Annotated in this window: 134 protein-coding genes and 1 tRNA gene (1 of these 135 running past the window's edge); 73 read left to right on the plus strand and 62 right to left on the minus strand. The window is 57.9% G+C overall.

All coding sequences use genetic code 11. The features are described from left to right. Positions 1-168 precede the first annotated feature (168 nt). Entirely contained in the window at positions 169-762 is a 594-nt protein-coding gene (locus GOX73_RS18050; protein WP_171126825.1) for a hypothetical protein, read from the minus strand. A 97-nt stretch (positions 763-859) separates the two neighbouring features. Further along, complete coding sequence (gene parC / locus GOX73_RS18055; protein ID WP_171135052.1) at positions 860-3,208, minus strand: DNA topoisomerase IV subunit A; 2,349 nt, start codon at positions 3,206-3,208, stop codon at positions 860-862. Between the two features lie 200 nt (positions 3,209-3,408). Here parC and GOX73_RS18060 point away from each other — a divergent pair, with 200 nt between their 5' ends. From GOX73_RS18060 to GOX73_RS18085, 6 genes are all read left to right on the plus strand, one after another. Further along, a complete protein-coding gene (locus GOX73_RS18060; RefSeq protein WP_254429246.1) occupies positions 3,409-4,020 on the plus strand; it encodes an SH3 domain-containing protein in 612 nt (203 codons plus the stop codon). A 69-nt stretch (positions 4,021-4,089) separates the two neighbouring features. Continuing rightward, on the plus strand, positions 4,090-4,917 hold the full coding sequence (locus tag GOX73_RS18065) for an SDR family NAD(P)-dependent oxidoreductase (protein ID WP_171125222.1): 828 nt from the start codon (positions 4,090-4,092) through the stop codon (positions 4,915-4,917). Between the two features lie 80 nt (positions 4,918-4,997). Then, positions 4,998-5,201, plus strand: a complete 204-nt coding sequence (locus GOX73_RS18070; RefSeq protein WP_171125224.1) for a twin transmembrane helix small protein — start codon at positions 4,998-5,000, stop codon at positions 5,199-5,201. Continuing rightward, positions 5,202-5,774, plus strand: a complete 573-nt coding sequence (locus GOX73_RS18075) for a cob(I)yrinic acid a,c-diamide adenosyltransferase (RefSeq protein WP_171126827.1) — start codon at positions 5,202-5,204, stop codon at positions 5,772-5,774. A gap of 243 nt (positions 5,775-6,017) precedes the next feature. Continuing rightward, positions 6,018-6,776 carry an electron transfer flavoprotein subunit beta/FixA family protein gene (locus tag GOX73_RS18080; protein WP_170388298.1) on the plus strand — a complete coding sequence of 253 codons (759 nt, stop codon included), beginning with the start codon at positions 6,018-6,020 and terminating at the stop codon, positions 6,774-6,776. Beyond that, the gene (locus tag GOX73_RS18085; protein ID WP_171126828.1) at positions 6,776-7,705 is read left to right on the plus strand and encodes an electron transfer flavoprotein subunit alpha/FixB family protein; all 930 of its coding nucleotides are present in this window, start codon (positions 6,776-6,778) and stop codon (positions 7,703-7,705) included. The genes GOX73_RS18080 and GOX73_RS18085 overlap by 1 nt, the downstream gene beginning before the upstream one ends. 49 nt (positions 7,706-7,754) lie before the next feature. On the opposite strand, the gene GOX73_RS18090 is transcribed toward GOX73_RS18085, so the two are convergent. Further along, positions 7,755-8,576: a DUF6473 family protein gene (locus GOX73_RS18090; protein WP_254429247.1), complete on the minus strand. Its 822-nt coding sequence runs from the start codon at positions 8,574-8,576 to the stop codon at positions 7,755-7,757. Between the two features lie 162 nt (positions 8,577-8,738). Here GOX73_RS18090 and GOX73_RS18095 point away from each other — a divergent pair, with 162 nt between their 5' ends. Further along, positions 8,739-9,614, plus strand: a complete 876-nt coding sequence (locus tag GOX73_RS18095) for a 3-hydroxybutyryl-CoA dehydrogenase (protein ID WP_171126830.1) — start codon at positions 8,739-8,741, stop codon at positions 9,612-9,614. A gap of 73 nt (positions 9,615-9,687) precedes the next feature. Here GOX73_RS18095 and GOX73_RS18100 read toward each other — a convergent pair whose 3' ends face one another. From GOX73_RS18100 to GOX73_RS18130, 7 genes are read right to left on the minus strand one after another with little or no spacing between them, the layout of a single operon-like run. Beyond that, complete coding sequence (locus tag GOX73_RS18100; protein WP_171126831.1) at positions 9,688-10,587, minus strand: lysophospholipid acyltransferase family protein; 900 nt, start codon at positions 10,585-10,587, stop codon at positions 9,688-9,690. 39 nt (positions 10,588-10,626) lie between these two features. Beyond that, on the minus strand, positions 10,627-10,896 hold the full coding sequence (locus tag GOX73_RS18105) for an HPr family phosphocarrier protein (RefSeq protein WP_170428736.1): 270 nt from the start codon (positions 10,894-10,896) through the stop codon (positions 10,627-10,629). A gap of 2 nt (positions 10,897-10,898) precedes the next feature. Further along, the gene (locus GOX73_RS18110; RefSeq protein WP_171125234.1) at positions 10,899-11,306 is read right to left on the minus strand and encodes a PTS sugar transporter subunit IIA; all 408 of its coding nucleotides are present in this window, start codon (positions 11,304-11,306) and stop codon (positions 10,899-10,901) included. Continuing rightward, positions 11,303-12,184: an RNase adapter RapZ gene (rapZ, locus tag GOX73_RS18115; RefSeq protein WP_171125236.1), complete on the minus strand. Its 882-nt coding sequence runs from the start codon at positions 12,182-12,184 to the stop codon at positions 11,303-11,305. Before rapZ ends, GOX73_RS18110 begins: the two co-directional genes overlap by 4 nt. Then, entirely contained in the window at positions 12,181-12,651 is a 471-nt protein-coding gene (locus tag GOX73_RS18120) for an HPr kinase/phosphorylase (RefSeq protein WP_171126834.1), read from the minus strand. The genes rapZ and GOX73_RS18120 overlap by 4 nt, the downstream gene beginning before the upstream one ends. A gap of 2 nt (positions 12,652-12,653) precedes the next feature. Continuing rightward, positions 12,654-14,372, minus strand: a complete 1,719-nt coding sequence (locus GOX73_RS18125; protein WP_171126835.1) for a sensor histidine kinase — start codon at positions 14,370-14,372, stop codon at positions 12,654-12,656. 33 nt (positions 14,373-14,405) lie between these two features. Next, on the minus strand, positions 14,406-15,110 hold the full coding sequence (locus GOX73_RS18130) for a response regulator transcription factor (RefSeq protein WP_171126837.1): 705 nt from the start codon (positions 15,108-15,110) through the stop codon (positions 14,406-14,408). A 182-nt stretch (positions 15,111-15,292) separates the two neighbouring features. Between GOX73_RS18130 and GOX73_RS18135 the strand changes: the two genes are divergently transcribed. From GOX73_RS18135 to GOX73_RS18150, 4 genes are all read left to right on the plus strand, one after another. Next, positions 15,293-15,475: a hypothetical protein gene (locus tag GOX73_RS18135; protein WP_171125244.1), complete on the plus strand. Its 183-nt coding sequence runs from the start codon at positions 15,293-15,295 to the stop codon at positions 15,473-15,475. Next, entirely contained in the window at positions 15,456-17,054 is a 1,599-nt protein-coding gene (locus tag GOX73_RS18140; protein WP_171125246.1) for a phosphoenolpyruvate carboxykinase, read from the plus strand. Before GOX73_RS18135 ends, GOX73_RS18140 begins: the two co-directional genes overlap by 20 nt. Before the next feature lie 356 nt (positions 17,055-17,410). Next, positions 17,411-17,701: a hypothetical protein gene (locus GOX73_RS18145; protein WP_171125248.1), complete on the plus strand. Its 291-nt coding sequence runs from the start codon at positions 17,411-17,413 to the stop codon at positions 17,699-17,701. Positions 17,702-17,734: 33 nt separating this feature from the next. Next, positions 17,735-18,277 carry a hypothetical protein gene (locus GOX73_RS18150; RefSeq protein WP_371808665.1) on the plus strand — a complete coding sequence of 181 codons (543 nt, stop codon included), beginning with the start codon at positions 17,735-17,737 and terminating at the stop codon, positions 18,275-18,277. On the opposite strand, the gene GOX73_RS18155 is transcribed toward GOX73_RS18150, so the two are convergent. Beyond that, positions 18,274-19,038 carry a sulfite exporter TauE/SafE family protein gene (locus GOX73_RS18155; protein WP_171125250.1) on the minus strand — a complete coding sequence of 255 codons (765 nt, stop codon included), beginning with the start codon at positions 19,036-19,038 and terminating at the stop codon, positions 18,274-18,276. The two genes, GOX73_RS18150 and GOX73_RS18155, sit on opposite strands and share 4 nt — an antisense overlap. Positions 19,039-19,182: 144 nt before the next feature. Here GOX73_RS18155 and GOX73_RS18160 point away from each other — a divergent pair, with 144 nt between their 5' ends. From GOX73_RS18160 to GOX73_RS18170, 3 genes are all read left to right on the plus strand, one after another. Next, the gene (locus GOX73_RS18160; protein ID WP_171126839.1) at positions 19,183-20,874 is read left to right on the plus strand and encodes an acyl-CoA dehydrogenase family protein; all 1,692 of its coding nucleotides are present in this window, start codon (positions 19,183-19,185) and stop codon (positions 20,872-20,874) included. A 170-nt stretch (positions 20,875-21,044) separates the two neighbouring features. After that, complete coding sequence (locus GOX73_RS18165; RefSeq protein WP_171126840.1) at positions 21,045-21,599, plus strand: hypothetical protein; 555 nt, start codon at positions 21,045-21,047, stop codon at positions 21,597-21,599. 13 nt (positions 21,600-21,612) lie between these two features. Next, positions 21,613-22,005 (plus strand): META domain-containing protein, encoded by a 393-nt coding sequence (locus tag GOX73_RS18170; protein ID WP_171126842.1) that lies wholly within the window; start codon positions 21,613-21,615, stop codon positions 22,003-22,005. On the opposite strand, the gene recO is transcribed toward GOX73_RS18170, so the two are convergent. The 3 genes from recO to era all read right to left on the minus strand — a co-directional run bounded on the left by recO (position 21,989) and on the right by era (position 24,093). After that, entirely contained in the window at positions 21,989-22,714 is a 726-nt protein-coding gene (gene recO / locus GOX73_RS18175; RefSeq protein ID WP_171126844.1) for a DNA repair protein RecO, read from the minus strand. The genes GOX73_RS18170 and recO overlap by 17 nt on opposite strands. Positions 22,715-22,858: 144 nt before the next feature. After that, positions 22,859-23,188, minus strand: a complete 330-nt coding sequence (locus GOX73_RS18180; protein WP_171125259.1) for a DUF1491 family protein — start codon at positions 23,186-23,188, stop codon at positions 22,859-22,861. Next, the gene (era, locus tag GOX73_RS18185; protein ID WP_171126846.1) at positions 23,185-24,093 is read right to left on the minus strand and encodes a GTPase Era; all 909 of its coding nucleotides are present in this window, start codon (positions 24,091-24,093) and stop codon (positions 23,185-23,187) included. Before era ends, GOX73_RS18180 begins: the two co-directional genes overlap by 4 nt. Before the next feature lie 188 nt (positions 24,094-24,281). On the opposite strand from era, the gene GOX73_RS18190 reads away from it, so the two are divergent. Together GOX73_RS18190 and GOX73_RS18195 are read left to right on the plus strand one after the other, a co-directional pair. Then, entirely contained in the window at positions 24,282-25,085 is an 804-nt protein-coding gene (locus GOX73_RS18190) for a hypothetical protein (protein ID WP_171126848.1), read from the plus strand. Further along, entirely contained in the window at positions 25,082-25,840 is a 759-nt protein-coding gene (locus GOX73_RS18195; protein ID WP_171126850.1) for a hypothetical protein, read from the plus strand. Before GOX73_RS18190 ends, GOX73_RS18195 begins: the two co-directional genes overlap by 4 nt. A gap of 3 nt (positions 25,841-25,843) precedes the next feature. Here GOX73_RS18195 and rnc read toward each other — a convergent pair whose 3' ends face one another. From rnc to acpS, 3 genes are all read right to left on the minus strand, one after another. Then, positions 25,844-26,521, minus strand: coding sequence for a ribonuclease III (gene rnc, locus GOX73_RS18200; RefSeq protein WP_171125267.1), 678 nt, complete (start codon positions 26,519-26,521; stop codon positions 25,844-25,846). Continuing rightward, complete coding sequence (gene lepB, locus GOX73_RS18205; protein ID WP_171125269.1) at positions 26,518-27,357, minus strand: signal peptidase I; 840 nt, start codon at positions 27,355-27,357, stop codon at positions 26,518-26,520. Before lepB ends, rnc begins: the two co-directional genes overlap by 4 nt. A gap of 75 nt (positions 27,358-27,432) precedes the next feature. Continuing rightward, entirely contained in the window at positions 27,433-27,834 is a 402-nt protein-coding gene (acpS, locus tag GOX73_RS18210; protein WP_171125271.1) for a holo-ACP synthase, read from the minus strand. Between the two features lie 123 nt (positions 27,835-27,957). Between acpS and GOX73_RS18215 the strand changes: the two genes are divergently transcribed. Further along, positions 27,958-28,806 (plus strand): PHB depolymerase family esterase, encoded by an 849-nt coding sequence (locus GOX73_RS18215; protein ID WP_171126852.1) that lies wholly within the window; start codon positions 27,958-27,960, stop codon positions 28,804-28,806. A 10-nt stretch (positions 28,807-28,816) separates the two neighbouring features. Here GOX73_RS18215 and GOX73_RS18220 read toward each other — a convergent pair whose 3' ends face one another. From GOX73_RS18220 to folK, 5 genes are all read right to left on the minus strand, one after another. Beyond that, a complete protein-coding gene (locus GOX73_RS18220; RefSeq protein ID WP_171126854.1) occupies positions 28,817-29,569 on the minus strand; it encodes a pyridoxine 5'-phosphate synthase in 753 nt (250 codons plus the stop codon). Continuing rightward, positions 29,562-30,260: a DUF2062 domain-containing protein gene (locus GOX73_RS18225; protein ID WP_171125277.1), complete on the minus strand. Its 699-nt coding sequence runs from the start codon at positions 30,258-30,260 to the stop codon at positions 29,562-29,564. The genes GOX73_RS18220 and GOX73_RS18225 overlap by 8 nt, the downstream gene beginning before the upstream one ends. Before the next feature lie 16 nt (positions 30,261-30,276). Then, positions 30,277-32,409 carry a bifunctional (p)ppGpp synthetase/guanosine-3',5'-bis(diphosphate) 3'-pyrophosphohydrolase gene (locus GOX73_RS18230; protein ID WP_171125279.1) on the minus strand — a complete coding sequence of 711 codons (2,133 nt, stop codon included), beginning with the start codon at positions 32,407-32,409 and terminating at the stop codon, positions 30,277-30,279. Between the two features lie 26 nt (positions 32,410-32,435). Next, positions 32,436-32,789, minus strand: a complete 354-nt coding sequence (rpoZ, locus tag GOX73_RS18235) for a DNA-directed RNA polymerase subunit omega (RefSeq protein ID WP_142639234.1) — start codon at positions 32,787-32,789, stop codon at positions 32,436-32,438. 94 nt (positions 32,790-32,883) lie between these two features. Next, positions 32,884-33,453 carry a 2-amino-4-hydroxy-6-hydroxymethyldihydropteridine diphosphokinase gene (gene folK, locus GOX73_RS18240; protein ID WP_171126856.1) on the minus strand — a complete coding sequence of 190 codons (570 nt, stop codon included), beginning with the start codon at positions 33,451-33,453 and terminating at the stop codon, positions 32,884-32,886. 140 nt (positions 33,454-33,593) lie between these two features. Between folK and GOX73_RS18245 the strand changes: the two genes are divergently transcribed. From GOX73_RS18245 to GOX73_RS18270, 6 genes are all read left to right on the plus strand, one after another. Then, on the plus strand, positions 33,594-34,166 hold the full coding sequence (locus GOX73_RS18245; RefSeq protein ID WP_058278950.1) for an NYN domain-containing protein: 573 nt from the start codon (positions 33,594-33,596) through the stop codon (positions 34,164-34,166). Between the two features lie 187 nt (positions 34,167-34,353). After that, positions 34,354-35,304, plus strand: a complete 951-nt coding sequence (gene ispH, locus GOX73_RS18250; RefSeq protein ID WP_171125283.1) for a 4-hydroxy-3-methylbut-2-enyl diphosphate reductase — start codon at positions 34,354-34,356, stop codon at positions 35,302-35,304. Beyond that, positions 35,301-35,753: a DUF3429 domain-containing protein gene (locus tag GOX73_RS18255; RefSeq protein WP_171126858.1), complete on the plus strand. Its 453-nt coding sequence runs from the start codon at positions 35,301-35,303 to the stop codon at positions 35,751-35,753. The genes ispH and GOX73_RS18255 overlap by 4 nt, the downstream gene beginning before the upstream one ends. After that, positions 35,750-36,337, plus strand: coding sequence for a class I SAM-dependent methyltransferase (locus GOX73_RS18260; protein WP_371808666.1), 588 nt, complete (start codon positions 35,750-35,752; stop codon positions 36,335-36,337). Before GOX73_RS18255 ends, GOX73_RS18260 begins: the two co-directional genes overlap by 4 nt. Then, entirely contained in the window at positions 36,330-36,797 is a 468-nt protein-coding gene (gene rnhA, locus GOX73_RS18265; RefSeq protein WP_171125287.1) for a ribonuclease HI, read from the plus strand. Before GOX73_RS18260 ends, rnhA begins: the two co-directional genes overlap by 8 nt. Continuing rightward, on the plus strand, positions 36,794-37,417 hold the full coding sequence (locus tag GOX73_RS18270) for a trimeric intracellular cation channel family protein (RefSeq protein ID WP_171126859.1): 624 nt from the start codon (positions 36,794-36,796) through the stop codon (positions 37,415-37,417). The genes rnhA and GOX73_RS18270 overlap by 4 nt, the downstream gene beginning before the upstream one ends. A 52-nt stretch (positions 37,418-37,469) precedes the next feature. On the opposite strand, the gene GOX73_RS18275 is transcribed toward GOX73_RS18270, so the two are convergent. The 5 genes from GOX73_RS18275 to def (GOX73_RS18295) are packed head-to-tail and all read right to left on the minus strand — an operon-like array spanning position 37,470 to position 39,918. Next, entirely contained in the window at positions 37,470-37,706 is a 237-nt protein-coding gene (locus GOX73_RS18275; protein ID WP_170413888.1) for a GlsB/YeaQ/YmgE family stress response membrane protein, read from the minus strand. Position 37,707: 1 nt separating this feature from the next. Beyond that, a complete protein-coding gene (locus tag GOX73_RS18280) occupies positions 37,708-37,944 on the minus strand; it encodes a hypothetical protein (protein ID WP_171126860.1) in 237 nt (78 codons plus the stop codon). A gap of 6 nt (positions 37,945-37,950) precedes the next feature. Then, on the minus strand, positions 37,951-38,865 hold the full coding sequence (fmt, locus tag GOX73_RS18285) for a methionyl-tRNA formyltransferase (protein WP_171126861.1): 915 nt from the start codon (positions 38,863-38,865) through the stop codon (positions 37,951-37,953). A gap of 43 nt (positions 38,866-38,908) precedes the next feature. Next, positions 38,909-39,403, minus strand: coding sequence for a peptide deformylase (gene def / locus GOX73_RS18290; RefSeq protein WP_171125295.1), 495 nt, complete (start codon positions 39,401-39,403; stop codon positions 38,909-38,911). Continuing rightward, complete coding sequence (gene def / locus GOX73_RS18295) at positions 39,400-39,918, minus strand: peptide deformylase (RefSeq protein ID WP_171135053.1); 519 nt, start codon at positions 39,916-39,918, stop codon at positions 39,400-39,402. Before def (GOX73_RS18295) ends, def (GOX73_RS18290) begins: the two co-directional genes overlap by 4 nt. Before the next feature lie 94 nt (positions 39,919-40,012). Between def (GOX73_RS18295) and GOX73_RS18300 the strand changes: the two genes are divergently transcribed. Beyond that, entirely contained in the window at positions 40,013-41,185 is a 1,173-nt protein-coding gene (locus tag GOX73_RS18300; RefSeq protein ID WP_171126863.1) for a MalY/PatB family protein, read from the plus strand. Between the two features lie 35 nt (positions 41,186-41,220). Here the strand turns inward: GOX73_RS18300 and GOX73_RS18305 are convergent, their stop codons facing one another. Then, a complete protein-coding gene (locus GOX73_RS18305) occupies positions 41,221-41,574 on the minus strand; it encodes a hypothetical protein (RefSeq protein ID WP_171126864.1) in 354 nt (117 codons plus the stop codon). Between the two features lie 213 nt (positions 41,575-41,787). Between GOX73_RS18305 and GOX73_RS18310 the strand changes: the two genes are divergently transcribed. Further along, a complete protein-coding gene (locus GOX73_RS18310) occupies positions 41,788-42,777 on the plus strand; it encodes a glutathione S-transferase family protein (RefSeq protein ID WP_171126865.1) in 990 nt (329 codons plus the stop codon). Here GOX73_RS18310 and GOX73_RS18315 read toward each other — a convergent pair. After that, positions 42,759-43,121 carry a response regulator transcription factor gene (locus tag GOX73_RS18315; protein WP_171126866.1) on the minus strand — a complete coding sequence of 121 codons (363 nt, stop codon included), beginning with the start codon at positions 43,119-43,121 and terminating at the stop codon, positions 42,759-42,761. The two genes, GOX73_RS18310 and GOX73_RS18315, sit on opposite strands and share 19 nt — an antisense overlap. 183 nt (positions 43,122-43,304) lie before the next feature. Between GOX73_RS18315 and GOX73_RS18320 the strand changes: the two genes are divergently transcribed. The 5 genes from GOX73_RS18320 to GOX73_RS18340 all read left to right on the plus strand — a co-directional run bounded on the left by GOX73_RS18320 (position 43,305) and on the right by GOX73_RS18340 (position 47,265). Continuing rightward, on the plus strand, positions 43,305-44,270 hold the full coding sequence (locus tag GOX73_RS18320) for a threonine-phosphate decarboxylase (RefSeq protein WP_171126867.1): 966 nt from the start codon (positions 43,305-43,307) through the stop codon (positions 44,268-44,270). After that, a complete protein-coding gene (gene cbiB, locus GOX73_RS18325; protein WP_171126868.1) occupies positions 44,267-45,187 on the plus strand; it encodes an adenosylcobinamide-phosphate synthase CbiB in 921 nt (306 codons plus the stop codon). Before GOX73_RS18320 ends, cbiB begins: the two co-directional genes overlap by 4 nt. An 11-nt stretch (positions 45,188-45,198) precedes the next feature. Then, positions 45,199-46,362, plus strand: coding sequence for a lytic murein transglycosylase (locus tag GOX73_RS18330; RefSeq protein WP_171126869.1), 1,164 nt, complete (start codon positions 45,199-45,201; stop codon positions 46,360-46,362). A gap of 110 nt (positions 46,363-46,472) precedes the next feature. After that, the gene (locus tag GOX73_RS18335) at positions 46,473-46,766 is read left to right on the plus strand and encodes an antibiotic biosynthesis monooxygenase (protein ID WP_171125310.1); all 294 of its coding nucleotides are present in this window, start codon (positions 46,473-46,475) and stop codon (positions 46,764-46,766) included. Continuing rightward, positions 46,750-47,265 carry a GFA family protein gene (locus GOX73_RS18340; RefSeq protein ID WP_171126870.1) on the plus strand — a complete coding sequence of 172 codons (516 nt, stop codon included), beginning with the start codon at positions 46,750-46,752 and terminating at the stop codon, positions 47,263-47,265. Before GOX73_RS18335 ends, GOX73_RS18340 begins: the two co-directional genes overlap by 17 nt. Before the next feature lie 8 nt (positions 47,266-47,273). On the opposite strand, the gene GOX73_RS18345 is transcribed toward GOX73_RS18340, so the two are convergent. The 4 genes from GOX73_RS18345 to GOX73_RS18360 form a co-directional block, all read right to left on the minus strand. Then, positions 47,274-47,624: a hypothetical protein gene (locus GOX73_RS18345; protein WP_171126871.1), complete on the minus strand. Its 351-nt coding sequence runs from the start codon at positions 47,622-47,624 to the stop codon at positions 47,274-47,276. A gap of 53 nt (positions 47,625-47,677) precedes the next feature. After that, positions 47,678-51,133, minus strand: a complete 3,456-nt coding sequence (locus GOX73_RS18350) for a chromosome segregation SMC family protein (RefSeq protein WP_171126872.1) — start codon at positions 51,131-51,133, stop codon at positions 47,678-47,680. Positions 51,134-51,272: 139 nt separating this feature from the next. Further along, positions 51,273-51,680 carry a hypothetical protein gene (locus tag GOX73_RS18355; RefSeq protein ID WP_171126873.1) on the minus strand — a complete coding sequence of 136 codons (408 nt, stop codon included), beginning with the start codon at positions 51,678-51,680 and terminating at the stop codon, positions 51,273-51,275. Positions 51,681-51,687: 7 nt separating this feature from the next. Next, complete coding sequence (locus tag GOX73_RS18360; protein WP_171126874.1) at positions 51,688-52,926, minus strand: PLP-dependent aminotransferase family protein; 1,239 nt, start codon at positions 52,924-52,926, stop codon at positions 51,688-51,690. A gap of 155 nt (positions 52,927-53,081) precedes the next feature. Between GOX73_RS18360 and GOX73_RS18365 the strand changes: the two genes are divergently transcribed. After that, positions 53,082-53,852 (plus strand): FCD domain-containing protein, encoded by a 771-nt coding sequence (locus tag GOX73_RS18365; RefSeq protein ID WP_171126875.1) that lies wholly within the window; start codon positions 53,082-53,084, stop codon positions 53,850-53,852. A gap of 151 nt (positions 53,853-54,003) precedes the next feature. Next, positions 54,004-54,678 carry a hypothetical protein gene (locus tag GOX73_RS18370; RefSeq protein WP_171135054.1) on the plus strand — a complete coding sequence of 225 codons (675 nt, stop codon included), beginning with the start codon at positions 54,004-54,006 and terminating at the stop codon, positions 54,676-54,678. A gap of 83 nt (positions 54,679-54,761) precedes the next feature. Here GOX73_RS18370 and GOX73_RS18375 read toward each other — a convergent pair whose 3' ends face one another. The 5 genes from GOX73_RS18375 to GOX73_RS18395 form a co-directional block, all read right to left on the minus strand. Beyond that, on the minus strand, positions 54,762-55,322 hold the full coding sequence (locus tag GOX73_RS18375) for a F0F1 ATP synthase subunit B (protein WP_171125325.1): 561 nt from the start codon (positions 55,320-55,322) through the stop codon (positions 54,762-54,764). Between the two features lie 5 nt (positions 55,323-55,327). After that, the gene (locus GOX73_RS18380; RefSeq protein WP_171125327.1) at positions 55,328-55,879 is read right to left on the minus strand and encodes a F0F1 ATP synthase subunit B'; all 552 of its coding nucleotides are present in this window, start codon (positions 55,877-55,879) and stop codon (positions 55,328-55,330) included. An 86-nt stretch (positions 55,880-55,965) separates the two neighbouring features. Next, entirely contained in the window at positions 55,966-56,190 is a 225-nt protein-coding gene (locus GOX73_RS18385) for a F0F1 ATP synthase subunit C (protein ID WP_005981269.1), read from the minus strand. A 48-nt stretch (positions 56,191-56,238) separates the two neighbouring features. Continuing rightward, positions 56,239-56,997: a F0F1 ATP synthase subunit A gene (locus tag GOX73_RS18390; protein ID WP_171126877.1), complete on the minus strand. Its 759-nt coding sequence runs from the start codon at positions 56,995-56,997 to the stop codon at positions 56,239-56,241. 2 nt (positions 56,998-56,999) lie between these two features. Then, positions 57,000-57,332: an AtpZ/AtpI family protein gene (locus tag GOX73_RS18395; protein WP_171126878.1), complete on the minus strand. Its 333-nt coding sequence runs from the start codon at positions 57,330-57,332 to the stop codon at positions 57,000-57,002. A 231-nt stretch (positions 57,333-57,563) separates the two neighbouring features. Between GOX73_RS18395 and GOX73_RS18400 the strand changes: the two genes are divergently transcribed. Then, a complete protein-coding gene (locus GOX73_RS18400) occupies positions 57,564-57,896 on the plus strand; it encodes a metalloregulator ArsR/SmtB family transcription factor (protein ID WP_171126939.1) in 333 nt (110 codons plus the stop codon). Positions 57,897-57,901: 5 nt separating this feature from the next. Here GOX73_RS18400 and GOX73_RS18405 read toward each other — a convergent pair whose 3' ends face one another. The 3 genes from GOX73_RS18405 to GOX73_RS18415 are packed head-to-tail and all read right to left on the minus strand — an operon-like array spanning position 57,902 to position 60,154. Beyond that, complete coding sequence (locus tag GOX73_RS18405; RefSeq protein ID WP_171126879.1) at positions 57,902-58,315, minus strand: universal stress protein; 414 nt, start codon at positions 58,313-58,315, stop codon at positions 57,902-57,904. Positions 58,316-58,358: 43 nt separating this feature from the next. Then, entirely contained in the window at positions 58,359-59,279 is a 921-nt protein-coding gene (locus GOX73_RS18410; RefSeq protein ID WP_171126880.1) for a DMT family transporter, read from the minus strand. Beyond that, positions 59,276-60,154, minus strand: a complete 879-nt coding sequence (locus tag GOX73_RS18415; protein WP_171126881.1) for a LysR family transcriptional regulator — start codon at positions 60,152-60,154, stop codon at positions 59,276-59,278. The genes GOX73_RS18410 and GOX73_RS18415 overlap by 4 nt, the downstream gene beginning before the upstream one ends. Positions 60,155-60,275: 121 nt before the next feature. Between GOX73_RS18415 and GOX73_RS18420 the strand changes: the two genes are divergently transcribed. Further along, positions 60,276-60,857, plus strand: coding sequence for an FMN-dependent NADH-azoreductase (locus GOX73_RS18420; RefSeq protein WP_171126882.1), 582 nt, complete (start codon positions 60,276-60,278; stop codon positions 60,855-60,857). 73 nt (positions 60,858-60,930) lie between these two features. Continuing rightward, entirely contained in the window at positions 60,931-61,671 is a 741-nt protein-coding gene (locus GOX73_RS18425; RefSeq protein WP_171126883.1) for an aspartate/glutamate racemase family protein, read from the plus strand. On the opposite strand, the gene GOX73_RS18430 is transcribed toward GOX73_RS18425, so the two are convergent. Next, entirely contained in the window at positions 61,672-62,202 is a 531-nt protein-coding gene (locus tag GOX73_RS18430; protein ID WP_171126884.1) for a prolyl-tRNA synthetase associated domain-containing protein, read from the minus strand. A gap of 90 nt (positions 62,203-62,292) precedes the next feature. On the opposite strand from GOX73_RS18430, the gene GOX73_RS18435 reads away from it, so the two are divergent. From GOX73_RS18435 to trmD, 11 genes are all read left to right on the plus strand, one after another. After that, positions 62,293-62,802: a hypothetical protein gene (locus GOX73_RS18435; protein ID WP_171126885.1), complete on the plus strand. Its 510-nt coding sequence runs from the start codon at positions 62,293-62,295 to the stop codon at positions 62,800-62,802. A gap of 208 nt (positions 62,803-63,010) precedes the next feature. Further along, a complete protein-coding gene (gene ffh, locus GOX73_RS18440) occupies positions 63,011-64,516 on the plus strand; it encodes a signal recognition particle protein (protein ID WP_170418150.1) in 1,506 nt (501 codons plus the stop codon). Positions 64,517-64,519: 3 nt separating this feature from the next. Beyond that, positions 64,520-65,056, plus strand: a complete 537-nt coding sequence (locus GOX73_RS18445; RefSeq protein ID WP_171126886.1) for a GNAT family N-acetyltransferase — start codon at positions 64,520-64,522, stop codon at positions 65,054-65,056. Beyond that, positions 65,053-65,604 (plus strand): GNAT family N-acetyltransferase, encoded by a 552-nt coding sequence (locus GOX73_RS18450; protein WP_171126887.1) that lies wholly within the window; start codon positions 65,053-65,055, stop codon positions 65,602-65,604. Before GOX73_RS18445 ends, GOX73_RS18450 begins: the two co-directional genes overlap by 4 nt. Beyond that, a complete protein-coding gene (locus GOX73_RS18455; protein WP_170380494.1) occupies positions 65,601-65,897 on the plus strand; it encodes a chorismate mutase in 297 nt (98 codons plus the stop codon). The genes GOX73_RS18450 and GOX73_RS18455 overlap by 4 nt, the downstream gene beginning before the upstream one ends. A gap of 94 nt (positions 65,898-65,991) precedes the next feature. After that, positions 65,992-66,381, plus strand: coding sequence for a 30S ribosomal protein S16 (rpsP, locus tag GOX73_RS18460; RefSeq protein WP_170350323.1), 390 nt, complete (start codon positions 65,992-65,994; stop codon positions 66,379-66,381). Between the two features lie 12 nt (positions 66,382-66,393). Then, on the plus strand, positions 66,394-67,029 hold the full coding sequence (bluB, locus tag GOX73_RS18465) for a 5,6-dimethylbenzimidazole synthase (protein ID WP_171126888.1): 636 nt from the start codon (positions 66,394-66,396) through the stop codon (positions 67,027-67,029). A 4-nt stretch (positions 67,030-67,033) separates the two neighbouring features. Then, on the plus strand, positions 67,034-67,180 hold the full coding sequence (locus GOX73_RS18470; RefSeq protein WP_171125351.1) for a hypothetical protein: 147 nt from the start codon (positions 67,034-67,036) through the stop codon (positions 67,178-67,180). Beyond that, positions 67,173-67,676: a ribosome maturation factor RimM gene (gene rimM, locus GOX73_RS18475; RefSeq protein WP_171126889.1), complete on the plus strand. Its 504-nt coding sequence runs from the start codon at positions 67,173-67,175 to the stop codon at positions 67,674-67,676. Before GOX73_RS18470 ends, rimM begins: the two co-directional genes overlap by 8 nt. Beyond that, positions 67,676-68,491 (plus strand): hypothetical protein, encoded by an 816-nt coding sequence (locus tag GOX73_RS18480; protein ID WP_171126890.1) that lies wholly within the window; start codon positions 67,676-67,678, stop codon positions 68,489-68,491. The genes rimM and GOX73_RS18480 overlap by 1 nt, the downstream gene beginning before the upstream one ends. Beyond that, a complete protein-coding gene (trmD, locus tag GOX73_RS18485; RefSeq protein WP_171126891.1) occupies positions 68,488-69,285 on the plus strand; it encodes a tRNA (guanosine(37)-N1)-methyltransferase TrmD in 798 nt (265 codons plus the stop codon). Before GOX73_RS18480 ends, trmD begins: the two co-directional genes overlap by 4 nt. Here trmD and GOX73_RS18490 read toward each other — a convergent pair. Then, entirely contained in the window at positions 69,282-70,079 is a 798-nt protein-coding gene (locus GOX73_RS18490; protein ID WP_171125359.1) for a GH25 family lysozyme, read from the minus strand. The genes trmD and GOX73_RS18490 overlap by 4 nt on opposite strands. Before the next feature lie 45 nt (positions 70,080-70,124). Here GOX73_RS18490 and GOX73_RS18495 point away from each other — a divergent pair, with 45 nt between their 5' ends. The 3 genes from GOX73_RS18495 (at position 70,125) to rpmE (ending at position 71,076) form a co-directional block, all read left to right on the plus strand. Then, a complete protein-coding gene (locus tag GOX73_RS18495; RefSeq protein ID WP_171126892.1) occupies positions 70,125-70,361 on the plus strand; it encodes a hypothetical protein in 237 nt (78 codons plus the stop codon). 98 nt (positions 70,362-70,459) lie between these two features. Continuing rightward, a complete protein-coding gene (gene rplS / locus GOX73_RS18500; protein ID WP_039541573.1) occupies positions 70,460-70,843 on the plus strand; it encodes a 50S ribosomal protein L19 in 384 nt (127 codons plus the stop codon). Positions 70,844-70,854: 11 nt separating this feature from the next. Beyond that, positions 70,855-71,076 (plus strand): 50S ribosomal protein L31, encoded by a 222-nt coding sequence (gene rpmE, locus GOX73_RS18505; RefSeq protein ID WP_170388151.1) that lies wholly within the window; start codon positions 70,855-70,857, stop codon positions 71,074-71,076. Positions 71,077-71,228: 152 nt separating this feature from the next. Here rpmE and GOX73_RS18510 read toward each other — a convergent pair whose 3' ends face one another. Both GOX73_RS18510 and GOX73_RS18515 read right to left on the minus strand, forming a co-directional pair. Then, a complete protein-coding gene (locus GOX73_RS18510; RefSeq protein ID WP_171126893.1) occupies positions 71,229-72,812 on the minus strand; it encodes an MFS transporter in 1,584 nt (527 codons plus the stop codon). A 78-nt stretch (positions 72,813-72,890) separates the two neighbouring features. Next, positions 72,891-73,778 carry an AEC family transporter gene (locus GOX73_RS18515; protein WP_171126894.1) on the minus strand — a complete coding sequence of 296 codons (888 nt, stop codon included), beginning with the start codon at positions 73,776-73,778 and terminating at the stop codon, positions 72,891-72,893. A gap of 210 nt (positions 73,779-73,988) precedes the next feature. Here GOX73_RS18515 and GOX73_RS18520 point away from each other — a divergent pair, with 210 nt between their 5' ends. Next, complete coding sequence (locus tag GOX73_RS18520; protein WP_171125364.1) at positions 73,989-74,798, plus strand: division plane positioning ATPase MipZ; 810 nt, start codon at positions 73,989-73,991, stop codon at positions 74,796-74,798. On the opposite strand, the gene GOX73_RS18525 is transcribed toward GOX73_RS18520, so the two are convergent. Both GOX73_RS18525 and GOX73_RS18530 read right to left on the minus strand, forming a co-directional pair. Further along, positions 74,795-76,024, minus strand: a complete 1,230-nt coding sequence (locus GOX73_RS18525) for an adenylate/guanylate cyclase domain-containing protein (protein ID WP_171126895.1) — start codon at positions 76,022-76,024, stop codon at positions 74,795-74,797. The two genes, GOX73_RS18520 and GOX73_RS18525, sit on opposite strands and share 4 nt — an antisense overlap. A gap of 61 nt (positions 76,025-76,085) precedes the next feature. Further along, a complete protein-coding gene (locus GOX73_RS18530; protein WP_171126896.1) occupies positions 76,086-76,538 on the minus strand; it encodes a MarR family winged helix-turn-helix transcriptional regulator in 453 nt (150 codons plus the stop codon). 57 nt (positions 76,539-76,595) lie between these two features. Here GOX73_RS18530 and hmgA point away from each other — a divergent pair, with 57 nt between their 5' ends. The 9 genes from hmgA (at position 76,596) to GOX73_RS18575 (ending at position 84,379) form a co-directional block, all read left to right on the plus strand. Then, positions 76,596-77,951: a homogentisate 1,2-dioxygenase gene (gene hmgA / locus GOX73_RS18535; protein WP_171126897.1), complete on the plus strand. Its 1,356-nt coding sequence runs from the start codon at positions 76,596-76,598 to the stop codon at positions 77,949-77,951. Next, entirely contained in the window at positions 77,951-78,571 is a 621-nt protein-coding gene (locus GOX73_RS18540; RefSeq protein WP_171126898.1) for a LysE family translocator, read from the plus strand. The genes hmgA and GOX73_RS18540 overlap by 1 nt, the downstream gene beginning before the upstream one ends. A 24-nt stretch (positions 78,572-78,595) precedes the next feature. Further along, positions 78,596-79,852, plus strand: a complete 1,257-nt coding sequence (gene fahA / locus GOX73_RS18545) for a fumarylacetoacetase (protein ID WP_171126899.1) — start codon at positions 78,596-78,598, stop codon at positions 79,850-79,852. 3 nt (positions 79,853-79,855) lie between these two features. Further along, positions 79,856-80,392: a dihydrofolate reductase family protein gene (locus GOX73_RS18550; RefSeq protein WP_171126900.1), complete on the plus strand. Its 537-nt coding sequence runs from the start codon at positions 79,856-79,858 to the stop codon at positions 80,390-80,392. A 3-nt stretch (positions 80,393-80,395) separates the two neighbouring features. Then, a complete protein-coding gene (locus tag GOX73_RS18555; RefSeq protein WP_171126901.1) occupies positions 80,396-81,346 on the plus strand; it encodes an MBL fold metallo-hydrolase in 951 nt (316 codons plus the stop codon). A 136-nt stretch (positions 81,347-81,482) separates the two neighbouring features. Further along, complete coding sequence (locus GOX73_RS18560) at positions 81,483-83,093, plus strand: FAD-dependent oxidoreductase (RefSeq protein ID WP_171126902.1); 1,611 nt, start codon at positions 81,483-81,485, stop codon at positions 83,091-83,093. A 5-nt stretch (positions 83,094-83,098) separates the two neighbouring features. After that, the gene (locus GOX73_RS18565) at positions 83,099-83,296 is read left to right on the plus strand and encodes a DUF2783 domain-containing protein (RefSeq protein ID WP_171126903.1); all 198 of its coding nucleotides are present in this window, start codon (positions 83,099-83,101) and stop codon (positions 83,294-83,296) included. 18 nt (positions 83,297-83,314) lie between these two features. Continuing rightward, complete coding sequence (gene maiA / locus GOX73_RS18570) at positions 83,315-83,950, plus strand: maleylacetoacetate isomerase (protein ID WP_171135055.1); 636 nt, start codon at positions 83,315-83,317, stop codon at positions 83,948-83,950. Between the two features lie 87 nt (positions 83,951-84,037). Next, positions 84,038-84,379 carry a DOPA 4,5-dioxygenase family protein gene (locus GOX73_RS18575; RefSeq protein ID WP_171126905.1) on the plus strand — a complete coding sequence of 114 codons (342 nt, stop codon included), beginning with the start codon at positions 84,038-84,040 and terminating at the stop codon, positions 84,377-84,379. On the opposite strand, the gene GOX73_RS18580 is transcribed toward GOX73_RS18575, so the two are convergent. Next, on the minus strand, positions 84,376-86,004 hold the full coding sequence (locus GOX73_RS18580; RefSeq protein WP_171126906.1) for an acyl-CoA synthetase: 1,629 nt from the start codon (positions 86,002-86,004) through the stop codon (positions 84,376-84,378). The two genes, GOX73_RS18575 and GOX73_RS18580, sit on opposite strands and share 4 nt — an antisense overlap. 221 nt (positions 86,005-86,225) lie before the next feature. On the opposite strand from GOX73_RS18580, the gene GOX73_RS18585 reads away from it, so the two are divergent. Together GOX73_RS18585 and GOX73_RS18590 are read left to right on the plus strand one after the other, a co-directional pair. Beyond that, entirely contained in the window at positions 86,226-87,617 is a 1,392-nt protein-coding gene (locus tag GOX73_RS18585) for an aspartate aminotransferase family protein (protein ID WP_171126907.1), read from the plus strand. Between the two features lie 182 nt (positions 87,618-87,799). Next, on the plus strand, positions 87,800-88,573 hold the full coding sequence (locus tag GOX73_RS18590; RefSeq protein ID WP_171135056.1) for a hypothetical protein: 774 nt from the start codon (positions 87,800-87,802) through the stop codon (positions 88,571-88,573). Positions 88,574-88,689: 116 nt separating this feature from the next. On the opposite strand, the gene rplT is transcribed toward GOX73_RS18590, so the two are convergent. From rplT to pyk, 5 genes are all read right to left on the minus strand, one after another. Further along, complete coding sequence (gene rplT, locus GOX73_RS18595) at positions 88,690-89,055, minus strand: 50S ribosomal protein L20 (RefSeq protein ID WP_008756009.1); 366 nt, start codon at positions 89,053-89,055, stop codon at positions 88,690-88,692. 14 nt (positions 89,056-89,069) lie between these two features. Next, complete coding sequence (gene rpmI / locus GOX73_RS18600) at positions 89,070-89,270, minus strand: 50S ribosomal protein L35 (RefSeq protein ID WP_010443552.1); 201 nt, start codon at positions 89,268-89,270, stop codon at positions 89,070-89,072. 182 nt (positions 89,271-89,452) lie between these two features. Then, entirely contained in the window at positions 89,453-91,003 is a 1,551-nt protein-coding gene (locus tag GOX73_RS18605; RefSeq protein ID WP_171125392.1) for a sodium:alanine symporter family protein, read from the minus strand. 13 nt (positions 91,004-91,016) lie between these two features. After that, the gene (locus GOX73_RS18610; RefSeq protein WP_171125394.1) at positions 91,017-91,454 is read right to left on the minus strand and encodes a universal stress protein; all 438 of its coding nucleotides are present in this window, start codon (positions 91,452-91,454) and stop codon (positions 91,017-91,019) included. Between the two features lie 234 nt (positions 91,455-91,688). Continuing rightward, positions 91,689-93,134, minus strand: a complete 1,446-nt coding sequence (pyk, locus tag GOX73_RS18615) for a pyruvate kinase (protein ID WP_171126909.1) — start codon at positions 93,132-93,134, stop codon at positions 91,689-91,691. A 133-nt stretch (positions 93,135-93,267) separates the two neighbouring features. Between pyk and GOX73_RS18620 the strand changes: the two genes are divergently transcribed. The 3 genes from GOX73_RS18620 to GOX73_RS18630 all read left to right on the plus strand — a co-directional run bounded on the left by GOX73_RS18620 (position 93,268) and on the right by GOX73_RS18630 (position 94,693). Continuing rightward, positions 93,268-94,005: an N-formylglutamate amidohydrolase gene (locus GOX73_RS18620; RefSeq protein WP_171126910.1), complete on the plus strand. Its 738-nt coding sequence runs from the start codon at positions 93,268-93,270 to the stop codon at positions 94,003-94,005. A gap of 59 nt (positions 94,006-94,064) precedes the next feature. Further along, positions 94,065-94,304: a DUF6868 family protein gene (locus tag GOX73_RS18625; protein ID WP_171126911.1), complete on the plus strand. Its 240-nt coding sequence runs from the start codon at positions 94,065-94,067 to the stop codon at positions 94,302-94,304. Positions 94,305-94,378: 74 nt separating this feature from the next. Continuing rightward, positions 94,379-94,693, plus strand: a complete 315-nt coding sequence (locus GOX73_RS18630) for a DUF1244 domain-containing protein (protein ID WP_171126912.1) — start codon at positions 94,379-94,381, stop codon at positions 94,691-94,693. A gap of 44 nt (positions 94,694-94,737) precedes the next feature. Here GOX73_RS18630 and GOX73_RS18635 read toward each other — a convergent pair whose 3' ends face one another. The 3 genes from GOX73_RS18635 to dgcN form a co-directional block, all read right to left on the minus strand. Then, positions 94,738-95,598, minus strand: coding sequence for a D-amino-acid transaminase (locus tag GOX73_RS18635; RefSeq protein WP_171126913.1), 861 nt, complete (start codon positions 95,596-95,598; stop codon positions 94,738-94,740). Between the two features lie 10 nt (positions 95,599-95,608). After that, positions 95,609-96,574 (minus strand): N-acetyl-D-Glu racemase DgcA, encoded by a 966-nt coding sequence (dgcA, locus tag GOX73_RS18640; RefSeq protein ID WP_171126914.1) that lies wholly within the window; start codon positions 96,572-96,574, stop codon positions 95,609-95,611. 65 nt (positions 96,575-96,639) lie between these two features. Continuing rightward, entirely contained in the window at positions 96,640-97,641 is a 1,002-nt protein-coding gene (dgcN, locus tag GOX73_RS18645; RefSeq protein WP_171126915.1) for an N-acetyltransferase DgcN, read from the minus strand. A gap of 295 nt (positions 97,642-97,936) precedes the next feature. Between dgcN and GOX73_RS18650 the strand changes: the two genes are divergently transcribed. Next, positions 97,937-98,899: an L-malyl-CoA/beta-methylmalyl-CoA lyase gene (locus GOX73_RS18650; RefSeq protein ID WP_171126916.1), complete on the plus strand. Its 963-nt coding sequence runs from the start codon at positions 97,937-97,939 to the stop codon at positions 98,897-98,899. 33 nt (positions 98,900-98,932) lie between these two features. Here the strand turns inward: GOX73_RS18650 and GOX73_RS18655 are convergent, their stop codons facing one another. Further along, the gene (locus tag GOX73_RS18655) at positions 98,933-99,511 is read right to left on the minus strand and encodes a PA14 domain-containing protein (protein ID WP_171125412.1); all 579 of its coding nucleotides are present in this window, start codon (positions 99,509-99,511) and stop codon (positions 98,933-98,935) included. A 116-nt stretch (positions 99,512-99,627) separates the two neighbouring features. Continuing rightward, on the minus strand, positions 99,628-100,080 hold the full coding sequence (locus tag GOX73_RS18660; RefSeq protein ID WP_171126917.1) for an Lrp/AsnC family transcriptional regulator: 453 nt from the start codon (positions 100,078-100,080) through the stop codon (positions 99,628-99,630). Positions 100,081-100,153: 73 nt separating this feature from the next. Here GOX73_RS18660 and GOX73_RS18665 point away from each other — a divergent pair, with 73 nt between their 5' ends. Together GOX73_RS18665 and GOX73_RS18670 are read left to right on the plus strand one after the other, a co-directional pair. Next, positions 100,154-100,750: a LysE family translocator gene (locus tag GOX73_RS18665; RefSeq protein WP_171126940.1), complete on the plus strand. Its 597-nt coding sequence runs from the start codon at positions 100,154-100,156 to the stop codon at positions 100,748-100,750. A 112-nt stretch (positions 100,751-100,862) separates the two neighbouring features. Further along, complete coding sequence (locus GOX73_RS18670) at positions 100,863-101,825, plus strand: acetyl-CoA carboxylase carboxyltransferase subunit alpha (protein WP_171125418.1); 963 nt, start codon at positions 100,863-100,865, stop codon at positions 101,823-101,825. A gap of 5 nt (positions 101,826-101,830) precedes the next feature. Here the strand turns inward: GOX73_RS18670 and GOX73_RS18675 are convergent, their stop codons facing one another. From GOX73_RS18675 to GOX73_RS18685, 3 genes are all read right to left on the minus strand, one after another. Then, on the minus strand, positions 101,831-102,958 hold the full coding sequence (locus tag GOX73_RS18675) for a lytic murein transglycosylase (RefSeq protein WP_171126918.1): 1,128 nt from the start codon (positions 102,956-102,958) through the stop codon (positions 101,831-101,833). Between the two features lie 111 nt (positions 102,959-103,069). Next, the gene (locus GOX73_RS18680; RefSeq protein ID WP_171125422.1) at positions 103,070-103,717 is read right to left on the minus strand and encodes a GntR family transcriptional regulator; all 648 of its coding nucleotides are present in this window, start codon (positions 103,715-103,717) and stop codon (positions 103,070-103,072) included. A gap of 30 nt (positions 103,718-103,747) precedes the next feature. Next, positions 103,748-104,443 carry a M48 family metallopeptidase gene (locus GOX73_RS18685; protein WP_171126919.1) on the minus strand — a complete coding sequence of 232 codons (696 nt, stop codon included), beginning with the start codon at positions 104,441-104,443 and terminating at the stop codon, positions 103,748-103,750. Positions 104,444-104,543: 100 nt separating this feature from the next. Here GOX73_RS18685 and GOX73_RS18690 point away from each other — a divergent pair, with 100 nt between their 5' ends. From GOX73_RS18690 to GOX73_RS18705, 5 genes are all read left to right on the plus strand, one after another. Then, positions 104,544-104,870 carry a TIGR02300 family protein gene (locus GOX73_RS18690; protein ID WP_170350278.1) on the plus strand — a complete coding sequence of 109 codons (327 nt, stop codon included), beginning with the start codon at positions 104,544-104,546 and terminating at the stop codon, positions 104,868-104,870. A 143-nt stretch (positions 104,871-105,013) separates the two neighbouring features. Then, a tRNA-Ala gene (locus tag GOX73_RS18695) sits at positions 105,014-105,089 on the plus strand. Between the two features lie 100 nt (positions 105,090-105,189). Then, entirely contained in the window at positions 105,190-105,357 is a 168-nt protein-coding gene (locus tag GOX73_RS21085) for a DUF6538 domain-containing protein (protein ID WP_371808667.1), read from the plus strand. 111 nt (positions 105,358-105,468) lie between these two features. Further along, positions 105,469-106,143, plus strand: a complete 675-nt coding sequence (locus GOX73_RS18700; RefSeq protein WP_171126920.1) for a hypothetical protein — start codon at positions 105,469-105,471, stop codon at positions 106,141-106,143. 23 nt (positions 106,144-106,166) lie between these two features. After that, the gene (locus GOX73_RS18705) at positions 106,167-106,562 is read left to right on the plus strand and encodes a thermonuclease family protein (protein ID WP_170659848.1); all 396 of its coding nucleotides are present in this window, start codon (positions 106,167-106,169) and stop codon (positions 106,560-106,562) included. 358 nt (positions 106,563-106,920) lie between these two features. Here the strand turns inward: GOX73_RS18705 and GOX73_RS18710 are convergent, their stop codons facing one another. Then, complete coding sequence (locus GOX73_RS18710) at positions 106,921-107,778, minus strand: sulfatase-like hydrolase/transferase (RefSeq protein WP_171126921.1); 858 nt, start codon at positions 107,776-107,778, stop codon at positions 106,921-106,923. 138 nt (positions 107,779-107,916) lie between these two features. On the opposite strand from GOX73_RS18710, the gene GOX73_RS18715 reads away from it, so the two are divergent. Further along, positions 107,917-108,005, plus strand: partial view of a c-type cytochrome gene (locus GOX73_RS18715; RefSeq protein ID WP_171126922.1) — the 5' portion only. Its footprint extends 346 nt past the window's final position; only the first 89 of its 435 coding nucleotides appear in the window; the start codon lies at positions 107,917-107,919; its stop codon lies beyond the right edge, outside the window.

A 108,005-nucleotide genomic window follows, 5' to 3' on the forward strand; every position in this document is an offset into this window, starting at 1 on the left:
CAATCGTGCCGATGTTGACGTGCGGTTTTGTACGCTCAAACTTTTCCTTTGCCATTCCTCAGGCGCCCTTTTGCGATTTGGGGGACCCTTGGTCCCGTGGTTACATCTGCGCGCGCGAGATATTTGGTTCGCAGGGGAAAATCAAGCACATCCTGCGTTAAAACCCGTTCATGATGCCGGATTTTGCGTCAGCTCGCCGGAATCGAGAGGTTGTATCAGGTCAGGGCGGCGCTGGAACCAGCCGTTCTCTTCATGTTCTTCGGCCAACCACTCTTCGACTCGGTCCGCAACCTTCAGGGCCAGACCGCTCATCTGTTCTTCTCTGGTGCGTGTATTTCCTGACCCGGTCAGGGCACTTTCACCGGTCGTATCTTCCAGAACCTGAAACTGTTTTCCCTTGGCCAGGAATTCCTTGTTCTTCACGTCGTAGACGTTGACCAAAACAATCGCCGTGCTTTTGGGGTTGTAGATGACCGGAATACCCGGCGGGGCCAGCATGTATCCTTCGAGACTGATACCGATGTCGTATTCCTGCGCGCCCTCATACCGGCCTAGGCGGACATCCACGGCATTCTGAATCGCTGCTGTCCATTCATCCGGCGTGGCATCGCGGGAAACGGGACCCTGCACAGCCTTTTCAGCAAAGGCGTAGTTCACGCGAAGCTTGAATTCCCCCAGCGACTCGGGCTCTTCGTATAGCTGCGTTTGCGCGCATGCGCCCAGCAGGGTCAATCCGGTTATCAAGGTTAGAATGCGTAACATGATCTCGTCTCGATAGGCCTGTTTTTCTTTGACTTAGCGCACCAACCGGGCTTGTGCCAAGCTACATCGACTGAATTTGACTGTCACGGCGGTGCGATCACGAGAATTTATAGTCCCTCGGGAAACCATATGGCGGCTTTTTCCCAACGCTGGCGCGTTTCGCAAGCCACTGAGACATATCGGCCTCATGCCGGGTTTTATCCCCTCCCATGGACCATTTGAGCCCCTCTGCCCAATCAAAGGTCGTGAGGTCCGACAGCCCCCCATCCAGCTCAAGTGTTCCCTGCCGTCCGCGCGCCATATTGTATTTTTGCAAACGTACACCTTTGCCGCGCCCCATTTCGGGCAGCTCTTCGACGGGAAACACAAGAAACTTACCGTTCTGGGACACCACGGCCACATGGTCGCCCTCAACTGGCTTGCAGATCATCGCGGTTTCGTCTCCCTTGACGTTCAGCACCTGTTTGCCGTTGCGGGTCTGGGCCAAAACATCATCCTCTGGCACCATGAAACCGTTGCCAGCATCCGAGGCCACCAGCAGCTTGCGCCCCGGCTTATGGATCATGATGTCGATAATCTGCGCCTCGTTCGGCAAGTCCACCATCAGGCGCAGCGGCTCGCCCATACCCCGCCCGCCGGGCAGGTTGGCCGCACTGACCGTGTAGAAACGCCCGTTCGACGCAAAAACCAGCAGACGGTCGGTGGTTTCAGCATGGAAGATAAAGCGCGGGCCGTCGCCATCCTTGAACTTGAGCTCACGCTTCAGGTCAATGTGACCCGTCATGGCGCGAATCCAGCCCATCTGAGAGCACACGACCGTAATCGGTTCCTTGTCGATCATCGCCTCAAGCGGCACCTCTTCGACATTCCCGGCTTCGGCAAATTGGGTGCGGCGTGCGCCGCCTTCGTAGTCTTTGCCGAAGGTCTTTTTGGTCTCTTTCAACTGCTCGGCGATCTTGGCCCATTGCAGGGCGGGATCGGCCAGCAGGTCTTCGAGGTTGGCGCGTTCCAGCATCAGCTCATCGCGCTCGCGGACCAGCTCCATCTCTTCCAGACGGCGCAAGCTGCGCAAACGCATGTTGAGGATCGCGTCGACCTGAACCTCGGACAACTCGCCCTCGCCCGGTTTGGGCGAGACATAATCGGACTCATCGGTCGCGCGAACATGGTCGATGCCCCAATCCTCGCGCATCAGCGCGGCTTTGGGGTCGTCGTCGTAGCGGATGATGTCAATCACACGATCAAGGTTCAGGAAGGCAACGATAAAGCCCTCCAAGACCTCCAAACGGTGGTCGATCTTCGCCATGCGGTGACGCGAACGACGCAGCAGAACTTCTTGCCGGTGATCGAGGAAGGCGCGCAGCACCTCTTTCATCGAGCAGACCTTGGGCGTCACGCCGTCGATCAACACGTTCATGTTAAGGCTAAACCGCACCTCAAGGTCCGAATTGCGATAAAGCATTCCCATCAACACCTCGGGGTCCACGTTCTTGGAACGCGGCTCAAGGATCAGGCGGATATCATCGGCGGATTCGTCGCGTACATCGCCGAGGATCGGGATTTTCTTGGTCTGGATCAGTTCCGCGATCTTTTCGATCAGCTTGGATTTCTGAACCTGATAGGGAATCTCGGTGACAACGATCTGCCACTGGCCACGGCCCAGATCTTCAACCTCGAACTTACAGCGCAGGCGGAACGACCCGCGCCCGGTGCGATAGGCCTGCGCGATGTTCTCAGGTGGTTCGACGATCACGCCACCTGTCGGAAAGTCGGGGCCGGGCACGTAGTTCAACAATGTGTCGTCACGCGCATCCGGCGTTTTGATCAGATGCAGGCAGGCATCGCACAGCTCTGAGATATTGTGCGGAGGAATGTTCGTCGCCATCCCCACCGCAATACCGCTAGCGCCATTGGCCAGCAGGTTCGGGAACTGTGCGGGCAGCACGACGGGTTCAGTCAGCGTACCGTCATAGTTGTCGCGGAAATCGACAGCGTCTTCGTTCAGCCCCTCAAGCAGCGCCTCGGCCACGATAGTCATCCGCGCCTCGGTGTACCGCGAGGCGGCCGGGTTATCGCCATCGATATTGCCGAAATTCCCCTGCCCGTCGACAAGTGGGTAGCGTACGTTGAAGTCCTGCGCCAGACGCGCCATCGCGTCATAAATCGCGGCATCGCCATGGGGGTGATAGTTGCCCATCACGTCGCCGGAAATCTTGGCCGACTTACGGAATCCCCCCGTCGCGCTGAGTCGCAGCTCACGCATGGCATAAAGGATTCGCCGGTGAACCGGCTTCAGACCATCGCGCGCATCCGGTAAGGCCCGGTGCATGATGGTCGACAAAGCATAAGTCAGATAGCGTTCGCCAATCGCTCGGCGCAGCGGTTCAGCTACCTCGCCCCCGCCATCGGGGGCCTCCATGTTGGGGTCGTCGATCGTGTCGTTCATATATGATGTGATACGACGCAGGCGCGCCGCGGTAAAGCAACCAGCGCGCATTTTGCTGGGGACAAGTGGCGCTTTTTGCAACAGGGGGAGGCAAGCTTAGGATTTCCCCCAATCTTTCGACTCCGATCGTGAATTATGGTAGGCTCTCTTTAATTGAACTGCTGCCTATTTTACCTTTTTCGATTACCGGGGGATGCGCCATGTCGCGCCTTGTTCTTGTTACTTTTGCCGCGCTCGGATGGTGTTTTTACGTCATGAGCGGCGGCCCTGATTTTGAGCCGCGCGGACTGCGCACCGCCCAACCCGAGCGCGTGGCCGTTGCGCCCGAACCTGTGCCATTGCAACACACTCGCGCCGAGCAATTGGTGACCAATGTCGCCCTGCGTACGGCAACCGTACGGGTGAAGCCGATCTTGGCGAAAGAAGAGATCGTGGAAATCCTGCCGGAACCCGCCAGCCTTGAGACATTCTCGGGCCTGTCGGCTTTTGCCGATCAAAGCGCCAACATCACCTTGGCGTCCCTCGAAGACGGCATAACCGGGTTGCGCCAGATCGCTGAAACCCAGCCCGAAGAGGTGTTGGAACCATCAGCTTACGAAGAACCACAAAAGGACATCCGCGAGATCTCGGGAACGCGGGTAAACATGCGCGACGGTCCGGGGACGATCTATCCTGTCATCGGCAAAGCATCCATCGGCCAAAAGGTTGAAGTCCTCAGCGATTCAGGCACCGGCTGGCTAAGGTTGCGCGTGTTACCCGAGCAACAGGTCGGATGGATTTCCGCATCTCTGGTCAGAAAAACCGCAGATTGACGCGGCGCTGACATTGTCCTGCCCCCTGCCCCGCCATAGCTTTGGTGCAAGGCGAGAGGCAGGAAGACCATGCAGAAGACAATTCTTATCACCGGCTGCTCTTCGGGGATTGGGCTGGACGCGGCGCATGGTATGCGGGCGCGCGGCTGGCGCGTATTTGCCTCATGTCGGCAGCAACGTGACTGCGACCGTCTGAGGGCGCAGGGTTTCGAAAGCCCCCGTATCGACTATACCGACAGTGACAGCATCACGTCCGGCCTGCAGGATGTTCTGGATAAGACAGGCGGCACGCTCGACGCATTGTTCAATAATGGCGCGCATGGTCTTCCCGGTGCGGTGGAAGACCTGCCAACAGATGGCCTGCGCGCGATCTTTGAGGCCAATTTCTTTGGCTGGCACGACCTCACGCGGCAGGTCATCCCCGTCATGCGCGCGCAGGGGCACGGGCGAATCGTTCAAAACTCGTCTGTTCTCGGTCTGGTCGCATATCCTTGGCGGGGCGCTTATGTGGCAACCAAATATGCGGTCGAAGGATTGACCGACACATTGCGGTTGGAGCTAGCCGACACAGACATCAAGGTTATCCTGATCGAACCCGGCCCTATCACCTCCAAAATCCGCGAAAACTCGATTCCGGTTTTCGAGCGTTTCATCAATTGGCAAGACTCGGCCCTGCGCGACCGATACGAAGCCTCGTTGTTGAAAAGACTGTACGAATCCTCAGGGCCCGACCGGTTCGAGCTGCCGGCATCGGCGGTGACCGACAAGCTGGCACATGCCGTGGAATCCAAACGCCCGCGCGCCCGCTACTATGTCACCACGCCGACCTATATCGCCGGGTGGCTGCGACGGATCCTGCCCACGCGCACAATCGACCGCATCCTGTCGGACGTCTGAGGCGAAATTACCCGTTCGCTTTTTGCACGTCAGAGGCTAGATGATAGCCCAACGAAACAAGTAACGCGGACGGTGTACTCATGGACCTTCTGATGGTCGTTCTACTGTTGGCCATGGCTGCTGTTGTTGTGGTGCTGGCGATCGGCATCTCGAATTTCGGCAAAAGCGGCAAGGAAGCCGCAATGAAAAGCAACAAGATGATGCGACTTCGCATCCTGTTTCAATTCATTGCCGTGGTTTTGATCGTGCTCTACGTCTGGCTCCGTGGGCAGGGGGTTCAATAGATGGTCGTTCTCAACAAAATCTACACGCGCACCGGCGATGACGGGAAAACCGCGTTGGGTAATGGCGAACGCGTCGCGAAATATTCGGGCCGCGTGGCCGCCTATGGCACAGTGGATGAGCTGAATTCCTTTGTCGGCGTCGCCCGCACCGAGGCCGAAGGCGAAGTTGAGGCTGCGCTGTCACGTATCCAGAACGACCTGTTCGATCTGGGCGCTGATTTCTGCCGCCCCAACATGGAAAAAGACGCCGAGGCGGATTATCCCCCCCTGCGAATCGTACCCGCTCAAATTGACCGCCTCGAGGCTGAAATTGACGTGATGAACGAAACACTTGAGCCGTTGCGCAGTTTCATCCTGCCGGGTGGCTCACGCCTGGCGGCTCATCTGCATGTCTGCCGCACCGTGTCCCGCAGGGCTGAACGACTGGCGGTTGAGCTGACGAATATGGAGCCCGTCAACGAGGTCGCAGTGAAATACCTCAACCGTCTCAGCGACTGGTTCTTCGTTGCTGCCCGCTGCGCCAATGAAAACGGCACGCGGGACGTGTTGTGGGTTCCGGGCGCGAACCGCTGAATGCGGCACAGTGTCTTGGTGACAATGGCCGGGCCAGAAGAGAGGGCCCAGCCACTGAACCCCTTAATGACGCAGCAATAATATTGCGCGCCGTAGCGTCAAAAAATACGAAACGCGACGTCCCAAAACCATGACGTGACGATTTTGCTCTGTTGCCATTCGAATTGAAACGCTATTCAGACCCCCGAGAGCATTGGTGGAGTCGCTTCGCGGCTTACCGGATTTGTAAGGAGAAAGCGCAAAATGAAGGTACTCGTGCCTGTCAAACGCGTGATTGACTATAATGTGAAGGTCCGCGTGAAAGCGGACGGTAGCGGTGTCGATCTCGCCAATGTCAAAATGTCGATGAACCCGTTCGACGAGATTGCCGTGGAAGAGGCGATCCGCCTGAAAGAAGCGGGCAAGGCCGACGAAGTCGTTGCCGTTTCGATCGGCGTCAAGCAGGCGCAGGAAACGCTGCGCACCGCTCTGGCCATGGGCGCTGACCGCGCCATTCTGGTTGTAGCAGCCGATGACGTTCATCAGGATATCGAGCCTCTGGCCGTTGCGAAAATCCTGGCCAAAGTGGTCGAGGAAGAGCAGCCCGGTCTGGTTCTGGCGGGCAAACAGTCGATCGACAACGACATGAACGCCACCGGTCAGATGCTGTCGGCCCTGCTGGGCTGGAGCCAAGGCACCTTCGCGTCCGAAGTAGACATCGAAGGCGACACCGCCAAGATCACCCGTGAGGTTGACGGCGGCCTGCAGACCATCAGCGTCAAGATGCCGACCATCGTGACCGTTGACCTGCGCCTGAACGAGCCGCGCTATGCGTCGCTGCCCAACATCATGAAGGCGAAGAAAAAGCCGCTGGACGAGAAAACTGCCGCCGATTACGGCGTCGACGTCTCGCCCCGTCTGGAAATCGTCAAAACCGAAGAGCCGCCGGCACGTGCCGCTGGTATCGTCGTAGGCTCGGTTGACGAGCTGGTTGCGAAACTCAAAGAAGCGGGGGCTGTGTAATGGCTGTTCTTCTTCTCGCCGAAGTCAACAATGGTGAACTGGCGCTGGACGCCACCGCCAAAGCCGTCAATGCCGCGAAGGCACTGGGCGACGTGACCGTTCTGGCCGCAGGTGGCTCTGCCGCTGCTGCTGGTGAAGCCGCTGCGAAGATCGACGGCGTTTCCAAGGTTCTGGTCGCTGAAGACGAGTCGCTGGGTCACCGCCTGGCGGAGTCGACTGCGGCCCTGATTGCTGGTCTGGCCGACGGATACGAGCATATCGTTGCCCCCGCCACCACCGATGCCAAGAACGTGATGCCGCGCGTTGCGGCGCTGCTGGACGTGATGGTGATCTCGGATGCGTCCGGCGTGGTTGACGGCTCGACCTTCGAGCGTCCTATCTATGCGGGCAACGCGATCCAGACCGTCAAGTCGAACGACGCTAAGAAAGTCGTCACCTTCCGCACCGCGTCCTTTGACGCGGCGGGCGAAGGCGGTTCGGCTGCGGTTGAGACCATCTCGGTCGGTGCTGACGCTGGTCTGTCCTCGTGGGTTGAAGACAAGGTTGCCGAAAGCGATCGCCCCGAGCTGACCTCGGCTGGCGTTGTTGTTTCGGGCGGCCGTGGTGTCGGCTCGGAAGAGGACTTCAAACTGATCGAAACCCTGGCCGACAAGCTGGGCGCCGCTGTTGGCGCGTCGCGCGCCGCCGTGGACTCGGGCTATGCTCCGAACGACTGGCAGGTGGGTCAGACCGGTAAGGTTGTTGCACCGGACCTGTATGTCGCTGTCGGCATCTCGGGCGCGATCCAGCACTTGGCGGGCATGAAGGACTCGAAGGTCATCGTTGCGATCAACAAAGACGAAGAAGCGCCGATCTTCCAGGTTGCTGACTTTGGTCTGGTTGCCGACCTGTTCCAGGCGGTGCCGGAACTGACCGAGAAACTCGGCTAAGCCCACGCTTCGCTTTGAATAAAAGGCCCGCCAAACGGCGGGCCTTTTTTCATTGTAGGTCCCGAATACGACGCGAAAGGGTCTCGGCAATTTTCCTATGTGCAGCCGGGCCGATCATTGGCTCGGCCATCGGCTGCTGCAATGTTCCAAACAACATATCTTCCAATTCTTCAGATTGGCCAGAAACGTTAACGAACAGGTCCACAACATCAAGACAATAGGGGCGGACAGCCCCTAGCATTTCTGCTGAAACAGGAACCTGGGCATCTGTACCAAATTCACATTCATCGGACTGCCGCCGGACATCCAGGTTCAAGAGGATCACAGGTGCTTTCAGAGAGTTAAACAGTTCTCGCAGCAACCCGACCCAATTCTTACGCAGGTCTTCAGCAACCACCTCAAACCGCGCGTCCTGATGTCCCTTCAACAGCGACACAAGGTGATGCACGAAATGCACGTCCGTGAAGTCGATCTCCGGGTAAAGCGAACACAAATCATCGGTAGGTGCAAGGAACCGGTCATTTCGTCGGGGATGCACTTTGTAAAAACGGTTTGATTGCCCCAGAATGTCCGGAGCCTGCAGGACACACATCTCTGCGCCGCTTAGCAAAGATCGCAGGCCAGTGTCCCGCAACAGCGCGTCCACGCCACAGAAAAGGCTGCCCAAGTTCAGGCACCTGCGGTCTAGTTTTCCCTCGAGAATCGAGGGAAAAGGACGTTCGACAAAGCGCCCAAAGGTTTCGGTCCCGCCGACACATGCCATGTAAGGCGTATCCAAAGATCGCTGCGGCCCACGAAACCATAACCGCGATCCATCATATTGGCACACGGCATCCTCGGGTCCCCCCGAGCCTGTTTGATGATAGCTCATACCACTCACCCATTTTTCACCCGGGTGCCATCATGCAGCCGCAAATCTTGAGAATTTCCTAATGTGCGCATTTGAAGCAAACTCCAGATGCTTGATCCTCTTGCCGCCTGCCCCAAACTGCCGATACTGTCGCCATAACCCGTGGCACAAAGGCACCTGAATATGGATGTAAAATCGGTCGGAGTGATTGGCGCAGGTCAGATGGGGAACGGCATTGCCCATGTTCTTGCCCTGGCCGATTACGACGTTTTGCTGAATGACGTCAGCGAAGACGCACTTAACAGCGCAATTACAACGATCGAAGGGAATATGGCGCGACAAGCATCGCGTGGAAAAATCTCGGACGACGCAATGCAGGCCGCGCTGAAGCGCATCAAGGCCACGCTTGAATTGCCCGAGCTGGGCCAGACCGACCTTGTGATCGAGGCCGCCACAGAACGCGAGGCGATCAAACAGGCGATCTTCGAAGATCTTCAGCCGCATTTGCAGCCACATACGATCCTGACATCAAACACGTCGTCGATTTCCATTACGCGGCTGGCAAGTCGAACAGACCGACCCGAACGCTTTATGGGGTTCCACTTCATGAACCCGGTTCCGGTCATGCAGTTGGTCGAGTTGATTCGAGGAATTGCCACCGACGAAGAGACATTCAGCGCCTGCAAAACCGTCGTGGACCGGCTTGGTAAAACTGCAGCCAGCGCCGAGGACTTCCCGGCCTTTATCGTGAACCGCATTCTGATGCCGATGATAAACGAAGCTGTTTATACCCTGTATGAGGGCGTCGGGAATGTTCAATCCATCGACCAATCAATGAAACTGGGCGCAAACCATCCGATGGGTCCGCTTGAGCTGGCGGATTTCATCGGTTTGGACACGTGCCTGGCGATCATGAATGTCCTTCATGACGGATTGGCCGACACCAAATACCGCCCGTGCCCTTTGTTGACTAAATATGTCGAGGCCGGGTGGTTAGGACGCAAGACACAGCGCGGTTTTTATGACTATAGAGGCGAAGTGCCTGTCCCGACCCGGTAAAGGGGCCAGCCCCCTCGCCCGGATTTCATCCGGCCTCACCCCCGGGATATTTTTGGCCAGATGAAGAGACGGATCAGGGTTTAAGTGACTCGCCAAGTCCCAACGTGTGCTTGCGGAGCCAAGCCATGAAGCCGCGTGGGTCGCGCTCGAGCAGTTGCATGTCTTCTTCTGAGATCGGATCACCGATTACCGGTGACTGCGGTTTGTTGCAGGACCGAACGATCTCGTGCAGCAGCAGGCCTTGGCGCAGAATCGCGGACATTTTGTTAGCGATCTGGTATGCCCGCGAGTTTCTGCCGGGAAAGAAGATAGGAACGACTTGCGCGCCCGATCGGCGAATCATCTTGGCCGTGAACACGTTCCACTCGCGCTCGATCGCGGGGCCGAACCAGTCATCCGACGACATCACCACACCAGATGGAAACAATGCGACCACTCCGCCATTTTTCAGGTGGTCCATCGCCTTGCCGCGCATTTCAAGCATTTTGGCCTGTGCTTCCGGATCATGTGGGAAGGGAACAGGGATCATGAACGACGTCGCGGCCTCGTCCAAACCAGTCAGAACAGAGCGGGTCAGGATACGATAGTCACTGCGCACCTGCCCGATCAGTTCGGCCAGAATCATGCCGTCGACCATTCCGTGGGGGTGATTGGCAACCACGACAACCGGGCCGGTTTTCGGGATGCGGGCAATCTGTTCCTGAGGCGTGGTCAGGTTGATACCCATAACCTCAAGCGCGCCGCCCCAGAACCGCTGGCCACGATAGTATTCGTTCTTCTTCTCGAATTTGTTGACCATACGCAAAATGGTCAGCTTGCCCGTACACCATTCGATGGCGCGGATAGCTGTTGAAGTCCAGGCATCGTCGAAAGAGTTTGCGTAGGTCAGGGTTCTACGATCGTAGATTTCGCCCTGGTCCTCGGTCCCATCCACAACCGGGCCTGTCTTGGTCTCGTGCGTCGTTTCCGCCAATTCCTGGTCTTCCCGTTCTTGATGTCGCAGCAGGCGCCGTCAGAACCCTTCCCCGAACTTGTCGTTCACCAAGGTTTCCAGCGCATCAGCCAACGCCTCAGCATCCGGTCCGGACGTCTCGACGTCAATAGTCGTTCCGCGCGATGCTGCCAACATCAAAAGACCCATTATGCTGTCACCTGACGCAGAAAGCCCGTCTTTTGACACTTCGGCCTGGGCGTCGAAACCTTCGACCACCTCAACCAGCTTTGCCGAGGCACGGGCGTGCAAGCCCTTTTCATTGATTATTTTCAAGCTTCGGTTCGTCATTCTTAATCAATCCGGTCTTCGTCCAACGTCACATTTTGCGCATTGATATACTTGCGTCCAGCCTCCATCGCCTGCCGCACGGCGTCGCCGATTGGCAAGTGGCGGGATTTGGCCAGTTTAATCAACATAGGCAGATTTGCACCGTAAAGGATACGTCGATCCTGCGGGGCGCAGGCGCGCAAGCTTAGGTTCGATGGGCTGCCACCAAACAGATCGGTTACAACGACAACACCGTCACCCACATCTACACTGTCTGCGGCGACACAGATTTCATTCTGCTTGGCATCGCGATCGTGATCCGCTTCGATCGAGATCGCGGCCAAGCCGGGCTGTTTTCCGACCACATGCTGCATTGCGGCCAGGTACTCCTGAGCCAACCCACCATGTGCAACAAGTACGATCCCGATCAATCCGACCTCACATTCAACGATCGACGTTCCATTTCGCGGTGCCTAATTGCCACTTGCTGCCCCTGCTCTGCAAGGGCCTTTGCGACCGCCTCGGCGGTAGCAACGGATCTGTGCTGTCCTCCGGTGCACCCAAAGGCCACCGAAAGGTGCGCTTTGCCTTCGGCGCGATAGGCCGGCAACAGGAGTTCAAGCAAATCGACAACACGGTCAAAAAACGGTGCATAGTTCGCGTCAGACTGAACATAGCGCGCCACATCCGGGTTTCGACCATCTTCGGCGCGAAGTTCCGGGCGCCAGTACGGATTGGCGAGAAACCGGCAGTCAAACACCATATCCAATCCACGCGGCAAACCGCGCTTATACGAAAAAGACTCGATAGATACCGCCAGATGGCGTCCACCTTGCGGCGCGAACCAGCGCTCGACCTCTTCGCGCAACTGGTGAACGTTCAGCGGGCTGGTGTCGATCAACGTGTCCGCAATCTCACGGATCGGGGCGAGTAGTTCTTTTTCCTGGCGAACGCCGGTTTCGGGACTTGAATCTGACGCGACAGGGTGGCGTCGTCGGGTTTCGGAAAAGCGGCGCACCAAGACTTCGTCGTCGCAGTCGAGATACAGGGTTGAAATGTCGACATGGTCCATGCGTTGAACTTTGGCGATCAGTTCAATGAACCCGATCGTCGAGAAATCGCGGTTCCGCGCGTCTATTCCCAACGCCATGGGACGGTCGGTTGCGGGTCCTTCAAGCAGGCGCAGCAAGAGCCCCATCGGAAGGTTGTCGATAGCCTCAAAACCAAGGTCTTCGAGAACGCGGATCGCCGTTGATCTGCCAGCGCCCGAAGGTCCCGTTACCAGAACGATGCGCCGCTGAGTTGTCATGTGCTGGGCCATTCAGGGTCTACACGCGCCATTTTAAGTAATTGCATCAAAGCTGATGCCAAATTGGGGACACCCGCGCCGCGTAGCAAGGGAACAGTTTGCCTCAGGGCACGGACTTCCGTTACGTCTGGCAAGCGGGCTGTCTCTGTTTGGTCCAGATCAACAACATAGCTCAGGTTTACTGGCCCGACCGATTGCGCACGCAACAAGCCGACGCCGCGCGCCTCAATCAATCCTTGGATCTCTGGGGGAGCATCGATCAGGACCTTTTCAGCTTCCATGGTCAAAACAACCCTGTCATCTGCAACCAACCCTGCCCCCAAAGCCATCATCTGCAGCGCAAGGGCCGATTTTCCTGCCCCAGCGGTACCAAGGATCAACAGACCCCGCCCGTCGAGGGCAACACATGTGGCATGTATAATGGCAGTGTTCTGATGCGCGACGTCTGCGAGGGCCCGACCGCTCATGACTACACGGGCAGACCCACGACAAAGCGCGCACCAAGTGGATCGGACGTGACGTCGGCCTCTGTCGGGCGAATGTTTTCGGCCCAGATCACACCGCCATGCGCCTCGACTATCTGTTTTGAGATCGCAAGCCCAAGGCCAGAGTTATTGCCGAAATGTTCCACCGGGCGCTGTGAATAGAAGCGTTTGAAAACCTTGGTCAGCGCCTGTTCCGGGATGCCGGGCCCGGTGTCTTCGACGACGATCAGAACGCGGTTTTCACGGCGACGCACCCAAACGCGAATGGCATCACCGCTTTCGCAGAACGAGATCGCATTTGTGATCAGGTTGACGAACACCTGCGCCAAGCGCGCCTCAAGCCCGTTTATTTTGATCGGCTGAGACGGCAGATCGGTGATGTAATCCACGCCTTTGCTCCGCGCCTCTTCTCCCAGATACTGGCTGATATTGCCTAGCAGTTTCAGCAGATCGAAGAGTTGTTCTTCTTCTTTGACCAGTTCCGCATCCAGGCGTGACGCGTTCGATATGTCGCTGACCAGACGGTCCAACCGACGGACATCATGTTCAATCACGCTCAACAGTTTTTCACGCTGATCTTCCCGTTTGACCATGCGCAGCGTACCAACGGCGGATTGCAGGCTGGCCAAGGGGTTCTTGATTTCATGCGAAACATCGGCGGCGAACTGTTCGTTCGAATCGATCCGGTTGTATAGCGCGTTCACCATGCCCCGCAGCGCCCGACTGAGGCGACCGATTTCATCGGGGCGTGCACTCAGGTCGGGAATGCGAATTCGTCCCGGATTTACCCCCGCGCCGCGGTCTTTGCCCGACTCGGCGGCGGCGGCCAAGTCCGCCAAAGGGTTCGCAATTGTCGACGCCAGAACAAGGCTCAGGCCGATTGAAACCAAAAGCGCAACCACGAACATCTGCAAAATGCGCTCTTGCTCGCGCCGGGCCAACGCGTCGATTTCACCGGCAGGTCCGGCCATCGCAACAGCGCCGACAGGCGACCCCTCTAATGAAATGGGCGAGGCGGCAACGATTACTGTTTCGCCTGCTGCATCTTTTACGGCCTGCACCTGCATCTGTCCTTGCAGCGCGGTCGGGATCAGGGACTGCACGCGCTGTGCAAGCGTCGGTGCCTCATCCGGGTTGGCGTTGGTGAATATCTTGGACAGGCCTTTCCAGACGGCGTTCAGCGCATCGCTGATCAGGGTGCTGCCGGTCTGAACTTCGGCTTCTGACCTTAGAAGAATGGGCATGGGAGCGCTTGTTGCCCCCCCCCGGGTCCAGCCGATCAGAGTTCCCGCCGCATCGTAAACAAAAACTTCGCCGCCGACCGGAAGGCTCAACCCGGCAAGAGTGTCCTTAACATCAAGCTCGGCCGTGCTAAGAGAATGAGCGGCAGAATTCTGGCGCAACTGCGCTTCGAACACGTTGCTGACCAACTGGGCGTCGCCCATCAGATTGCTCGCGGTCTGCTTTACCTGTTCGTCCCGTGAGTCATCCAGATAGAGCAGTCCGGTGACCAGAATAACCAGAGCAATCAGGTTAAAGGTGATGATTTTGCGGGCCAGCGGCGACCCGCGCAGCGAAAACAGGTTCCGACTGCGGCGCGATGCCCCCAGTTCGGCCGAGTCAGGATCCTGAGGGATGACCCAGTCATCGCCCAGAACCACATCACCGTCCCGCAATTCGCTGGCTTGTTCCGTATCGCGCACGAGGCCCAACTACCCTTTGTTAAGCGGTCAATCTTATTCTTCGTTGTACCGGTAGCCTATCCCGTACAGAGTTTCGATGGCCGAAAACTCTGAATCAGCGGCGCGCATTTTCTTGCGCAAACGCTTGATATGGCTGTCAATCGTACGGTCGTCTACATACACCTGATCGTCGTAAGCGACGTCCATCAGTTGATCACGGCTTTTGACAAAACCGGGGCGTTGCGCAAGGGCTTGCAACAACAAGAATTCAGTCACCGTCAGGGATACGTCCGTACCTTTCCAACTGACCGCGTGACGCAGCGGGTCCATCCGCAGCTCACCCCGTTCCATGACCTTGGCATCGCCCGTGCTGGCCGTTGCAACATCACCCGAAGTCGCTTCCTGCCGCCGCAGCAGCGCGCGAATACGTTCGACCAACAGACGCTGCGAGAAGGGTTTCTTGACGTAGTCGTCAGCCCCCATGCGCAGGCCGAGCACTTCGTCGATTTCGTCATCTTTCGAGGTCAGAAAGATCACCGGCATCTGGGTTTTCTGCCGCAGGCGCTGCAACAAATCCATGCCGTCCATGCGCGGCATCTTGATATCCAGAACGGCCATGTCCGGCAGTTTCTTGTTAAATGCGTCCAACGCAGCCTGTCCGTCGTTGTACGTTTCGACCTCGAAGCCTTCGGCCTCAAGCGTCATGGACACGGACGTCAGAATGTTTCTGTCGTCGTCCACCAGTGCAATCTTTGACATCGGGTTTGCCCCTATTCCTGCTCACTCATGCTTTATATCGTTATTAGTAAGGCATTTCTGGCGTTTTTAAGGCCGCGAATCAATCCGTATCTGCGAATCGTGCGTTTGTTGTCACACAGTTGCGGCAAAAAAGCCGTTAATGTTGCCGGAAAAGCGCCATGATTTCCGACAGGAAATTTGTGATGGCGCTAAACCTGACCTTGGTTGCGCTAACTGCGCCAAACCGTCCTGTTCATGCCCCAAATGACCGTGATAAGACGCGCCTGTCCGCCGGAACGATCCGGCAATTTGCCCCAAGAGCGCACCCGGCCCAAAGCCTTCGCGCCGCCACAGGAGAAGACACACATGACATCTGGACGGGTTAACCCGCAATTCCGCCTCGAAGATCAGGGCATCGAGGGTCTGGGCAATGTCTATTATAACTTCATGGAACCGGCGCTGATCGAAGAGGCTCTGAAGCGTGAAGAAGGCACTTTGGGCAATGGCGGGGCCTTTCTCGTCACCACCGGCAAGTTCACCGGCCGGTCGCCCAAGGACAAGCACGTCGTCAAAACCGACAGCGTTGCCGATTCAATCTGGTGGGAAAACAACGCGGAAATGAGCCCCGAAGGGTTCGACGCACTGTACGAAGACATGCTGGCCCACATGAAAGGCCGCGACTATTTCGTGCAGGACCTCGTCGGCGGGGCAGACCCGGCCTATTCGATCAATGTGCGCATGGTCACCGAGTTGGCCTGGCACAACCTGTTCATCCGTCACCTGCTGCGCCGTCCCGATCGTGAAGATCTGGACGAGTTCACCGCAGATTTCACTGTCATCAACTGCCCCAGCTTCCAAGCCGACCCGACCAAGCATGGCTGCCGGTCCGAGACCGTGATCGCGATGAACTTCGACCGCAAGCTGATCCTGATCGGTGGCACTGAATATGCGGGCGAGAACAAGAAGTCTGTCTTTACCCTGTTGAACTATATGCTGCCGGAAAAAGGCGTCATGCCGATGCATTGCTCGGCCAACCATGCTGTTGGTAACCCGGTCGACACCGCGGTTTTCTTTGGCCTGTCGGGCACCGGTAAGACCACCCTGTCCGCTGACCCGGCCCGCACCCTGATCGGGGATGACGAACATGGCTGGTCGGATCGCGGCACCTTTAACTTCGAAGGTGGCTGCTATGCTAAGACGATCAGCCTGAACCCCGAGGCCGAGCCGGAAATCTACGCGACCACCAGCAAGTTCGGTACCGTGATCGAGAACATGGTATTCGACCCCGAAACCAAGGAACTGGACTTCGAGGATGACTCGCTGACCGCAAACATGCGCTGCGCCTATCCGTTGGAGTACATCTCGAACGCATCCAGCAGCGCGCTGGGTGGCCATCCCAAGAACATCATCATGCTGACCTGTGATGCGTTTGGCGTGCTGCCTCCGATTGCGCGGCTGACCCCAGCGCAGGCGATGTATCACTTCCTGTCTGGCTTCACGTCAAAGGTTGCCGGGACAGAGCGCGGCATCACCGAGCCTCAGCCGACCTTCTCGACCTGTTTCGGCGCACCGTTCATGCCGCGCCGCCCGGAAGAGTACGGCAACCTGTTGCGGGACAAGATCGCCCAGCACGGCGCGACCTGCTGGCTGGTCAACACCGGCTGGACCGGCGGTGCCTATGGCGTTGGCAGCCGGATGCCCATCCGTGCCACCCGTGCCTTGCTAACCGCTGCTCTGGACGGGTCGCTGCGCGATGCCGAGTTCCGTAAGGACGCCAATTTTGGCTTTGATGTGCCAGTTTCCGTTCCCGGCGTGGCCGAGGTTCTGCTGGATCCGCGCCGCACCTGGGACGATCAGGCCGCCTTTGACAAACAAGCCGAGAAACTGGTGCAAATGTTCGCCGAGAATTTTGAACAGTACTTACCGTTCATCGACGAGGACATAAAAGCCGTCGCAATCGGATAATCAGACAGGGGGCGATTTTCGCCCCCTTTTCTTTTTGCGCGACTCACTAAATCGTCATCTCTTCAGGGTTGAATAACGCCAAAAGCGCATACAAATTCGTTGCCCGGATTCGAGGATTACGGTATCGCTAAGTGTCATTGTGACGAAAAAGCCCGGCGCTTTGGCACCGGGCGGAAAGTGAAAAAACCTAGCGGTGGCTCAAGCGTGCACTCACAACACGCGAACTGAGCAACCCAATCGAAAGTAAGTTTAGAAATTAGGGGATGAGTGTCAATATGAGACTTGCTGAATAATCGGCACGTTTCCACCCGCTGAAATTGCACGGCGGATGACACAGGCAAGGAACAGGTAAGACCATGACGGAAATCTCGAAACTGACCGAACTACGTAAGCTGATGCAAAGCATGGAGCGCACACTGGGGCTTGAACAACTGTCTCCGGTGGAACGCGATATCTATTACGCGGCCGAAGAACTTTCGAAGGCCGATCAGGAAGTTCGCACATTTGGTCTGATCGAACATACACTGGTTCAAAGTGTTTCACGCCCCACATTTTTCCGCGCGCTGAAATCGCTGGTGCAGAAGGGCTATCTTTCGCAAAGTGGCAGCGCGAACCGGGGTCGGTATATCGTTCATGCACCCAGATGATGGCTTCTGCCTGCACGATGGTGGTTGATCGCCGTGCAAAAATGGGCCTCTGACACTTTCTACGCTTCGTTGGCTTATGTGGTGGCATCTTTCCTTACGTTTGAGGTTCTGATGCCGCTGCAGAATGTTTTCTTTCCGGAATACCCCAGCCGCGCCAGCCTTTTGTTTCTGCCGCACGGTGTGCGCGTTCTGGCAGCGTGGTTGCTTGGCTGGCGTTCGATCTACGCCTTACTTCCGGGCGTCTTAATTGTGTTCGCGTTTCTTGGTGGCTCTGACGTATTCCTGCCCAGCCGCCTCATGGCTATCGCAATTGCCGTGACCACTGTTCCGGCAGTATTCTACCTTTTGAAATGGGTGGGCTGGGATTTGTTCCCGCGCGCCGACCGCAAACCCTGCTGGTCCTGCATCATGGGGGTCGGTGTCATTACCTCATTCCTTGTCGCCGGGCTGACCAACTTGGCCTTCGGCAGCGCGCGCGTTGAATACGTCGCTTATCTTATCGGTGATATCTCGGGCCTGTTCTTCCTTATGCTGGGACTGTATTTCGCATTCCGCATTGCGGATAGCCGCCCCTAACCCAGAATGCCGCGCCGCAGCAGATTCAGTCCCGCAATCAGCAAGACCAGCAACGTGACCTTTCGGAACCGCGCCTGATCAATACGTGATTGCAACTGCAGCCCAACCCACATGCCGATCAGCGCAGGCAAAATCAAAACTGCCGAGAACGGAGCCGTCTGGGCATTGAAGATGCCCGAACCCAGATGCGCCACCAACAAAGCCACGGCACCCAGGCTATAGATCACGCCTTGAACCCGCATCTGTACAGCCTTCGGCGTGTTCAGCGCAGTCAGGTAGAGAACGGTGGGCGGCCCCCAGACCCCTGACAAACCGCCGACAAACCCGGCGATTGATCCGATACTGGCCTCGATCCGGGCTGAGGATTTTTCAAGCGTCAGCTTCAAGCCCAACATCTGAATCAAGGCGAAGAACGTCACCGGAATGCCGATAATCAACACAAACGTCTTTTCCGGGACAATGCTGACCAGTTGCGCGCCCAGAAGCAGGAACACCAATCCGACGCTTAGAAAAACCCGAAATTTCCGGATGGCGTCAATGGCTGCGGGTACCCCCTCTCGAAGCGCCTGAAAGCCATTCGTCACAATTGTCGGCAAAATCAGACCGGCAATGGCAAGATTAGGCGACAGGATCATACTTAGCCCGGATACCAACACCATTGGCATCGCAAACCCAACCATGCCTTTGATCCAACCGGCCAAGAAAGCGACGCCGAAGGCAAGCAGCAACTCCTGCGAAGTGAAAGCGGAAAACAACGTCATGGCACTGTGATAGCATCCCTGAAATTCTCTGCATTGCAAAAATGATCAAGCAATTTTTGAACTTTTTCGCAGCGTAATTCGTATTTTTGTTGCGCTGCACGTGCAGCATGGTAAGACCATACGACCCAGAAAAGGACGTGATTCATGGCCCATGACGGACAGGATATGACCCAGATGACAACATCCGCGATTTTGCCCGACCTTCTGACTTTGACCCGCGTTGCGGTGCCCGCTGTCGAAGCAGTGTTTGAACGCGCGCGCGAGTCGGTCCGGGCAATGGTAACCAAGGACGGTCGTGTATCTGGTGCGTTGATCGAAGCCAACCAAACCGCAGCACATGGGCTGGCATGGCTTGCGACGTACCAGCAATCCCTGCAACAAATGCAACGCTGGGCCGAGGCGTTGGACGCCGATGGCAAATTTGGCGAAATCGAACAATTGCTGCACCAGATCGCCTTTGGCGAATATCTGCATCAGGTCGCCGGCGGCATTCCGATGAACCAGGGTGAGGTCGTGCGCCTGCAGGATATGGGCCTTGGCTGGGACGCGCTGTCGGGCTTCCAAAGCTCCGAAGTGCAGACGCTGATGGCGCAGGCGAACTCTCAGGCCGCCCGCACACGTCTGGTGGCCCTGATGGAAGATCAGGCCGGTGCGACCATGTTTGGCGCTTCGGGTTTGGAAGAAGAACTGGAAATGATCCGCGACCAGTTCCGCCGTTACGCACAGGAAAAAGTCGAACCGAACGCTCATGACTGGCATCTCAAGGATGAACTGATCCCGATCGAGATCATCGAGGAACTGGCCGAGATGGGCGTCTTTGGCCTGACCATCCCCGAAGAATTCGGCGGATTTGGCCTGTCCAAAGCCTCGATGTGCGTGGTGTCCGAGGAACTGTCGCGCGGTTATATTGGCGTCGGTTCACTGGGCACGCGGTCCGAGATTGCGGCTGAGTTGATCATCGCAGGCGGCACGGACGAGCAAAAGGCCCAATGGCTTCCCAAAATCGCCAGCGCCGAGATCCTGCCCACGGCTGTTTTCACCGAACCCAACACCGGCTCGGATCTTGGTAGCCTACGCACCCGCGCAACCAAGACCGGGGATGGCGATTACGAGGTCACCGGAAACAAGACATGGATCACCCATGCCGCACGCACCCATGTGATGACCCTGCTGGCCCGCACCAACCCTGACACCACCGACCACCGTGGCCTGTCGATGTTCCTGGCGGAAAAAACGCCGGGCACGGATGAGAACCCCTTCCCCACCGAAGGCATGACCGGCGGTGAGATCGAGGTTCTGGGTTATCGCGGCATGAAAGAATACGAGCTGGGTTTTGACGGCTTCAAAGTCAAAGGTGAAAACCTGCTTGGCGGCGAAGAGGGTAAAGGCTTCAAACAACTGATGGAGACTTTCGAATCCGCCCGCATCCAAACCGCCGCACGGGCCATTGGCGTGGCGCAAAGCGCGCTGGATATCGCCATGCAATACGCGCAGGAACGCAAGCAATTCGGCAAATCGCTGATTAATTTCCCGCGTGTCTCGGGCAAGCTGGCGATGATGGCGGTCGAAATCATGATCGCGCGTCAGTTGACCTATTTCAGCGCATGGGAAAAAGACCACGGCCAGCGCTGCGACCTTGAGGCTGGCATGGCCAAGCTATTGGGGGCTCGTGTTGCTTGGGCCGCCGCTGATAACGGTTTGCAGATTCATGGCGGCAACGGTTTTGCACTGGAATACAAGATCAGTCGCGTTCTGTGTGACGCACGCATTCTAAACATTTTTGAGGGGGCTGCTGAAATTCAGGCACAAGTGATCGCTCGGCGTTTGCTGGGCTAACCTGATTACGGCAACCCCGTTTCCCCAACTTGACCCGGCGTTCGCGCCGGGTCTTTTTTGTCAGCAGGTGCGTGCGCTTTTGGCTGATCTGTCAGTTCGTTCTATGAATTCACTCAAAACGACGATAGAGCAGCCAAAACGTACAAACAGTTCCAAATGCGAAAATCAGAATGATCCGATCTTTATTGGTGCTTTGCGCGACCGTCCTGACCCTTGCGCTTGGCGGCTGCACGACCACGCAACCCAGCGCTGGTCAAGACGACATTGACGCGCTTGCCGCGGCTATCATGGACCTCGACCCGCGTGTCGACCCTGCCGAGGCGCAAAGGGCTGCCCGCATTTCATACACATATTCGCAGCAATTAGCGCGGGACTGGAACGTTACGGACCCGGCGATCATTCACAATGCAAAGGTCATTAACGGGTTTCGGGAACGAGGGTTGTGCAATGACTGGGCCGAAGCCATGTCCACACGCCTGCGGCAGGAAGATTTTCGGACACTGGACGTGCATTGGGCCACGTCACCACCAACATCGTTTCGCATCATCCATCACTCGGCCCTGATCAGCGCCAAAGGTGCCTCGATGTATGACGGTGTCATTCTCGACCCTTGGCGGAACAGTGGGGCGCTTTTCTGGGCCCCTGTGCGCGAAGACACTCGTTATAACTGGCGGCCTCGTAGCGAGGTTCGGGAAGAACTGCTGAACGGCGCGATACCGTATTGATAAGGATACCGGCATGATACGCCTCGTCTTTGCTTTTCCTCTGCTGGCGCTACTGCAATGCGACAAGGACGAAACCGTGGCCGCCTATGGCGCGGCGGATCAGACCTGGGTACTGCAGGAAATCGATGGTGAACGCTTTCCGGCAAGCGCCCTGCTGAGTTTCCCCGAAGAAGGCAAAATCGCAGGCAATGCCCCCTGCAACAGCTACAGCGGTACGCTGAACGCGCCCTACCCTTGGTTCGAAATCGCCGACCTGACGGCCACACGCGCGGCCTGCGCCGGTCTTGAAGCCGAAGGGTTCTACTTTGCGGCGCTACTGGCCATGACCCAGTCCGAAGTATCCGGCGATGTCCTGATCCTGCGCAATGACGACGGGCACGAAATGGTGTTCAAAGCCGCCGAGTGAACTGATCAATGAAACGGGCTCGGGCCTCGGGCAGTGGGTTGTGACCAAGCGATGGGGCCAGATGATGCTCCAGAAAGTAGCCAGTGGTCCGCAGACCCTGCGCGATTTCTGAATCCGGGGCTGTGCCTTCGCCCTTCAGGCAGAGGGGCAAAGGCAACAGCCTGTCCGCCCATTCCCCCGCGCCCTGCTTGCTGACCGCTCGTCCGGTTTTCGGCGAGACAAAAATCAACCCCTCGGTCGCGCCGGTCACAGCACAGGCTGAAAAGTCGAGGCCAAAGCCCAATTCCTCAAGCAACGCCAGTTCCCACCGCAGATAAGCCAGTGGCCAAATCTCATCTTGGCCCAGCAGGTCCATCAACTGTTCGGTTTGCTTGTAAACCCCCGGATGCGGTTCACGCTCGGGCAGGCTGAAGGACAGCAACGCCACCACCGCGTTCAGCCCGGACAGCGCCAACCGACCGGAAAACGCCGCCGCTGCGCGGGACCGCAACGGTTCAACCTGAAACGTGCCAAGATGCTCTTCCAGCCGAGCCCGCCAAAGCACATCCAACTGCGCACCCGGTTGCAGGATCGGAGAAATCTTGCGGCTGGCCCCACCCCGAACAACCCCGGCGTGACGGCCGTGGGCTTCGGTAAAGACCTCGATGATCGCCGAGGTCTCACCATGTCTGCGGGAGGTCAGAAGGATGCCATGATCGCGCCAGTCCAAGTTTTGATCCCGTGACAGATTGTGCTGAGCGCAGCAAATCCCAAGCCAGCGCAGTGTGCAAGGGTATCAAATGCGAGGCGCCACAAAGTCTTGGCGTTTTGCGCCATGGTTTGGGCTCAAGTTGTTACGCGCCGAGCCGGACCATCACTCCAGCCCGTCCTCACCCAAAAGGTGCCGCCCTTGCCGATCTTCAACCTCGATCACCCAAAGATCAGGGTCAAAACTGCGTTGGCGTTGAATGGCTTGGTCCACGTCTGCCTCCGCGCCACCGGACAGCTCCACCCATTTACGCTCACCGCTCATCAAGTCAAAGCTGCGTTGGTATGCCACCGCCTGACCATCCAGCGTGTTCATTTTGACCAAGACGGCACCGGCCGTATCGTCGCCATGCGACACGACAAATGCAGGGATATCCTGAAGCCGCAACCGCGCGATATAGGCGTGAACCCAGAAATCTGCGGTCAGACGGGTCATGCGTTTCCGTCTTTGAAATCCAGCCCCATTTCCGAATAGCGCTCGGACTCTTCCAGCCAGTTAGGTCGGACCTTTACCTGCAGGAACAGGTGGATTTTACGGTCCAGAAACTCTTCCAGTTCGGCGCGGGCCGCTTGGCTGACGGCTTTGATTGTTTCGCCGCGCTTGCCCAAAACGATCCCTTTGTGGCCATCGCGCATGACATAGATGACCTGATCTATCTTGGCCGAGCCATCCTTGCGCTCTTCCCAATTCTCGGTCTCGACCGTGAGCTGATAGGGCAATTCCTGATGCAGCCGCAGGGTCAGTTTCTCGCGCGTCATTTCGGCTGCGATCATCCGCAGCGGCAGATCGGCAATTTGGTCTTCGGGATAGAGCCACGGGCCCTCGGGCAATTCAGCCGCCAACCATTTGCGAAGGTCATCGACACCGTGGCCTTTCTCGGCCGAAATCATGAAGGTATCAGCAAATGGATAGCGCGCGTTCAGGTCGCTGGTCAGCGCCAGCAGCTTTTCACTGGGCACCTTGTCGATCTTGTTGATCGCCAATGCGATGGTACGGCCCTGCCCGATCTCTTCCAGCCCCTCCAGGATACGTTCGACCCCTTCGGTGATGCCGCGATGCGCCTCGACCATCAGAACAACGACATCAGCATCCGCCGCCCCGCCCCACGCTGCGGCAACCATCGCGCGATCCAGTCGGCGACGTGGTTTGAACAAGCCGGGTGTGTCCACAAACACAAGCTGCGCATCCCCTTCCATCGCGACGCCACGAATACGGGCGCGCGTAGTCTGAACCTTATGCGTCACGATCGAAACCTTGGCCCCGACCATCCGGTTCAGAAGGGTGGATTTGCCTGCGTTAGGCTCTCCGATCAGAGCGATAAATCCGGCGCGTGTGGTCATGTGTGCTGCGATCCTGTTTGCAAGTGCGCACCCCTATATCAGAAAGAGCCGATGGGCCAGAGGCATTTGTTGCAAGACAGCCATGCGCAACCGCCCCGCGATCCCTTGCGATCTACATTCCCCGAAAAAAGGTCAGCGGCGTGTAAAATTCTCTGCTAGCCTAAAGTTGCATATTACAGGTGGACTACGTGTTTTCAGCTTTCGTCGGCATCAGGCATTGGACGGGCAGCATGTTTGCCGGAATGTTCACTGTTCTGGTTTGCTCAGTATCTACGGCCGTTAGACCGGCACATGCCGAGACCGTGAAGTTTCGCATCGCCGAAACCGTGCAGGTCAAAGGCAAGGACCTTCCTTATACTCTTTTTGTGTCCCTCAAAGACGCTGGCGAAACCCGGTTGGGTATGGACGCGTTTTTGGATCTTCGTTCACTGCAGGACCTCGCGCCGTGGCTGTTTTCAAGCGTTCTGAAGGAAACCTGCCAGCAAAAATTCGCTTTGGCCGTTTCACAAGTGTCAGCCCAGGCAGATGCCTTGGTGGCGGATGGACAGGTTCAGGCCAAATTCTATGCCTGCGACACCGATGATCCCAAAACGCACTACCGAGGTGTTTTGCTGTTCGGGCAGAATGTGGACGTCATGATCAAAGCTTCTGCCGCAGTTGAACGGAACTGTCTTCAATTACGTCTGGAAGATGTTGAATTGGACTTACAGGGGTTTGTCGGAACTGTCTCTGACATGATCGGGCTGACGGAAAAAGCCCGCCTCTTGATCCTTGAAAAAGGCGCCGAAGTATTGGCGGAAAACCCCGTTTGCCCAGAGCTTCCAAGTGAATTGAAAGGGTTGGAGCCGCGCTTTACCTCTGGCGGGATCAGAGAAATCGGCAGCGGCGGCGTGGGTGCTGCACTTAGCGGTTCGGTTGATACCAGTGCAGGAACGCTGTTGGACCTAATCGCGGCGCTACAGGAAAAGCAAGGGTTCGGGGTGGTGGAATGAAGCGGTACTTTGCCCTTGCCCTTGGCTTCTGTCTGGGCTTCCACCCAGCGGATGCCCGTGACGTGCAGCTCGAGTTTGAGCGGACCTTGGGATCGGATGGCACTGAAATTCCGTACCAGTTGAACCTGACGTTGAAAGAGGTTTCACCAACCCGTATCTCGGTGGATGCCCTTCTGGATTTGCGGGATATCCAAGCCGCGTTGATACAGGGCCTAAGAAACACTGAATTATCCGACTTGTGTAATGCCGACGTAACATTGGACAGCCTTGATCTGTCTGCCTTCGGGCGCGATGTGAATGTGGAAGGCCGCGTCAAGATGGAGGCCTTCCGCTGCGATCATCAACTCGGGCAGCCTCCCAAACGGCAAGACAGCATAGCCGCGAATACGATCACATTTACCGGAACCGCGTCTGCTCAGGTGCAAAACCAGTGCGTGTATTTTGATTTGACCGGTTTGGAGTTGACCCTTGAAACCCCGATCCTTGATCCCAACACAAAGCAGGGGTTTTTGAGCGATGCCCGCAGCATCACCGAAAAGGCCGCTGACGCCCTGCTAAAGCGCAACTCAATCTGTCCAACGCTTCCGCCAGAACTTTCATCCATTGACCCGCGCTATGACGCCGGTGGCACGGTGGAAATTGGCGACGGGGGGATTGGCGTTGCGCTGGATGGGTCTTTCGATGTCAGCCCAGATACAATCCTGAGCATATTGAAGGTTCTGCAAGAGCAGGGAAAACTGCCGCCCGCACCTTAGCGATCAGGTCAGCCTGTCCAACAGCGCTTTTGCGGCTGCCTGCTCTGCCTGACGCTTTGATCCAGCCGTTGACTGCGCCTCGGTTCCGTCCTGAAGACGGGCTGCGATGGTGAAAACCGGCGCATGATCCGGGCCGCTGCGCTTGATTTCGACATAGGACGGAGGTTTCTGGCCCCGCGCCTGCGCCCATTCCTGCAAAGAGGTTTTCGCGTCGCGCGCATCCTCTTCGACATTGTGAATCCGGTCACCCCACAGCCTGAGGATAACCTCGGCCGCTGTCTCAAAACCGGCATCGCGGTAGACTGCGGCAATGACCGCTTCCATCGCATCCCCCAGCAGGGCTTGTTTGCGACGACCGCCCGACAGCATCTCGGATCGGCCCAGTTTCAACACCGCGCCCAGATCAATCTGCCGCGCCACGTCCGCACAGGCCTCTTTTCGGACAAGGGCGTTGAACCGCGGGGCAAGCTGCCCTTCGGACGCTTTCTTGTCGCTTTCCAGAAGTGCCGTTGCCATCACCAGACCCAATACCCGGTCGCCCAGAAACTCCAACCGCTGATTATCTGGTCGTGTCGGCGACGAGACTGATCCATGGGTCAGCGCGCGTACCAGAAGCTCGGGGTTCGAGAACTCATACCCCAACCGCTTTTGAAAAGCTTTTATTTCAGCCGATAGCTTCAATTGACCGCCTTGAAGAACCGGTCGCCCCGCCAAGTCCAGAAGAACAGCATAGACCGGCCAGCGGACGAGAACATGATACGGTCGGCCCGACCGATCAGGTCTTCGTAGGGGACATACCCAACTCCCCCGGCCGATACCGGCAGGCGGCTGTCGCTGGAGTTATCACGGTTGTCGCCCATAAAGAAATATTCACCCTCGGGCACGGTATAGATGCCGGTATTGTCCGATCCCTGATTGCCGATATTAAGCACATCGTAAGACACGCCATTGGGCAATGTCTCAATCACTCGGGATTTTTCGCAAAGACCGCCAAAGCCAACCGGACCGTTTTCGCAACGTGGTCTCAATCCCTGCGATCCCTGAGGTTCAGAGATTTCGGTGAATACCCCGTCGGGCTTCTGCGGAACCGGGGTGCCGTTCAGAATGATCTGCCCTTCACGGATCTGAATACGATCGCCCGGCAAACCGATCAGGCGCTTGATATAGTCGCGCCCGTTGACCGGATGGCGGAACACGATCACATCGCCGCGCTCTGGCTCAGTGCCCCAAATACGCGTGTTATCCTCGCCCTGCATCCATCCACAGATTTCTTCGGCGTCGATATTCAGGCCAACGCTGGGAATAATCAGGCTGGGGCAGGACGCATAAGAATACCCATAGGCCATCTTGTTGACGAACAGGAAGTCCCCGATCAACAGGGTCTGTTTCATCGAGCCGGACGGAATCCAGAAGGGCTGAAAGAACAGCGTGCGGAAAACACCTGCGATCAACAGCGCGTAGACGATGGTTTTGATCGTCTCCCACACGGGATTTCCGGTTTTGACGTCCTCGGCCATACTGCTCTCCGGTCCTTGGTTTGTTGGGGTGCTACATGCGTGGCGCGGCAAGGTTAGTCAAGGCTGAGCGCTGCGTTATTGAAGCGGGCGCGCCTCGATCACTACGAAGGCCTGGGCCCAGGGGTGATCATCGGTCAGCGTGACGTGGACGATTGCCTCGTGGCCCTCGGGGGTCATCTCACGCAGCCGTTCTGCCGCCCAACCCGTCACATGCATGACCGGTTGACCGGTTTTCAGATTGGTGACTGACATATCCTTCCACGCGATCCCCATACGCAGACCGGTGCCCAGCGCCTTGGAGCACGCTTCTTTCGCTGCCCAGCGTTTGGCATAGGTTCCAGCTGTGTCGGCACGGTTCTCGGCCTTGCGCTGTTCAATCTCAGTGAAGACGCGGTTGCGGAACCGATCGCCGAACCGGTCAAGCGTGCCCTGGATACGTTCGATATTCGCGAGGTCTGTGCCGATGCCGAGGATCATTGGTTTCTCAATTTAGCAATGGCGACAATCAACGGTAATTTGACTGGCTTGGCAAGCAGATGGTGGGTCAGCGCTATTTTGTGATAAGCATTGACCAAATTGTCCCAGCAGAGGGCTTTGGAGATGTTCAACAGACTATTCTGGGGAATTGTGGCGGCCATCTTACCGTTGGCCAGCATCGCCACGGCGCAAAATCAGGACTGCGGTGAAGAGGATAATCCATGTCAGGTTGGGCAGCTTACCTACAGGGTCGTCTTGCCAGAGGTACCGCAAAATGCCCCAAGCGTAATCTACCTGCACGGATATGCCGCCACCGCCGACTCGGCAGTCAAACGATCCAACCTCACAACCCCCTTTATTGAAAGGGGAATTGCGGTCATCGTTCCAAATGGACAAGCAGATGTCGGAAACCCCAAAGTTCTGGACTGGGGTGTTCACGATGGCCATCGCTGGCCCAGAGATGATTTGAAGGCACTGGAAGACATAAAAGCAGACGCCGTAAATCGTTTTGGCCTGGACGCTAATAGAATTTTACTTGCCGGGTATTCCCGTGGCGGTTCAATGGTCTGGGACAAGGCCTGTTATTCGCACGACTTTGCATCTGCCTACGCATCTGCATCCGGCGCGTTTTGGGAACCGATGTGGCGACGGTGCAGCGGCCCGGTGCACATGCATCACTCACATGGATTTGCGGATCGCACTGTACCGCTGGAAGGCAGGTTCGTGGTTTTCGGCGGGTATGAATTTGAACAAGGAAGTGTTCTCAAGTCTGTCGAACTGCTGACCCGCACCAACGAATGCGGCCAAATGGCAAATGCGGCGGATACAAATTCATCAACTTGGGAAAAAAGATGGACCAAGTGTAAAGGGGGGTCGGTCACGTTGGCGTTAGGGCCACACGGCCATGGTCGACAGGCCGATTGGGCGGACCAAGTGGCGCAATGGTTCATCGAACTTCCCGCCACTCGGTAGAGGCACCGTTTCAGCTTGCCCTCCGCGCCTCATCCATCAACCTGCGCATCTCGGCTATGGCGGGGGTGAGGCCGCGAAAGATGGCTTCGCCGATCAGGAAATGACCGATGTTCAGCTCGCGCACCTCGGGGAAGGCGGCAATAGGTTGAACTGTGTCATAGGTCAGGCCGTGGCCTGCGTGGACCTCAAGGCCCAGCGAATGGGCGAAAGCCGACATCTCGCGCAGGCCTTCCAGTTCACGGTTGGCCTCGTCCATGTGACCCTCGGCAAAGGCGTCGCAATATGCACCGGTGTGCAGTTCGATCACTTCGGCACCGATGCGATGGGCGGCCTCGATCTGGCGTTGGTCGGCGGCGATAAAGATGGACACGCGGCAGCCGACGTCCCGTAGCGGAGCGATGAAATGCGCCAGCTTGTTTTCCTCGCGCGCAACCTCAAGCCCGCCCTCGGTGGTGCGTTCCTCGCGCTTTTCGGGGACAATACAGACCGCGTGCGGCTTATGGCGCAGGGCGATCTTCTGCATCTCGGGCGTGGCGGCCATTTCAAAGTTCAGCGGAACGGTCAGCGCATCCATCAACGCTTCAATATCGGCATCAACGATGTGCCGGCGATCCTCGCGCAGATGAGCGGTGATACCGTCTGCGCCAGCCTCTTCTGCCAGTTTTGCGGCGCGCATTGGATCGGGATAGGCCCCGCCCCGCGCATTTCTAATGGTCGCCACGTGGTCGATGTTCACGCCCAGACGCAAATGATTGTCAGACATCGCCTGATTCCTTTTCCGAACTTTTGGCCGAGCCTAGTGCGTTTGAAACTGGAACGGCAGTCTTGGTTTCGGCCAGCCGTTTGATTTCATCAAACTTTGCCTTGATCTTGTCGCGGCGGCGCTGCTGATAGGTGCGGATCAAAGGCAGGCTGAGGTAGTAACAAATCGCAGCGGCCAAAAGACCCGGAAGAATTCCGCCAATCAGATAGGGGTAGAACACCTCACGATAGAAGATGCCAAGCCCGTGCCAATCCGCGACCCGGTCGGTGAACATGGCGATCAGGTTGTCTTTCAGATCGCGCAGGGCATTAGCGAATTTTCCCATCAGCCCCTGCGTGTCGCCTTCCTGAAACTCGGTCCCGAGCAGGAAATGGCCCGTCTGCAGGCAAACCACTCCGATAGGTACATAAGTCAACGGGTTGCCAAAGAATGTCCCGCTGAGCGCAGCCAGAATGTTGCCGTTGATCAAACGCGCGCACACCGCGGCTACGACGAAGTGCAATCCATAAAAGGGGGTGAACGCTGCAAAGACCCCTGCCCCGATCCCGCGCGCAATACGTTCAGGCGAATCCGGTAGGCGGCGGACCCGATGTTTGACGTAGTGAAAAGCGCGCGTCCATCCGCCTCGGGGATAGACGAATTCGGATGCGATCTGGACAGGCGAGCGTCGATCTCGGCGCTTGAAAACCACTCCTGATCACCCCTTCCTAGCCTGCCGCCACGGCGGTTTTGGTCCTGTCCCGGTAGCGTTCGACCGCGGCAACGTCGCTTTCGGCCTCCAGCATCAGCATCAGCGAATGCAATTGCTCAAGATCCCGAAGTTCGACATTGATCAACAAACGGTAAAAATCCGGTTTGCGGTCGACAAATTCCAAGTTTGAAATATTGGCCTTTTTCTCGCCGATCAATGTGCAAATACGCCCCAGTACCCCGGCGTCATTACCGATTGTCAGATCCAGGGTTGCACCATAAACAGCCGGGTGCGTTCCGGTATGCCAGTGCAGATCGACCCAACGGTCGGGCTCACCCTCAAACTCGGTCAGGCGATCGCAATCAATGGCGTGGACCACAACGCCTTTCCCGCGATAGGTAATCCCCACGATCCGCTCACCCGGCAGAGGCTGACAGCAAGGCGCGCGGTCGAATTTCTGCCCCGGCTCCAGACCGATCACAGCACGGCGCAACGGGATCGCGTCGCCGTCATCCTGTGTCAGTTCCGGATAAACCGCACTGACCACATCATGGGCGGTCAGTTCCGCGCTGCCAAGCCGCGCCAGCAATTCGTGGCGGTCTTTCAAACGAAGATGCTTGGCGGCCGTATCCAAGGCTTTGTCGGTCGCTTTGCGTCCGACGTGATCAAAGCCGGACCGCGCCAACTCTTTGCCCAGCTTGATGAACCGTTCACGGTCCACTTCGCGCAGCGCACGGCGAATGGCGGTTCTCGCCTTCCCGGTCACCGCAATCTCAAGCCATGTGACCTGCGGGGTTTGCCCGTCGGCGGTGATAATATCCACCGATTGCCCATTCTTGATCCGTGTCCACAACGGAACCCTGATGCCGTCCACTTTGGCGCCAACACAGGCGGACCCGATCCGGGTGTGGATCGCATACGCAAAGTCAATCGGCGTGGCCCCGCGCGGCAGCTTGACCACGTCGCCCTTGGGCGTGAAGCAGAACACCTGGTCGGAATACATCTCCAACTTGACCGCTTCGAGGAAATCTTCGTGATCCTCTTCGCTGTCAAACTGTTCGGTCAGGTTGGCGATCCATTTCGCCGGATCGACCGCAAACGGGTTTTCCGAGCGGACACCATCGCGATAAGACCAATGCGCGGCCACACCTGTTTCGGCAACGTCATGCATCTGACGGGTACGAATCTGAACCTCGACCCGTTTACCGTCGCGTCCCGACACGGTTGTATGGATCGAGCGGTACCCGTTCGATTTCGGCTGGCTGATGTAGTCCTTGAACCGCCCCGGCACCGCACGCCAGCGTTGGTGGATTGCGCCCAGCGTCCGGTAACAATCTTCTTCGGTCTGAGTGATGATGCGGAATCCATAGATGTCAGACAGGCGCGAAAAGCCTTGATCCTTTTCCTGCATCTTGCGCCAAATCGAATAAGGTTTCTTGGCGCGGCCAAACACCTCAGCTTCGATCCCGGCCTTTTCCAACTCGCGCCGCATATCGCCCGTGATGCGATGAATCACATCACCGGTTTCACGCTGCAATGTGATGAAACGGCGAATGATCGACTGGCGGCCTTCGGGGTTCAGAACGCGAAAGGCGAGGTCTTCCAGCTCCTCGCGCATCCATTGCATCCCCATGCGGCCTGCAAGCGGCGCGTAGATATCCATCGTCTCGCGCGCCTTTTGCACCTGCTTTTCGGGGCGCATCGCCTTGATCGTGCGCATGTTGTGCAGGCGGTCGGCCAGCTTGACCAGAATAACCCGCAAGTCCTTGGACATCGCCATGAACAGTTTGCGAAAGTTCTCGGCCTGTTTGGTTTCACGACTGGAAAGCTGCAGGTTCGTCAGCTTGGTGACACCGTCCACCAGCTTGGCGACCTCATCCCCGAACAGATCAGACACCTTGCCGTAATTGGCCTTGGTGTCCTCGATTGTGTCATGCAAAAGGGCCGTGATGATCGTTGCATCATCCAGACGCTGTTCGGTCAGGATGGCGGCAACGGCAACGGGGTGGGTAAAATAAGGCTCTCCCGAGTGGCGGAATTGGCCTTCGTGCATCTGCTTTCCGAACTCATAAGCCCGGGCGATGCGGTCTGCATTTGTCTTAGGGTTGTAGTTGCGGACCAGCGCAATCAGATCGTCTGCAGAAATCATCCGGTCCGCACCTTCGTTCGAGGGGATTACCCCTGGCCTTGAGCCTCCATCAGAGCGCGCAGAAGCTTTTCTTCGGACATATCGTCGTCCGCAGGCTTATCGGTTTCCGCACCCATCAGCAGAGCCATCTGGTCTTCTTCCGGCTCGTCAACTTCAATCTGGGTCTGGTTGGCTTCGATCAGGCGCTCGCGCAGCTCATCCGCGCTTTGGGTTTCGTCCGCGATCTCGCGCAGCGAAACGACAGGGTTTTTGTCGTTGTCGCGGTCCACGGTGATCGGGCCACCAGCGGAAATCTCGCGCGCACGATGGGCGGCAAGCATCACAAGCTCGAACCGGTTTGGCACTTTGTCTACGCAGTCTTCAACCGTCACGCGGGCCATAGGGCGCTCTCCGTTACTGAATCCATGTCAGGAAGAGGTTTATCTAAGCGCGAATCCCCGCCTTGACAAGCAGGAAATGCTGCAAATGCACCGTTCACATTGGGGTGACTGCCGCGACATCGTCCGCAGGAAGGTCTGCCAGCATTTCCTGCACGGTTCCGCCCAGCACCGGATGACGCCAATCCGGGGCGACATCTGCCATGGGCACCAATACAAAAGGCCGATCCTGAAGACGGGGATGCGGCAGGATCAACTGATCCGGCGCCTGTTGTTTTTGGTCTCCCGCGGACAAGGTTCTCCACCGCTCATACCCATCGCGATCGGGCAGCACCTGATCGTCATAGCAAACCAGATCCAAATCCAGTGTGCGCATTCCCCAGCGCTGAACCCGTTGGCGGCCGTGGTCATGCTCGACCTCATGCAACAGATGCAAAAGTTCTGCCGGGGTCTTGTCAGTCTCGATCAGCGCGGCCGCGTTGACATAATCCGGCCCCGCTCCGGCTGGGAAACACGGCGTCTCGAAAAACCGGCTGACCGCGCGAATCAGCACCCCCTGACGCGGTATCGCGTCAAGCGCCTTTTCCAGTGTCACCTTGGGTCCTTGATCCCTCAAATTGAGATTTGCACCTAGTGCGATCACCACTTTTGACGAAAATTTGCGCATTCTACTCCCTATATTCGGTGAATTGCATACTTGCGATACACATTAAATGCCCTAATTATAGGCGTATCAGCGCGCCGCCTATTTCCTAGACTCACTCACGTAACACCCGGCGTTCTGGTTTGTACCGGAAGGAACTATTTATGTTTTATAAAGACGAACGGCTAGCGCTGTTCATCGACGGCTCGAATCTTTATGCGGCCGCCAAAGCGCTTGGGTTTGATATCGACTACAAGCTGCTGCGTCAGGAATTCATGCGTCGCGGTAAGATGCTCAGAGCTTTCTACTACACAGCGCTCTTGGAAAACGACGAGTATTCGCCGATCCGTCCTTTGGTTGACTGGCTGCATTACAACGGTTTCACCATGGTGACAAAACCGGCAAAGGAATACACCGACAGCATGGGGCGTCGGAAAGTCAAAGGAAACATGGACATTGAACTGACCGTCGATGCTATGGAACTGGCACCACGCGTGGATCATATCGTGCTGTTTTCGGGCGATGGGGATTTCCGCCCGCTGATTGCCAGCCTGCAACGTCAGGGCGTGCGTGTATCGGTCGTCTCGACCATTCGCAGCCAGCCGCCGATGATCTCGGACGAACTGCGCCGCCAAGCGGACAACTTCATCGAGTTGGAGGACCTGCGCGACGTGATCGGCCGCCCTCCGCGTGAGATGCCCATGGAACCGCGCAGCGTTGCGGCCGGTGGGCAGTAACACCCGGTCACTCACAACAGAGTTGAAAACGGCGCGGTCAGGTTTATCACCTGACCGCGCTTCTTTAACTAAAGACAGGTGCTAAAACACCTCTTGGCTAGCACTGATTCATGTCAGATCAATGACGCAGTCCTGTCTGGACCAAGGCCGGGAAAAGACTTACCTGTGGCCTTAAGGAGACCGTGACATGAACAAGCCCCCGCTGACTTTGTACCTTGCCGCGCCGCGCGGGTTCTGCGCCGGTGTCGACCGGGCCATCAAGATCGTTGAAATGGCCCTGCAAAAATGGGGCGCACCGGTCTATGTGCGCCACGAGATCGTGCATAACAAATTTGTCGTCGACGGGCTGCGCGACAAAGGAGCGGTGTTTGTCGAGGAACTGGACGAATGCCCTGATGACCGGCCAGTGATCTTTTCCGCCCATGGCGTGCCGAAATCGGTCCCGGAAACGGCGACACGGCGCGAAATGATCTATGTGGACGCGACCTGTCCTTTGGTCTCCAAGGTCCATGTCGAAGCCCAGCGCCACTCGGACGCGGGTCTTCAGATGATCATGATCGGGCACAAGGGGCACCCGGAAACGGTTGGGACCATGGGCCAGCTGCCAGCGGGCGAAGTGCTGTTGGTCGAAACGGTCGAAGATGTTGCTACGGTTCAGGTTCGCAACCCCGAAAAGCTGGCCTTTGTGACCCAGACCACCCTGTCTGTCGACGACACAAAAGACATTATCGCGGCGCTTCAGGCCCGGTTCCCGGCGATTGTCGGACCGCATAAGGAAGACATCTGCTATGCGACGACCAACCGGCAGGAAGCGGTCAAGGCCGTTGCGCCAAAATCCGACGCCCTGTTGGTGGTGGGGGCACCCAATTCGTCCAATTCACGGCGTCTGGTCGAAGTTGCCTCGCGCGCTGGGTGTGACTATGCCCAGCTCGTGCAGCGCGCGACCGATATCGACTGGCGCGCGCTGGAAGGGATCTCCAGCATTGCAATCACGGCGGGTGCATCGGCCCCCGAAGTGTTGGTGAACGAGGTGATAGATGCCTTCCGCGATCACTATGACGTGACGGTCGAGATGGTGGAAACGGCCGTCGAAAACGTTGAATTCAAAGTCCCGCGCGTGCTGCGGGAACCCGCATGAGCGGAATACCAAAAGCCCCCCTGCTCCTTGGACTAACCGGCCTTATCCCGTTCATCTGGGGTGCTCTGACCTACCTGAACGGTGATCTGAACGACTGGGGGAAACAGGCGCTGGGGCCTCGGTTTGTTGGGCCGTATATCCAGCTATTCTACGGTTCGGTCATCCTGAGCTTCATGTCAGGCGTTTTGTGGGGCTTCGCGACCAAAACGTCGGCCAGCAAAGCAGCAACCTGCTACACGCTCTCGGTCCTGCCTGCGCTATGGGCGTTCTTCAAGACAGGCGGCGGCCCAGTCAGTGCCGGAACAAACCTGATGTACGGATTTGCCGGGTTGCTTTTATTGGACGCCATGTTTTCATACTGGCGACTGACCCCGGTCTGGTGGATGCGGTTGCGCATGTTGCTGACGGCCGTTGTCTTGGCCTGCCTTGCCGTCGGAGTATACCTGTGACCGATAAAAGAACGATCGATGCTTACACAACCCGCGTTGCAGAATACCTGAGTATCCCCCTGCCCCCCGAACAGATCGAAGCGCGCATGGCCTTTGCCGAAGCCGTCGTGAATGGTGGCTATGTTCTGGACCTCGGCTCTGGTCCCGGTTCAGACAGTGCGTTCTTGCAGCGCGAAGGCTTGCGGGTTCGCGCGCTGGACGCAACACAGGCCTTTGTCGATCACGCCTTGGAAAATGGCATAGATGCGCATCTCGGCACGTTCGATGACGTGACCGAGGTTTCTAAGTATGATGGCATCTATGCCAGCTTTTCACTTTTGCACGCCCCGCGCGAAGATTTCCCACGTCATTTGACGGCGATCCACCGCGCTTTGAAACCTCAGGGCGTTTTCTTCCTTGGCCTGAAACTCGGCACGGGGGAACATCGCGACGACCTGGATCGGTTCTATACCTATTTCTCGCAGACCGAGATCGAAGAGGCCCTTGCAACCACCGGATTTACCGTCGACCAGATCACCACTGGCGTCGGCGCGGGGCTGGCCGGATCATACGACGGCTTCATTCTGGTGCTCGCCCATGCCTGAACTGTTCGCCTATACAGACGGGGCCTGTTCCGGCAATCCCGGCCCCGGCGGATGGGGTGTGTTGCTGCGCGCGATGGATGGCGACACCGTTCTGAAAGAACGCGAGCTGAACGGCGGAGAGGCCGAAACTACCAATAACCGCATGGAATTGCTGGCCGCGATCAGCGCGTTGGAAACACTGGAGCGGGCCTCGAAGATCACGGTCGTTACAGACAGCGCCTATGTAAAGAACGGAGTGACCGGCTGGATTTTCGGCTGGAAACGCAATGGCTGGAAGACCTCGAACAAAAAGCCCGTCAAGAATGTCGATCTGTGGCAAAGACTGGACGAAGCGCAGACCCGCCACGATGTGACGTGGGAGTGGGTCAAAGGACATGCCGGTCATCCCGAAAACGAAAAGGCCGACGAACTGGCCCGTGCGGGCATGGCTCCGTTCAAGCCAAAAAAGGAAAAGGCGTGAGCGGTCTGGCGCTGCTGGATTATGCCTCGGTCTTTGTGTTCGCGTTGACGGGCGCCTTGGTTGCAAGCCGGGCGCAGTTGGATTTGGTGGGCTTTGCGTTCATTGCCTGCCTGACTGCGGTTGGCGGCGGAACAGTGCGTGATCTCCTGCTGGACCGGCACCCGGTTTTTTGGGTTGGCCAGCCAAATTACATCCTGATCGCAACGGGTGCTGCAGCGCTGGTGTTTTTCACCGCACACCTGATGGAAAGCCGGTATAATTGGCTGGTTTGGCTGGACAGTTTTGCCCTGTCCATCGCCGTTGCCGCAGGAACGGCGGCTGCGTTGTCACTGGGTCATTCCGGCGCCATCGTTGTTCTGATGGGGATCATTACAGGTTGCCTCGGTGGACTGATGCGCGACGTGGTCTGCAATGAGGTCCCGCTGGTTCTGAAACAGGGCGAGCTTTATGTGTCTTGCGCCTTTGCTGGTGCTCTGACGGCCGTATTAGCAACCCGTTTAGGGCTGGACACCTTTGCCGCTCTTTCCGCCTGTGCCCTTGTTTGCTGGGCCCTCAGGGCTGGATCGCTGCTGTTTGGCTGGCGATTGCCAGTCTACAAAAGCAGACCACCGCGTCGTTAGCAACGAGGCTTGGGTCACGTATTGTAGGTTAAGCGAACAGAGGACACGCAGATCAGCGGCGCAGATATTTTTGCCAGATCCAGATCACCAGCAATGCGCCCAAAACAGCTCCGACAAAACCGGACAGCCACCCTGCAACCGTTATCAATGCGCGCAGCAGAAACCCTCCGACCAGCGCGCCGACTATGCCAATGAGCATCGTTGTCGGAATGTCAGCCTCGATCCGCATCAGACGCGTGGCCAGAAACCCTGCGGCCGCGCCAATCACGATCAGAGCGATTACGGGCATGTCACTTCCTCCAATGCGTCGGCACGATGATCAGCGCGCCAATGGATGAGATCACGGCATTCAGACCGGGCGCGCCAAAGCTGATGCCGAACATGATGCGGAAGAAATAAAACAGAAACGCTCCACCAATGCATATGATGATCGAAGGCACATATCCGTTATGCGTGAAACCGGTCTTTTCGGACAGGTATCCAACGATCCCGGCGATCACAATTGTGCCCATCAGGATCATGAACATGCGGTGTTACTCCGATTGAAACAGCGTACCGGCCGGGATTGGCCAACCGCGCAGGAACGTTTCTGTATCCTGCGCGCCTTTGCCCGCCCTTTGCAAGCGCAGGAGCTTCACGGCCCCCTCTCCGCAAGCGACACACAACGCGTCGTCCAGAACCTGACCGGGGGTGCCCTGTCCCTCAGTCAGACAGCAGGCCAGAAGTTTGATCCGCTCGCCTTCAACCAGGGTCCATGCACCGGGGAAGGGTGACAATCCGCGTATCTGGCGATCGACCTCAACCGCCGGGCGTGTCCAGTCGATGCGCGCTTCGGATTTGTCGATCTTGGCGGCGTAGGTCACACCGTCGTTGGGCTGGTTCACCGGCGTCCGGTCAGGCAAGGTGGCCAGCGCCTGAACGATCAGACCCGCGCCCATCTCAGAAAGCCGATCATGCAGTTGGTCGGTCGTTTCCTGATCTCGAATATCGGTGGCCTGCCGCAGCAGGACAGGGCCGGTGTCCAGCCCCGCCTCCATCTGCATGATGCAGATACCGGTCTGTGCATCACCCGCCATGATTGCACGGTGAATCGGCGCGGCCCCTCGCCAGCGGGGCAATAGGCTGGCATGGATGTTCAGGCAGCCAAGGTGCGGCGCATCCAGAATAGGCTGAGGCAACAGCAAGCCATATGCCACAACGACGGCGACGTCAGCTTGCAGCGCAGCGAAAGCGGATTGTTCTTCTTCGGACTTCAAAGAAACCGGATGGCGTACAGTCAGGCCCAACGCCTCGGCTCGCGCATGCACCGGGGTCGGGCGGTCTTTCTTACCTCGCCCCGCCGGGCGCGGTGGCTGGCAATACACGGCGGCAATCTCATGCCCGTCCTCAACCAGCGCATCCAGCACCGGCACCGAGAATTCGGGCGTTCCCATGAAGATGATGCGCATGACAGGGCTCCGAGGCTTGGGCGGTGCCGGGCTGAAGCCCGGCCTACGCGAGTTTCTTGGCTTTGCGCAGCAGCATGTCGCGTTTGACCTTGCTGAGCCGGTCGAAATACATGCGGCCGTTCAGATGGTCGATCTGGTGCTGCACACTTGTCGCCTCGATCCCGACAAAATCACGGCGGTCGATCATGCCTTGTTCATTCAGAAACTTGACGGTCACCGCACGAGGTCGTTTCACTTTGGCCGACACGCCGGGCAGGTTTGGGCTGGCCTCATCATGTTCACGCATCTCGATCGAGCTGTGCAGAATCTCGGGATTCGCCAGTCGCACGGCCCGGCCCCGCTCGGTCGAACCATCCACGACCGCCAACTGCAGCATCACACCGATCTGAGGCGCAGCAAGGCCCACGCCGGGCATCGCCTCCATCGTGTCGACCATGTCATCCCAGATCGCGCGGATATCGTCGGTGATTTCGCTCACAACCTCTGCCTTGGTACGCAGGCGCTTGTCGGGCCATGGCAGACAGGTACGAACGGTCATGCGCGCGCCTTTTCACGTTTCAGCTTTTGCATCTTGCGCGTGATCATCTGGCGTTTCAGCGGTTTTAGATAGTCGATGAACAGCTTGCCGTTCAGATGGTCAATCTCGTGCTGCACGCAGGTCGCCCAGAGGTCATCGAATGTTTCCTGCTGCGCATTGCCGTCGCAGTCAATCCACGCCACCTCGACGACTTTGGGTCGGGTCACCTCTGCAAATTGCTCGGGGATCGACAGGCAACCTTCCTCATAGACGTTGGTTTCGTCCGACGATGCGATGATCTCGGGGTTGAACATGATTAGCGGGCGCGGTTCCTCGCCCTCTTCCTTGACGCAGTCCATCACGATCAGCCGATCCAGCACGCCAATCTGCGGCGCGGCCAGCCCAATGCCGGGGGCGTCATACATGGTTTCCAGCATGTCATCGGCCAGTTGACGCAGCTCGTCCGACAGGTCGGTCACCGGGGCGCAGACCTTTTTCAGTCGGTGGTCGGGATGAATAAGAATTGAGCGTTTCATGGGGTTGATTTAGGCCATCACACGCCCCGCCGCAACGCCCCCCTTGCACCTGCCAAAATTGTAGCTAGCTTTCCAGCCGACAGATGGAGAAGACATGACGTTCAACGACCTGATCGACCGCCGGGGCACTTATAGTTCAAAATGGGACAAGCTAGAGAAACTCTACGGTATTTCACCGCAGGACGGGCTGGCGATGTGGACGGCAGATTCCGATTATCCCAGCGCACCCTGCGTTATCGAAGCCGTTCGAAAGGCCGCGGATCACGGTGTTTTCGGGTATTCGTGGGCGCACCCTGACTATCTGACTTCGGTCCAATGGTGGATGAAAAACCGTCATGCATGGGACATTGACACAGATTGGGTCCTGACCTCGCAAGGGCTGGGCAATGCGATCGCGCTGTGTCTGGATGTGTGGACCGAGCCCGGGGACGGCGTGGTCATATTCACGCCCGTCTATCATGAGTTCGCCCACAAGGTGAACAAATCCGGCCGCCGCGTGGTGGAATGCCCGCTGGTACGACAGGGCGACAGTTACACGATTGATATGGACGACGCGCAGTCGCGCTTGGACGGGTCGGAAAAGATGCTTCTGTGGTGTTCACCCCAGAACCCCTCCGGTCGGGTTTGGACTGTGGATGAGTTGCGCGCTGTGGCAGCCTTTGCTGAACGCAATGGCCTTGTGTTGGTGTCTGATGAGATTCACCATGACCTGGTCTACCCCAGCAGCACCTTTGTCCCCATGGACGTGGCCGCGCCCGATGCACGGCCGTGGACGGTGACCCTGACGGCGGCCTCCAAGACGTTCAACATTGCGGGTCAACGCACCGGCAACATGGTCATTCCCGACCCAAAACTGCGCGCGGCGATGGTCCATCGCCTCGGCACCCTTGACTATGCGCCCAGCGCTTTGGGCGTGGCGATGATCATGGCGGCCTATTCGCCCGAAGGCGCCGCATGGGTCGACGAACAGGTTGCGCATCTTGACGGTAACCGAAAGCTTTTTGACGCAGCCATCGCAGATATCCCCGGCCTGTGGTCCATGCCACTTCAGGCGACTTTTCTGGCTTGGGTCGATTTTTCAGGAACCGGAATGGATCACCCTGAATTTTTCCGCCGCCTGCGTGAGGACGCCAAGATCGCGACCTCGCCCGGCCCCGGATTTGGTCCGGGCGGCGAGACGTTCGAGCGGTTCAATCTGGCAACCCAGCGCAGCCGCGTGGAAGAAGCTTGCAACAGGCTGAAACAGGCCTTTTCTGACTTGCAGTGAACCCAAGCCCAACGATTGATCCGTTGGGCTAAGGCTTAGTCCTTATGCCCCAGCAAGGCTATCGGAGCATCGGGATCGCGGTAGAAATCCAGCGGAGCCTTGTCCGAGGCAGCAGTGCTGCGCTTGAATTCATACCGCATTTCACCGGCTTCGTCCTGATCCGCGATGATCAGGCACTGGTAGAGGTGATTTGCGCCATCATAAATATCGACCAGACCACGAAGCTGAGGTGTCGTTTCAGCTTCGACGGTAAAGCCGCCCTTCCACAATCGCAGGATTTTGAACGTATTGTCGCCAAATTGAACACGAAGTCGGCTTGTCTTTTTCAATCCTGCGATTCGTGCCGCATCCAATTCGGCACTAATTTCCTTTGAAACATAGGTCGTCATTGCAAATTTCCCCCGCAGCAGAGTCCTATTGTGAGGGTCGGAATGTAAAAATCCAGTAAAGCTGGTCACCAAGAGCGTTTGGATTTCAACCTGTTGCACGGAAATCCCAACCGGATTTGTGCGCAGGCGCAGGCAATATGCGCGTCGCCTCGCATAGGAACCTTTAAGGCGACCGCCTATGTTCTTTGACATCTCAATTCGGAGGATCAGAGCATGGGCCTGTTGGTCGACGGCAAGTGGCACGACACATGGTATGACACCAAGTCCACAGGCGGGGCGTTCAAACGAAGTGCAGCGCAGTTTCGCAATTGGATAACGGCAGACGGCAGCGCAGGTCCGTCCGGCAAGGGGGGCTTCAAGGCCGAACCGAATCGCTATCACCTCTATGTCAGCCTCGCCTGCCCGTGGGCACACCGCACGTTGATCTTTCGCGAATTGAAGGGGTTGACTGACCTTATCTCGGTTTCAGTGGTACATCCTGACATGATGGACAAAGGCTGGACGTTTGAAACAGACGACCATGGCGCCACAGGGGACGGGCTCTTTGGGTTGGAGTTCGCCCATCAAGTCTATACCAAGGCCGATCCCGCCTATTCGGGCCGCGTTACGGTGCCAATTCTATGGGACAATACCCAGGAAACCATTGTTTCGAATGAAAGTTCCGAGATCATCCGCATGTTCAACTCGGCCTTCGACGGGATCACAGGAAACACCGACGATTACTGGCCCGAGGCTATGCGTGACGATATCGAAGAGGTCAACGCGCGTATCTATTCTGACGTCAACAACGGCGTGTACAAGTCAGGGTTCGCAACCAGTCAGCAAGCGTATGACGCGGCTGTTGGGCCGCTATTTGAAACACTGGGCTGGCTGGAAAACCGCCTGAGCACCCATCGCTATCTTATGGGAGATCGCGTTACAGAAGCTGATTGGAGGCTGTTCACAACCTTGATCAGGTTCGACCCCGTCTATCACCTGCATTTCAAGTGCAACCGAAACCGTCTGGTCGATTACCCGAACCTGTGGGCCTATACCCGCGAGCTTTATCAATGGCCCGGTGTCGCTAAGACCGTGAACATGAACCATATCGTGCGGCACTACCACTATAGTCACGACAGTATAAATCCGCACCGGATTATCCCGGTGAACCCCGTGCTGGACTACATGGAACCACACGGTCGCGGTCAGCGACCCGCCGCGTAATGTTCAACCATCGCCGCCAGATCCTCTGGCGGCGTTTCACTTTGGACATAGGCGCAGGCATTTGGGCTATGCGCGAAAATCGACCCATCCGAGAAAAACGTGGTGTTGGTGACAAATATCACCCGCGCTTCGGGGCGGCGATAGCTGGCGAAGTCGGCAACAGCCAGAGCGCTGCCGGTTTCCAGCACAAGGTCCAACACAATGATGTCAAACTCTGCGCCATAAAGCGCAAGGATCGCGGCCTCTTGCCCGGCCACAAGCGTGACCTCAGCGCCCTGACGCTCCAGATGCCTTTTCCAGACCCGACCAAGATCAGGGTTACTCTCTACAATCAAAACATTCATCAGCAACAACCTCGGGGCAAGGTAGAACAAACAGTGCTGGCCCCTGCAGTTTGTGATCACGCGATTTCCTTAACAAACTGTTAACGGTATCTGCAGGGCTTCCGGATCGCGTGGATTTGCTTGTGCCGACGGCGAAAATCCGCTTGAAACGGACCGAAATCAAGGATTCCAACGAGCTTCACGATGACAACCCATAACGATATCTTGAACCCCCGATCCAATCGGGATCATGGCGGCGGGCTAGACGGGGCAATCGAATCTTATGGTGGGGCACGCGGCGATTGGATGGATCTTTCGACCGGGATCAATCCGCATCCTTATGATGTCACAGGTTTGACGCCCTCGGATTGGAGCGCGCTTCCCGATCACGGCGCGTTTGAACGCCTGACCAGTGCCGCGCGGCGTTTTTGGTCCGTTCCCGACGAGGCTGACATTTTACCCGCACCTGGCGCTTCCGCCCTGATTGCACGCATACCCGATCTTGCACCGCGCGGGCTGGTTCACATCACGCCGCCCACCTACAATGAACACGCAGCCGCTTTTTCAGCGCATGGATGGTCAATTCAGTCCTACGGCCCGGCCGAAGCCCGCGTTATCGTACACCCAAACAACCCAGATGGGCGCATATGGAACGAAGCCGACGCAAATGCCCCGCTAACCGTGATTGACGAAAGCTTTTGCGATGTCAGCCCCGAAGCGTCCCTGATCCATTTGGGGACCAAACCGGGTGTGATCGTACTGAAAAGCTTTGGCAAGTTCTGGGGGTTGGCGGGATTACGCCTTGGCTTCGCAATCGGCGACCCGAACCTGATTGCCCGCCTGAACGACCTGACCGGACCTTGGGCCGTTTCCGGTCCCGCCCTGCGGATCGGAGAACGAGCCCTGAGCGATACAGCTTGGGCCGACGCCACACGCCAACGCCTGACCGAGGAAACAATCAGGCTGGATACCCTTCTGACGCGGAAGGGTGCGCGGCTTGTGGGGGGAACCACGCTGTTCCGTCTTTATGCGGTCGACAAGGCCGCCGATTGGCAAGACCGTCTGGCCCATGCGCATATCTGGAGCCGCATCTTCCCCTATTCGCAAACCTACCTGCGGCTGGGGCTTCCACCTGCAAATGGCTGGGCACGGCTGGAGGCCGCGCTGTGAACACCGCTTTTCTGCTGGTCTGCGCCATGTGTCTGGACGCGGCACTGGGGGAGCCGGATTGGGTGTGGTCCCGGGTAAGGCACCCCGCGGTGATGATCGGTAACCTTATCGGCCTGCTGGACAAACGATTGAACAATGGCGGGCACCCGCGCCTGAAAGGGGTCGCCGTGGTCGTCCTACTGGTCATCGGCGCAATGATACTCGGAGGCGCACTGGCCATGCTAGGCCCCGTGGTTGAGCTTGTGATCTGCGCCATTCTCTTGGCGCAGAAATCCCTTGTGACGCATGTGCGAGATGTGGCCGAGGGGCTGAACGCCTCGCTTGACCAGGGGCGCGCGAAAGTGGCCATGATTGTCTCACGGGACACACGCGACATGACCGAGGCACAGGTCGCGCGGTCAGCGATCGAAAGTGCCGCCGAAAACCTGAGCGACGGTGTCATTGCGCCCGCCTTCTGGTTTCTGGTTGCCGGGCTGCCGGGTCTGCTGATCTACAAGGCGGTCAACACGGCCGACAGCATGATCGGCTACCGCTCAGAAAAATATCTTGAGTTTGGTTGGGCCGCCGCCCGTCTGGATGATGTTCTGAACCTGATCCCTGCCCGCCTGACCAGCGTCATGATCGTCGTGCAATCTGGTCAATGGGCGCAGTGGCAAGGAATCACCTCAGACGCGCGGCGCCATATCTCGCCAAACGCAGGCTGGCCCGAGGCCGCCATGGCCCGTGCCCTGAACGTCGCACTTGCCGGGCCGCGCAGCTATGATGGAAAGCTTCGGGATTTGGCATGGGTCAACGGCGATGCCCCGCGTGAGATCGGTGCACCGGAGGTTTTCCGCGCATGTAACATGCTGTGGACCGTTTGGGGGCTTGCGCTGGGCCTCGTGTCGGTGTGGGCTGGGCTTAGTTTTATTCTCTGACGGTGCCACCCATGCGTTTTCTTTCTGGTCTTGTTGCAACCACCCTATTCATCACACCCGCCTTTGCCCAATGTGGTGGCGGGTTCAATTCCTTTGTGAATGGGTTAAAGACCGAGGCGGTCGACAACGGGTTTGATAAATCTACTATCGACGCTTTCTTTCAAGGTGTTCAGCAGGATGGCGCCGTTCTCAGAGCTGACCGCGCGCAAGGCGTCTTTCAAAAACCATTCATTGATTTCTCTCGCCGCCTGATCTCGCAAAACCGAATAGATCGCGGGCAGGCCATGTCACGCAAATACGACGCTGTTTTTGACCGGATTGAGCGGGAATATGGGGTATCACGCGGCGTGTTGCTGGCATTCTGGGCGTTTGAAACCGACTACGGAGCGGTTCAGGGGGATTTCAACACCCGCAACGCACTGGTGACATTGGCCCATGATTGCCGCCGGCCCGAACTGTTCCGCCCTCAGATATTTGCGGCGCTGGAATTGTACAGTCAGGGCAATTTCGACCCCGCCCGCACCACAGGGGCATGGGCCGGAGAAATCGGCATGGTCCAAATGCTGCCGCAGGATATTCTGGACAATGGCGTGGACGGCGACGGAGACGGGACGGTTTCTCTGAAAACCTCGGCCCCGGATGCGCTGATGTCCGGCGCAAAAATGCTGTCGCATCTTGGGTGGCAACCGGGTCAGCCGTGGCTGCAGGAGGTCGCGGTTCCGGACCAAATGGATTGGTCTCTGTCCGGTCCGGGCAAGCCGCGCCCGGTATCGGACTGGCAGGCGATGGGCGTACAGGCCCGGAGCGGTTCACTGGCCAACCTGCCTGCATCACTGATCCTGCCGCAGGGACACAAGGGACCGGCGTTTCTGGCCTATCCCAATTTCGACGTCTATTTCGAATGGAACCAGAGCTTTGTCTACGTCCTGACCGCCGCCTATTTCGGCACCCGTCTGGAAGGTGCCCAAATCTATGACGCCGGGAATCCAACACAGGGTTTGACAGGCGCACAGATGAAGCAGCTACAAACCAAACTTCAGGCACGCGGCCATGATGTAGGCAAGATCGACGGCATTCTGGGGGCCGGGACACGGGCGACCGTTCAGGCCGAGCAACAACGGCTGGGTCTGCCTGCGGATGCGTGGCCGACGGCAGAGTTGTTGGGGCGGTTGTAAAAGGGTGTCTGGTTTGTGCCCTAATAAGACAAGGTCGTTACAAAATGATATGGTCCTAGAAGCTGAGGCGCTCGTGCATGCAGGAACCAAACTTTTCGGAGGATGGAAGAATGATCATGCGCATTTTTCAGGTCGTGACTCGGCCGGGCAAAGAAGAAGAGTTCAGCAAATTCTTCCATGAAACAGCGATCCCCTTGATGCGAAGCACCAAGGGCATGGTTCAAGTATTTCCTGGGGCTGCGCGCACCGACACACCCCGAGAATTCAGCTTTGTTATGGTGTGGGAAAATCTAGAGTCACTTAAGGCGTTTGTCGGCGAAGACTACCAGAGTCCGCACATCGATCCCGCAGAGACAGAGTTGGTCGAGTCGCGTTCGATCAAACACTATGAACTGGTCGAATAAAGACGATGGCACGAATGCAAACGACAACTTGGGGGAAACAATGATCAAGGGAAAATGCGGCTGCGGAGCCGTAACGTATCAGATGACGACACCACCTATGTTCGTCCATTGCTGTCACTGTAACGAATGCCAGCGACAAACCGGAGCGGCTTATGTCTTGAACGCCATTATTGAGGCTGACCGCGTGCAGCTTGAGGGGCCGATCACTGAACACGAACTTTCCACGCCAAGCGGTAAAGGCCAGATTATTACGCGTTGCAAGAATTGTGGCGTCGCCGTGTTCAGCAGCTACATGATCCGTCTTGGCAAGTTAAAGTACGTGCGTGTTGGGACATTGGACAACCCGGATCAATGTCCTCCGGATGCGCAGATTTTCACGAACAGCAAACAAGCTTGGGTACCACTCAGCGAGGAGATTCCCGCCTTCAAAGAATTTTACACATTCGATGAAGTGTGGCCTCAAAGTTCGCTAAAACGATTGGAGACAGCTTTTTCCTGATGGATCAGTCACTCCGGCCTGACCGGATACCGATCGCCTTTCTCATCAATCAGGATCAAGCGTTCTCCACTGCGCACGTACAGATCACAGCGACTGAATCCGTTGCGATAGGCGATACAGACGCTGCCGTCTTCGGCGATGGAATAGGTGCCAAAGGCCGCGTCGCCGCTGGCGTAGGTATAGGAGTAGGCACCCCCGGCCGAGAATGCAGCCTGACCGTCATCGTAGAAGGTGAAAGTTTGACCCGCCAACGCGTCCAGCTCTTCGGGCGACAGGGGGGTGTCTCCGGGTTTGGTCGGCCAATCGGCGGCGCTGGCAGGGCCAGCGATCAGCAGGGCGAGGATCAGATATCGGGTCATACCGCGACCCTATCGTGAAAGACCCGCAACAGGCGTCACGATGCAGTGAGCGGTCAGGCGACCATCTGCTCGGCCTTCTTCAGATCGACGGAAACCAGTTGGCTGACGCCTTGTTCCTGCATGGTCACGCCGAACAGCCTGTCCATCCTTGCCATCGTCACCGCGTGGTGGGTGATGATCAGGAACCGCGTGTCGGTCTGGCGGCACATCTCGTCCAGCAGGTCGCAGAAGCGTGTCACGTTGGCGTCGTCCAGCGGCGCGTCGACCTCGTCCAGCACACAGATCGGCGCGGGGTTGGCGAGGAAGACGCCAAAGATCAGCGCGGTCGCGGTCAGAGTTTGCTCCCCACCCGACAAGAGGCTGAGGGTCGAGAGCTTCTTGCCCGGCGGCTGGCACATGATCTCAAGCCCGGCATCCAGCGGGTCATCGCTTTCGACCATGACCAGATTGGCCTCGCCGCCGCCAAACAGGTGCTTGAATAGCATGGCGAAGTTCGAATTCACCTGTTCAAACGCGGTCAGCAGACGCTCGCGCCCTTCGCGGTTGAGGCTGGCAATACCGCTGCGCAGCGCCTTGATCGCCTCTTCCAGATCAGCCTTTTCACCGTTCAGCGTGTCGAATTCCTCCTGAACCTCTTTGCTGTCTTCTTCGGCGCGCAGGTTCACCGCGCCCATCGCGTCGCGCTGACGTTTGTGGCGGTTGACCTCGGCCTCAAGCGCGTCGGCGGCGGGCATCTGGTCGGGGTTCACGTCCAACTGATTCAACAACTGGTTCGGGGTCAGTTGCTGATCTTCGGCAATGCGTTCAGCCGCCGCGGTCACCCCTTCTTTGGCGGCATCACACCGTGCCTCGGCAGCCGCTCGGGTCTCGCGGGCTTCGGACGCGACGCGCTCTGCATCCCGCTCGGCCATGACAACTTCGCGCTGCTGGGTTTCGGCCAGAGCCAGCTTATCCGCAGCCTCGGCCCGACGCGCTTCGGCCGTTTCAATCAACTCGTTGAGTTCTTCGCGCGCCTCGGCAATTTCACCGGGGGCGGCCATGGCTTCGGACAGCTCGTCTTCCGAGCTTTCCTTGCGCTCTGCCAGTTCCGAAATTCGCTTCTCGGCACTGTCCAGACGGTGCCGCCACCCGCTCAGGTCTTTGGTCACCTCTTGTGTGCGCCGGGTTCGGGCCTCTCCTTCGCGGCGCAGCTCATCATGGGTCGAACGGTGGGTCAGCATCGTGATCCGCGCGGCCTCGACTGTCTGTTTGATGTCCTCAACCTGCGCGCGGGCGCTGTCCAGATCACCCAAACCGGTCAGCGCACCCTCGGCCTCGCGCAGTTGGGCGCGGGCAGACATGGCGTCTTCCTTGTGGCGGTCGACGGCAAGGGTCAAAGTCTCAAGCTTGCCCTGTGCCAGATTGCGGTCGGCCTCGGCCCGGCTGAGTTGCCGAGCAGTTTCCGCCATACGCTGATCAGCAGCACGGCGGGCTTCACGCGCTCGGCGGTCCGCTTCGGTGACATCGGCCAGTTGCTGCGACAGGGCCTCATGCGCCGCGCGTGCACCGTCGGCTTGCGCTTCGGTCCGGGCCAATTCCTGTTTCAGCGCTTCCAGCTTGTTCAGTTGCTCCAACCGAAGGGCAGCCGCGCTTGGCGCGTCCTCGGCCCAGGCCCGGAACCCGTCCCAGCGCCACAAATCACCCGAGCGCGACACCAGACGTTGCCCTGGTTGCAGCGAGGCCTGCAACCGCGCACCTTGTTCTGCGTCGACCAACCCGATCTGAGCAATCCGGCGGCTCAGACGGTCCGGCCCTGAGACATGCAGCGCCAGCGGCTCTGCGCCGTCTGGCAGGGGCTGATCGGCATCGTATCCGGCAACCTGAACCCAGCCGGACGGTCCGTCACCTTCGACTAGAGGCGCGCGCAGATCATCGGCCAGCGCCGCACCCAGCGCCTTTTCGTAACCCGGCGCCACGCGCAGCAGGTCAAGCACCTGCCCGCCTTCGGCCGTGTCACGTTCGACCAGTTTCGCAAGGGCCGCGGTTTCGGCGCGAATGGCGCCAAGCTCACCTTCAGCTTCGGACCGTTGGGCACGGGCCTCGGCCTCTCGGGCCTGTGTTTCGGTGCGCAACTCATCCGCAGCTGCCAGGGCTTCTTCAGCGGCCTCAGCAGATTCTCGGGCTTCTTCCTCACTCTCATGAGCAGCCTCGAACGCGGCGGTTGCGCGGCTTAGTGCGTCACGGGCTTCGTCCACCGCGACACGGGCTTTTTCTTCTTCACCCTCAGACCGGGCCAGCGTCTTGCGGCTGTCCTCAACCAAACGCTGCGCCGACTGGTGCCGGGCGACAAGACGGGCCATATCCTCGGTTTCCTGCGAGAGGTGATCCTCGCGGTCCTGCAGGACAGACGCTGCCTCGCGCGCAATCTCGGCGGCTTCGGCGACTTTCTCGTCATGTCCTTCGGCGGCCTTGGCAAGCTCTCTCGCCTCCCACTCCAACCGTTCGATCATCTGACCTGCGTCGCGGTTCAGACCGGCCTCACGCTCAATATCGTTACCCAACTGCTGAATGCGGTTGGTCAGGGTTTCGATCGTCTGCCGCGCGCGTGTTTCCTGGTCGGCCAGTTGATCGCGCTGCACCTGCTGGCGTTGCAACACGGCAGCGGCAATCGCCTCTTCCTCGCGTAGAGCGGGCAGAGTTTGCTCGATCTCGGCGCGTTTGGCCGCCGCTTCACGCGCTTCGGCCTCGGCGCGGGACGCCTCGGTAATGCGCTCGCGCAGCTTTTCTTCGGCCTGCTGGCGGGCCATGTCGGCCTCTTTCCAGCGACGATACAGCAGCATCCCCTCGGCCTGCCGCAATTGCTCGCCAATCTCGCGATAACGCGCGGCCTGGCGCGCTTGTCGGGCCAACTGCGCAAGCTGCGTTCCAAGCTGTTCCAGCACGTCATCGACGCGCGTCAGGTTGGATTCAGTACCTTTCAGCTTCAACTCGGCCTCGTGCCGACGCTGGTACAGACCGGAGATCCCCGCAGCCTCTTCCAGGATACGCCGACGCGCGCGAGGTTTGGCGTTGATCAATTCGGCGATGCGGTTCTGACCCACAAGCGCGGGTGAATGCGCCCCCGTGGACGCATCGGCAAACAGCATCTGCACATCGCGCGCCCGCACGTCCTTGCCATTGGTCTTATAGGCGCTGCCCACATCGCGGGTGATACGGCGTACGATCTCAAGCTGATCGGTGTCATTGAACCCTGACGGGGCCAGCCGTTCCGAGTTGTCCATGGTCAAAACAACTTCGGCAAAGTTGCGAGCGGGACGTGTGGCCGCCCCCGCAAAAATCACATCCTCCATCGCGCCACCGCGCATGGATTTGGGACGGTTTTCCCCCATAACCCAACGCAACGCTTCCAGGAGATTGGACTTGCCGCAGCCATTTGGACCCACAACTCCGGTCAACCCGTCCGCGATGATCAGGTCGGTCGGATCAACAAAGCTTTTGAAGCCGGTGAGTTTGAGTTTGCTAAAGCGCAAAGGCGACGGGTCCCATGATTCCTATATCTGGAAGTCTGCGCAACAGATTGGGGCTGAGTCAACGAGGTTGCGCAGGATATGGGATATCAGCATGAGTTATCCACAATATCTTGCTGATTTCCGCCGGTCTCAGTCTGTATCAATAGGGCGTACACTCAAAAACCTGATAACCGCCGTCACCTGAACTTTCATAGGTGCCAAAATCAATACATTCGTAGTTTGGCACCGAAATCGAGGTCAATAACAAGCGTTCACCAGCCTGACGGTCACACCCCAAAACGCCGACCGTGACGGCCGCATCACCCAGAACATCAAGAATCGGGCAGCCAGATACCTGTGCCATCGCAAGGGCTGCGCGATCGCGGATTGGGCCCAAGCGCGGGGCATATTGCGTGTTGATCCGCACCGCCTCGGCCAACTCTCCTCTCACGCGTACGTCAAAAACGCTGCCGTTGACAGCAATACGAGTGGCCGGAACATCGCGGAATTGCGGTGTGCCAGCCGAACAAGCGGCCAACATCAGCAGCAAAGTCAGAAGCCGTTTCATACCCCGATCAATGGCCGGAATTGGTTAACAGACCCTTATTGCGCATGCAGGCCTGCAAGACCTCACCCAAGCGACGTATGCCTTCACGAATTGTCGCCTCGTCCGAATTTGAAAAGCTCAAACGGATCGTGTTTGCACCCGAGCCATCTGGGAAAAATGCCTGACCCGGAACAAAGGCCACTTTGACCGTTTCCAAAGCGCGGGACAGCAATGCGGCTCCATCAGTACCAACAGGCAGCGTCAGCCAGACAAACATCCCCCCTTCGGGCTTCGTCCATTCCACCCCATCCGACATGTATTCTTCCAACGCATCCAGCATCGCTCCCCGGCGCGCGCCATAAGTCTGTCGCAGCATTGGGATATGCGTGGCGAAACACGCCCGAGCCACTTGGTCGATCGCCATCTGGTTAATGGTCGCCGAGTGAAGATCAGTAGCCTGCTTCATCAGCACCAGTTGAGAGATCACGGGCTTGGCCGCAACAACCCATCCGACCCTAAGGCCCGGCGACAGCGTCTTGGAGAAGCTGCCGCAATAGATCGTGCGACAGTCCTCGATCGACCCTTTCCGCGCCAGTTCCAGTGCCAAAATAGGAGGAATCGCTTCCCCTTCATATCGCAACGCCTGATACGCCCCGTCTTCGATCACGGCGCAATTCAAGTCCTCAGCAAGATCCAGCAAAGCCTCGCGGCCCCGCAAATCCATGGTCTCGCCCGTTGGGTTGGCGAAATCCGGAGACAGGTAGGCAAACTTGACCCTGCCGGCCCCGGCAGCGGCGACGTATTCATCAGCACCCCGGTTGCCATTCACGCTTAGCCGGTCGAACCGTGGCTCATAGGCGTTGAACGCAGCCAGCGCGCCCAGATATGTCGGCCAACCAACAAGCGCCGTATCGCCGGGCGACAGGTAAAGCTTACCCAAATAGTCCAACGCTTGCTGTGACCCGGATGTGATCAGGATGTTGTCGACGTCGCAGACAACGCCGATCTCGCGCATGTGGTCGACAAGCCATTCACGTAACGGGGCATAGCCTTCGCTGACCGAATACTGCAGGGCCTGCGCCTGTTTTTCTGGACCAAGCGCAACCTGAAAAGCCTGCGAGAATGCGTCTGCGGGAAACAAGGCCGGGTCCGGAATTCCGCCTGCAAAGGAAATGATTCCGGGCTGATCTAGCAGCTTCAGCAATTCGCGAATTTCCGACGCCTTCATGCGCGACGCCCGCGTTGCAAACAACTCGTGGTTGGTCATGAGCCTCCTCCGCTCTTGAATGGGTGAACACTAGTGACTCACACATTAATGTCAATATTGCTGACCTAATGTTTTGAACCCTGTGATCTGCTCTTCTTGAACCGCCCCGCAAACCGTGGTCATATGATTTGACCAATTCTCAAAACGACATCCTCATGCCCTTTCAAAAAGTTCAGACCGAAAAGCTCTCAATAGCGGTGGTGCGGCAAATCGAATTGCTGATCCTGCGAGGCATCCTACGCCCCGGCGAGCGCCTTCCGGCCGAGCGTGAACTGGCCGAACGACTGGGCGTGTCCCGTCCATCCCTGCGCGAAGCAATATCCGAACTGCAGGACCAAGGCCTGCTGACCGCAAAAGCCGGATCCGGCATCTATGTGGCCGAGGTTTTGGGATCGGCCTTTTCCCCCGCCCTGATCCGACTGTTCAGCAGCCATGATGAGGCGGTTTCGGACTATCTGTCTTTCCGCCGGGATATGGAGGGGTTGGCAGCCGAGCGCGCGGCGCGACTGGGGTCGGAAAGCGATTTGAAGGTCGTTCAGACGATCTTTGACAAAATGGAAGCCGCCCACACGCGCAATGCCCCGGAAGACGAAGCGCATCTGGACGCCCAGTTTCATATGGCCATCATCGACGCAAGCCATAACGTCGTGATGCTGCACATGATGCGATCCATGTTTGACTTGCTGCGGCAAGGTGTTTTCTACAATCGCCAAATGATGTTCAACCAGCGCACCACGCGCGAGGCTATTCTAGATCAGCACCGAGACATCAACGCCGCGCTTCAGGCCCGCGATCCGGAAGGTGCCAGAGAAGCAGTACATCGTCACCTGAGCTTTGTGCGGCAATGTATGGAAGACCACCAGAAGGCCCTCCGTAACGAGGCGATCGCGCAGCAAAGGCTGGATCACGAAACCGGACAGGCTTAAGGGCGCTTTGGTGCGTTTCCGAGCAGCTTTAAAGTCACACGCGGACTGACAGGCCGGCACGAGACTTCGGCTAATCGCTGGACCTTTTGCCGAAAGTTAGACATCTAGTGCCGGTAGACCCCGAACCCGTGTGGGAACCCTGATTATCAACATGTCCAAACTTACTTTCGGCCTGAACAGCAAAGATGACCCCTGCATAATTGTGGCCAGCAATGGCAGATCGGGCAGTACGCTAATGTTTGACGCGCTTTGGGTGGCCTGCAAGCGTCGCCGCTGGTTCCGAAAACCAAAGGCAGGGTTTGAACCGGAATTGGCAACGGCTGAATTGCCTGCGGGATCTCTGATCAAGACCCATGATTTTCCGGCTGGCCTGAAGGGCCGCGAAAACGTCAAGGTTCTGTTCTGTTTTGGCCCCACGAAAGACTCTGCCCTTTCCGTCTATTCCGCGTTGGAGAGATTTGGGCGTGATTGGGTAGACCAGCACTTTGAACACCTTCACGCCAAGGGGACATTCGATGATCTGTTCGAATTTGATGTTCTCAATCAGGTCGAACAGATGAGGCGATGGGGCACGTTTCAGGATGTCCCTGTTCTGTGCCTCAGCTACGATGCGATCTGGCGCAGACAAGAAGATGTCCAAGATTTTCTGGGATTGAAGTTCACTTTGCCAGAGCGGGCTGAACGGGCGCGCAAGTCTATCCCTGACGAAGTTTTGGCGAAGGCTGCTGAGGTTTATGACCCCATCGACAGGGCACTGGCGGATTTGCCGGAATTGTTTGTGGCCTCGCCGGATTACGAAAGCGCCCTCAGCAAGTTGCCGGGGTAATGAGTGGCAATACCGCATCCGAACTCTGACAAACAAAAAACCCGGCTCTACGGCCGGGTTTCTTGTTCGGATTGCGCAACAGCTTAGTGCAGCTTTTCGCCCACATCGGCGATTGCCGCGTCGATAAGCTTGTTGGCTTGCGTAGCAGTCATCTGTTTGGCCAGAACCGTGTTTGCTGCGGAAACTGCAACGGTGATGGCCTGATCACGGACTTCTTTCACAGCCGAAGCCTCAGCCGATGCAATCTGATCCTGCGCAGCCGCCAGGCGGCGTGCGATGGATTTTTCCAGATCGACCTTGGCTTGTTCAGCAGCCAGAGCCGCGTCGTCCTTGGCCGCCGCAACGATAGCGTCTGCCTGCGTTTGCACTTCACGCTGCTTACGCTCATACGAGGCAAGCAGGCTGCGCGCTTCTTCATGCAGGGCGCGGGCTTCGTCCAGTTCGGACTTGATGCCCTCGGCACGGTTGTCCAACGCGCCACCGATCATGCCGGGGACCTTGAAATAGAACAGAACCGCGATGAACACGATGAAGCCCAGAAGGACCACAAAATCCGTGTTGCCAAGCGAGAAGAACGGACCTTTGGCCGCAAACGCCGGGCTAGCTGCACCGACGGTCAGGATAAGGGCAAGAGTATTCCGCATGTCACTTATCCTTTCGTCTGCGCGTCAATTGCACTGTCGATGGCTTTGGCATCCGCCTCGCCGCCCAGTGCAGTAACCAGTTCAGCCGCCGTATCCTTGGCAACCACTTGAATGCTTTCCAGCGCACCTGCACGGATTTCGGCAATTGCCTTTTCCGATTCAGCCGCCTTTGCAGCGATTTCCGCGTCCGCCTTGGCAATCGCGTCATCCAGACCGGACTGAATTTCAGCACGGGCTTCCGCTGCGATACGCTGTGCCTCAGAACGGGCATCGGCCAGCGCCTTGTTATAGGCCTCTTCGGCCTCGACCGCCTTGGCCTTCAGATCTTCGGCCGCAGCCAGGTCATTTGTAATGGTCCCCTGACGTTCAGCCAGGATTGCCGCGATGCGGGGCAGAGCCACGCGAGACAGGACCAGAAAGATGACGACCAGCGTAATGACCAGCCAGAAAATCTGGTTGGGGAACCAATCGAAGCAGAGCTGCGGCATCCCGATGGCAGAGCCATAGGAGTCGACGCACGAGCCAGCTACCTCTTTTGTAAGGGGTTCAGTCGCCATGATATCCTCCGTCGGAAACTTGTCTTTACAACAGGTGGACCGCTATGGCTTGGGCCCACCTGCGCGTAAGGATCAGGTTCCGCAGATTATACGGCGAACATCAGCAGCAGCGAGACCAGGAATGCGAAGATCCCCAGGGCTTCTGCGAATGCGATACCGATGAAGAGGGTTGCGGTCTGCGAAGCAGCCGCCGAAGGGTTGCGCAGGGCGCCGGCCAGGAAGTTGCCTGCTACGTTGCCCACCCCGATTGCGGCTGCGCCGGAACCGATTGCTGCCAGGCCTGCGCCGATGTGTGCGAGATCGCCTTCCATGATGTATCTCCTTACGAATTGGAAGTTTCGATGTTGGGTGTTCGGACCTTAGTGCGACGGATGCAGCGCATCTTTCAGATAAACACAGGTCAGAATGGTGAAAACGTAGGCCTGAATGAAGGCCACCAGGACCTCGAGGCCATACATTGCGGTGATCGCCAGAACGGACACGGGTGAGATCACGGCGACCGCAGCGAAGCCTGCGAACACCTTGATCACCGCGTGGCCTGCCATGACGTTACCGGCAAGACGAATGGAGTGGCTGACGGGGCGCACGAAGTACGAGATCAGCTCGATGATCGCCAGGATCGGGCGCAGCGCCAGAGGCGCACTGGAGACCCAGAACAGGCCCAGGAACGCGGCACCGTTTTTGACAAAGCCCAGAACGGTCACGGTCAGGAACACGGCCAGCGCCAGCGGGATAGTGACCGCGAAATGCGAGGTTGTGGTGAACGAGGTCGGGATCAGGCCCAGGAAGTTGGCGCAGACAATGAACATGAACAGGGTCATGACATAAGGGAAGAACTTGACGCCTTCCTTGCCGCAGATGTCTTCCAGCATCTTGTAGACGAAACCGTAGGTCAATTCTGCGACCGACTGCATACGTGTCGGAACAATCGCGCGCTTTGATGTCGGCAGAACCAGCAGCAGAACAACCGCAGCGATCGCAAAGAACAGCCACAGGGTCACGTTGGTGATGGTGAACATACCAACAGCGCCATCGCCAAACAGCGGTTTGACGATGAACTGATCCATCGGGTGGAATACCAGGCTGCTGCCTTCTGCTGCGGTGGTCTCAGTTGCCACGTTCAGTCCCTCTCGTCCTTCTCGGCAGCCGTCGCCGCCGCTTGTTTCTCTTGAACCTCTTTCGCGCTGCGGAGCATAACCTTCACGCCCGCGACAAGGCCCAGCAATGTGAACAGCACCAGAAAGATCGGGATCGTCCCGAGCAGGCTGTCCAGCCCGTATCCGATGCCAAATCCGATCCCCAGACCGGATACCATTTCGATGACCATCCTCCAGGCAAGCTCGCCGCCGGATATGTCACTGTCCGCGCGCTTGGGTAGCTCTTTGGCCTTTTTCGCCGCGTCGATCTTGGCCTCAAGCTGCGCCATACGCTGCTTTTGGTCATCATCAGTCACGGGCGTTTCCTTCGCACAGTCTTGGGTAGGGTGCTAAGGGGCACGGCGCGCAGAGTCAACGGCATTGAACGCTCGGACAAGATCAATTTAAGTATTTGTTTTTAATTCATTTTCCTTCACGTCACCAGCCTGACACGTCAGCCGCACCTGACGACTTGCGCTCAAAACCGCTGAAATCGCATATTCAACCAAATGGTTGACCAAACCCGGGCGCTGTGGTTCAGCGGAACCATGTCCAACGATCTCGATACCGTCTTTGCTGCCCTCGCCGATCCCACGCGCCGCACCATCCTTGCGATGTTGCTTGAGGACGACATGGCCGTGACCGACGTGGCAGAGCCGTTCGAGATGTCGCTGGCTGCGATCTCGAAACATCTGGTGATCCTGACCAAGGCCGGGTTGATTAGTCAGGAAAAACGTGGACGGGTAAAATGGTGCAAGCTAGAGCCCGACGCGCTGAGGGCCGCGTCTGTCTGGATGCAAGGGTTTGGACAGTTCGAGCCGGTAAACCTAGACGCGTTCGAACGGTTCCTCGAAGTCGAGCTACCGACTGCAAAAGAATAACGCAGTCACCGCACGACAAAGACGGAAACGCGGGCGTGCTTGGCCAGATAACCGGCGTGGCTTGATAGGATATAATCCATGATACGGGGCGCATGTGTGCCGACCACGATCAGGTCCGCACCGATGTCTTCCGCTGCCTTGGCCAGATCTGCATCCACCTCGATCGCGACGTCAACCGAATGGATATTTTGAAAGGCGACTTCTGTGCCGCTGTTCTTGGCCAGATGATCCGCAAATTCCCGTAGGTTATCGCCGATTGTGGCGTCTGTTTGGACGGGGTCACCGGGCTGGGTTCCCGTGACGCTCACAACTGTGATCTTGGCACCTTGCCACTTGGCAATTTCGGCGGCGACATTTGCGGCTTTGCGAACCTCGGGCGGCAAATGCAGGTCAACCGGAAACATGATGTGGTTATACATGGTGCAACCCTCCTTGGCCCGAGCATAGGAAAACCCGCATGTATCAGCTTTGATCTGCCTCAAGAGCGGGCTTTGCATCAGGTGCCTCGTCCGGGCGCAACAGCATGAGCAACGCGGCACAGGTCAGAACCACACCAACCAGGATCAATGCAGCCGGGACACCATTTCCAAGCGCAATTTCCCACAGGATCACCCAACTGGGCACAAGATACGTGTAGGCCATCACTTTAGCGGACGGCAGGCGCAGGGCCGAGAACTGAACCAGCACAAAACTAGCCGCCGTGGCAAAAATCGAGACGTACAGCAATCCGGCCCAAACGATCATTGGCAGGTTTGCCCAATCGGTTGCACGAATGTCGGACCAGCCATATAGCGTCAGCATCAGGCAACCTGCCAATATCGTACCAAATGCAAACACGACCGCCGGTTCACCGCGGTTGAGCTTGCGAACCATAGGTGTGTAGATCGCATGCGCGACGCACCCCCAGAAATAGATGATTTCTCCGGTCCCGATCTGGAAGGCCGTAAATGCCTGCCAATCCGCCCTGAAAATAACCCACAGCGCGCCGACTGCCCCGATGGTAAGCGCCAACGCCATTCGGGGTGTGGTCACTTGTCGAAGCAAAACCCAGCCCGCCACGGCGGACAGAACCGGCGTCAGGGTAAAGACGGCTGCAGCACTGACAGGTGGGGCTGTTTTCAGGCCATGGAACATAAGAACGAAATAGGTGGCAAATAGCCCGCCCAGCACCAGATAGCGCCAGGGCGCTCGTGCTGCGCTGCGCGGCAGACCGGTTGTCAAAAGCGCAGCAACCCCGATCACTACCGCAGCAATTGCGAACCGTGCCGCCGTAACCACCTCGGGGGCAATTTTGTTGGCGATCATGGAACCCAATGAGAAACTGCCCGCAACCAACGCTGAAAAAATAAGCATGGCCAAATGGCCAAGGGCTTGCGGGCTCATGGCAACCAACTTTTGGATTGTTCTTTCAAAAAGGTCAGGAACGCCTGCACCTTGGTCGTGCGATGCAGGTCAACATGAGTGACCAGCCACAAATTGCCGAACCATTCCGGCATCGGCTTAATGACCTCGACCAGACTCGGATCGCGGGCGGCCTCCCACCGGGCCATGAAACCTATACCTGCGCCGGACAGCACTGCCTCGCGAATGCAAAAGTTGTTCGTGCAGCGGAACGTGATCCGTTCGACCGGCACTGTCTGACGTAACCAGCGTGAAAACGGAGCGCGGCTGTTTTCATCATCCGTGCTGACGAAGTAGTGGTTTGCAAAATCCTCGATGGTCGCCGGCTTGCCGTATCGGTCAATATAATCCCTACTGGCATAGAGACCGACTTCCTGCGTGATGAAAGGTTGCACAACATTGTCTGGCTGATCAGGGGCCGAGCCCGCACGGATGGCCACATGCGCCTCGCCGTATTCCAATCGAAACAACCTGTCGCCCGTCAGGTAGCGCACGATCAGGTCCGGGTGCACGCGTTGAAACTCGCTCAGGACCGGAACGACCAAGGGTGCCAAAGAAGACAGTGACGTTACAACCAACTCGCCCGACACATCATCCCCGCGACCTTTCATGCGCCCGACCAGTTGGTTGAACTGATCTTCGGTTGCCTGCGCGACGCGCAGCAGGTCTTCCCCGGCCTCAGTGGGGGTGTAGCCGCGCGCATGACGCTGGAACAGTTTGATCCCCAACCGCGCCTCGATTGCATCGATATGCCGGATGACCGTGGCATGATGCACACCCAGTATTTCGGCCGCGCCGCTGACCGTACCCATTCGCGCGACCTGATAGGCGGTTCTCACCTCATCCCAATTGTCCATTGCATCGGTTCCATTGTGCAAATTTCAACATTCACTGTTGGAGTATCAGAGTTTTGTTCGTAGACGCAACAATCATATTGGGATCAGAGCGAAAAACCTTACTCAATCAGGACTGAACCCAATGACCAAGACCATCCTGCATATAGACGCCTCGGCCCGCCGCGAAGGATCTACCACCCGTGACTTGTCCGACCGGATCGTGAAACACCTGAACGCCGGACGTATCATTCGCCGTGATCTGGCGACTCCGCTGCCGCTTTTGACCGAGGACTGGATTGCTGCGAACTTTACCCCTGCCGATCAGCGCGACGAAGTTCAGCGTGACCAACTTTCCTTGTCTGACGAACTGGTAGCAGAGTTGCAGCAGGCGGATACGATCGTCATCGGCCTACCGATCTATAACTTCTCGGTCCCGGCGGCCTTCAAAGCTTGGATAGACCTTGTTGCCAGGGTTGGATTGACCTTTTCCTATACCGAGAACGGCCCCAAAGGCCTATTGGAAGGCAAACGCGCTGTACTGGCCATCGCGTCGGGCGGAACGGCTGTGGGGTCAGACATAGACTTTGCCACTGACTATGCCAAACACGTGCTGGGCTTTATCGGCATTCACACCTTCGATGTTATTGCCGCTGATCAGATGGCACTGGACGCCGAAGCCACGCTGGACAACGCGCGTCAGGCTGTTTCAGAACTGGCCGCTTGATTGACCTCTGGTCTTTACATATTCAAACGTCCAGTCTGCAATTGAACACGATTGCGCAGACTGGACGTTTATCATGAAGAAAATCGGAATTTTGGGCGGTGTGGGCTGGGCCTCAACCGTTGATTATTACAGGGCCATCGCGCAAGGCGCCGGGCAGTATTTTGCAGAGCGTGGTCATGAATCCCCCCTGCCGATCCCGCCCATGACAATCGAATCTGTCACACAGGCCAAGACCCGCTCATTGAGAGGCGTCGCCGGGGATGAGGAAAGCTGGGCCACCTTTGACGCCGTCTTTCGCGATGCCTTGCTGACCCTGGAACATGCGGGTTGCGATTTCGGCATTATCGCCTCCAACACGCCGCACATGCGCCTGCACGCGATCCGGCAGGGCGTTTCCATGCCGATCCTCAGTATCTTCGACGCCGCAGCCGAAGCAACCGCCGCAACCGAAGCCACGCAGGCCCTGGTTCTGGGCACGACTGTTACGATGCAGGCATCGAACTATGCCGATAGGTTGGCCAAGGCCCAGATTAATGCCAACGCGCCCCTGCCGGACGCCGAGATTGCCGAGATGCAGAATATGATCGACACGGATTTCTACGGCGGCGCATCAGAAACGGCGCGGGCCCGGCTGGTGGCCTATTGCAACAAACACGCCAAGCCCGGAACCGCGATCCTACTGGCCTGCACCGAACTGCCGCTGGCCTTCCCCGACAATCTGGACGACGCCGTGTTCGAGGCGGACGGGCATCTATTCGTCAATCCCTCGGCAGCGCATGTCGCAGCAGCGTTAAAAGAGGCACTTGAATCCTGATCAGGGCAGCCAAGTCACGTCACAGCCGATCCGGCCGAAAAACGCCATCAGGTCCCCGCGCGCCATTGCGATGGTGCGGTCGTTGACCAGCGGGTGCATATAGATCACGTCGGCCTGCTGCCCCGCTGCATCCATAAAGAACCGGACGTTGTTTTCCACACCGTTTATCATCGCCAGTGGGCTGACCGCGCCGGGCCGAATTCCAAGGTTCTGCATCAGCCGATCCGGCGAACCGAACGAAAGGTTCCCGACGCCCAGTTCCGCGCCCAACGCCTTAAGGTCTATGTCTCGGCTTTGTTCCAACGTCACCAGATAGTTCCGCTTTTTCTTATCGCGCAGATAAAGGTTTTTCAGGCGCAGCGCGTTCTCACCGGGGACCATGAACTGATCTTCAACCGCCTTTGACTCCTCCACCGTGCGCAGAGGGACATGGGTGTGCAGCCTGTAGGCCAGCCCCCACTCATCCAATTTGGCCAGCAACGCGTCAGAGCTGAGCGGCAATGTATCCTGAAAGGCAGATGAGGCGTCCATGATACTCTCCTGAATTTTTTGCGCTCATCGCGTACCGTGGCGGTAATTTCAAGCCACGACAGCATGGGATTTCAATGTTAGCGTCCGGCCATGAAAGTGACGCGCAAGACACCAAACCAACTGATCCTGTCCAACAGGCCGTGGCTGATTGGCATTATGCTGGTCTTCTTCATTCTCTGCTTTGTCGGGGCTGGCCTGTCGATGATTGCCGAAGGCGACTGGTCCGGCATTTTCGTCGCGCTGTTTGGCGGCGGCATGGGATTTATTGCGTTCTGCGTATTCGTTCGCCGCGTGCAGGTCATTCTGGACCGCAACACCGACAGCATTCTGATCCGACGGCAATCCATCTTTGGCTATGAAACGGTACGGCATGTTTTGTCCAACCTTTCACATGCCGAGGTCGAGACCACTACGTCGAACGGCAACAACGGCTCCAGCACGATGCACCGGCCCGTCTTGATCCTCGACCAAGGCATGAGCGCGGGACGCCACCCCATCGTCAGCGCCTATGTCAGCGGGCACGGGTCTCATCGGATGGTCGATGCCGTCAATGATTGGCTTCCGGCACGCACGGTTGACTCTGACGATCAATCGGCCTAAAGCCCCATCCAAACATCCGGAAGCGTCTGACCTTCCGGTCCCTTGAGTCGTTCAGGGATCGCCCCCCACCAGCGAGTTTCGCCCGTGGGGGCAATGCCATTTGGCATTACCCCCACGTCTAATTCAGTGGGAGGGGGCAATTGTGCATTTAACCCGTGCTTCTTATCTGAGAAGCGCCACCAGATAACCGGCTAAGGAGGCCGAAGGCATGTTTGAAAATCTATCCGAACGCCTTTCTGGCGTCTTTGACCGGCTGACCAAACAGGGCGCGCTGTCTGAAGAAGACGTCAAGACCGCCCTGCGCGAAGTTCGCGTTGCGCTTCTTGAGGCCGATGTCTCGCTGCCGGTTGCACGTGAATTCGTCAAGAAGGTGCAGGAACAGGCAACCGGTCAGGCGGTGACCAAGTCGATCACCCCCGGTCAGCAGGTCGTCAAGATCGTACATGACGCGCTGGTCGATACGCTGCGTGGCGAAGAAGACCCCGGCAAACTGAAGATCGACAACCCGCCCGCCCCGATCCTGATGGTCGGCCTGCAAGGCTCGGGTAAGACGACCACCACCGGTAAGCTGGCCAAGCGCCTGAAAGAGAAAGAGGGCAAGAAGGTCCTGATGGCCTCGCTCGACGTCTATCGCCCGGCGGCGATGGATCAGTTGGCCGTTCTGGGCACGCAGGTCGGCGTCGATACCCTGCCAATCGTGCCGGGCCAGAAACCCGTCGACATTGCCAAGCGTGCCAAACAGCAGGCGACGCTGGGCGGCTATGACGTCTACATGCTGGACACCGCGGGTCGACTGCATATCGACGAAGTCCTGATGGACGAGGTCGAGCAGGTCCGCAACGCGGTCGATCCGCGCGAGACCTTGCTGGTCGTCGACGGTCTGACCGGTCAGGTCGCCGTTGAAGTCGCCGAAGAGTTCGACGCCAAGGTCGGCATCTCGGGCGTGGTCCTGACCCGTATGGACGGCGACGGGCGCGGTGGCGCGGCGCTGTCGATGCGCGCGGTCACTGGCAAGCCCATTCGCTTTGTCGGTCTGGGCGAAAAAATGGACGCGCTCGAAACCTTCGAGCCGGACCGGATCGCCGGTCGTATTCTGGGCATGGGCGACATCGTTGCCTTGGTAGAAAAGGCCCAGGAAACGATGGAGATGGAACAGACCGAGCGCATGATGAAGCGCATGGTCAAGGGTCAGTTCAACATGAACGACCTGAAAATGCAGCTAGAGCAGATGATCCAGATGGGCGGCATGCAGGGAATGATGGGCATGATGCCGGGCATGGGCAAAATGGCCAAGCAGGTCGAAGAAGCAGGCATGGACGACAAGGTGCTCAAGCGCCAGATCGCCATGATCCAGTCGATGACCAAACGCGAGCGCGCCAATCCGCAACTATTGCAGGCCAGCCGCAAAAAGCGGATCGCGGCAGGTTCGGGGATGGAAGTCAGCGACCTCAACAAGCTGCTCAAGATGCACCGGCAGATGTCGGACATGATGAAAAAGATGGGCAAGATGGGCAAAGGCAAGATGCTGAAACAGGCCATGAAAGGCATGTTCGGCAAAGGCGGCCCCTCGCCCGAGGAAATGGCTGCGGGCATGGACCCCAAGGCACTGGAACAGGCGGCAAAGGCGATGGGCAAGATGCCCGGCGGCATGCCCGGAATGGGTGGCGGCATGGCGCTGCCTCCGGGCCTCAGCGGCTTTGGGAAGAAGAAGTAAACTGTGACCGTCGCCCCCACCATAACCACTGCGCGCCTGACGCTGCGCCATCATCGGCTTGAGGATTTCAAGCCAATGGCTGCGCTATTCGCGTCGGAGTGGGCAAAGTATATGGGTGGGCCCATTTCAGATGACGAATTGTGGCGTTGGCTGGGTGCGGAAGTCACCAGTTGGCAATGGCTGGGCTATGGCAGTTGGGCCGTAGATCTGACCGAAACTGGCGAACTCATTGGGCAGGTTGGCGTCAACAAACCGCCGCGTTTCCCCGAAGTGGAATTGGGGTGGTGCATCTTCCCAGGCTTTGAGGGTCAAGGACTAGCGTTTGAGGCGGCTTGCGCGGCGCGCGATTGGGCCTTTGAAAATACAGGGCTTAGCACGTTGGTCAGCTATATCGACAACGACAACGCGCGCTCGATTGCTTTGGCAAAACGTTTGGGTGCGATCGAAGACAAATCCTCAGCGCGCCCGGACCCTGCGGATGTTGTGTATCGCCATCCTCACCCGGATGAGCTGCAAGGCGGGATGGAGGCTTACGCATGACCTCTTTCACCATCCCCACTGTCGAGACCGATAATCTGATCCTGCGCGCCCCTCATCAAGACGATTTGCCTGCGATGACAGCATTCTTTGCATCCGAACGCAGCCGCATGGTCGGCGGCCCCAAGACGGCGCTGGAAACATGGCGTTCGTTCATGGGGCGGTTCGGGCACTGGGCGGTGCTGGGTTATGGCGGCTGGCATATCGTCGAGAAGGCCAGCAACGCGTTTGCGGGCTGGACCGGTATGATCAACGCGCCGGGCTGGGACGAACCCGAACTGGGTTGGGTCGTCATGGATGGGTTCGAAGGCAAAGGCATCGCTTTTGAAGCCGCAAAAGCTGCCCGCGCCTATGCCGCACGCCATCAGGGTTTGAACGCTCCGATCTCGTACATCGCCCATGACAATGACCGCTCGCGCGCGCTTGCGGAACGTCTTGGTGCCACGTACGAGCGCGAAGGCGAGGTTGTCGGCACCCCCTGCCAGGTTTGGCGGCACCCGAAACTCGATATTTCCGACCCTGCTTTGACGCCTGAGAGGAGCGCCCAATGACCAACCCCGTGACACAGGCTGCCACGCTGTTGAAAGAGCATCGCGAAAGCATCGACCGGCTGGATGCGATCCTTGTCTATACGCTGGGCGAGCGGTTCAAGCACACGCAGGCCGTTGGCAAGCTCAAGGCCGAACACGACCTTCCCCCGTCCGATCCCACGCGCGAAGCCGCGCAGATCGCTCGGTTAGAAGACCTGGCGAAAGAGGCCGATCTGGACCCTGACTTCGCCAAGGCTTTTCTGAATTTCATCATTCAGGAAGTCATCCGACACCACCGGAAACATCAGGAATAACCCGTTTCCACAAATACCAAGAATAGCCGGACAAGACCCCGATCTTTAAAAAATTCACGCCTCTGGCGTGATGCCATTCAAAGGAGATACCACCATGGCAATGAAAATTCGTCTCGCCCGCGGCGGCTCGAAAAAGCGTCCCTTCTATCGCATCGTGGCGGCCGACAGCCGTATGCCCCGCGACGGCCGTTTCATCGAGAAACTGGGCACCTACAACCCGCTGCTGCCCAAAGACAGCGAAGAGCGCGTGAAAATGAACATGGAGCGCATCCAGTACTGGCTGGATCAGGGCGCCCAGCCCACCGACCGGATCGCACGTATGCTGGAAGCTGCCGGCACCCGTGACAAAGCCGAGCGCAACAACCCCAACAAGGGTACCCCGGGCAAGAAAGCCCAAGAGCGCGCCGAAGAAAAAGCGGCCAAGGCTGCTGAAGCGGCAGAAGCTGCTGCTGCACCGGCTGAAGAAGCGGCTGCAGAAGAATAAGCAGGCGGGCGCGTGCGGGATCAGACGTTCACCGACGATTTTCGCACGCAGTTTGACCTGTTGCTGCGGCTCCGGCGTGATGTGCGCCGGTTCCGCACCGACGCAATTGACGAGGCAGTGCTGACGCGCTGCCTCGACGCGTTTCGGTTGGCCCCTTCGGTGGGGCTGAGCGAACCCTGGCGCGTGATCCGCGTCGAAAGTCAGCCCGCGCGCGACGCGGCGCTGCGAAATTTTCAAACCGCCAACGCGCAGGCGTTGGAAGGCTATTCTGGCGAAAAGGCGCAGCTATACAGCCGCCTGAAACTGTCGGGGATGCAAAAGGCCCCGGTGCAACTGGCCGTGTTCTGCGACGACGCCACCGACAAGGGGCAAGGTCTGGGCGCAGGCACAATGCCCGAGATGCGGCGCTATTCCGTAGTTTCAGCCATAACCCTGTTCTGGCTGGCTTTGCGGGCTGAGGGGCTGGGGCTGGGCTGGGTGTCCATTCTTGACCCTGACCAGATGGCGCGCGATCTGGATGTGCCTGATGATTGGCGGCTGATCGGTTATTTCTGCGTTGGATATCCCAAAGACGTATCGGACACGCCCGAACTGGAGCAAGTCGGATGGGAAAACCGCAACGACAGCCTGCCTGTCGAGGTGCGCTAAGCAGATGTTCGGATTGTTACGCCTTCCCATTCTGATGATGATCGCCTTTATTGTCGGCGTGTTCTTCGAACGCTCGAACCAGCGCGAGGTGTGCGAAACACGCGGGCAATGGGAAGACGGGCTATGTGTGACGGATGGGACAAATGAGTGATCTGATCTGCGTCGGCAGTATTGCCGGGTCGTATGGCGTGCGCGGCGAGGTGCGGCTGAAAAGCTACTGCGCCGTCCCCGAAGATATCGAAGCCTATTCGCCCCTGACCAACGAGGCGGGCGACGAGCGGTACCCTCTGGTCCTGACCCGTTCGATCAAGAATGGTTTCGCTGCCCGGTTGGGCGGCATCGAGACCAAGGAACAGGCTGATGCGCTGAAGGGTCTGCGCCTGTTTGCGCGCCGTGATCAATTGCCTTCATTGCCGGATGATGAGTTCTATCATTCCGACCTGATCGGGCTTGAGGTCTATGACACCGGCGGCACCCTGCTGGGCCGGGTAAAGTCGGTGCAAAACCATGGCGCCGCTGATTTGTTGGAATTGCACGGGTCGGGGCTGAAATCCACCGTCCTGCTGCCTTTCACGCTTGAGGCCGTTCCGACCGTTGACCTTGAAAAAGGCCGTATCGTCGCCGATCCCCCTGAAGGTTTGATCTGATGCGGCGAATCCTGCTGCATTTGGGTTTACATAAAACAGGCACTACAGCTGCACAGTCTTTTCTTTTCGAAAACCGCGAACTGATCTGGCCCCACTTTGCGCTGGTGCTTCCTTACCGCACGCGCAATTCCGGTCTTTCACGGGCTGCCACCAATCATTCTGTCTATGGGCTGGCCGGGACTCTTTCAGAGTTCGAACGCCAGATATCGGCCTTTCTGGATACGCTCGATTTCGGTGAAAAGCGCGGGTTGATTGTCAGCGAAGAGAACTTCGCGGGCCTCCGTCCCAGCCGTAATCTGGAACAAGGTTACGCCGCCGCGCCCGAGCTTGCGGCCAGCCTTGTGAACGCTGTCCGGCATAGGTTTTCCGGACAAGAGGTCAAGATTACCGTCTACCTGTCCCTTCGGCAGCGCGGAAGCTGGCTGCGCAGCCTTTGGGCGCACGATCTGCAACGTATGCGTCAAGTGCAGGATTTCGAAACATATTGCGAAAGCATGGAAACCCTCGCCCCGCTGCAAGCCACAGTGGACCGGATTAGCGAAGCGCTTCCGAATGTCACGGTTCTGTCCGAGTGGCTGGAAGATTTGCAAAAGCTGCGGTTTGGCCCGGGTGCGCCTTTTGCAGATTTTCTGGACCTGCACCAAGAAAAAGTCAACCTGCTGGCCCCGCCTGCACACTCCAACCCCAGACTGCCAGAGGACGTTCTGGCAGAATTGCTGGACCTGAATCGTTCTCGTCTGGACGAGGCCGCTCTGGTCGCGCAAAAGAAGGCCATCGTCGAACACGCGCAAAAGGCTCTGATTGGCAGGATATGACTGACAAACCTTCAAAGTCCCACGGTCGCAAGGCGATCCGACCGACCCTGAAACCGCGTGAGCTGCTGACCCCAACACCGGACCTGCACGGCGTGTGGAAAGCAAAGATCATCACGCTGTTCCCGTCGGCCTTTCCCGGTGTGCTGGGCGAAAGTCTGACTGGCAAAGCATTGCAAGAAGGGTTGTGGCAGCTAGAGACAATCGACCTGCGTCAGTTCGGCGTTGGCAAGCACCGCAATGTGGACGACACCCCAGCCGGAGGCGGCGCAGGAATGGTTCTGCGCGCCGATGTTTTGGGCGAGGCGATTGAACATACGATGGCGGGGGTGCGTGGGAATTGGCCGTTGATCTATCTCAGCCCGCGCGGACGCCGGATGGACCAGCGCATGATGCAGAACCTTGCGCGTTGTGACGGCATGACCCTGCTTTGCGGTCGGTTTGAGGGCGTGGACGAGCGTGTGCTTGAGCATTACGGCGTTCAGGAGGTCTCGTTGGGCGATTTTGTCATGACAGGCGGCGAAATCGCCGCTCAGGCGCTGATTGACGCAACGGTGCGTCTGATCCCCGGCGTTTTGGGCAACCAAGCCTCAGCCGAGGAGGAAAGCTTTTCATCCGGGCTGTTGGAACACCCGCAATATACTCGCCCCGCCGAATGGAAGGGGCGTGCAATCCCCGATATCCTGATGTCCGGTCACCACGGTCGCATCGCTGATTGGCGGCACGACATGTCCGAGCAGATCACCCGCGAACGCCGGCCCGACCTGTGGGACGCCTATCGCAAGTCGCGCGACTAACCTGCTTTCCACCGCGTCCAGATATCGGGCGGGCCATTGAACGTATTGATATCCACCGGCCCATCTACGCCGGGAACCAGCCCGGTTCCGGTGTACTGCCAAAACCGCCAGACCGCTTTGGGATAGACGGTGCGCGGATGCCCCGCGACAGACCGCAGCCAGAATTCGGTCTTTGGCAGGCGGCCGATTTCTGTATCGCCATAGAAATCCACGGTCGTATAGACGATCGGACGGCGCCCATAATGACGTTCCAAAATATCAAGGAACCGCTGTGCCTCGGCCCGAACGGTTGCGCCATCGGGGCGCAAAGTGCAGGTCTTGGAATGCGGCGTCCACTCCATGTCCAGCACATGCGGCAGGTCTGATCCTCGGGGCACGTTCTGGATGAACCAGCGCGCCTGCTCATGGGCGGGACGGCAGAAATAGTAATAGTGATACGCGCCCCATGGTACCCCAGCCGCGCGCGCGCCGACGCGATGCGCTTCAAACATCGGGTCTGCGACGTCCCCGCCCTCGGTGGCCTTGATGAATACGAAGCTGACACCTGACGCCTTGGCGCGCCGCCAGTCGATTGGCCCCTGCCACCGCGACACGTCCAGCCCGTGCACCGGGTATTGACCGGGATGCCGCCCCTCCCAGTCATGGGGGTCGGCATCGCCAAAGGATGGGAAGACCACCGAAGGCGACGTTGTATCCAGAAAGGCCTTGGCCTCGACCTGCTGCGGCGGAGGGCTGTTGCGACCGCAAGACAGGGTCGCAAAGGCAATGAATGCCAGCATCAGAGCTGTGCGCATGATCTGTTCCTGTATAAATTTCTGCTCGTATAATTGCCTTCCAGAATGCCTGATCGACCCCGTAAGGCAACGGTGTTGTTTTTGGGTGGCGAAAACTCACCAACCGGCCCTGTAAAATATGACGATTTGGGCTTGATCCCTGCGTTCAAAGCCCTTAAACGACCGCAATCCGGTGCCGCATTTGCGCGACTCCGGTGTTTTGGTTTGGCCCATGTCGTGACGCCCGGCTTTCTTCGGCCCCGGCGCGGCGGAACAAACCGCACCAAGGAACATTCGATCTGACCTCTGGCGGGCTGTACGCAGGACCCGGTGAAGACCAAGAGCTCTCAGCCCGTGCCCAAACTTCGTGGACCAACCACGAGCAGATAGGAGTGAATGCGATGGACTTGATCGCACAGCTTGAGGCGGAACAGATTGCCGCCCTGGGGAAAGATATCCCCGATTTCAAAGCCGGTGACACCATCCGTGTCGGCTTTAAAGTGACCGAAGGGTCGCGTACCCGTGTGCAGAACTACGAAGGTGTCTGCATCGCGCGCAAAGGTGGCAGCGGCATCGCCGGTTCGTTCACCGTCCGCAAAATTTCGTTCGGCGAAGGCGTGGAGCGTGTGTTCCCGCTGCATTCGACCAACATCGACAGCATCACCGTTGTCCGCCGTGGCCGCGTCCGTCGCGCCAAACTGTACTATCTGCGCACCCGTCGCGGTAAATCCGCACGTATCGCAGAGGTCACCAACTACAAGCCCAAGGCTGGCGCCGAGGCGTAAGGAGCGGAAAGATGAAAAAAGACATCCATCCCGACTACCACATCATCGACGTCAAACTGACCGATGGCACCGTGGTTCAGATGAAATCCACCTGGGGCGCCGAAGGCGACCAGTTGGCCTTGGAAATCGACCCCTCCGTGCACCCCGCATGGACCGGTGGCGGCGCGCGCCTGATGGACGCCGGCGGCCGCGTGTCGAAGTTCAAGAAGAAATACGAAGGTCTGGGCTTCTAAGCCTAACCCGGTTCAATTGCAAAAGGCCGTCCCTTCGGGCGGCCTTTTTCTTTTTCCGACACAGCAAGGGTCTTTGGACGCTGCTATCTGCACAAAGAACTATAGTGTCAGCGCAGGCGACGAAAAAACCCGAGGAGGCATCCAGAGCCTGCTTACTGCGCCTTACGCGTTAACTCGGCCGCGCTGTGCAATGGCGGCACCGGCCCACGCAGCAGCAGCAGCGCCAGCACCATTCCAATCAGTGCAGCAATGGCCGTGATCATCATCGCGCTGTCAAAAGCGTTGTCCTGCAAATCCCGCAAGGCTTTGGCCAATGCCGTTCCACTTTGCGGATCCATCCCGGCGATCAACTGCTGAATCTGGTTGGGCGTACCGTGCGTCAGCGCATGGGCCAGATCTTCGCGCTGCGTCGAGCCTGCGGGCAAGGCGTTAATCACCTCAGACAGGCCGCGACGGGTGGTGATCGCTTCGGCAAGTCCGCACACGACCGCCCCCAGAGTTGCCCCAAAATAGAGACATGCGTTTATCACGCCCGACCCCTGCCCCACATGCTCTTCCGGCAGCAGTCGCAGGCCGAGGCGCGGCAAAAGCGAGAAACAGATGCCCAGCCCGATCCCAACGACCATTAGCTTCCACCAGATTTCGCCATACTGCGTGTTATTCGTTGTGGCCATCAGCAACAGGAACCCGCACGCCATCGCCCCCAATCCGATGACAACGGGCCACCGGAAGCTGTAGGGGGCCAGAAACCGCGGTGCCGTGACCGAAATCACGAACATGCTAAGGCTGAGCGGCATGATCGCAAGCCCAGCGCCCACGGAGGAATACCCAAAGGCGTCCGGCGACTGTACGAAAGTGTTAAAATAGACAAAGAACCCAAACAGCGTGAAGCCGGTGAAAAACATCCCTGCCGCGGCCATGAAATAGCGCGGATGGCGAAAATACCTCAGCTCGATCAGCGGATCATCACTGCGGCGCGCTGCGAGAACAATACCCACAGTTGCCAGCGCTGCAACGGCCAGCGGCACCAGCGTCATGGGCGTGCCCCAACCGTTGCTTTCCCCGTTGCTGAGCGCAAAAGACAACGGCCCCAGAAGCAGCAGGATTGCAATGGCCCCCAGAAAATCGAACCGCGCCCCGGCCAGACGCGTATCCGGGACATATTTTTGCTTGCTGACGTTCAAACCGATGACAAACGCGATCACCAAAAGGATCAGATCGGTTGCAAACACGGCGCGCCAACTGACGTAATGGGCAAAGGCACCACCAACAATTGGACCAACGCCAATTGCCAAGCCTACGATGGCGCCCCAGGCTCCGGTCATGCTGGCGCGTTGTTCCTCGGGCGTCGCCGCAGTCAACAACGACAGAGAAGTGCCAAACAACGCCGCAGCGCCCGCCCCTTGTGCGCCGCGCCCTAGCAAAAGCATCGTGCCATCTTGGGCGAAAAGAACAAGAGAGGACCCAACCGCGAAGACGACCATGCCAAAGAAGAACACGCCCATCTTGCCCGTGATATCCCCCAACCGACTGACGATAGTCACCAAGGTGGCGCTGGCGACGGTGTAAGTCGCCATAACCCATTGCAGGCCTGACGGGGTCAGGTCGAACTCGGCCTTGAGGTTGGGCAGGATGGTCGCGACTGCCGTGGTGTTGAACCCAACAACCATCATGCAGATCGCGGTCATAGCCAGAACAACCCGTGCGCCATTGGGATGTGAATTCGTCTGTGACATCGCTCCGCCCTCAAACCCACCTGACGTCTTTGGGACGCCACATCAACACCTTAGCAGGTTTCTGCCCAGCGCACAGCCTCAGATCCAATAGGACAGGGCCAACGGCAAAACGACGATCGTTGCCAGTGTGGATACCAGAATAAATCCGGCCACGTCCGGGCCGTATTCCGGCATGTGCTGATCAATAAAAAGGTAGGTCGCCACCGATGACGGCATCAGACAGCAAAGGATAACCGCCCCGCGCTCTGCCCCGGTAAAGCCGAATGCCCAGACCAAAGCGGTTGCTATCACAGTCGCCATAATCAGGTGCAACACGGTCAGGATCACAGCGCGGCCGAGGCGGTGCACCTGAAGGCTTGCCAGCGTGTGACCAAGTGTCAAAAGCATCAGCGGGATGGAAAGACCGCCGAGAATATCAAACGACTTGGCCACAGGTTGCGGCAGGCTGTACCCCGTCGCCATCAGCGCCAGTGAAACAATAACCGCGTAGATGATCGGGGACGTGGCCAGTTTCTTCGGGGAAAATTCACCTGCCGGAATCCACATACCCACGGTGAAGATGCTGATCAGGACGACCACCACAAATCCCATCGTATAGGCCATCCCAGCGTCGCCCAGCGCCAAAAGCGTAATCGGCAGACCGATATTGCCGACATTGCCGTGCATCAAGGGCGTCAGAAACGCGCGAACCGGCAGGCGCATGGCCCTGAGCGCCACAAACCCCAATGCGCCAAAGCCTGCAATCGCCAGCGCCGCCGCAGCCATCACGTCCAAGAACGTGGCCACTGCGATCTTTGTCGTCGAAAGGTGCGAGATGATCAGCGTCGGATACCCAACCCGAGACACAATCCCACCGATGACCTTGTTGTCGAACGGGGCTTTGAACAACGCCAGGCTGTACCCGATCCCGGCGCAGATCAGCACGGGAAGGACCACGTTCAGCACATTCAGAAACAGATGGTCCACTGCAAGCCCCTGATCCAAATTCGTAATTTTGACAGTGAAACAGGTGGCAATGTTTGGCAAGCGCGCGACCAAATCCACCCTGAGATTTCAGCAACAGCGAATTTTATTGCGCGTTCACAGTGTTTCGGGTTCTTCCCTTCCCCGTTTCCACAACATATAGTGGTTTTCAACAACGTGTGGTCAAACACGGCGGGATGTGGGAATACAGGCATGGCACATATCATCGTAGTGGGGAACGAAAAGGGCGGCGCAGGCAAGTCGACCGTTTCGATGCACGTCGCCACAGCACTGGCACGGTTGGGCCATAAGGTCAGCACGCTAGACCTTGATCTTCGGCAGCGCAGCCTGGGGCGTTATTTCGAAAATCGCTCTAATTTCCTTAAAAATTCGGACCTGACCCTGCCGACACCGCGTCACCACGACCTGCCCGAGATCGACGCGACCAAATTGAAGCCGGGCGAGAACATCTATGACCACCGCCTGTCTGCCGCAGTTGCCGAGTTGGAAAGCGACAGCGATTTCATCCTGATTGACTGCCCCGGCTCGCATACACGTCTTAGCCAAGTGGCGCATTCGCTGGCCGATACGCTGATCACGCCGCTGAATGACAGCTTCATCGACTTTGACCTGCTGGCGCGGATTGATTCAAAGGGCGAGAAAATCCTCGGCCCGTCGGTCTATTCCGAGATGGTCTGGAACGCACGTCAGTTGCGCGCGCAGGCGGGTTTGAAACCGATCGACTGGGTTGTTGTGCGCAACCGTGTGGGCACGCAGCGCATGGTCAACAAGGAAAAGATGCAACGCGCGATCGAGATGCTATCGCAGCGCATTGGCTTTCGCGTCGCCTCGGGCTTTTCCGAACGCGTGATTTTCCGCGAGTTGTTCCCACGTGGCCTGACCTTGCTGGACCTCAAGGATATCGGGGTCAAGCAGCTCAACATCTCGAACATCGCCGCGCGTCAGGAACTGCGTGACATGATGAAAGAGCTGAACCTGCCGGGCGTCGAGATCGACTTTTAACCGTTGCACACGGTAAACAGCTCTTTCGGTTCCGCCACACCGCGCAGCATGTAACGCCCGACCGAGATCAAATCCTGACTGCATGGCATGGCCGCTTGCGCCACATCGTCTGAAATCAGAATGCGCTGACCCGGCGACCGGTGCATACCTGCGATCCTTGCCGTCTGATTTACCGCAGGCCCGATCACAGTGAAATCAAGGCGGCTTTCCGACCCGATGTTGCCGTACAAAATCTCACCCGCGTGAAGGGCCAGCGTGAAATTGGCAACCGGAAGGCCAGCGGCACTGCGCTCTTCGTTCAGCGTCCTGATGCGTTCCTGCAGCATAGGCACGGCTTTCAAGGCCGCACGGGCGTCTTCGTCAATTTCGCCCACGTCGAACATGGCCATCAGCCCGTCGCCCATAAACTTCAGGATATTCCCGTCATTGTCGTGCACGACCCCAACGGCAACAGCCAGGTAGTCATTCAGCATGTCTATGATTTCGCTGCCCGGCAATTCTTCGGACAGGCTGGTGAACCCCTCCAGATCAAAGTTCCAGATCACGGCATCAATCTGCTGCAAAGACCCTCGCCGTATTTCGCCCGAAAGAACACGACGACCGGCTTCGCGCCCCAGATAGACACGCATCAGGTCCTTTGATACCCGCGCATTCGACGCCGATTTCAGGGCCAACCCCAAATGGGGCAACGCGGTATTTATCAACTCCAGATCGCCGTCACGGAACCCTTCTGGAGCGTTGGACGTCCAGGACAGCAACACCCCATCCACAGGCTTCTTGGCGTCCCGCGGCGCGTTATGGGTCGGGACATCAAACGTCACGCCACGCGCGTAATATTCGGTCGCCCCACTCTCTCTGAGATCATTGATCAGGGGAAACCGGCTGGGTTCGTTCTGATCCACCATGCGTTCGTGCACAACCTCGACATCTTCGTTGAGAATGGCAAAAAGCGGGCTTTGCTGCCAATCCTCGCTGACTTCTTCCGAGTACTCGAACTTTTGATAATCCCCGCCGCGCCCCTGGTACCAGCTATAACCTGTACCGCCATAAACCGGGTGCAACGCGGATTGCGCCGCGTGAAACCGCATCAGCGGCACGCCCATATCGACAAGCCGCGTACAATACCCGTCCAGAAGTTCTTCCTTTTCGGCACCAGCTAGGCCGCGCGATACCAGCCAATTGATAAGATCGTTCGTTTTCGCCGCGTTGGAGTCCGGGGCTGTCATGTCTAAATCCTGCGTCCACTCAGGGTTTCATCTGGGGTCATCACGAACAGATTACCAGTCCTTACACCATATCCGCCAGTCGCCGCAGCATTTGGCGCAAAAGGGCAACTTCGTCCGCGCTGAACATCCCCGCCAGCTTTTCGTCATATCGCTGGGCAATATCGCATAATTCGCGATAAACCGTTTGCCCGGCGACTGTCAGCGTCAGTATTTCAACCCTGCGATCTGTGTCGCTTCGTTTGCGTAGCAGATATCTGCGCTGTTCAAGCCTGCTGACCGCACGACTGATCTTAGTCTTGTGGATCCGCGCGCGCTCACCAATCTCTTTCGCGGTCATTTCGCCGTAATTGCCCAGATGGAACAAAACGCGCCACTCAGTGCGCAACATCCCATACCGGTCCTTATAGGCGCGCTGAAACTCCAACGAACTTTCCTCGGCCGCCCGGTTCAGCAGATAGGGCAGGAAAACCCGCAGATCAAATTCATCTTTTTTGTCGGAATCCGCGCTAGTCATGCTTGTTAGTTACAAAATCAACTATTATCGGACAAGTAGCAAATGGAGGAACACGGGATGAATCGTCCGACTGATCCGCACAGCCTGACACAAGCCAGCAGCCCGGTAGGGACGCACGAAGGCTATATGCCCGGCTTTGGCAACGACTTCGAAACCGAGGCCCTGCCCGGCGCTTTGCCCCAAGGGATGAACAGCCCGCAGCGCTGTAATTACGGATTGTATGGTGAGCAACTCAGCGGCACCGCCTTTACGGCCAACCCGCCCGAGCGGACGTGGTGCTATCGTATCCGGCCTTCGGTAAAACATTCGCATCGCTACGAAAAGATCGACCTGCCCTATTGGAAATCTGCACCTTTTGTTGATCCGGATGTGATCAGTCTGGGCCAGTACCGCTGGGACGCGGTGGCCCATTCGGACGAAGGGCTGACATGGCTGACTGGGATGCGCACCATGACCACGGCTGGCGACGTGAACACGCAGGTGGGCATGGCCAGCCATATCTATCTGGTCACCGAATCCATGGTGGATGACTACTTCTTCTCAGCCGATTCCGAGCTGCTGGTTGTGCCGCAGGAAGGCCGCCTGCGCTTTGCGACCGAATTGGGGATCATCGACCTCGAGCCGAAAGAGATCGCCATCATCCCGCGCGGTCTGGTGTACCGGGTGGAGGTTCTGGAAGGTCCCGCGCGCGGGTTTGTCTGCGAAAACTACGGACAAAAGTTCGAATTGCCCGGCCGCGGTCCAATCGGGGCCAATTGCATGGCCAATCCGCGCGACTTCAAAGCCCCTGTCGCTGCGTTTGAGGACCGTGAGGTTCCCTCGACCGTCACTGTCAAATGGTGTGGTCAGTTCCATACGACGAAGATCGGTCAAAGCCCGCTGGACGTGGTGGCATGGCACGGCAATTACGCGCCCTATAAATACGACCTACGCACGTATTGCCCGGTCGGAGCGATCCTGTTCGATCACCCCGATCCGTCAATCTTTACCGTGCTGACAGCCCCATCAGGTCAGCCGGGTACGGCCAATATCGACTTTGTCCTATTCCGAGAACGCTGGATGGTGGCCGAAGACACGTTCCGTCCGCCGTGGTATCATAAGAACATCATGTCCGAGTTGATGGGCAACATCTACGGCCAGTACGACGCCAAACCTCAGGGCTTTGTTCCCGGTGGAATGAGCCTGCACAACATGATGCTGCCGCACGGCCCCGACCGCGAGGCGTTCGACAACGCGTCAAACTCCAACCTTGGGCCGGACAAGCTGGACAACACCATGTCCTTCATGTTCGAAACCCGGTTCCCTCAGCATTTGACCCGATTTGCAGCAAGTGAAGCCCCGCTGCAGGATGACTACATTGACTGCTGGACCTCTCTTGAGAAAAAGTTTGACGGTACGCCGGGGAAAAAGTGATGAGCTTCGATATCTGGATCACCTATGTCGCAACAGTGCTGCTGTTGATGAGTACACCGGGCCCCAGCCAGTTGCTGATGCTGTCGAATTCGGCGGCCAACGGGTTGAAGCGCGGCCTATTCACAGCGGCAGGCGATCTGACGGCGAACCTGCTGCAGATGCTGGCGGCTGGACTGGGCCTTGCCGCAATCATCGCAGCGTCGGGCACAGCGCTGGCGGTGATCAAATGGCTGGGCGTTGCTTATCTGGTTTATCTTGGACTTCGCATGATTGTGAAAACCGGAGGGAAGCAGACCCAATCGGCGCGACCTGCCAGTCGCAAAGCGCTCTGGACGCAGGGCTTTGTCACCTCGGCCGCGAACCCCAAGGCCGTGGTTTTTTTCGCGGCGCTGTTTCCCCTGTTCATCGACGGGGCGCTTCCGTTCTGGCCACAATTCGCAATCCTCTCGGCCACATACCTGACACTCGATGGGCTATTCCTGACTGCCTATGGCGGCAGCGCCAGTTGGTTAGCCACGCGCCTGAAAGGGTCCGCCCGGCTGTGGTTGGATCGGGCCGGTGGCAGCTTCATGATATTGGCGGCCCTTCTGCTGGGCCTGAAATCCCTGCGGGATACTTAAAAAATCAGAAAACAAGGATCACTGATGCCTTTAAAGACATCCTGGGTGGCTTCGGCCAATGACGCCCACCACCCATTTCCGCTGAACAACCTGCCTTATGGCGTATTCTCGACCGAAGGCGATGAACCGCGCTGCGGCGTGGCGATCGGTGACATGATCTTTGATGTCACCGCCGCCGAAGCCGAAGGTTTGATTCAGTTGGCGGACGAACCGCTGTTCGACCTGCCCTTCTGGAACCCGCTGATGGAACAAGGCCCAGCGGTCTGGGCCGCGCTGCGGGACCGGCTGACAGACCTTCTGGCCGAGGGCAGCGAGACACGGTCCGACATTGAACACATGCTGGTCGCCCAAAGCGACGCCGAGATGCACATGCCTGTCGCGGTCAGCGAATACACCGATTTTTACGCCGGACGGCATCACGCGCAGAATGTCGGCACCATGTTCCGTGGCCCCGATAACGCCCTGCCGCCGAACTGGTTGCACATTCCGATTGGCTATAACGGTCGCGCGTCTTCGGTGGTGGTTTCCGGCACCGATATTCGCCGCCCGTGGGGTCAGTTGAAATCGCCCGACCACGACCGCCCGGCCTTTTTGCCCAGCCGTCGTTTCGACATCGAACTGGAAATGGGCGCGCTCGTGGGCACGCCTTCGGATGGGCCGATCACGGTGCAAGAAGCCGACAATAATATCTTTGGCTATGTCCTGCTGAACGACTGGTCCGCGCGTGACATTCAGGCGTGGGAATATCAGCCGCTTGGTCCCTTTCAAGCCAAGGCCACAGCGACATCCATCAGCCCCTGGATTGTCACCAAGGCGGCACTGGAACCGTTACGATGCGACACGCCTGCGCGCGAATTCGAGTTGCTGGATCACCTGAAAGACTGCGGCCCGATGCTGTATGACATTGATCTGTCGGTAACAATGGCACCCGAAGGGAAGCCCGCCACAACAATCGCCAGAACGAATTACAAAGAGATGTACTATTCCTCGGCGCAGCAACTGGCCCATCACTCGACCTCGGGCTGCCCGATGAACACAGGCGATCTGCTGGGGTCCGGCACAATATCGGGGCCAACAAAGCCCGAGCGCGGCTCGCTTCTGGAACTGAGCTGGGGCGGGAAAGAACCGCTTACTCTGGACACGGGCGAATCCCGTACCTTTATCGAAGACGGCGATACCCTGACCCTGACCGGTGAGGCGAAGGGCGAAGGCTACACAATCGGGTTTGGTGACTGCGTGGGCACGGTCCTGCCTGCCCTGCAAGACCCTTACGGGGGCTAACCCATGACGGCGAACCCCACGTATGTCGGATACATCGCGATGAGCCTGGACGGATTCATCGCTGATCCCGACGGCAGTGTTGATTGGCTGAACCCGTTCAACGAAGCCCTGGCCTCGGACGGGGGCGACGGGGGCTATGGAGAATTCATATCGTCCATCGACGCGCTGATCATGGGTCACGCGACTTATGATCAGGTTCTTGGATGGGGCTGGCCATATGGCGAACGGCCCGCCTATGTTTTGACCCGGCAGACCAAGATCAAAGGCGCGCACATCGCCGCTGCGGGCAGCATAGAGTCCCTGAAAATTGCCATTTTGGAAGCCGGGCATAAGAAGGTCTGGATTCTTGGCGGTGGCAAAACACAGCGCGCAGCGATTGACGCCGGTATGTTCGACACGCTTCGTGTTTTTATCATGCCAACACTGCTTGGTCAGGGACTGCCCTGTTTTGCCCCCGGAAAACAGCACGATCTGACGCTGCTGGACGTCACAAAACAGCCGGGCGGCATTCTGCAAATCGACTACAAAACAAAAGGTTGAACGATGGCAAAAGCTTTCGCGTCCCAAGGGGACATGTCTGAAAAGAACATCTCGTTTACTGAGGTAGGCGAAGGCCTATACGCCTTCACCGCCGAAGGGGATCCGAATTCTGGTGTCATCATCGGCGACGACAGCGTGATGATTGTCGAGGCACAGGCAACGCCGCGTCTGGCAAACAAGGTCATCGAATGCGTGCGTTCGGTTACGGACAAACCAATTACCCACGTCGCGCTGACCCACTATCACGCTGTACGGGTGCTGGGTGCCAGCGCCTTTGGTGCGCAACAGATCATTATGTCCGACATGGCCCGAGCCATGGTCGTGGAACGCGGGCAGGAAGACTGGGACAGCGAATTCCAACGCTTCCCTCGGCTGTTCGAAGGACACGAAAGCATCCCCGGCCTGACATGGCCCACCTCCACCTTCAGCGACACGATGACCGTCTATCTAGGCAACCGCCGGATTGATCTGATGCATCTGGGCCGCGCGCACACGGCAGGCGATATCGTGATCCACGTGCCCGATCAGAACGTTATGTTCACCGGTGACATCGTCGAATATCACTCGGCCTGCTACTGCGGTGATGGTCATTTCAGCGATTGGGGCGACACGCTCGACGAAATCAAGTGGTTCGATGTCGATGCAATTGCACCGGGACGCGGGGACGCGTTGGTTGGCAAAAGCATGGTGAATGCCGCGATTGAAAACACACGCGACTTTGTGGAAAGCACCTATCGTCCGGCGGCCAGGGTTGCCGCACGTGGCGGTTCATTGAAAGAAGCTTGGGATGCCGTTCGCGCCGAATGCGATCCCAAATTCTCGGACTACGCAATCTACGAACATTGCCTGCCATTCAACGTCGCCCGCGCCTATGACGAAGCGCGCGGCATCGACACTCCGCGCATCTGGACCGCGCAGCGCGATCTTGAAATGTGGGAGGCATTGCAGGGCTAGGGACATACCGTCGCATTTGATCCAGATCGTTTTGCGCCGGAAAAATCAGTGAAATCATCGTGTATGACCTCCGGCATGGCAATGCCCAGGGACCAGAGTTTTGCGCCAATCGCGCTAAAGCATCGGGGGAGAACCCATGAACAAGATTTTCGAAACGCCGCTTTACGCCTATGACCGCAGCCCCGATCAGGATGCGTCTACCCCGGTGCACCACAAGGTAATCGTCATCGGGGCCGGACCCATCGGGCTTGCCGCGGCAATCGACCTTGCGCAACAAGGGGTTGAGGTCGTGGTGCTGGACGAAAACGACAAGGTCAGTTTTGGCAGTCGGGCCATCTGTTTCTCGCAGCGCACGCTGGACATTGCCGATCGCTTGGGCGGCGGCAAACCCATGGTTGATACCGGCGTCCAGTGGGACGCGGGCAAAGTGTTCTTTGACAATCGCAAGGTCTACGAGTTCAACCTTCAACCTGAGAAAGGCTATGGAAACCCTGCCTTCATCAACCTTCAGCAATATCATCTGGAGCGCATACTGGTCGATCGCATCCGAGATCTTCAGGCTGAGGGTGCGCCCGTGGAAATACGTGGCCGCAACAAGGTCGAGGCCATCGGCACCCATGACGACCACGTCAAGCTTGAGGTTGAAACGCCGGAAGGTCCCTACAATGTCGAAGCCGACTGGCTGATCGCCTGTGACGGCGCGCATTCTCCGACCCGCCGGATGCTGGGGCTGGACTTTGACGGGCGTGTGTTCGAGGACAATTTCCTGATCGCCGATGTGGTGATGGAGGCCGATTTTCCGACCGAACGCTGGTTCTGGTTCGACCCACCCTTCAACCGCGGCCAATCCGCGTTGCTGCACAAACAGCCAGACAATGTCTGGCGTATTGACCTGCAACTGGGTTGGGACATCGACAAAGAGCGTGAGAAACGGCCGGAAAATGTTATCCCGCGCCTCAAACAAATGCTGGGTGAAGATGTTGAGTTCGATCTGGAATGGGTCTCTATCTACACCTTCCAATGCCGCCGGATGGAGCGTTTCCGCTATGGTCGCGTCCTCTTTGCCGGGGACAGCGCCCATCAGGTCAGCCCGTTTGGTGCGCGTGGTGCCAATTCCGGCATTCAGGACACGGACAACCTGTGCTGGAAACTGAAGCTGGTGATCGACGGGCACGCACCCGAATTGCTGCTGGACAGCTACAGCCGCGAACGCGTGCAGGCAGCGGATGAGAATATCAGCATGTCCACGCGCTCAACCGATTTCATTACGCCCAAGTCCGAGATGTCGCGCCTGTTGCGAGATGCAGTTCTGGACCTCAGCGAACACTATGACTTTGCCCGCCCGCTGGTAAATTCCGGACGTCTGAGCACCCCTTGCACCTACACGGGGTCTTCCCTGAACTCGGCTGATGCCCTGAACGGGCCTGACATCACACGACCCGGCTCGGCCTGTCCGGATGCACCGCTGGGCGATGCGTTCCTGCTGCCCAAGCTTGCGGGCAAGTTCACCCTGCTGACGATTGATGCCGACGCACCGGACAGCCTGGAAGAAGACGGCGTCGTGGCCACGCGGCTTGCGTTGTCTGTAACGGATGATCCGACACTGGATTTGAAACGCCGATATCTGGGTGACGCGACCAGCGGCGTCTACTTGATCCGTCCGGACCAGCATGTCGCGGCGCGGCGCGACAACTTCGAAGAAAACGCTTTCCGCCAGGCAATCCGCCGGGCAACCGGTAAGGAGTAAGCGAAATGACCGATTTGATCCTCACCCCCAATCTGGACAGTGCCGATGATTTCTATGCGAGACTGTTGACGGCCCATGAAGGTTTGGACAGGGCCGAAAGTGACGCCCTGAACGCGCGGCTGGTTTTGGTACTGGCCAATCATATCGGGGATGCCCAAGTGTTGTCCCAAGCGTTGAAAGCCGCCAGACTGCAAGGCAACTGACCCGGACAGGAGGTCCGAATGAGCGCGGTTCTGTATGATTATTGGCGGTCATCAGCCAGCTACCGGGTGCGGATCGCGTTAAATCTGGCCGGGATCGCCTATCAGCCGGTTTCCGTTGATCTGGTCGCAGGTGATCACAAATCCGGCGATCATCTGGCGCGCAATCCACAGGGTCTGGTGCCGGTCCTCGAGATTGACGGCCTACGGCTAACACAATCACTGGCAATAATTGACTATCTGGATCAGACGCGCGGCATGGGCCTGCTGCCAGCGGAACCCGCCGCCCGCGCTCGGGCGCTTGCGCTGGCGCATTCCATCGCCATCGACTTGCACCCGGCCTGCAACCTTTCGGTCGCGCGCCATGCAACAGAACTGAGCGGAAATGCCGAAGGGATGCCGGGCGATTGGATGCGCCATTTCATCCGCCCCGGCCTGTTGGCGTTCGAGGCGCTTTTGGGCGGATTCGATCAGGTCCCTTATTGCACCGGGCCGCAACCAGGCCTGGCCGATCTGTGCCTGATGCCGCAGATGTATAACGCGCGTCGCTGGGGCGTTGATCTGACCGACCTGCCCCGCATTCTGAGCGTCGAGGCCGCCTGCGCGGTGCACCCCGCCTTTGCAGATGCCCACCCCGACCGGCATGTACCCGCCTGATCTGCTGCACAGGGTCTGTGTGCACATGGCCATAGGCATCCGGGCGGCGCAGACCTACCTTCACCATACCTAATGATGGAGGCCCCCATGCCCGAGATCACCGGCTATCACGCCCATGTCTATTTCGACGCCGATACGCAAGAGACCGCCCAGCAGCTTTGTGAAGACGCCGCGCGTCTGTTCCCGGTTGAAATGGGTCGAATGCACACCAAGAACGTCGGTCCCCATCCGCGCTGGAGTTGCCAGTTGGCCTTCGCCGCAGACGCCTTTGATCAGGTCATCCCCTGGCTGATGGTGAACCGGCAGGGGCTTACCATCTTCACCCACCCCGAAACCGGGCAACATCTTGAGGATCATCGAGACCGCGCCATCTGGATGGGCGAGATGCTTGCGCTGGACCTTTCAATCTTTGACAGGATGGGGAGCTAGTCCAGTTCCCGTGCCTGATCCCGCAGTTTGAACTTCTGAATCTTTCCGGTTGATGTCTTAGGCAATGGGCCAAACACCACCGTCTTGGGCGCCTTGAAATGCGCCATGTTATCCCGGCAGAAGGCTATGATCTCGGCGTCTGTCGCCTGCGCATCGGGCTTTAGCTCGACAAACGCGCAGGGCGTCTCGCCCCATTTCTCGTCCGGGCGGGCAACGACTGCGGCCTCCATCACGGCCGGGTGCTTATAAAGGATATCTTCCACCTCGACCGACGAGATATTCTCGCCGCCCGAGATGATAATGTCCTTTGACCGATCCTTTAGCGCGACATAGCCGTCCGGGTGCATGACCCCCAGATCGCCAGAGGCGAACCAACCGCCTTTGAACGCCTTGTCCGTGGCATCTGGGTTCTTGAGATACCCTTTCATCACCACATTGCCCTGCATGAAAATCTCGCCCATCGTCTTACCATTGGCGGGCACCGGTTCCAGCGTTTCTGGATCGGCCACCATCAAACCCGACAAAGCGGTATAGCGAACCCCCTGCCGGACCTTCAGCGCGGCGCGCTCATCGGCGGATTTGTCATTCCATTCGTCCTTCCATGCACAGACAACCGATGGGCCGTAGGTTTCGGTCAGACCGTATACATGAGTGACCTCGATCCCCATCCCCTCCATATTCGCGATCACGGCGGCTGGTGGCGGGGCACCTGCAGTCATCACTTTGATCTGGTGATCGAAATCCTTGAGGTGATCCGGCGCGTTAGCCAGCATGTTCAGGACAATCGGCGCGCCACAGAAATGCGTGACCTTCTCATCCCGAAAGGCCGCATAGATAGGCTCATCCCGCACAGCGCGCAGACAGACCGATACCCCGGCATTCGCCGCCATCGCCCATGGGAAACACCAGCCATTGCAGTGGAACATCGGCAAGGTCCACAGATAGACCGAGTGTTTGGGCATATCCCAGTCCAACAGGTCCGACTGCGCATTCAGCGCGGCACCTCGGTGATGATACACAACGCCCTTGGGATTGCCGGTCGTGCCCGAGGTATAGTTCAGCGTAATCGCGTCCCACTCGTCATCCGGCAAAGACCAAGAATGGTCTGGATCGCCCTCGGACAGAAGCGCTTCGTAGGTCAGGGACCCCAGCTTTTCCCCGCCATCAAAACTGGCATCTTCAATATCTATGACCAGCAGATCATGATCGACCTGCTTCAATGCCTCTTTCACCGCGCCCGAAAACTCAGGGTCGACAAGCAGTATCTTGGATTCAGCGTGGTTGAGGATGAAGGCAATGATCGGCGCATCCAGCCGTGTGTTGATCGCGTTCAACACCGCACCGGTCATCGGGACACCAAAATGGGCCTCGTACATCTCAGGGATATTGGCGGCGATGATCGAGACCGTGTCGCCTTTGTCAATGCCACGCGCAGCAAGTGCCCCCGCCAGACGCCGACACCGGGCATATGTTTCGGCCCAGGTATATCTGCGTTCGCCATACACGACGGACGGGTAATCAGGGTAAACCTGCGCCGTCCGCTCAAGGAAACTGAGCGGTGACAGCGGGGTATGGTTCGCGCGGCATTGATCCAGATGACGTTCATAAATGTTGGCGTCAGTCATCGGTTTCCCCTCCCTTTGTCTGATCGCGCGACTTGATCACAAAGTTGCCCGGCTGACAAACCCGTAGAAATACGGCGCAGGTTTGGACTGGCAATATGCGATGATGCAATCTGGCCCTATCTACCGATGGTCTTTCGCGGTGATCTGAGCCATCTAAAACACACGGGCCGGGATTAAGCTCCGGCATCCTGCGCACCCAAGAAATTCTGAAAGGACATGTCATGGACGGCACGTTCAACGAAAACGATCTTTCCCGCGTGGTCGAGGCAGACCGCGCCCATATCTGGCATCACCTGATCCAACATAAACCCTTTGAAACCAACGACCCGCGCATCATTGTCGAAGGCAAAGGCATGCGCGTCTGGGATCAGAACGGCAAGGAACATCTGGATGCGGTCTCGGGCGGGGTCTGGACGGTCAACGTGGGCTATGGCCGCGAATCGATCTGCAAGGCTGTCTACGACCAGTTGATGAAGCTGTGCTATTTTGCAAACTCGGCCGGGTCCATTCCGGGCTCGATCTTTGCGGAAAAGCTGATCAGCAAGATGCCGGGGATGAGCCGCGTCTATTATATGAACTCGGGCTCTGAGGCGAATGAGAAAGCATTTAAGATGGTCCGCCAGATCGCCCACAAGAAATACGGCGGCAAGAAGACCAAGATCCTGTATCGCGACCGCGATTATCACGGATCAACTCTGGCGGCGATGTCGGCAGGTGGTCAGGACGAGCGCAACGCGCAATACGGCCCCTTCGCACCCGATTTCGTGCGCGTCCCGCATTGCATGGAATACCGCAAGCATGAGCTGGACGGCGCCCCCGAAGAGAATTTCGGCGAATGGGCGGCTAATCAAATCGAAGAAGTCATCCTACGTGAAGGCCCCGACACCGTAGGCGCCCTGTGCCTTGAGCCTGTGACCGCAGGTGGCGGCGTGATTGAAGCCCCCGAGGGCTACTGGCAGCGCGTGCAGGAGATTTGCGACAAATACGACATCCTTCTGCATATTGATGAGGTCGTCTGTGGTGTCGGCCGCACCGGCACTTGGTTTGGCTATCAGCAATACGGGGTGAAGCCTGATTTCGTGACCATGGCCAAGGGTGTCGCCTCGGGCTATGCGGCGATTGCCTGCATGGTCACGACCGAGGAAATCTTTGACATGTTCAAGGACAACGCGGACGACCCGATGAACTATTTCCGCGATATCTCGACCTTTGGTGGCTGCACCGCTGGTCCGGCGGCGGCGATCGAAAACATGCGGATCATCGAGGATGAGAACCTGCTGCAGAACTGCACCGACATGGGCGCGCGCATGATGGGCAACCTGCAAGAGCTGATGGAGAAGCACAAGGTCATCGGTGACGTGCGCGGCAAGGGTCTGTTTCTTGGGGCCGAGCTGGTGTCGGACCGCTCAAGCCGTGAGCCTGTGAATGAGAAACTGGCACAAGCCGTTGTGGCGGACTGTATGGCGCAGGGCGTTATCATCGGCGTGACCAACCGTTCGGTGCCAGGCAAGAATAACACACTGTGCTTCTCGCCCGCACTGATCGCGACAGCGGACGATATCGACCAGATCACCGACGCGGTCGACGGTGCGCTGGGGCGTGTGTTTGGTTGATCCTTACCGCGGTAAAGTAACAAAAACCGGCGCTTCATTGCGCCGGTTTTCTTGTGTTTTGACTATATTTCGTAGCATCGGGAACAATTCTACCGAAAATGCACAATCGAATAAGAGCGCAAATATAAGCGCTTTCTTTTTTCCCCTTAAATTCGCCATACTCCGCGCTAGACTGCCGCACCATGGATATCCTTTCTATTCAGCAGCGAATTTCCGACTTTCTCATTAGCCAAATCACCGACGGATCAGGCAACACCGAGGACGCAAAGGCTTTACGGGCGGAACTTGACGCGGCGATTGCCAAATATGGTGACACCATTCCAGAGTTAGGGCAGTTGGCCGCTCAGTTTGACTTGCTAAACGAGAAATCGTTCAGCCAAGACCTCGCAAACCAATTCGCTGAAAAAGCAGTAAAAGAGCATGTACCGGAGCCACTGATTTTTGATGCAATCAGCGACGGCGATCTCGGGGCCGTCGCGGACGCATTGGACCATTGGGAAATCAACGCGACCCACGGAGAATTAGAAGCAACAGCGCTTTATATGGCGATGTCTTGCATGTTTGGCGTGTCGCTGGAGGTCGTTCGCCTTCTTCTGGATCGGGGCGCTGATCTGAAGCTCGGGTTGGGGTCGGACTACAATGTTCTGCACGGACTTGGTTTCGGCAATTGTGACGCAATCGAACCGAATGAACTGACTGAAGTGATCAAACGATGCATGGCCTTGGGCGCAGATATCGAGCAGCGGTCAAAAAATCTGCAATGGACGCCTCTGATCACAGCCGCCTCGGAATGGAACTCGGTGGTCGTCGAAGCACTTATCTTGGCCGGCGCTGACATTCATTCCCGCTCAGGCAAGGTTTCAGATGTTTGCCTGGCGGGTGAAACCGGGCGGTCCTTCGCTGAAGGGCATGCTCCAACACTGGCCGTCTTTGACCGCTACATGACCGAGACCTGATACTCGACGAGCACTGCAACCTTATTTCTCTCAAACCCGCCCGACACGCTAATGCCCCCAACAAAAAAGCCGCCCCAAATGGGACGGCCTTTCTTTCACTGTCTCTTTTCAGAGGATCAGGCAGCCAGAGCGGCCTGAGCTTTGGCGACGATCGCACCGAACGCTTCCGGTTCGTGTACGGCCAGATCAGCCAGAACTTTGCGGTCCACTTCGATACCGGCCAGGTTCAGACCGTTGATGAAGCGGGAATATGTCAGTGCCTCGTCATGCGAACGGACAGCGGCGTTGATACGCTGGATCCACAGCGCGCGGAAGTTGCGCTTGCGGTTCTTACGGTCGCGGGTTGCATACTGGTTGGCCTTGTCGACGGCCTGACGTGCAACTTTGAAGGTGCTTTTGCGGCGGCCATAGTAACCTTTGGCGGCCTTGATGACCTTCTTGTGACGGGCGTGAGTTACGGTTCCACCTTTAACGCGGGACATCTCTTAATCTCCTCTTAGCGGTCGTAGGGCATGTAGCCCTTGACGATCTTGGCGTCGGGGGCGGACAGGGTGGTGTTGCCACGGGCGTCGCGGATAAACTTTTTGGTCCGCTTAATCATGCCGTGCCGTTTGCCGGCCTGGCCAGCAAGGACCTTACCGGTCGCAGTCACCTTAAAGCGCTTCTTGGCGCTCGACTTGGTCTTCATCTTAGGCATTTCCGTCTCCTTTTTCGGGTTCGGTACAAAACGCGACTCGGCATGCCATCCGGCCGGTCACGCGATCAGAAGCGCCGTTTACGCAAGTTCGATCATACTGGCAAGGGGGTTTTGACCAGAATCTGCGCTTTTCGCAGGGCGGTCAGGTACCGGGGCGACACGCGCCGCCCCGGTAGAAAGACTTAATGGCCGAATTTGCGGATTTCGCCGCTCTTCAACCGGGCTGCGTAGCTAGCCAGTTCCTCGCGCACCACTTTCATCAGGAAGTAGAGCGCAAAGACGTTCACAACCGCCATTGCAAAGATCGCTGCATCCGAGAAGTCGATAACCGGGCCAAGGTTGGCCGCCGCACCGATAACCACGAAGACGCAGAAGATGATCTTGAAGATCAGCTCTTTGGTGTGACCTTCGCCGAACAGGTAGGTCCAGGCCTTGAGGCCGTAGTAGGACCAACTGATCATGGTCGAGAAGGCGAACAGAACCACAGCGATGGCCAACACATAGGGGAACCACCCAAAGGCGCTGGCAAAGGCTGCCGAGGTCAGGCTGACGCCCGAGTTTCCATCGACCGTCGCAATGGCGTTGCCCGCTTCGTTCAGCATGTAGTTGCCGGTTGCCGGATCAATGATCAGCTGCTGGGTGATGATGATCACCAGCGCGGTCATCGTACAGATCACAACGGTGTCGATGAACGGCTCCAGCAGGGACACAAAGCCCTCGGTGATCGGCTCTTTCGTCCGCACCGCCGAGTGCGCAATCGCCGCAGAACCAACGCCCGCTTCGTTCGAGAACGCCGCACGGCGGAAGCCCTGGATCAGCGCGCCGACCATACCGCCAGCAACGCCAAGACCGGTAAAGGCACCCGCGAAGATCTGACCAAAGGCCCATCCGATCTGATCTGCGTGCATGATGATGATGACCAGCGCGGCCAATACATACATGACGCCCATGAACGGTACGACCTTTTCAGTCACACGCGCGATGGACTTCAGGCCACCGACGATCACAGCAAACACGATACCCGCAAAGACCAGACCAGTGATCCACCCCGGATAGTCGCCGACGATGCCCGCGATCTGCTGATGCGCCTGGTTCGCCTGGAACATATTGCCACCGCCCAGCGCACCAAGGATACAGAAGATCGAGAACAGAACCGCAAGGATTTTACCACCGGGGAGACCCAATTCGGCAAAGCCCTTGGACATGTAGTACATCGGACCACCCGAAACCGTGCCGTCCTCGTATTCATTGCGGTATTTGACGCCCAGCGTACATTCGGTGAATTTCGACGCCATACCCAAAAGGCCCGCAACGATCATCCAGAATGTGGCTCCCGGCCCGCCGATCCCGACAGCCACCGCCACACCAGCGATGTTACCAAGACCAACCGTCCCGGACAGAGCCGTTGCCAGCGCCTGAAAGTGGCTGACCTCACCCGCGTCGTTGGGGTCGGAATAGTCGCCTTTGACTAGACTGATCGAATGACCGAAGAACCGAAGCTGAACAAAGGCAAAATACAGCGTGAAAACCGTTGCCGCGACGACCAGCCATCCCACGATCCAAGGGAACCCGGTGCCCGGGAAGGGCGCGAAGATAAAGCTGACAAACGGCCCGGTGAAATCGGCGAAAGCCTGGTTGATTTTGTCGTCCAGCCCCGGTGCATCTTGCGCCAGAGCGGGGCTAGCAAGGAACATGGCAGCTATGGCCAGACCCAAGTGTTTCAACATGTTCATAATCGTCACCCCCTCAATTCACTACAGTGACCGGAACATCGGCATGCATCACAAGGTTCTGCGTTGAACTGCCAAACAGCCGTTTCTTGAACCCGTCAGCAGACGCGCGGCCAACGATGATCTGCGTCCCGCCATTTTCAACTGTGATTGCATTCAGCGTTTCTGCCACATCGCCGTGACGCACGATGCCATGCGCCGAGAATCCGGCAGCGGTCAGTGCATCCACGGCCGGACTTACGATCCGCGTCGTCGCCAAGTCGACCTCTTCTTCGCGCCGCTTGTGCCGCAACGCGTTTTCTTCAGGTGTTTGGAAAGTGAAAGGGGACCATTCGATAACGTAAACCACCAGCAACTCACACGTTCCGATCCGTTCAGCCAAATCCTTGGCAAAAGCGATCGCACGCTCTCCGGTTTCTGTCCCGTCCAGTCCAATGACAATTTTGGTTGTCATGACGTTCCTCCGATTTTGTTGATTATACCGGGGCCCGTGCCCCCGGCCGGGCAGCCGGAACCTGGAACTTATTGAGTAGACCGCCCTTGCGGATCAGTATCCAAGAAAAACGCCAAAAAATAGAGGGGAAACTGAAAGATTCACCCTCCATTTAGATATACTGTTGCTTTATATATACTTTTTTTGCCCATTTTTTAGGCTATGGGCATTGACTGGGGATCGCTCCCGCTTGGTTCAACCCGGATCAGTGTTGTAGATCAACCGCTCGTCGCAGGGCGCGATACGCAAGATGTTGGTCGTACCCGGCACGTTGAAGGGCACACCCGCCGTGACAACGATCTGGTCCGCTTCGGCTGCAAACCCCCCGGAACGGGCGGCTCGGGCTGCGTTCACCACCGCGCCCTTGAACCGCTCAAGCTCGGGCGTCATCACGCAATGACACCCCCATGTCAGGCACAGGCGGCGGGCCGTACCCGTAGCTGGTGTCAACGCAAGGATCGGAACGGCCGGACGCTCGCGTGCGGTCAGCAAGGCGGTCGTTCCACTTTGCGTAAAGCAGCAGATCGCCTTGATTTCAGTTTTTTCTGCGATCTCTCGCGCGGCGGCAACAATGCCGTCGGCCACAGACGTACCCTTGGCCGAGCGAGAAGACGCGATGATCTGAGAATAAGTTGGGTCTGCCTCAACCTCGATGGCGACTTTATTCATCGTCTGAACCGCCTCGATCGGGTAAGAGCCCGCAGCGGATTCAGCGCTGAGCATGATAGCGTCGGTGCCCTCGTAAATTGCGGTGGCCACGTCCGACACCTCGGCGCGCGTTGGCATTGGGCTTTCGATCATGCTCTCCAGCATTTGCGTCGCCACAATTACCGGCTTGGCCGCACCACGGCATTTCCGAACCAGACGTTTTTGAATCGGCGGCACGGCTGACACCGGCAGCTCGACGCCCAGATCACCCCGCGCGACCATGATACCGTCAGACGCATCAAGGATATCGTCAAATGCTTCGACCGCCGCCGGTTTTTCGATCTTGGACAGGATAGACGCGCGGCCATCAGCCAATGCGCGAGCCTCAAACACGTCCTTCGCGCGCTGCACAAAGCTCAGCGCCAGCCAGTCGACACCCAACTGGCAGACAAATTCCAAATCGTCGCGATCTTTGGCGGACAATGCCGCAAGCGGCAGCACGACGTCGGGTACGTTCACACCCTTGCGGTTTGAAATCGTCCCGCCCACTTCGACAGAGCAGTTGGCGAAGTCCTGCCCACAATCCTGCACGACCAGACGGATTTTACCGTCGTTCACCAAAAGACGCGCACCTGGCTCCAGCGCGGCAAAAATCTCGGCATGAGGCAAGCATACGCGGCTGATATCCCCAGGCTTTGGATCAAGGTCCAGCCGGAAAGCTGCTCCCTCAACCAGTTCTTCCGCATCGTTGGCAAAGACGCCCACGCGCAGTTTCGGGCCCTGAAGGTCGGCAAGGATCGCAATCGGGCTGTCCAGATCCTTCTCTACCTGCCGAATGATCTGATGACGTTCGCGAATTTCATCATGACTGCCATGGCTCATGTTCAGGCGGAACACATCCGCCCCGGCCTCGTGCAGGGCACGAATGGTATCATAATCGTTGGACGCCGGTCCCAGCGTCGCCACGATCTTTACACTTCTCAGGCGTCGCATTGGTCTTGCTCTCCTCACGTCGTCTTTTGGCTTCGCGAAAATGTTATCGCAAACATTGCCGCAGGCTGCTTATTGCGCAATTCCCTTTTCAAAGCAACTGCCCTACACCTGCGACAAACTAGATGACAGGCTTATGACGTATTCTCCGTTTTTTATCCACGGCGCTGATCGCCCGTCGCGCTGGCTGATCACATGCGACCACGCAACCAACACCGTTCCGCCCGATATCAACGGCGGGGACCTCGGCCTGCCGCGCGAGGATATGGAACGTCACATCGCCTATGACGTTGGCGCCTATGAGGTGTCCAAGCATCTGGGCGAGATCCTGAACGCACCCGTCATTGCCGCCAATTTCTCGCGCCTTGTGATCGACCCCAACCGGGGTGAGGATGACCCGACCTTGCTGATGAAGCTCTATGATGGCTCGATCATTCCCAGCAACCGCCACGCCGACAACGCCGAGCGCGAACGCCGCTTGAACATGTGCTATCGCCCATATCACAATGCGCTTGCTGAATTAGCCGCCCTGCCCCACGCGGTGATTGTGTCGATGCATTCATTCACCCGGCAGCTTCGCGGCCGTGATCCGCGCCCTTGGCACGTGGGTGTTCTCCACACCCCGGACGAACGTTTTGCGCGCCCGTTGATCAACCGGCTGCAGGCCGAAGACGATCTGTGCGTCGGCATCAACGAGCCCTATACCGGCGTGCTGCCCGGCGACGCGATCGACAAGCACTGCACGGGATTTGGCCGCCCTAATGCGTTGATCGAATTACGCAACGACCTGATCGCCGATCACACAGGGCAGCGCGCATGGGCTGAACGGTTGGCGGTTGTTCTGAAGGATGCTTTGGAGGACAGCGACCTTTAAGCGCACGACATTGTGAGGTTCGCCGCCAACCCATATATATCGTGGGAAAGGGGGCGACTATGACTCAGGAATTCCTCACCTCCGTCTTTGGTTGGATGGCCGTGCTCAATATCGCGGTATTGCTGTTTACCACAGCAATGGTCCTGCTTTTGCAGGACTGGATTGCCGGTATCCACGGCAGGATGTTCCAGATGGAACGCCCGGACGTGAAACGGGCCTATTTCAGGTATCTCGCCAACTACAAGATTCTGACATTGATCTTTTGCATCGTCCCGTGGCTGGCGTTGAAACTGGCGTGACGTCCTGTTTGTTGAAACATCGCCACCGGACCGCTAGGTCATAGAAAACAAGAGTGTTTACCCGGAGCCAGACCATGGACAAGCAAACCGAAATCGAACTTCAGGCCGCCGCTTTCCGCCGCTTGCAAAAGCACCTGATGGAAGACCGTACCGACGTCCAGAACATCGACATGATGAATCTGGCCGGGTTCTGCCGCAACTGCCTGTCGCGCTGGTATCAAGAAGCCGCCAATGAAAAAGGCATTGAGATGGGCAAGGACGAGGCCCGCCAGATTTTCTACGGTATGACCATGGATGAATGGAAAGCCAATTATCAGACCGAGGCCAGCCCTCAAAAACAGGCCGCCTTCGAGGTCGCCTTTGAAGAAAACGTCGGCAAAAAAGGCTGAGGACATATAGCTAAAAGGCCCGCCATTCCAGCGAGCCTTTTAAATCAGATCGCCGCTTTGCGGCTTTCGTCCAAGTAGATCTCGCGCAGACGCTTTGCAATCGGCCCCGGCGTGCCATCGCCCAGAGCAATCCCGTCGATCTCAACCACTGGCATCACGAAAGCACTGGCCGAAGTGGTAAAGGCCTCATCTGCCTCTTTCGCCTCGTCAATGGTGAACAGACGTTCCTCGACCTCCATCTGCGCCTCAGCCGCCATACGCAGCACGGCCTTGCGGGTGATGCCGTGCAGGATGTCGTTGGACAAAGGGCGGGTGACGATCTTACCGTTTTTCACGAAGTAAGCATTGTTGCTGGTGCCTTCGGTAACATACCCATCTTCGACCATCCACGCATCATCGCATCCAGCGGCCTTGGCCATCATCTTGCCCAAGGACGGATACAGCAATTGCGTTGTCTTGATGTCGCGACGGCCCCAACGGATATCATCGATCGAGATGATCTTGGCCCCCTTCTGCGCCGCAGGGCTGTCAGCCAGTCCCGGCTTGTTCTGCGTGAACAGAACCAGCGTTGGTTTGGTGTCGGCCGCAGGGAACACAAAATCCCGGTCGCCATCGCTGCCGCGTGTGACCTGTAAATAGACCAAACCCTCAACGATCCCGTTCAGCTCGACCAGCTTGCGGTGAATTTCCAGCAATTCATCTTTGCTGCATGGCTCGGCCATCTGCAATTCGTCCAGCGACCGTTTCAGACGCACCGCATGGCCTTCAAAGTCGATCAGCTTGCCATCCAGCACGCTGGTCACCTCGTAAACAGCGTCGGCCATCAGGAAACCACGGTCAAAGATCGAGACTTTGGCCTCGGTCTCGGGCAGGTATTCTCCGTTCACGTAAACGGTGCGGGTCATGTTGTTCTCCTCAGCCCCAGAGCGCGCTTGAAGGCGGATGCACTCCGGCGTCATCAAAAATCAGCGGGTTGGTTCGGTCTTCGGCCAGAAGAAGCGGGCCGTCAAGGTCCGTTACCATCGCACCCTGCGCCAATAAGGTCGCAGGGGCCATCGCAAGCGAGCTGCCGACCATACAACCAACCATGACCTTATAGCCTTGGGCCAGCGCCTGATCACGCAGGGCCAGCGCCTCGGTCAGGCCGCCGGTTTTGTCGAGCTTTATGTTGACCACATCATATTTGCCCTTCAGTTTGGGCAGGCTGGTCCGGTCATGGCAGGATTCGTCAGCACAGACCGGCACCGGACGCTCCATCCCGATCAACGCGTCATCCTCGCCTGCGGGCAAGGGCTGCTCGACCAACGCAACACCCAGACGCACCAGATGCGGGGCCAGATCGGCATAGACGGTGGCAGACCAGCCCTCATTCGCGTCGACAATGATCTGCGCGCCAGGCGCGCCTGCGCGAACGGCCTCAAGACGGGGCATGTCGTCCGGCGTGCCCAGCTTTATCTTCAGCAACGGGCGATGCGCGTTTTGCGCCGCTTGCGCCTGCATCGCCTCGGGCGTGTCCAGCGAAAGGGTATAGGCGGTAATCTCTGGCCCCGGAACCGGCAGACCAGCAAGGTCCCAGGCACGTCTCCCTGCGCGTTTGCATTCCAGATCCCACAGAGCGCAATCCACCGCATTTCGTGCAGCCCCGGCGGGCAACAGGTCCATCAGCGACTGGCGTGTAAATTCAGCTGGCAGGCGCGCTATCTCGGCCTCGACGGACTCCAGCGTTTCGTCATAACGCGCGTAAGGAACACATTCGCCCCAGCCCTGATGCACGCCATCCGACAACCGGACCGTCAGAACCTTCGCCTCGGTCCGCGACCCGCGCGAAATGGTGAACACCTGCGCCAGCCGAAACACATCACGAGAGACCTCTATCTGCACGCGCCTACCCTTTCAGTTTAGTGTCGAAAAGGCCGGCAACAAACGCCACCGGCCCAGCGCTTAGATCACAGCGCGGCTAGCGCATCCACCAATTTACCCGCACCAAACCGATAGGGATCAGTGGCGGGCAGGCCCATCTCGGCCTCAACCTCGTCGATATAGGCCAAAGCGTCCTCTTCGCTTAGGTTCTGCGTGTTGATCGACACCCCGACAACCTGACAGGCCGGATTCGCGATCCGGGCCATCGGAAGGGCGGCGTCGCGCAGTTCAGGCAGCGTTGGCAAAGAATATTCCGGCAAGCCGCGCATATGGGTCCGGGTGGGTTCGTGGCACAGGATCAGCGCATCCGGCTGGCCGCCATGGATCAGCGCCATGGTCACACCAGAATATGACACATGGTAAAGCGAGCCCTGCCCTTCGATGTGATCCCAGTGATCGGCGTCACTCTCGGGCGTCAGATATTCAACCGCACCCGCCATGAAATCGGCGACGACCGCGTCCAGTGGAACGCCCTGCCCGGTGATCAGAATGCCCGTCTGACCGGTGGCGCGGAAGGTGGATTTCATACCCCTCTTGCGCATCTCGGCATCCATCGACATCGCGGTATACATCTTGCCTGCTGAACAATCGGTGCCAACGGCCAGACAGCGCTTGCCTGCGCGCTTACGACCGTTTGCAATCGGATACCCAACGGTCGGCACCCGCACATCATGCAACGTGCAACCATGAGTCTGAGCAGCCGCGACCAGATCGCCCTCATCACGCAGCAGGTTGTGCAGGCCGGACGCCAGATCATAGCCCATCTCCAGCGCTTCGATCAGCACCTTCTTCCACGCTGCGCTGATCACACCGCCGCGATTGGCAACGCCGATCACCAACGTCTTTGCCCCGGCGGCCTTGGCTTCGGCAAGCGTCATATCCGTCATGCCAAGATCGGCCTTACAGCCGTCCATGCGGTATTGACCCACGGCGTTTTCCGGTCGCCAGTCGCGGATTCCGATGGCAACCTTTGCCGCCAACTGGTCGGGCGCATCGCCCAAAAACAACAGATACGGTGTCTCGATCATTGCGGTGCACTCCTTTGATTCCGGCGCAGATTATTGAAGCACCCGAACGAGTGTTTCGCGTTTTCCCGCAAGGACGCCGGGTCGCGAGGGATAATTTTGCGTAATTTTTACCTGACGCGCAAAATCATCCCAAGTTTTCAAAGCGATTAAACTTTAACCTCCAGCGACGCAGCGTATTACGGTGAATGCTGCGATTGCATTGCCGCATCTGCACAAAGACGCTTGCGCAGCACCGCGCAATTTAATACCTCAAGAGGCAAGAAAATCGCAATTTCCTTTCTCGCACGAGGTCCAGATGAGCTTTCGCATCCAACCCGCCGCCCCCGCGCGCCCCAACCGCTGCCAATTGTTCGGGCCGGGATCAAACACCAAACTGTTCCCGAAAATGGCCGCGTCTGCAGCCGATGTGATCAATCTGGACCTCGAGGACTCGGTCGCACCTAGTGACAAGGATGCAGCCCGCGCCAATGTAATCGAAGCGCTGAACACCATCGACTGGGGCGGCAAGTATATGTCCGTCCGCATCAACGGGCTGGACACACCTTACTGGTACCGTGACGTGGTTGATCTGCTGGAACAGGCAGGCGATCGTCTGGACCAGATCATGATCCCTAAAGTCGGATGCGCAGCAGATGTCTACGCTGTAGACGCGCTGGTCACAGCGATCGAGCGCGCCAAGGGCCGCACCAAGCCCGTCAGCTTTGAGGTCATCATCGAATCCGCCGCAGGCATCGCCCATGTCGAGGAAATTGCGGCCTCTTCGCCCCGAATGCAGGCCATGAGCCTTGGTGCTGCGGACTTTGCCGCCTCGATGGGGATGAAGACCACCAGCATCGGTGGCACGCAGGAAAACTATTACATGCTGCGCGAGGGCGAAAAGCACTGGTCTGATCCGTGGCACTGGGCGCAGGCCGCCATCGTCGCCGCTTGCCGCACCCATGGCGTGTTGCCCGTGGATGGGCCGTTCGGCGATTTCTCGGATGACGAAGGCTATATCGCGCAGGCCAAACGCTCGGCCACTTTGGGCATGGTCGGCAAATGGGCGATCCATCCCAAGCAGATCGCGCTGGCCAATCAGGTCTTCACCCCGTCGGAAGAGGCCGTGTCCGAGGCCCGCGAAATCCTTGCTGCGATGGAACAGGCAAAGGCCAACGGCGAAGGCGCAACGGTTTACAAGGGGCGTCTGGTAGACATCGCGTCGATCAAACAGGCCGAGGTCATCGTGGCGCAGGCTGAATTGATCGCCGCAAACGGTTGAAACTGAAAAGGCGCCCCGAAGGGCGCCTTTTTCTTAACGGCCAAAGACGTCGTTGGGGGTCCAGGTGAACCGCTCGCCTTTCTTGCCCCATTTCATCATCAGGCAAGACGTTCCGTATTTCTGAAAATACTTGATCTTCAGGGGGTACCATCCAGCCTGCGGGACTTCGACCTCGGTCCTCTGGTTTGCATCGCAACCCTGACGACCATTGAAGTACCCGATCTGCTGCCCGCCGACCCAAGCGTCGATCCCGTCATTGGACCATGTCTCAAGCTCGTAGACACCGGGCGCGTTGAACTTGATATAACCGGTGATCTCAGCCGCGACGTTGAACGCTTCGTTGAACGTCAACACCGGGTCGCCTTCTGACGTATCGCGGTAGTCCAACCCGCGCAGCGGCTGACCCGGCTTGGCCTTTTTCAGCAAAAAATCGACCTTGGACAGGTTCTGGATCTTGCGTGGAGGATTACCCTCCCATGCATACTTCACGTTAAGCCCCGCTTTTGGACTGGGCTGGGGGCTGGCAGGTTGCAGCTTGAGCGGCGCTGTCATGGCCGCACCGGCAATCATCGCGAATACTGCGACGAGCGCCCCTGTTCTGAAGAGTTTCATTTTCTCCTCCCTGAGAGTCATCCCGCGGGGTATGTTCCCCGTCAAATTAGGTCATTAACTGACACTAGGGTGTGAAAATTAACCCCGCAAGACGGTTAAACATCACAATCGCAAGGCTAAGCACGCATATCTTTGGGCGAATCCATGACGACATAAGACGTAATCGACGTGACATGGGGCAGCGTTCCCAGCACATCCGTATGAAAGGTCTTATATGCCGGAAGGTCTGCGCATTCGACGCGCAGCAGGTATTCTATGGTGCCAGTGATGTTGTGACACTCAACCACTTCGGGGGCACGCTGCAGGGCGCGCTCGAACCCTTCCTGCGCGGCTTTGGTATGTTCACCCAGCCCCACGCCGATATAGGCCACAAACCCCACACCAACCGCCGCCGGGTTCAACACCGCGCGATATCCGACGATCACCCCTGAACGCTCCAACTCTTGCACGCGGCGCAGGCAGGCAGACGGGGAAAGCCCGACACGTTCGGCCAGATCCAGATTGCTGATCCGTCCATCACGCGAAAGTTCGTGCAATATTTGCTGATTTATTTGATCTATCTTGGTCATTGATTGCAAAACTATGACAATCACGCACAAAAACGCAATTTCATTTGCCCAATACGCAGCAATTATCCCCTTCATGACTTATGAGATTCTTCTGGCCCTGATCACGTTTGCCTTTGTTTCGTCCATTACACCGGGACCAAACAACCTGATGCTGATGGCATCGGGTGCGAACTTTGGCTTTCGCCGGACAGTCCCGCACATGTTGGGGATCGGATTGGGCTTTACGGTGATGGTTCTGCTTGTCGGGGCCGGATTGGTGCAGGTCTTTGATCGGTTCCCAATCAGCTATACGATCCTGAAAACCGCCTCGGTCCTTTATCTGCTGTTTCTTGCCTGGAAAGTCGCTCATGCAGCGCCGGCCAAGGCGGGGGTGACCTCGGGCACGCCAATGACCTTTTTACAGGCCGCAGCTTTTCAATGGGTCAACCCTAAGGCATGGGTCATGGCCCTGACCGCCACAACCGCCTACACGCCCGGGCAGACTCTGAACGCCATCGTTGTCGTTGCGTTGGTCTTTGGCGCGGTGAACCTGCCCTCGGTCAGTACGTGGACGGTTCTGGGGCAGCAGATGGCGCGCGTGTTAACGAACCCGAAACGCTTGTCGGTGTTCAACTGGACCATGGCGATATTGTTGGTGGCTTCGCTATACCCCGTTCTATGGCCAGAGTAACCGGCTTCTTGGCGAAGAAATCTGACGGCAACAAAGGCCGATCGCATTGCCCGAGTTGCATCCGGCGCGACGTCAGGTCATATAGCAGGGAAATTCCGCGTTGAGAGGCGTCATGACCCAGTATCTCGATTTCGAAAAACCCCTGGCCGAGATTGAAGGCAAGGCCGAGGAATTGCGCGCGCTGGCCCGCGCCAACGAAGAGATGGACGTGGCCGAAGAAGCCGCCGCACTGGACGCCAAGGCCGCCAAGCTGCTGGACGAGCTTTACGCAGATCTGACCCCGTGGCGAAAATGTCAGGTGGCACGGCACCCTGAACGCCCACATTGTCAGGACTACGTCAAGGAACTGTTCACCGAATTCACTCCGCTGGCCGGGGACAGAAACTTTGCCGACGATCTGGCCGTTATCGGTGGGCTTGCACGTTTCAACGACCAGCCCGTCATGGTGATCGGGCACGAAAAAGGCTCGGACACCAAGTCGCGGATCGAACGGAATTTCGGCATGGCCCGGCCCGAAGGATACCGCAAAGCCGTCCGACTGATGGAAATGGCAGGGCGGTTTGGGCTGCCGGTCATCACCCTTATCGACACGGCTGGGGCCTACCCCGGCAAAGGCGCGGAAGAGCGCGGCCAGTCCGAAGCGATCGCCCGGTCAACCGAGATGTGCCTGAAAATCGGCGTACCTTTGGTTTCGGTCATCATAGGCGAAGGCGGCTCGGGCGGGGCGGTGGCGTTTGCCACGGCAAACCGCGTGGCGATGCTGGAGCATTCGGTTTACTCGGTCATCTCGCCCGAAGGCTGCGCGTCGATTCTGTGGAAAGATTCGGAAAAGATGCGCGAAGCGGCAGAGGCCCTGCGCCTGACCGCGCAAGACCTTTACAAATTGGGCGTCTGCGACCGTATCATTACCGAACCTAAAGGTGGCGCTCATCGTGATCGCGCCTCTGCGGTTGACTCGGTTCGCGCAGCGATTGCCGCAATGCTGAACGAGCTGGACGGCAAAGACGCGGCCGCTCTGATCCGCGACCGCCGTCAAAAATTCCTCGATATCGGTTCCAAAGGGCTGGCCGCGTAACGCGCCTAGCCCCCCAACTGCCGCAACAGCGCCACCGAGGGTTCGCCCGTCACTGGCAGGCCCTTGGCGCCCTGATAGGCGCTGATGGCGGATTTCGTGTTATTCCCGATCACACCGTCTGCGCCCTGCGTATCATACCCGGCGGCAGTCAATCGGCGTTGCAGTTCCTTGCGATCTTCCAGCGTCAAACCCGCGGCATCCGGCCCGAACGATGCCTGGAACGGTGCACCGCCAGCGATCCGGTCGGACAAGTGCCCGACGCCAATCGCATAGCTGTCCGAATTATTATACCGCTTGATCACCTGAAAATTGCGGAAAACAGCAATTCGCGGCCCCGGCTTTTGCGGCTGCAGAACCGCGATCGGCGTGCCCGAGACTGTTCCAACCTCGCCACCCCAAGGCTGCCCGCGCACCCATCCCGCGCGGGCCAGATATGCCGCTGTAGAAGCAAGTGAATCTGTTGGATCATCAGACCAGATATCACGCCGTCCATCGCCGGTGAAATCCACCGCATAGGCAAGGTACGAGGTCGGAATGAACTGGGTGTGGCCCATTGCGCCTGCCCAGCTTCCAGTCATCTTGTCGGGCGTCGTGTCGCCCTCCTGAATGATCTGCAGGGCCGCAATCAATTGCTTTTCAAAGAATGCACCCCGCCGCCCGTCATAAGCCAGTGTCGAGGTCGCCGAGATCACGGGCACATCACCACGGCGGGCACCATAGCGGCTTTCAAGCCCCCAGACCGCAACGATAACCTCTTTGTCGACACCGTATTGCGCTTCAATCTTGGACAACGTCGCGGCGTGGCGGACCATCATCTGTTGACCCGTCTCAATCCGCTCATCCGAGGCGGCGATAGCCAGATAGTCTTCGAGCGAGCGCTTGAACTCAACCTGATTGCGATCGCGTTCGATCACGTCAGGCAAATAACCCGCCCCCTGAAAGGCCCGATCGATTGTGGATTGCGAAATGCCCTGCGCGGCCGCGCGGCCTTTGAAACCGGCCACCCAGGCATCCCAGCCCGAGTTCGGAACGGCACGCATTCGCGATGCAGGTGCATTGGACTGCGTCCCTGCGGAACATGCAGTCAAAAGGGCGGACCCGAGGCCGACAGAAAATACTCGACGATTGATCATGACTGAAATCTGCTCTTGTTGTGGTTTGGTCCAGAGTACAACAGAGCCGCGCCCTAAACCAGAACGACGAACCAGGTCAGAGCAGACGCAGGGCGCTCGGCGACAAGTCGCCTAGCTGACCAGCATCCTCAGACCCTGCGTGACATCCGAGCGCACCGCGAGGCGCAAACCGGGTTCATCCCCGGCCTTGAGCGCGGCAATGATCAGCTTGTGGTAATGCGGCGGCTCAGTCCGGCGCAAACGACCATACAAAGCGCGCATCGTCGGTCCCAATTGCAGCCAGACGGTTTCGGCTATGGCCAGCATCGCGGGTGCCTGCGCCCTCAGGTAAAGGGTCCGGTGAAACTCAAGATTGGTCCGGATATAGCCGACAGCATCCCGTTTGGTGACCATTTCAGCCACGTTCATGTTGATGCTTTGAAGCCGGTCGATCAAAGCCATATGCGCCCGAGGCAAAGCGCGGCTTGCCAGCTCCACCTCAAGCAGGGCGCGCAGGGCCGCCAGCTCTTCGATCCGGTCATTCGTCAACTCGGGCGTCGAGACACGGCCGGATGACGACAGAAACAGCGCGCCTTCAGCTGCCAGACGCCGCACCGCTTCGCGCGCCGGGGTCATCGAAACACCAAACTCTTTGCCGATCCCGCGCAAAGTCAGGGCCTGACCCGGCGAAATCTCACCGTGCATGATACGGGCGCGCAGGGCACGGTAAACCCGGTCATGTGTTGCTGTTTGGGTTTCTGAAGGACGAGCGCTTAACATGCCCCCATGTGATCACAAACTGACCTGCGGTCAACTCATGGCAGTATCGAATCTATACTGATGAAGCTGCGCCCCGTTGTCGCGCAGCCACCGTCTTTGGTCTTTGTAGTCCCCGAAAATGCGCTCAACCTGCGCCCAAAACGCGGGCGAGTGGTTCATTTCTGCCAAATGCGCAACCTCATGCGCCGCGACGTAATGCAGGATATCGGACGGGGCCAATATCAACCGCCAAGAAAACATCAAACCACCTGTCGAACTGCACGACCCCCAGCGGGACCGCGTATCCCGGATCGTCAGGCTGGAATACGGACGTCCCAACATGGCCGCATAATCATCGCACGCCCCGGTAAGACGATCCCGCGCCAGTTCCTTGAGAAATCTGCCCAAACGTCGCGCCTCGGCGCCCTTTGGGACTGCGATTTCATCAGTGCCCATCTGCACACGACGTCCGTTGGCGGGAACGATTCGCCGTGCGACGCCCTCGACCGGGATACTTTGACCAAACTGGACAACCGACAGCTCCGGTCTGTCCTCAAGATGTTGCCGGATCCAGTCTTCTTTCATACGTGCAAAGTTCAGCGCCTCGGCCTCAGGCACGCCTTGCGGGTAAGTCAGTGTAACGCGCCCGTCCAATTGGGAAATTCGCAGGCTGATCCGTCGCGCCCGTGCTGACTTGCGCAATGTCAGCGGCACCGGAGGCGTCCCGGGCAGTGCGTGATCTCCCATATGCCTGTTTCTCCTGCTCAAAGGCTTTGACAGTACCCGCCGCATGTGGCACGTGACCTGAATCGTTGATACAACTCACCTGATATCAAGGGGAATTGACATGCCCAAGGAAGAATGGGGTGTAAAGCGCGTTTGCCCGACAACCGGTAAGCGGTTTTATGACCTGAACAAGGACCCGATCGTTAGCCCCTATACCGGCGAGATCGTGGAGCTTGAAACCGGCAAAAGCCGGATGATCGCCGCAGATGCGGAAGACGCAGCATCGGCCAAAGCGCGTGAGAACGCGTCGGATGAAGATATTGTTCTGGATGATGACGACAACGTCGACGTTGAACTGGACGACGATCTGCTGGACGATGATGACGACGACAATGATAACGTCTCGCTGGACGACATCACTGACATGTCGTCCGAGGACGAAAACTAATTCCGGTCAGAGGCGGCCCCGCGCCGCCTCGAACCGTCCCGGACGGCGGGCTGAAAGTTTTTGGTCACTCAGCCTGTTTTTGGACTTGCGCTAACCGCCACTGTCTCATAGACGTCCGTCCACTGCTTCGGCAGTACTTGTATGGGGCCTTAGCTCAGTTGGGAGAGCGCTTGCATGGCATGCAAGAGGTCAGGGGTTCGACTCCCCTAGGCTCCACCAAATCTCCATGATATGCTTTGAACTCAATAACTTCATGGTTTTCAATGGTTTTCCGAAGGGTCTGTTACATTGAGGTGTTACAGTGAGGACTCTTGAGAAGATGCCTGGACACCCCCGTCTGTATCGCCGTGGATCAACCTATTATCACCGTGCAGCCGTCCCGAAGGACCTTGCTGACTCGTACGGTAAAGTCGAAGAAACATTCTCTCTACGCACCAAAATCAGGGCTGAGGCTCTCGTTAGGGTCCGCCACTCCACAAAAAGATGAAACGTGATGAGCCTGTTAAGCCGTCTCGATCCTCGTTCAGGGCTACGCTACGTTCTCATCCTACAGCTCGCTATTGCAGGCGTTCTGATAGCGTCGGACATTCTTGGTGTAATGCCAAGCCCGTTCAAGGAGCGTGTTCAACTCCCGACTGGTCCGATATCCCCCGGCGATCAACGTCGAGAGTATCGCACTGATCGTAGCGATCCGTCGCTTTTGCCGCAGGATGGACCTCTGGACGTACCCGTGCCAGAGGCTTTTCCGAACCGATTGGACTTCTCAGTTCAGGAAGTCGAAGGACTGGGGAGAATACTTCTTCTTAGCGGCCAGATAGAGTTGGACGACTCGGCCCGTTTCGCTTCGTACCTGTCCGACATGCAGGAGAAGCCCGACCTTGTGGCTCTCCACAGCCCGGGCGGAGTAGTTTCCGAGGCACTGTCCATTGGTAAGCAGGTGAGAGGCGCTGAGCTTTCTACCGCAGTTCTAGCTGGCTCGATGTGCGCATCGTCATGTCCTTACGTCCTTGCAGGCGGTGAGGAACGCATCGTCTCTCTTCGCGGCATTGTGGGTATGCATCAGCACTACTACGAACAGCCTCGCCTAATTCCGGCCGTCTTCGCCGTGGAAAGCATCCAGAAGGGGCAAGGAGAGACGATGCAGCACCTGATTGACTTGGGTGTGGACCCGTCACTGATGCCGTTCTCACTCAACACCCCACCCGAGGAAATCTATGCGCTTATCGAGGAAGAACTAGTAGATACCCGCATAGCAACCCAAATTATCGATTAACACGAGACACAGAGGACTTCGCCTTGTTCAAGAAGCTAACCATTGCCTTGGCATTTTTCGCCACTACTGCTGCCGCTGGTGGCCTCCAAGTACGCGACGCGGACACGATCGTTGTCGATGGCACTCCGGTCCGTTTGAACGGCGTGGATGCGCCGGAGCTTGGCACTCGTTCTGGTCAGGATGCCAAACGATGGATGGTGAACTTCCTACGCGGCAAGAACATCGAGTGCAGTCTCAATGGCGAGCGCACATATGATCGCTGGGTTGGTGTTTGTTACGCGGACGGACAAGACATTGGTGCTGCAGTGATTGCTGCGGGGCATGCTCTGGATTGCGCAAGGTACTCGGGTGGGCGCTATAGGCATTTGGAGACATCCGCGGCCAAATCTCGGTTGAGACGCGCCGGGTACTGCCGGTAGGTGCAATCGGTGGCTGGAAAGCGGCCATTCAGGCGAAACCGCTGAAAGTCCGCTTAGAGCCCAAACTGCCCGTTCACTTGAGCCACCATAACCGTCTGCTATGCCGACTTAGTCGCCGTTCGCTACGGGTGCCGCCTGCTGCCGCCTCCGCTCCCAGCAACCGACGGAATTGACGCAAACCCGACAATTGTAGTGACCACTAAAAGGTCACCCAAGCAGGTTGCCCTGTCGTTCACCCTTGTTACCCCGACAGGCCCTTTCGTGCTCTGAGCCGAGGTTCACCACGTTGGCAAACCTCGGCTGAAACACAGGGTGTTAACGTACTAGCCGAATAGTGCTCACCCGCCGTTGGCCGTGGTTACTCGTCCTGCCAACTCGCAAACGTCTTACGGGCTAGCTCGCTCTCAGGGCGGAGGTTTTCGATGCCGCCGTAGGGTTCATCCTTGCCAATCGGGCGGTGCGGGTACTTCGCTATCATCTTGGCATGGCGCTTTGCCATGTCCTGAAATGACGCCCCGGACCAAAGCGATCCACCGATGTCGGGGGTTGTCTCTCGAGGATCGCGCAGGATGTTAAAGACCGGCGCTGCAGCGCCCGGCACACCCGGTGCGGGCATGTGCATCTTGAACTCCTGCTTTACGATTGAGCGCAAGACCGGGCCTTCGTAGATATAAACATAGTCCCGGCGCGAGTTCCCTTCGCCTTCCAGCAACAATGCGGTTTGGTCCACACCATCGATCACCCGGTCACGTGGAATGAACTCCGTACCACCAGCGACGCGGGCCAACGTGGTGTAGAGGTCGGAGACGTGGATAATGTCTCCCGCGTAGCTTCCACCTTCGATTGCTTGCGGCCATCTCACGAACGCGTCCACGCGTACCCCGCCTTCGAGATGCTCTGCCTTGCCTCCCCGATAGATCAACTCGATCATGCCGGAATTTGGTGAGTACTGCTTGAAGATGCCGTTGTCGGCCATGAACACCACAAGCGTGTTCTCGGCTACGCCAAGCTCGTCGACCTTGGCCATGAGATCGCCGAACCAATCATCCAACTGCTCCATCTTGTCGGCCATAAAGCCGCCATTGCGGGACCTTTGTTGATCGCTAGAGGTGAAATTGAGTGGATAGAGCGGCCAGTACTGAAGGAAGAACGGCTCCTCTTCGCCTGCGAGGCGTTCCAATTGTTCCAGCACCTGCCTCTGGTATGTCGCGTTCATGCGCTCGTAATGCTCTTGCGTCCATTCCTCGCACCTCGCCCGATCTATCGAGGCGGAGGCAATAGTCGTATTAGTGGTTTTGGCGACAACGGCGACACTCACCAGCGTACTAACACTTCCGAGTTAAGGTAGGTAGAGATGACCAAACATCTGTGTGCACTCGCTATATGCAGCATCGGCACTATCGTCACTGCGGATCATGAGTTGATTGACAGAGACCTAGCGAG

The organism is Ruegeria sp. HKCCD7221 (assembly GCF_013031225.1).
Lineage (GTDB): Bacteria > Pseudomonadota > Alphaproteobacteria > Rhodobacterales > Rhodobacteraceae > Ruegeria.

What these genes read in the sequence shown, in the direction of transcription:
- GOX73_RS18340 (WP_171126870.1), top strand. Translation starts at nt 46,750, where the DNA reads ATGAACTGGTCGAATAAAGACGATGGCACGAATGCAAACGACAACTTG.
- GOX73_RS18680 (WP_171125422.1), bottom strand. Translation starts at nt 103,717, where the DNA reads ATGTTAAGCGCTCGTCCTTCAGAAACCCAAACAGCAACACATGACCGG.
- GOX73_RS18080 (WP_170388298.1), top strand. Translation starts at nt 6,018, where the DNA reads ATGAAGGTACTCGTGCCTGTCAAACGCGTGATTGACTATAATGTGAAG.
- pyk (WP_171126909.1), bottom strand. Translation starts at nt 93,134, where the DNA reads ATGCGACGCCTGAGAAGTGTAAAGATCGTGGCGACGCTGGGACCGGCG.
- GOX73_RS18560 (WP_171126902.1), top strand. Translation starts at nt 81,483, where the DNA reads ATGAACAAGATTTTCGAAACGCCGCTTTACGCCTATGACCGCAGCCCC.
- GOX73_RS18670 (WP_171125418.1), top strand. Translation starts at nt 100,863, where the DNA reads ATGACCCAGTATCTCGATTTCGAAAAACCCCTGGCCGAGATTGAAGGC.
- GOX73_RS18130 (WP_171126837.1), bottom strand. Translation starts at nt 15,110, where the DNA reads ATGTCAAAGATTGCACTGGTGGACGACGACAGAAACATTCTGACGTCC.
- GOX73_RS18075 (WP_171126827.1), top strand. Translation starts at nt 5,202, where the DNA reads ATGGTCGTTCTCAACAAAATCTACACGCGCACCGGCGATGACGGGAAA.
- GOX73_RS18675 (WP_171126918.1), bottom strand. Translation starts at nt 102,958, where the DNA reads ATGATCAATCGTCGAGTATTTTCTGTCGGCCTCGGGTCCGCCCTTTTG.
- rimM (WP_171126889.1), top strand. Translation starts at nt 67,173, where the DNA reads ATGAGTGATCTGATCTGCGTCGGCAGTATTGCCGGGTCGTATGGCGTG.
- GOX73_RS18140 (WP_171125246.1), top strand. Translation starts at nt 15,456, where the DNA reads ATGACATCTGGACGGGTTAACCCGCAATTCCGCCTCGAAGATCAGGGC.
- rpmI (WP_010443552.1), bottom strand. Translation starts at nt 89,270, where the DNA reads ATGCCTAAGATGAAGACCAAGTCGAGCGCCAAGAAGCGCTTTAAGGTG.
- GOX73_RS18525 (WP_171126895.1), bottom strand. Translation starts at nt 76,024, where the DNA reads ATGACAGCCCCGGACTCCAACGCGGCGAAAACGAACGATCTTATCAAT.
- GOX73_RS18145 (WP_171125248.1), top strand. Translation starts at nt 17,411, where the DNA reads ATGACGGAAATCTCGAAACTGACCGAACTACGTAAGCTGATGCAAAGC.
- GOX73_RS18135 (WP_171125244.1), top strand. Translation starts at nt 15,293, where the DNA reads ATGGCGCTAAACCTGACCTTGGTTGCGCTAACTGCGCCAAACCGTCCT.
- GOX73_RS18170 (WP_171126842.1), top strand. Translation starts at nt 21,613, where the DNA reads ATGATACGCCTCGTCTTTGCTTTTCCTCTGCTGGCGCTACTGCAATGC.
- GOX73_RS18620 (WP_171126910.1), top strand. Translation starts at nt 93,268, where the DNA reads ATGACGTATTCTCCGTTTTTTATCCACGGCGCTGATCGCCCGTCGCGC.
- GOX73_RS18430 (WP_171126884.1), bottom strand. Translation starts at nt 62,202, where the DNA reads ATGGACGCCTCATCTGCCTTTCAGGATACATTGCCGCTCAGCTCTGAC.
- GOX73_RS18370 (WP_171135054.1), top strand. Translation starts at nt 54,004, where the DNA reads ATGTCCAAACTTACTTTCGGCCTGAACAGCAAAGATGACCCCTGCATA.
- GOX73_RS18120 (WP_171126834.1), bottom strand. Translation starts at nt 12,651, where the DNA reads ATGAGCGGTCGGGCCCTCGCAGACGTCGCGCATCAGAACACTGCCATT.
- GOX73_RS18420 (WP_171126882.1), top strand. Translation starts at nt 60,276, where the DNA reads ATGACCAAGACCATCCTGCATATAGACGCCTCGGCCCGCCGCGAAGGA.
- GOX73_RS18690 (WP_170350278.1), top strand. Translation starts at nt 104,544, where the DNA reads ATGCCCAAGGAAGAATGGGGTGTAAAGCGCGTTTGCCCGACAACCGGT.
- GOX73_RS18580 (WP_171126906.1), bottom strand. Translation starts at nt 86,004, where the DNA reads ATGACTGACGCCAACATTTATGAACGTCATCTGGATCAATGCCGCGCG.
- GOX73_RS18490 (WP_171125359.1), bottom strand. Translation starts at nt 70,079, where the DNA reads ATGCGCACAGCTCTGATGCTGGCATTCATTGCCTTTGCGACCCTGTCT.
- GOX73_RS18070 (WP_171125224.1), top strand. Translation starts at nt 4,998, where the DNA reads ATGGACCTTCTGATGGTCGTTCTACTGTTGGCCATGGCTGCTGTTGTT.
- rplS (WP_039541573.1), top strand. Translation starts at nt 70,460, where the DNA reads ATGGACTTGATCGCACAGCTTGAGGCGGAACAGATTGCCGCCCTGGGG.
- GOX73_RS18470 (WP_171125351.1), top strand. Translation starts at nt 67,034, where the DNA reads ATGTTCGGATTGTTACGCCTTCCCATTCTGATGATGATCGCCTTTATT.
- GOX73_RS18630 (WP_171126912.1), top strand. Translation starts at nt 94,379, where the DNA reads ATGGACAAGCAAACCGAAATCGAACTTCAGGCCGCCGCTTTCCGCCGC.
- maiA (WP_171135055.1), top strand. Translation starts at nt 83,315, where the DNA reads ATGAGCGCGGTTCTGTATGATTATTGGCGGTCATCAGCCAGCTACCGG.
- GOX73_RS18085 (WP_171126828.1), top strand. Translation starts at nt 6,776, where the DNA reads ATGGCTGTTCTTCTTCTCGCCGAAGTCAACAATGGTGAACTGGCGCTG.
- GOX73_RS21085 (WP_371808667.1), top strand. Translation starts at nt 105,190, where the DNA reads ATGCCTGGACACCCCCGTCTGTATCGCCGTGGATCAACCTATTATCAC.
- GOX73_RS18625 (WP_171126911.1), top strand. Translation starts at nt 94,065, where the DNA reads ATGACTCAGGAATTCCTCACCTCCGTCTTTGGTTGGATGGCCGTGCTC.
- def (WP_171125295.1), bottom strand. Translation starts at nt 39,403, where the DNA reads ATGACCGTTCGTACCTGTCTGCCATGGCCCGACAAGCGCCTGCGTACC.
- GOX73_RS18375 (WP_171125325.1), bottom strand. Translation starts at nt 55,322, where the DNA reads ATGCGGAATACTCTTGCCCTTATCCTGACCGTCGGTGCAGCTAGCCCG.
- GOX73_RS18090 (WP_254429247.1), bottom strand. Translation starts at nt 8,576, where the DNA reads ATGAGCTATCATCAAACAGGCTCGGGGGGACCCGAGGATGCCGTGTGC.
- GOX73_RS18310 (WP_171126865.1), top strand. Translation starts at nt 41,788, where the DNA reads ATGGGCCTGTTGGTCGACGGCAAGTGGCACGACACATGGTATGACACC.
- GOX73_RS18550 (WP_171126900.1), top strand. Translation starts at nt 79,856, where the DNA reads ATGACGGCGAACCCCACGTATGTCGGATACATCGCGATGAGCCTGGAC.
- GOX73_RS18050 (WP_171126825.1), bottom strand. Translation starts at nt 762, where the DNA reads ATGTTACGCATTCTAACCTTGATAACCGGATTGACCCTGCTGGGCGCA.
- GOX73_RS18065 (WP_171125222.1), top strand. Translation starts at nt 4,090, where the DNA reads ATGCAGAAGACAATTCTTATCACCGGCTGCTCTTCGGGGATTGGGCTG.
- GOX73_RS18105 (WP_170428736.1), bottom strand. Translation starts at nt 10,896, where the DNA reads ATGACGAACCGAAGCTTGAAAATAATCAATGAAAAGGGCTTGCACGCC.
- GOX73_RS18160 (WP_171126839.1), top strand. Translation starts at nt 19,183, where the DNA reads ATGGCCCATGACGGACAGGATATGACCCAGATGACAACATCCGCGATT.
- parC (WP_171135052.1), bottom strand. Translation starts at nt 3,208, where the DNA reads ATGAACGACACGATCGACGACCCCAACATGGAGGCCCCCGATGGCGGG.
- GOX73_RS18215 (WP_171126852.1), top strand. Translation starts at nt 27,958, where the DNA reads ATGTTCAACAGACTATTCTGGGGAATTGTGGCGGCCATCTTACCGTTG.
- GOX73_RS18540 (WP_171126898.1), top strand. Translation starts at nt 77,951, where the DNA reads ATGAGCTTCGATATCTGGATCACCTATGTCGCAACAGTGCTGCTGTTG.
- GOX73_RS18165 (WP_171126840.1), top strand. Translation starts at nt 21,045, where the DNA reads ATGATCCGATCTTTATTGGTGCTTTGCGCGACCGTCCTGACCCTTGCG.
- folK (WP_171126856.1), bottom strand. Translation starts at nt 33,453, where the DNA reads ATGCGCAAATTTTCGTCAAAAGTGGTGATCGCACTAGGTGCAAATCTC.
- acpS (WP_171125271.1), bottom strand. Translation starts at nt 27,834, where the DNA reads ATGATCCTCGGCATCGGCACAGACCTCGCGAATATCGAACGTATCCAG.
- rnhA (WP_171125287.1), top strand. Translation starts at nt 36,330, where the DNA reads ATGCCTGAACTGTTCGCCTATACAGACGGGGCCTGTTCCGGCAATCCC.
- GOX73_RS18610 (WP_171125394.1), bottom strand. Translation starts at nt 91,454, where the DNA reads ATGACAACCAAAATTGTCATTGGACTGGACGGGACAGAAACCGGAGAG.
- GOX73_RS18300 (WP_171126863.1), top strand. Translation starts at nt 40,013, where the DNA reads ATGACGTTCAACGACCTGATCGACCGCCGGGGCACTTATAGTTCAAAA.
- GOX73_RS18555 (WP_171126901.1), top strand. Translation starts at nt 80,396, where the DNA reads ATGGCAAAAGCTTTCGCGTCCCAAGGGGACATGTCTGAAAAGAACATC.
- GOX73_RS18480 (WP_171126890.1), top strand. Translation starts at nt 67,676, where the DNA reads ATGCGGCGAATCCTGCTGCATTTGGGTTTACATAAAACAGGCACTACA.
- GOX73_RS18365 (WP_171126875.1), top strand. Translation starts at nt 53,082, where the DNA reads ATGCCCTTTCAAAAAGTTCAGACCGAAAAGCTCTCAATAGCGGTGGTG.
- GOX73_RS18425 (WP_171126883.1), top strand. Translation starts at nt 60,931, where the DNA reads ATGAAGAAAATCGGAATTTTGGGCGGTGTGGGCTGGGCCTCAACCGTT.
- GOX73_RS18450 (WP_171126887.1), top strand. Translation starts at nt 65,053, where the DNA reads ATGACCTCTTTCACCATCCCCACTGTCGAGACCGATAATCTGATCCTG.
- GOX73_RS18435 (WP_171126885.1), top strand. Translation starts at nt 62,293, where the DNA reads ATGAAAGTGACGCGCAAGACACCAAACCAACTGATCCTGTCCAACAGG.
- GOX73_RS18510 (WP_171126893.1), bottom strand. Translation starts at nt 72,812, where the DNA reads ATGTCACAGACGAATTCACATCCCAATGGCGCACGGGTTGTTCTGGCT.
- GOX73_RS18255 (WP_171126858.1), top strand. Translation starts at nt 35,301, where the DNA reads ATGAGCGGAATACCAAAAGCCCCCCTGCTCCTTGGACTAACCGGCCTT.
- GOX73_RS18320 (WP_171126867.1), top strand. Translation starts at nt 43,305, where the DNA reads ATGACAACCCATAACGATATCTTGAACCCCCGATCCAATCGGGATCAT.
- GOX73_RS18230 (WP_171125279.1), bottom strand. Translation starts at nt 32,409, where the DNA reads ATGATTTCTGCAGACGATCTGATTGCGCTGGTCCGCAACTACAACCCT.
- fmt (WP_171126861.1), bottom strand. Translation starts at nt 38,865, where the DNA reads ATGCGCATCATCTTCATGGGAACGCCCGAATTCTCGGTGCCGGTGCTG.
- GOX73_RS18380 (WP_171125327.1), bottom strand. Translation starts at nt 55,879, where the DNA reads ATGGCGACTGAACCCCTTACAAAAGAGGTAGCTGGCTCGTGCGTCGAC.
- GOX73_RS18530 (WP_171126896.1), bottom strand. Translation starts at nt 76,538, where the DNA reads ATGACTAGCGCGGATTCCGACAAAAAAGATGAATTTGATCTGCGGGTT.
- GOX73_RS18650 (WP_171126916.1), top strand. Translation starts at nt 97,937, where the DNA reads ATGAGCTTTCGCATCCAACCCGCCGCCCCCGCGCGCCCCAACCGCTGC.
- GOX73_RS18405 (WP_171126879.1), bottom strand. Translation starts at nt 58,315, where the DNA reads ATGTATAACCACATCATGTTTCCGGTTGACCTGCATTTGCCGCCCGAG.
- GOX73_RS18280 (WP_171126860.1), bottom strand. Translation starts at nt 37,944, where the DNA reads ATGTTCATGATCCTGATGGGCACAATTGTGATCGCCGGGATCGTTGGA.
- GOX73_RS18590 (WP_171135056.1), top strand. Translation starts at nt 87,800, where the DNA reads ATGGATATCCTTTCTATTCAGCAGCGAATTTCCGACTTTCTCATTAGC.
- GOX73_RS18700 (WP_171126920.1), top strand. Translation starts at nt 105,469, where the DNA reads ATGCCAAGCCCGTTCAAGGAGCGTGTTCAACTCCCGACTGGTCCGATA.
- dgcN (WP_171126915.1), bottom strand. Translation starts at nt 97,641, where the DNA reads ATGATCGAGACACCGTATCTGTTGTTTTTGGGCGATGCGCCCGACCAG.
- GOX73_RS18155 (WP_171125250.1), bottom strand. Translation starts at nt 19,038, where the DNA reads ATGACGTTGTTTTCCGCTTTCACTTCGCAGGAGTTGCTGCTTGCCTTC.
- GOX73_RS18655 (WP_171125412.1), bottom strand. Translation starts at nt 99,511, where the DNA reads ATGAAACTCTTCAGAACAGGGGCGCTCGTCGCAGTATTCGCGATGATT.
- GOX73_RS18575 (WP_171126905.1), top strand. Translation starts at nt 84,038, where the DNA reads ATGCCCGAGATCACCGGCTATCACGCCCATGTCTATTTCGACGCCGAT.
- GOX73_RS18685 (WP_171126919.1), bottom strand. Translation starts at nt 104,443, where the DNA reads ATGGGAGATCACGCACTGCCCGGGACGCCTCCGGTGCCGCTGACATTG.
- GOX73_RS18635 (WP_171126913.1), bottom strand. Translation starts at nt 95,598, where the DNA reads ATGACCCGCACCGTTTACGTGAACGGAGAATACCTGCCCGAGACCGAG.
- GOX73_RS18345 (WP_171126871.1), bottom strand. Translation starts at nt 47,624, where the DNA reads ATGACCCGATATCTGATCCTCGCCCTGCTGATCGCTGGCCCTGCCAGC.
- GOX73_RS18305 (WP_171126864.1), bottom strand. Translation starts at nt 41,574, where the DNA reads ATGACGACCTATGTTTCAAAGGAAATTAGTGCCGAATTGGATGCGGCA.
- GOX73_RS18605 (WP_171125392.1), bottom strand. Translation starts at nt 91,003, where the DNA reads ATGAACATGTTGAAACACTTGGGTCTGGCCATAGCTGCCATGTTCCTT.
- GOX73_RS18360 (WP_171126874.1), bottom strand. Translation starts at nt 52,926, where the DNA reads ATGACCAACCACGAGTTGTTTGCAACGCGGGCGTCGCGCATGAAGGCG.
- GOX73_RS18335 (WP_171125310.1), top strand. Translation starts at nt 46,473, where the DNA reads ATGATCATGCGCATTTTTCAGGTCGTGACTCGGCCGGGCAAAGAAGAA.
- GOX73_RS18565 (WP_171126903.1), top strand. Translation starts at nt 83,099, where the DNA reads ATGACCGATTTGATCCTCACCCCCAATCTGGACAGTGCCGATGATTTC.
- GOX73_RS18095 (WP_171126830.1), top strand. Translation starts at nt 8,739, where the DNA reads ATGGATGTAAAATCGGTCGGAGTGATTGGCGCAGGTCAGATGGGGAAC.
- GOX73_RS18660 (WP_171126917.1), bottom strand. Translation starts at nt 100,080, where the DNA reads ATGACCAAGATAGATCAAATAAATCAGCAAATATTGCACGAACTTTCG.
- rpmE (WP_170388151.1), top strand. Translation starts at nt 70,855, where the DNA reads ATGAAAAAAGACATCCATCCCGACTACCACATCATCGACGTCAAACTG.
- rpoZ (WP_142639234.1), bottom strand. Translation starts at nt 32,789, where the DNA reads ATGGCCCGCGTGACGGTTGAAGACTGCGTAGACAAAGTGCCAAACCGG.
- GOX73_RS18455 (WP_170380494.1), top strand. Translation starts at nt 65,601, where the DNA reads ATGACCAACCCCGTGACACAGGCTGCCACGCTGTTGAAAGAGCATCGC.
- GOX73_RS18315 (WP_171126866.1), bottom strand. Translation starts at nt 43,121, where the DNA reads ATGAATGTTTTGATTGTAGAGAGTAACCCTGATCTTGGTCGGGTCTGG.
- GOX73_RS18415 (WP_171126881.1), bottom strand. Translation starts at nt 60,154, where the DNA reads ATGGACAATTGGGATGAGGTGAGAACCGCCTATCAGGTCGCGCGAATG.
- GOX73_RS18520 (WP_171125364.1), top strand. Translation starts at nt 73,989, where the DNA reads ATGGCACATATCATCGTAGTGGGGAACGAAAAGGGCGGCGCAGGCAAG.
- GOX73_RS18585 (WP_171126907.1), top strand. Translation starts at nt 86,226, where the DNA reads ATGGACGGCACGTTCAACGAAAACGATCTTTCCCGCGTGGTCGAGGCA.
- lepB (WP_171125269.1), bottom strand. Translation starts at nt 27,357, where the DNA reads ATGGCCGAGGACGTCAAAACCGGAAATCCCGTGTGGGAGACGATCAAA.
- GOX73_RS18385 (WP_005981269.1), bottom strand. Translation starts at nt 56,190, where the DNA reads ATGGAAGGCGATCTCGCACACATCGGCGCAGGCCTGGCAGCAATCGGT.
- GOX73_RS18400 (WP_171126939.1), top strand. Translation starts at nt 57,564, where the DNA reads ATGTCCAACGATCTCGATACCGTCTTTGCTGCCCTCGCCGATCCCACG.
- GOX73_RS18665 (WP_171126940.1), top strand. Translation starts at nt 100,154, where the DNA reads ATGACTTATGAGATTCTTCTGGCCCTGATCACGTTTGCCTTTGTTTCG.
- GOX73_RS18330 (WP_171126869.1), top strand. Translation starts at nt 45,199, where the DNA reads ATGCGTTTTCTTTCTGGTCTTGTTGCAACCACCCTATTCATCACACCC.
- hmgA (WP_171126897.1), top strand. Translation starts at nt 76,596, where the DNA reads ATGAATCGTCCGACTGATCCGCACAGCCTGACACAAGCCAGCAGCCCG.
- fahA (WP_171126899.1), top strand. Translation starts at nt 78,596, where the DNA reads ATGCCTTTAAAGACATCCTGGGTGGCTTCGGCCAATGACGCCCACCAC.
- GOX73_RS18220 (WP_171126854.1), bottom strand. Translation starts at nt 29,569, where the DNA reads ATGTCTGACAATCATTTGCGTCTGGGCGTGAACATCGACCACGTGGCG.
- GOX73_RS18245 (WP_058278950.1), top strand. Translation starts at nt 33,594, where the DNA reads ATGTTTTATAAAGACGAACGGCTAGCGCTGTTCATCGACGGCTCGAAT.
- GOX73_RS18710 (WP_171126921.1), bottom strand. Translation starts at nt 107,778, where the DNA reads ATGAACGCGACATACCAGAGGCAGGTGCTGGAACAATTGGAACGCCTC.
- GOX73_RS18355 (WP_171126873.1), bottom strand. Translation starts at nt 51,680, where the DNA reads ATGAAACGGCTTCTGACTTTGCTGCTGATGTTGGCCGCTTGTTCGGCT.
- ffh (WP_170418150.1), top strand. Translation starts at nt 63,011, where the DNA reads ATGTTTGAAAATCTATCCGAACGCCTTTCTGGCGTCTTTGACCGGCTG.
- GOX73_RS18060 (WP_254429246.1), top strand. Translation starts at nt 3,409, where the DNA reads ATGTCGCGCCTTGTTCTTGTTACTTTTGCCGCGCTCGGATGGTGTTTT.
- GOX73_RS18410 (WP_171126880.1), bottom strand. Translation starts at nt 59,279, where the DNA reads ATGAGCCCGCAAGCCCTTGGCCATTTGGCCATGCTTATTTTTTCAGCG.
- ispH (WP_171125283.1), top strand. Translation starts at nt 34,354, where the DNA reads ATGAACAAGCCCCCGCTGACTTTGTACCTTGCCGCGCCGCGCGGGTTC.
- rapZ (WP_171125236.1), bottom strand. Translation starts at nt 12,184, where the DNA reads ATGACAACTCAGCGGCGCATCGTTCTGGTAACGGGACCTTCGGGCGCT.
- trmD (WP_171126891.1), top strand. Translation starts at nt 68,488, where the DNA reads ATGACTGACAAACCTTCAAAGTCCCACGGTCGCAAGGCGATCCGACCG.
- rplT (WP_008756009.1), bottom strand. Translation starts at nt 89,055, where the DNA reads ATGTCCCGCGTTAAAGGTGGAACCGTAACTCACGCCCGTCACAAGAAG.
- GOX73_RS18495 (WP_171126892.1), top strand. Translation starts at nt 70,125, where the DNA reads ATGCCTGATCGACCCCGTAAGGCAACGGTGTTGTTTTTGGGTGGCGAA.
- GOX73_RS18195 (WP_171126850.1), top strand. Translation starts at nt 25,082, where the DNA reads ATGAAGCGGTACTTTGCCCTTGCCCTTGGCTTCTGTCTGGGCTTCCAC.
- GOX73_RS18275 (WP_170413888.1), bottom strand. Translation starts at nt 37,706, where the DNA reads ATGCCCGTAATCGCTCTGATCGTGATTGGCGCGGCCGCAGGGTTTCTG.
- def (WP_171135053.1), bottom strand. Translation starts at nt 39,918, where the DNA reads ATGAAACGCTCAATTCTTATTCATCCCGACCACCGACTGAAAAAGGTC.
- era (WP_171126846.1), bottom strand. Translation starts at nt 24,093, where the DNA reads ATGACCACACGCGCCGGATTTATCGCTCTGATCGGAGAGCCTAACGCA.
- GOX73_RS18180 (WP_171125259.1), bottom strand. Translation starts at nt 23,188, where the DNA reads ATGACCCGTCTGACCGCAGATTTCTGGGTTCACGCCTATATCGCGCGG.
- rpsP (WP_170350323.1), top strand. Translation starts at nt 65,992, where the DNA reads ATGGCAATGAAAATTCGTCTCGCCCGCGGCGGCTCGAAAAAGCGTCCC.